General features: G+C 35.8%; 112 protein-coding genes, 3 tRNA genes and 3 pseudogenes (1 of these 118 only partly in view). 78 read left to right on the top strand and 40 right to left on the bottom strand.

Annotation, left to right across the window (positions count from 1 at the left end; all coding sequences use genetic code 11):
* Window positions 1–219, top strand: the 3' portion of a protein-coding gene (locus tag H3T46_RS06775) for an AzlD family protein (RefSeq protein WP_198198121.1). It extends 90 nt beyond the left edge of the window; 219 of the gene's 309 nt are visible here — the last part of the coding sequence; the start codon falls outside the window, past its left edge; it ends in the stop codon at window positions 217–219.
* A gap of 35 nt (window positions 220–254) precedes the next feature.
* Here the strand turns inward: H3T46_RS06775 and rpoH are convergent, their stop codons facing one another.
* Complete coding sequence (gene rpoH / locus H3T46_RS06780; RefSeq protein WP_122122994.1) at window positions 255–1163, bottom strand: RNA polymerase sigma factor RpoH; 909 nt, start codon at window positions 1161–1163, stop codon at window positions 255–257.
* Between the two features lie 373 nt (window positions 1164–1536).
* Window positions 1537–2526 (bottom strand): RluA family pseudouridine synthase, encoded by a 990-nt coding sequence (locus H3T46_RS06785; protein WP_198198119.1) that lies wholly within the window; start codon window positions 2524–2526, stop codon window positions 1537–1539.
* Between the two features lie 21 nt (window positions 2527–2547).
* Between H3T46_RS06785 and H3T46_RS06790 the strand changes: the two genes are divergently transcribed.
* From H3T46_RS06790 to holA, 9 genes are all read left to right on the top strand, one after another.
* Window positions 2548–2919 (top strand): hypothetical protein, encoded by a 372-nt coding sequence (locus H3T46_RS06790; protein ID WP_155566354.1) that lies wholly within the window; start codon window positions 2548–2550, stop codon window positions 2917–2919.
* Between the two features lie 223 nt (window positions 2920–3142).
* Window positions 3143–3277, top strand: coding sequence for a hypothetical protein (locus tag H3T46_RS08985; protein WP_255412382.1), 135 nt, complete (start codon window positions 3143–3145; stop codon window positions 3275–3277).
* Window positions 3278–3465: 188 nt separating this feature from the next.
* Window positions 3466–3541: transfer RNA gene (locus tag H3T46_RS06795), tRNA-Glu, on the top strand.
* A 254-nt stretch (window positions 3542–3795) separates the two neighbouring features.
* Window positions 3796–4551, top strand: coding sequence for an aspartyl/asparaginyl beta-hydroxylase domain-containing protein (locus H3T46_RS06800; RefSeq protein ID WP_155566355.1), 756 nt, complete (start codon window positions 3796–3798; stop codon window positions 4549–4551).
* Window positions 4552–4707: 156 nt separating this feature from the next.
* Window positions 4708–5952 carry a LarC family nickel insertion protein gene (locus tag H3T46_RS06805; protein ID WP_198198117.1) on the top strand — a complete coding sequence of 415 codons (1245 nt, stop codon included), beginning with the start codon at window positions 4708–4710 and terminating at the stop codon, window positions 5950–5952.
* Window positions 5953–6105: 153 nt separating this feature from the next.
* Window positions 6106–6600: a DUF3576 domain-containing protein gene (locus H3T46_RS06810; protein WP_198198115.1), complete on the top strand. Its 495-nt coding sequence runs from the start codon at window positions 6106–6108 to the stop codon at window positions 6598–6600.
* 24 nt (window positions 6601–6624) lie between these two features.
* On the top strand, window positions 6625–9237 hold the full coding sequence (gene leuS, locus H3T46_RS06815) for a leucine--tRNA ligase (RefSeq protein WP_198198113.1): 2613 nt from the start codon (window positions 6625–6627) through the stop codon (window positions 9235–9237).
* The gene (locus tag H3T46_RS06820) at window positions 9237–9953 is read left to right on the top strand and encodes a hypothetical protein (protein WP_198198111.1); all 717 of its coding nucleotides are present in this window, start codon (window positions 9237–9239) and stop codon (window positions 9951–9953) included. The genes leuS and H3T46_RS06820 overlap by 1 nt, the downstream gene beginning before the upstream one ends.
* Before the next feature lie 34 nt (window positions 9954–9987).
* A complete protein-coding gene (gene holA / locus H3T46_RS06825; RefSeq protein WP_198193721.1) occupies window positions 9988–11052 on the top strand; it encodes a DNA polymerase III subunit delta in 1065 nt (354 codons plus the stop codon).
* Between the two features lie 202 nt (window positions 11053–11254).
* Here the strand turns inward: holA and H3T46_RS06830 are convergent, their stop codons facing one another.
* Window positions 11255–11449 (bottom strand): hypothetical protein, encoded by a 195-nt coding sequence (locus H3T46_RS06830; RefSeq protein WP_232350056.1) that lies wholly within the window; start codon window positions 11447–11449, stop codon window positions 11255–11257.
* A 405-nt stretch (window positions 11450–11854) separates the two neighbouring features.
* Here H3T46_RS06830 and H3T46_RS06835 point away from each other — a divergent pair, with 405 nt between their 5' ends.
* Entirely contained in the window at window positions 11855–12346 is a 492-nt protein-coding gene (locus H3T46_RS06835) for a YdcF family protein (protein ID WP_196424088.1), read from the top strand.
* Window positions 12347–12376: 30 nt separating this feature from the next.
* On the opposite strand, the gene H3T46_RS06840 is transcribed toward H3T46_RS06835, so the two are convergent.
* Window positions 12377–13126 carry a helix-turn-helix transcriptional regulator gene (locus tag H3T46_RS06840; protein ID WP_198198107.1) on the bottom strand — a complete coding sequence of 250 codons (750 nt, stop codon included), beginning with the start codon at window positions 13124–13126 and terminating at the stop codon, window positions 12377–12379.
* A gap of 163 nt (window positions 13127–13289) precedes the next feature.
* Here H3T46_RS06840 and H3T46_RS06845 point away from each other — a divergent pair, with 163 nt between their 5' ends.
* The 7 genes from H3T46_RS06845 to H3T46_RS06875 all read left to right on the top strand — a co-directional run bounded on the left by H3T46_RS06845 (window position 13290) and on the right by H3T46_RS06875 (window position 20689).
* A complete protein-coding gene (locus tag H3T46_RS06845) occupies window positions 13290–13559 on the top strand; it encodes a hypothetical protein (RefSeq protein ID WP_110439398.1) in 270 nt (89 codons plus the stop codon).
* Between the two features lie 333 nt (window positions 13560–13892).
* Window positions 13893–15623: a ShlB/FhaC/HecB family hemolysin secretion/activation protein gene (locus H3T46_RS06850; protein ID WP_198198105.1), complete on the top strand. Its 1731-nt coding sequence runs from the start codon at window positions 13893–13895 to the stop codon at window positions 15621–15623.
* A gap of 80 nt (window positions 15624–15703) precedes the next feature.
* Window positions 15704–16615 (top strand): NrtR DNA-binding winged helix domain-containing protein, encoded by a 912-nt coding sequence (locus H3T46_RS06855; RefSeq protein ID WP_198198103.1) that lies wholly within the window; start codon window positions 15704–15706, stop codon window positions 16613–16615.
* A gap of 66 nt (window positions 16616–16681) precedes the next feature.
* Window positions 16682–17650, top strand: coding sequence for a quinolinate synthase NadA (gene nadA / locus H3T46_RS06860; RefSeq protein ID WP_198198102.1), 969 nt, complete (start codon window positions 16682–16684; stop codon window positions 17648–17650).
* Window positions 17647–19167, top strand: coding sequence for an L-aspartate oxidase (locus H3T46_RS06865; RefSeq protein ID WP_198198100.1), 1521 nt, complete (start codon window positions 17647–17649; stop codon window positions 19165–19167). Before nadA ends, H3T46_RS06865 begins: the two co-directional genes overlap by 4 nt.
* Before the next feature lie 57 nt (window positions 19168–19224).
* A complete protein-coding gene (nadC, locus tag H3T46_RS06870) occupies window positions 19225–20076 on the top strand; it encodes a carboxylating nicotinate-nucleotide diphosphorylase (RefSeq protein ID WP_155580052.1) in 852 nt (283 codons plus the stop codon).
* A gap of 28 nt (window positions 20077–20104) precedes the next feature.
* The gene (locus H3T46_RS06875; RefSeq protein ID WP_232350029.1) at window positions 20105–20689 is read left to right on the top strand and encodes a DapH/DapD/GlmU-related protein; all 585 of its coding nucleotides are present in this window, start codon (window positions 20105–20107) and stop codon (window positions 20687–20689) included.
* Window positions 20690–20771: 82 nt separating this feature from the next.
* Here the strand turns inward: H3T46_RS06875 and H3T46_RS06880 are convergent, their stop codons facing one another.
* Window positions 20772–21980, bottom strand: coding sequence for a lytic transglycosylase domain-containing protein (locus H3T46_RS06880; RefSeq protein ID WP_155571634.1), 1209 nt, complete (start codon window positions 21978–21980; stop codon window positions 20772–20774).
* A gap of 136 nt (window positions 21981–22116) precedes the next feature.
* The gene (locus H3T46_RS06885; protein WP_155567686.1) at window positions 22117–23016 is read right to left on the bottom strand and encodes a LysR family transcriptional regulator; all 900 of its coding nucleotides are present in this window, start codon (window positions 23014–23016) and stop codon (window positions 22117–22119) included.
* Between the two features lie 131 nt (window positions 23017–23147).
* Here H3T46_RS06885 and metE point away from each other — a divergent pair, with 131 nt between their 5' ends.
* Window positions 23148–25445 carry a 5-methyltetrahydropteroyltriglutamate--homocysteine S-methyltransferase gene (metE, locus tag H3T46_RS06890; RefSeq protein ID WP_198198098.1) on the top strand — a complete coding sequence of 766 codons (2298 nt, stop codon included), beginning with the start codon at window positions 23148–23150 and terminating at the stop codon, window positions 25443–25445.
* A gap of 181 nt (window positions 25446–25626) precedes the next feature.
* A complete protein-coding gene (locus H3T46_RS06895) occupies window positions 25627–25833 on the top strand; it encodes a hypothetical protein (RefSeq protein WP_110439407.1) in 207 nt (68 codons plus the stop codon).
* Between the two features lie 54 nt (window positions 25834–25887).
* Here the strand turns inward: H3T46_RS06895 and H3T46_RS06900 are convergent, their stop codons facing one another.
* The 5 genes from H3T46_RS06900 to H3T46_RS06920 all read right to left on the bottom strand — a co-directional run bounded on the left by H3T46_RS06900 (window position 25888) and on the right by H3T46_RS06920 (window position 31296).
* On the bottom strand, window positions 25888–26313 hold the full coding sequence (locus tag H3T46_RS06900; protein ID WP_155566371.1) for a DUF1489 family protein: 426 nt from the start codon (window positions 26311–26313) through the stop codon (window positions 25888–25890).
* Window positions 26314–26332: 19 nt separating this feature from the next.
* A complete protein-coding gene (gene hemW, locus H3T46_RS06905; protein ID WP_198198096.1) occupies window positions 26333–27532 on the bottom strand; it encodes a radical SAM family heme chaperone HemW in 1200 nt (399 codons plus the stop codon).
* The gene (locus H3T46_RS06910; RefSeq protein WP_155566373.1) at window positions 27532–29640 is read right to left on the bottom strand and encodes a potassium transporter Kup; all 2109 of its coding nucleotides are present in this window, start codon (window positions 29638–29640) and stop codon (window positions 27532–27534) included. Before H3T46_RS06910 ends, hemW begins: the two co-directional genes overlap by 1 nt.
* 57 nt (window positions 29641–29697) lie before the next feature.
* Complete coding sequence (locus H3T46_RS06915; protein ID WP_198198094.1) at window positions 29698–30405, bottom strand: YggS family pyridoxal phosphate-dependent enzyme; 708 nt, start codon at window positions 30403–30405, stop codon at window positions 29698–29700.
* A gap of 111 nt (window positions 30406–30516) precedes the next feature.
* Complete coding sequence (locus H3T46_RS06920; protein WP_110439412.1) at window positions 30517–31296, bottom strand: glycosyltransferase family A protein; 780 nt, start codon at window positions 31294–31296, stop codon at window positions 30517–30519.
* A gap of 291 nt (window positions 31297–31587) precedes the next feature.
* Here H3T46_RS06920 and H3T46_RS06925 point away from each other — a divergent pair, with 291 nt between their 5' ends.
* The 4 genes from H3T46_RS06925 to H3T46_RS06940 all read left to right on the top strand — a co-directional run bounded on the left by H3T46_RS06925 (window position 31588) and on the right by H3T46_RS06940 (window position 36872).
* Window positions 31588–32910, top strand: a complete 1323-nt coding sequence (locus tag H3T46_RS06925) for an RsmB/NOP family class I SAM-dependent RNA methyltransferase (RefSeq protein ID WP_232350028.1) — start codon at window positions 31588–31590, stop codon at window positions 32908–32910.
* 147 nt (window positions 32911–33057) lie between these two features.
* A complete protein-coding gene (gene rpe, locus H3T46_RS06930) occupies window positions 33058–33723 on the top strand; it encodes a ribulose-phosphate 3-epimerase (protein ID WP_110439414.1) in 666 nt (221 codons plus the stop codon).
* Window positions 33724–33789: 66 nt separating this feature from the next.
* A complete protein-coding gene (locus tag H3T46_RS06935) occupies window positions 33790–35694 on the top strand; it encodes a heparinase II/III family protein (protein ID WP_198198090.1) in 1905 nt (634 codons plus the stop codon).
* An 8-nt stretch (window positions 35695–35702) separates the two neighbouring features.
* Entirely contained in the window at window positions 35703–36872 is a 1170-nt protein-coding gene (locus H3T46_RS06940) for a glycosyltransferase family 4 protein (RefSeq protein WP_198198088.1), read from the top strand.
* On the opposite strand, the gene H3T46_RS06945 is transcribed toward H3T46_RS06940, so the two are convergent.
* The 5 genes from H3T46_RS06945 to H3T46_RS06965 form a co-directional block, all read right to left on the bottom strand.
* Window positions 36814–37200, bottom strand: coding sequence for a DUF4186 domain-containing protein (locus tag H3T46_RS06945; RefSeq protein WP_155580062.1), 387 nt, complete (start codon window positions 37198–37200; stop codon window positions 36814–36816). The genes H3T46_RS06940 and H3T46_RS06945 overlap by 59 nt on opposite strands.
* Window positions 37201–37245: 45 nt before the next feature.
* A complete protein-coding gene (locus tag H3T46_RS06950) occupies window positions 37246–38016 on the bottom strand; it encodes a TSUP family transporter (RefSeq protein WP_198198086.1) in 771 nt (256 codons plus the stop codon).
* Window positions 38017–38038: 22 nt separating this feature from the next.
* Window positions 38039–38860: a glycosyltransferase family 2 protein gene (locus H3T46_RS06955; RefSeq protein WP_198198084.1), complete on the bottom strand. Its 822-nt coding sequence runs from the start codon at window positions 38858–38860 to the stop codon at window positions 38039–38041.
* 40 nt (window positions 38861–38900) lie between these two features.
* Complete coding sequence (locus tag H3T46_RS06960) at window positions 38901–40409, bottom strand: APC family permease (RefSeq protein ID WP_198198082.1); 1509 nt, start codon at window positions 40407–40409, stop codon at window positions 38901–38903.
* 138 nt (window positions 40410–40547) lie between these two features.
* On the bottom strand, window positions 40548–41204 hold the full coding sequence (locus H3T46_RS06965) for an alpha/beta hydrolase (protein ID WP_110439421.1): 657 nt from the start codon (window positions 41202–41204) through the stop codon (window positions 40548–40550).
* Window positions 41205–41587: 383 nt separating this feature from the next.
* On the opposite strand from H3T46_RS06965, the gene H3T46_RS06970 reads away from it, so the two are divergent.
* From H3T46_RS06970 to H3T46_RS07005, 8 genes are all read left to right on the top strand, one after another.
* Window positions 41588–42709 (top strand): cysteine desulfurase family protein, encoded by a 1122-nt coding sequence (locus H3T46_RS06970; RefSeq protein WP_155580066.1) that lies wholly within the window; start codon window positions 41588–41590, stop codon window positions 42707–42709.
* A gap of 46 nt (window positions 42710–42755) precedes the next feature.
* Window positions 42756–43907, top strand: coding sequence for a cysteine desulfurase family protein (locus H3T46_RS06975; RefSeq protein WP_347401018.1), 1152 nt, complete (start codon window positions 42756–42758; stop codon window positions 43905–43907).
* 47 nt (window positions 43908–43954) lie between these two features.
* Entirely contained in the window at window positions 43955–44269 is a 315-nt protein-coding gene (locus tag H3T46_RS06980; RefSeq protein WP_198198078.1) for a ferredoxin family 2Fe-2S iron-sulfur cluster binding protein, read from the top strand.
* 4 nt (window positions 44270–44273) lie between these two features.
* Complete coding sequence (mnmA, locus tag H3T46_RS06985) at window positions 44274–45335, top strand: tRNA 2-thiouridine(34) synthase MnmA (RefSeq protein ID WP_198198077.1); 1062 nt, start codon at window positions 44274–44276, stop codon at window positions 45333–45335.
* A 118-nt stretch (window positions 45336–45453) separates the two neighbouring features.
* Window positions 45454–46470, top strand: coding sequence for an ABC transporter substrate-binding protein (locus H3T46_RS06990; protein ID WP_155566386.1), 1017 nt, complete (start codon window positions 45454–45456; stop codon window positions 46468–46470).
* Window positions 46471–46787: 317 nt separating this feature from the next.
* The gene (locus tag H3T46_RS06995) at window positions 46788–48113 is read left to right on the top strand and encodes an O-antigen ligase (protein WP_198198075.1); all 1326 of its coding nucleotides are present in this window, start codon (window positions 46788–46790) and stop codon (window positions 48111–48113) included.
* Window positions 48097–49161: a GTP-binding protein gene (locus H3T46_RS07000; RefSeq protein ID WP_198185463.1), complete on the top strand. Its 1065-nt coding sequence runs from the start codon at window positions 48097–48099 to the stop codon at window positions 49159–49161. The genes H3T46_RS06995 and H3T46_RS07000 overlap by 17 nt, the downstream gene beginning before the upstream one ends.
* A gap of 25 nt (window positions 49162–49186) precedes the next feature.
* Entirely contained in the window at window positions 49187–50263 is a 1077-nt protein-coding gene (locus H3T46_RS07005) for a WD40 repeat domain-containing protein (RefSeq protein ID WP_198198073.1), read from the top strand.
* An 89-nt stretch (window positions 50264–50352) separates the two neighbouring features.
* Here the strand turns inward: H3T46_RS07005 and H3T46_RS07010 are convergent, their stop codons facing one another.
* From H3T46_RS07010 to H3T46_RS07020, 3 genes are all read right to left on the bottom strand, one after another.
* A complete protein-coding gene (locus H3T46_RS07010) occupies window positions 50353–51225 on the bottom strand; it encodes a cation diffusion facilitator family transporter (RefSeq protein WP_198198071.1) in 873 nt (290 codons plus the stop codon).
* A gap of 21 nt (window positions 51226–51246) precedes the next feature.
* The gene (locus H3T46_RS07015) at window positions 51247–52227 is read right to left on the bottom strand and encodes a cation diffusion facilitator family transporter (RefSeq protein ID WP_232350027.1); all 981 of its coding nucleotides are present in this window, start codon (window positions 52225–52227) and stop codon (window positions 51247–51249) included.
* Between the two features lie 195 nt (window positions 52228–52422).
* Window positions 52423–52608, bottom strand: coding sequence for a hypothetical protein (locus H3T46_RS07020; RefSeq protein WP_155580074.1), 186 nt, complete (start codon window positions 52606–52608; stop codon window positions 52423–52425).
* A gap of 2592 nt (window positions 52609–55200) precedes the next feature.
* Here H3T46_RS07020 and H3T46_RS07025 point away from each other — a divergent pair.
* The 3 genes from H3T46_RS07025 to H3T46_RS07040 all read left to right on the top strand — a co-directional run bounded on the left by H3T46_RS07025 (window position 55201) and on the right by H3T46_RS07040 (window position 57842).
* Window positions 55201–56826, top strand: coding sequence for an NAD(P)/FAD-dependent oxidoreductase (locus H3T46_RS07025; RefSeq protein ID WP_198198069.1), 1626 nt, complete (start codon window positions 55201–55203; stop codon window positions 56824–56826).
* A gap of 170 nt (window positions 56827–56996) precedes the next feature.
* On the top strand, window positions 56997–57509 hold the full coding sequence (locus H3T46_RS07035; protein ID WP_198198065.1) for a GNAT family N-acetyltransferase: 513 nt from the start codon (window positions 56997–56999) through the stop codon (window positions 57507–57509).
* Window positions 57510–57518: 9 nt separating this feature from the next.
* Window positions 57519–57842 (top strand): YnfA family protein, encoded by a 324-nt coding sequence (locus tag H3T46_RS07040; protein WP_110439434.1) that lies wholly within the window; start codon window positions 57519–57521, stop codon window positions 57840–57842.
* Between the two features lie 856 nt (window positions 57843–58698).
* Here H3T46_RS07040 and H3T46_RS07045 read toward each other — a convergent pair.
* Entirely contained in the window at window positions 58699–58845 is a 147-nt protein-coding gene (locus tag H3T46_RS07045) for a hypothetical protein (protein ID WP_155580078.1), read from the bottom strand.
* Window positions 58846–59234: 389 nt separating this feature from the next.
* On the opposite strand from H3T46_RS07045, the gene H3T46_RS07050 reads away from it, so the two are divergent.
* The 12 genes from H3T46_RS07050 to H3T46_RS07105 all read left to right on the top strand — a co-directional run bounded on the left by H3T46_RS07050 (window position 59235) and on the right by H3T46_RS07105 (window position 68731).
* Window positions 59235–59546, top strand: a complete 312-nt coding sequence (locus H3T46_RS07050; RefSeq protein WP_198198063.1) for a DUF3892 domain-containing protein — start codon at window positions 59235–59237, stop codon at window positions 59544–59546.
* Between the two features lie 749 nt (window positions 59547–60295).
* Entirely contained in the window at window positions 60296–60571 is a 276-nt protein-coding gene (gene gatC, locus H3T46_RS07055; protein ID WP_155565071.1) for an Asp-tRNA(Asn)/Glu-tRNA(Gln) amidotransferase subunit GatC, read from the top strand.
* Window positions 60571–62052: an Asp-tRNA(Asn)/Glu-tRNA(Gln) amidotransferase subunit GatA gene (gatA, locus tag H3T46_RS07060; protein ID WP_198198061.1), complete on the top strand. Its 1482-nt coding sequence runs from the start codon at window positions 60571–60573 to the stop codon at window positions 62050–62052. Before gatC ends, gatA begins: the two co-directional genes overlap by 1 nt.
* On the top strand, window positions 62049–63500 hold the full coding sequence (gatB, locus tag H3T46_RS07065) for an Asp-tRNA(Asn)/Glu-tRNA(Gln) amidotransferase subunit GatB (protein ID WP_198198059.1): 1452 nt from the start codon (window positions 62049–62051) through the stop codon (window positions 63498–63500). Before gatA ends, gatB begins: the two co-directional genes overlap by 4 nt.
* An 89-nt stretch (window positions 63501–63589) precedes the next feature.
* Window positions 63590–63681, top strand: a tRNA-Ser gene (locus H3T46_RS07070).
* A gap of 954 nt (window positions 63682–64635) precedes the next feature.
* Window positions 64636–65652: a tail fiber domain-containing protein gene (locus H3T46_RS07075; RefSeq protein ID WP_198198057.1), complete on the top strand. Its 1017-nt coding sequence runs from the start codon at window positions 64636–64638 to the stop codon at window positions 65650–65652.
* 101 nt (window positions 65653–65753) lie between these two features.
* A complete protein-coding gene (locus tag H3T46_RS07080) occupies window positions 65754–65969 on the top strand; it encodes a hypothetical protein (RefSeq protein ID WP_122123107.1) in 216 nt (71 codons plus the stop codon).
* Complete coding sequence (locus H3T46_RS07085) at window positions 65962–67332, top strand: CotH kinase family protein (protein ID WP_198198055.1); 1371 nt, start codon at window positions 65962–65964, stop codon at window positions 67330–67332. Before H3T46_RS07080 ends, H3T46_RS07085 begins: the two co-directional genes overlap by 8 nt.
* 62 nt (window positions 67333–67394) lie before the next feature.
* Entirely contained in the window at window positions 67395–67649 is a 255-nt protein-coding gene (locus H3T46_RS07090) for a hypothetical protein (protein ID WP_198198053.1), read from the top strand.
* 279 nt (window positions 67650–67928) lie between these two features.
* The gene (locus tag H3T46_RS07095) at window positions 67929–68201 is read left to right on the top strand and encodes a hypothetical protein (RefSeq protein WP_198198051.1); all 273 of its coding nucleotides are present in this window, start codon (window positions 67929–67931) and stop codon (window positions 68199–68201) included.
* 18 nt (window positions 68202–68219) lie between these two features.
* Window positions 68220–68573 (top strand): hypothetical protein, encoded by a 354-nt coding sequence (locus H3T46_RS07100; protein ID WP_198198049.1) that lies wholly within the window; start codon window positions 68220–68222, stop codon window positions 68571–68573.
* Window positions 68570–68731, top strand: coding sequence for a hypothetical protein (locus H3T46_RS07105; protein WP_198198047.1), 162 nt, complete (start codon window positions 68570–68572; stop codon window positions 68729–68731). Before H3T46_RS07100 ends, H3T46_RS07105 begins: the two co-directional genes overlap by 4 nt.
* Before the next feature lie 2 nt (window positions 68732–68733).
* On the opposite strand, the gene H3T46_RS07110 is transcribed toward H3T46_RS07105, so the two are convergent.
* The 7 genes and pseudogenes from H3T46_RS07110 to H3T46_RS07140 all read right to left on the bottom strand — a co-directional run bounded on the left by H3T46_RS07110 (window position 68734) and on the right by H3T46_RS07140 (window position 73190).
* Window positions 68734–69621 carry an S-4TM family putative pore-forming effector gene (locus H3T46_RS07110; RefSeq protein ID WP_198198045.1) on the bottom strand — a complete coding sequence of 296 codons (888 nt, stop codon included), beginning with the start codon at window positions 69619–69621 and terminating at the stop codon, window positions 68734–68736.
* 1 nt (window position 69622) lies between these two features.
* Window positions 69623–70651, bottom strand: a complete 1029-nt coding sequence (locus H3T46_RS07115; protein ID WP_198198043.1) for an SMODS domain-containing nucleotidyltransferase — start codon at window positions 70649–70651, stop codon at window positions 69623–69625.
* Between the two features lie 470 nt (window positions 70652–71121).
* Window positions 71122–71199 (bottom strand): annotated as a pseudogene (locus H3T46_RS09035) (hypothetical protein); the annotation flags it as partial.
* Between the two features lie 29 nt (window positions 71200–71228).
* A pseudogene (locus H3T46_RS07120) lies at window positions 71229–71909 on the bottom strand (DUF5131 family protein); the annotation flags it as partial.
* A gap of 213 nt (window positions 71910–72122) precedes the next feature.
* Window positions 72123–72260 (bottom strand): hypothetical protein, encoded by a 138-nt coding sequence (locus H3T46_RS07130; RefSeq protein WP_162988543.1) that lies wholly within the window; start codon window positions 72258–72260, stop codon window positions 72123–72125.
* 37 nt (window positions 72261–72297) lie between these two features.
* Window positions 72298–72447, bottom strand: a complete 150-nt coding sequence (locus tag H3T46_RS07135; protein WP_155566442.1) for a hypothetical protein — start codon at window positions 72445–72447, stop codon at window positions 72298–72300.
* 125 nt (window positions 72448–72572) lie between these two features.
* Window positions 72573–73190 (bottom strand): LysE/ArgO family amino acid transporter, encoded by a 618-nt coding sequence (locus H3T46_RS07140; protein ID WP_198198037.1) that lies wholly within the window; start codon window positions 73188–73190, stop codon window positions 72573–72575.
* A 447-nt stretch (window positions 73191–73637) separates the two neighbouring features.
* Between H3T46_RS07140 and H3T46_RS07145 the strand changes: the two are divergent.
* From H3T46_RS07145 to nrdG, 3 genes and pseudogenes are all read left to right on the top strand, one after another.
* Window positions 73638–75692: pseudogene (locus tag H3T46_RS07145) on the top strand (anaerobic ribonucleoside triphosphate reductase); the annotation flags it as partial.
* Window positions 75693–75719: 27 nt separating this feature from the next.
* The gene (nrdD, locus tag H3T46_RS07150; protein WP_155580118.1) at window positions 75720–75887 is read left to right on the top strand and encodes an anaerobic ribonucleoside-triphosphate reductase; all 168 of its coding nucleotides are present in this window, start codon (window positions 75720–75722) and stop codon (window positions 75885–75887) included.
* Window positions 75874–76380, top strand: coding sequence for an anaerobic ribonucleoside-triphosphate reductase activating protein (gene nrdG / locus H3T46_RS07155; protein WP_198193923.1), 507 nt, complete (start codon window positions 75874–75876; stop codon window positions 76378–76380). Before nrdD ends, nrdG begins: the two co-directional genes overlap by 14 nt.
* A gap of 77 nt (window positions 76381–76457) precedes the next feature.
* Here the strand turns inward: nrdG and cynS are convergent, their stop codons facing one another.
* Window positions 76458–76901, bottom strand: a complete 444-nt coding sequence (gene cynS, locus H3T46_RS07160; protein WP_198198034.1) for a cyanase — start codon at window positions 76899–76901, stop codon at window positions 76458–76460.
* Window positions 76902–77229: 328 nt separating this feature from the next.
* Here cynS and H3T46_RS07165 point away from each other — a divergent pair, with 328 nt between their 5' ends.
* From H3T46_RS07165 to H3T46_RS07185, 5 genes are read left to right on the top strand one after another with little or no spacing between them, the layout of a single operon-like run.
* Complete coding sequence (locus H3T46_RS07165; protein WP_198198032.1) at window positions 77230–78147, top strand: FAD-dependent oxidoreductase; 918 nt, start codon at window positions 77230–77232, stop codon at window positions 78145–78147.
* Window positions 78148–78152: 5 nt separating this feature from the next.
* Entirely contained in the window at window positions 78153–78350 is a 198-nt protein-coding gene (gene thiS / locus H3T46_RS07170; protein ID WP_155565035.1) for a sulfur carrier protein ThiS, read from the top strand.
* 2 nt (window positions 78351–78352) lie between these two features.
* Window positions 78353–79117, top strand: a complete 765-nt coding sequence (locus tag H3T46_RS07175; RefSeq protein WP_198193926.1) for a thiazole synthase — start codon at window positions 78353–78355, stop codon at window positions 79115–79117.
* Complete coding sequence (locus H3T46_RS07180) at window positions 79117–79719, top strand: thiamine phosphate synthase (RefSeq protein ID WP_232350025.1); 603 nt, start codon at window positions 79117–79119, stop codon at window positions 79717–79719. The genes H3T46_RS07175 and H3T46_RS07180 overlap by 1 nt, the downstream gene beginning before the upstream one ends.
* Window positions 79719–80684 carry a HesA/MoeB/ThiF family protein gene (locus H3T46_RS07185; RefSeq protein WP_198198030.1) on the top strand — a complete coding sequence of 322 codons (966 nt, stop codon included), beginning with the start codon at window positions 79719–79721 and terminating at the stop codon, window positions 80682–80684. The genes H3T46_RS07180 and H3T46_RS07185 overlap by 1 nt, the downstream gene beginning before the upstream one ends.
* A 325-nt stretch (window positions 80685–81009) precedes the next feature.
* Here H3T46_RS07185 and H3T46_RS07190 read toward each other — a convergent pair whose 3' ends face one another.
* The 3 genes from H3T46_RS07190 to H3T46_RS07200 form a co-directional block, all read right to left on the bottom strand.
* Window positions 81010–81321, bottom strand: a complete 312-nt coding sequence (locus H3T46_RS07190; protein WP_198198028.1) for a MarR family winged helix-turn-helix transcriptional regulator — start codon at window positions 81319–81321, stop codon at window positions 81010–81012.
* A gap of 174 nt (window positions 81322–81495) precedes the next feature.
* A complete protein-coding gene (locus tag H3T46_RS07195; protein WP_198198026.1) occupies window positions 81496–82236 on the bottom strand; it encodes a LexA family transcriptional regulator in 741 nt (246 codons plus the stop codon).
* Window positions 82237–82490: 254 nt separating this feature from the next.
* The gene (locus H3T46_RS07200) at window positions 82491–83009 is read right to left on the bottom strand and encodes a flavin reductase (protein ID WP_198198024.1); all 519 of its coding nucleotides are present in this window, start codon (window positions 83007–83009) and stop codon (window positions 82491–82493) included.
* 499 nt (window positions 83010–83508) lie between these two features.
* Here H3T46_RS07200 and ssb point away from each other — a divergent pair, with 499 nt between their 5' ends.
* The 3 genes from ssb (at window position 83509) to H3T46_RS07215 (ending at window position 86508) form a co-directional block, all read left to right on the top strand.
* Window positions 83509–83904: a single-stranded DNA-binding protein gene (gene ssb, locus H3T46_RS07205; RefSeq protein ID WP_110439458.1), complete on the top strand. Its 396-nt coding sequence runs from the start codon at window positions 83509–83511 to the stop codon at window positions 83902–83904.
* Between the two features lie 16 nt (window positions 83905–83920).
* A complete protein-coding gene (locus H3T46_RS07210; protein ID WP_155567767.1) occupies window positions 83921–84457 on the top strand; it encodes a hypothetical protein in 537 nt (178 codons plus the stop codon).
* 611 nt (window positions 84458–85068) lie between these two features.
* Complete coding sequence (locus H3T46_RS07215; RefSeq protein ID WP_198198022.1) at window positions 85069–86508, top strand: glycoside hydrolase family 32 protein; 1440 nt, start codon at window positions 85069–85071, stop codon at window positions 86506–86508.
* Between the two features lie 89 nt (window positions 86509–86597).
* On the opposite strand, the gene H3T46_RS07220 is transcribed toward H3T46_RS07215, so the two are convergent.
* Window positions 86598–88142 carry a phosphoenolpyruvate carboxykinase gene (locus tag H3T46_RS07220; protein ID WP_198198020.1) on the bottom strand — a complete coding sequence of 515 codons (1545 nt, stop codon included), beginning with the start codon at window positions 88140–88142 and terminating at the stop codon, window positions 86598–86600.
* 485 nt (window positions 88143–88627) lie between these two features.
* Here H3T46_RS07220 and H3T46_RS07225 point away from each other — a divergent pair, with 485 nt between their 5' ends.
* Window positions 88628–89908 carry an O-acetylhomoserine aminocarboxypropyltransferase gene (locus H3T46_RS07225; protein ID WP_198198018.1) on the top strand — a complete coding sequence of 427 codons (1281 nt, stop codon included), beginning with the start codon at window positions 88628–88630 and terminating at the stop codon, window positions 89906–89908.
* Window positions 89909–89955: 47 nt separating this feature from the next.
* Here H3T46_RS07225 and H3T46_RS07230 read toward each other — a convergent pair whose 3' ends face one another.
* Window positions 89956–90342, bottom strand: a complete 387-nt coding sequence (locus H3T46_RS07230; protein ID WP_198198017.1) for a VOC family protein — start codon at window positions 90340–90342, stop codon at window positions 89956–89958.
* 219 nt (window positions 90343–90561) lie between these two features.
* A tRNA-Tyr gene (locus H3T46_RS07235) sits at window positions 90562–90647 on the bottom strand.
* Between the two features lie 133 nt (window positions 90648–90780).
* On the opposite strand from H3T46_RS07235, the gene rlmB reads away from it, so the two are divergent.
* Complete coding sequence (gene rlmB, locus H3T46_RS07240; protein WP_155580097.1) at window positions 90781–91533, top strand: 23S rRNA (guanosine(2251)-2'-O)-methyltransferase RlmB; 753 nt, start codon at window positions 90781–90783, stop codon at window positions 91531–91533.
* A gap of 62 nt (window positions 91534–91595) precedes the next feature.
* Window positions 91596–92741 carry a DUF563 domain-containing protein gene (locus H3T46_RS07245; protein WP_198193937.1) on the top strand — a complete coding sequence of 382 codons (1146 nt, stop codon included), beginning with the start codon at window positions 91596–91598 and terminating at the stop codon, window positions 92739–92741.
* Here H3T46_RS07245 and cysE read toward each other — a convergent pair.
* Entirely contained in the window at window positions 92734–93570 is an 837-nt protein-coding gene (cysE, locus tag H3T46_RS07250; RefSeq protein ID WP_110439502.1) for a serine O-acetyltransferase, read from the bottom strand. The genes H3T46_RS07245 and cysE overlap by 8 nt on opposite strands.
* A gap of 388 nt (window positions 93571–93958) precedes the next feature.
* Here cysE and H3T46_RS07255 point away from each other — a divergent pair, with 388 nt between their 5' ends.
* Together H3T46_RS07255 and H3T46_RS07260 are read left to right on the top strand one after the other, a co-directional pair.
* Entirely contained in the window at window positions 93959–95281 is a 1323-nt protein-coding gene (locus H3T46_RS07255; protein ID WP_198198177.1) for an ammonium transporter, read from the top strand.
* Window positions 95282–95380: 99 nt separating this feature from the next.
* Window positions 95381–95902, top strand: a complete 522-nt coding sequence (locus H3T46_RS07260; protein ID WP_196424091.1) for a hypothetical protein — start codon at window positions 95381–95383, stop codon at window positions 95900–95902.
* Between the two features lie 186 nt (window positions 95903–96088).
* Here H3T46_RS07260 and H3T46_RS07265 read toward each other — a convergent pair whose 3' ends face one another.
* From H3T46_RS07265 to H3T46_RS07280, 4 genes are all read right to left on the bottom strand, one after another.
* Window positions 96089–98284, bottom strand: coding sequence for a peptidase domain-containing ABC transporter (locus H3T46_RS07265; protein ID WP_198198015.1), 2196 nt, complete (start codon window positions 98282–98284; stop codon window positions 96089–96091).
* The gene (locus H3T46_RS07270; RefSeq protein WP_198198013.1) at window positions 98281–99591 is read right to left on the bottom strand and encodes an HlyD family efflux transporter periplasmic adaptor subunit; all 1311 of its coding nucleotides are present in this window, start codon (window positions 99589–99591) and stop codon (window positions 98281–98283) included. The genes H3T46_RS07265 and H3T46_RS07270 overlap by 4 nt, the downstream gene beginning before the upstream one ends.
* Window positions 99592–99802: 211 nt before the next feature.
* Window positions 99803–100162: a hypothetical protein gene (locus tag H3T46_RS07275; RefSeq protein WP_122123148.1), complete on the bottom strand. Its 360-nt coding sequence runs from the start codon at window positions 100160–100162 to the stop codon at window positions 99803–99805.
* Window positions 100163–100315: 153 nt separating this feature from the next.
* Window positions 100316–101104 carry a phosphatase PAP2 family protein gene (locus tag H3T46_RS07280; RefSeq protein WP_198198011.1) on the bottom strand — a complete coding sequence of 263 codons (789 nt, stop codon included), beginning with the start codon at window positions 101102–101104 and terminating at the stop codon, window positions 100316–100318.
* 447 nt (window positions 101105–101551) lie between these two features.
* Here H3T46_RS07280 and H3T46_RS07285 point away from each other — a divergent pair, with 447 nt between their 5' ends.
* Window positions 101552–102523, top strand: coding sequence for a GlxA family transcriptional regulator (locus tag H3T46_RS07285; RefSeq protein WP_198198009.1), 972 nt, complete (start codon window positions 101552–101554; stop codon window positions 102521–102523).
* 423 nt (window positions 102524–102946) lie between these two features.
* Complete coding sequence (locus H3T46_RS07290; RefSeq protein WP_198198007.1) at window positions 102947–103201, top strand: hypothetical protein; 255 nt, start codon at window positions 102947–102949, stop codon at window positions 103199–103201.
* Window positions 103202–103278: 77 nt separating this feature from the next.
* On the opposite strand, the gene H3T46_RS07295 is transcribed toward H3T46_RS07290, so the two are convergent.
* Window positions 103279–103548: a hypothetical protein gene (locus H3T46_RS07295; protein WP_155568931.1), complete on the bottom strand. Its 270-nt coding sequence runs from the start codon at window positions 103546–103548 to the stop codon at window positions 103279–103281.
* Between the two features lie 146 nt (window positions 103549–103694).
* Between H3T46_RS07295 and terL the strand changes: the two genes are divergently transcribed.
* The 13 genes from terL to H3T46_RS07360 all read left to right on the top strand — a co-directional run bounded on the left by terL (window position 103695) and on the right by H3T46_RS07360 (window position 115209).
* Window positions 103695–105128, top strand: a complete 1434-nt coding sequence (gene terL / locus H3T46_RS07300) for a phage terminase large subunit (protein ID WP_198198005.1) — start codon at window positions 103695–103697, stop codon at window positions 105126–105128.
* A gap of 367 nt (window positions 105129–105495) precedes the next feature.
* Window positions 105496–106896, top strand: coding sequence for a DUF1073 domain-containing protein (locus tag H3T46_RS07305; protein ID WP_198198003.1), 1401 nt, complete (start codon window positions 105496–105498; stop codon window positions 106894–106896).
* A gap of 128 nt (window positions 106897–107024) precedes the next feature.
* The gene (locus H3T46_RS07310; RefSeq protein ID WP_198198001.1) at window positions 107025–108293 is read left to right on the top strand and encodes a DUF2213 domain-containing protein; all 1269 of its coding nucleotides are present in this window, start codon (window positions 107025–107027) and stop codon (window positions 108291–108293) included.
* Between the two features lie 2 nt (window positions 108294–108295).
* Window positions 108296–108775 (top strand): hypothetical protein, encoded by a 480-nt coding sequence (locus H3T46_RS07315; protein ID WP_198197999.1) that lies wholly within the window; start codon window positions 108296–108298, stop codon window positions 108773–108775.
* An 11-nt stretch (window positions 108776–108786) separates the two neighbouring features.
* Entirely contained in the window at window positions 108787–109830 is a 1044-nt protein-coding gene (locus H3T46_RS07320; protein WP_196424208.1) for a major capsid family protein, read from the top strand.
* Between the two features lies 1 nt (window position 109831).
* A complete protein-coding gene (locus tag H3T46_RS07325) occupies window positions 109832–110188 on the top strand; it encodes a hypothetical protein (RefSeq protein WP_110439477.1) in 357 nt (118 codons plus the stop codon).
* Window positions 110185–110631, top strand: a complete 447-nt coding sequence (locus tag H3T46_RS07330; RefSeq protein WP_198197997.1) for a DUF4054 domain-containing protein — start codon at window positions 110185–110187, stop codon at window positions 110629–110631. Before H3T46_RS07325 ends, H3T46_RS07330 begins: the two co-directional genes overlap by 4 nt.
* A gap of 9 nt (window positions 110632–110640) precedes the next feature.
* Window positions 110641–111177 carry a hypothetical protein gene (locus tag H3T46_RS07335; RefSeq protein ID WP_198197995.1) on the top strand — a complete coding sequence of 179 codons (537 nt, stop codon included), beginning with the start codon at window positions 110641–110643 and terminating at the stop codon, window positions 111175–111177.
* Window positions 111178–111337: 160 nt separating this feature from the next.
* On the top strand, window positions 111338–111754 hold the full coding sequence (locus tag H3T46_RS07340) for a hypothetical protein (RefSeq protein ID WP_198197993.1): 417 nt from the start codon (window positions 111338–111340) through the stop codon (window positions 111752–111754).
* Window positions 111755–112019: 265 nt separating this feature from the next.
* A complete protein-coding gene (locus H3T46_RS07345; RefSeq protein WP_155565062.1) occupies window positions 112020–112373 on the top strand; it encodes a hypothetical protein in 354 nt (117 codons plus the stop codon).
* 230 nt (window positions 112374–112603) lie between these two features.
* Window positions 112604–114085, top strand: coding sequence for a DUF3383 family protein (locus H3T46_RS07350; RefSeq protein ID WP_155580110.1), 1482 nt, complete (start codon window positions 112604–112606; stop codon window positions 114083–114085).
* 1 nt (window position 114086) lies between these two features.
* Window positions 114087–114605: a phage tail fiber protein gene (locus H3T46_RS07355; protein WP_110439483.1), complete on the top strand. Its 519-nt coding sequence runs from the start codon at window positions 114087–114089 to the stop codon at window positions 114603–114605.
* A gap of 4 nt (window positions 114606–114609) precedes the next feature.
* Window positions 114610–115209 carry a hypothetical protein gene (locus H3T46_RS07360; RefSeq protein ID WP_122123179.1) on the top strand — a complete coding sequence of 200 codons (600 nt, stop codon included), beginning with the start codon at window positions 114610–114612 and terminating at the stop codon, window positions 115207–115209.
* Window positions 115210–115343 lie beyond the last annotated feature (134 nt).

Below are 115343 nucleotides of genomic sequence, written 5' to 3' on the forward strand. Positions count from 1 at the left end.
GTTTTTAGTAAATATGATCATCCCCGATTAAAGAACATATTGGAAATTGTTCCTGGATGCGTAATGATTTCCTTGATCGCACCTTATTTTGTTACAGGACGGATGGCAGATATGATTGCATTAATCTTTACGGTAACGGCGGCTATTCGATGCTCTTTTTTGGTTACACTGATTATCGCGATAGGATCAGCTGGATTATTACGATATCTTCTAGATTAAATACGCCATAATCCAGCTTGTTGTGTTTTATATTTTTAGGCAATAGCTACCTGGTTTATTGAGTTTTTAAATCCAATATCTGAACCATGTGCTTTTTGAATAATTTCTTGCAATTTTTCAAAAGCACGGGTTTCAATCTGACGGATACGTTCTCTGGAAATTTTATAGACTTTTGAAAGTTCTTCCAAAGTTGCAGGTTTATCTTTTAACCTACGCTCCGTTAATATTTCACGTTCTCTGGGTTTTAAGCCTTCCATCGCTTTTTGTAGAATATTATGACGTTGGGATAGTTCTTCACGTTCGGCATAGCTCTCTTCCTGGTTAATGGCGTCATCAACCAGCATATTCTGCCATTCGTTATAATCACTGTCGTTTCCCATAGGGGTATTTAGGCTGTGATCTTGAGCGCTTAACCGTTGATTCATACTTTGAATCTCGGATGTAGTTACCCCAAGTTTCTCCGAGATTGTTTCCAATTGTTCCGGGGTTAGGTCAGTGTCACTAAAGGCCTTAATCTGGCTTTTAACGCGACGTAAATTGAAAAAAAGCTTTTTTTGAGCAGCGGTTGTCCCTATTTTAACCAAAGACCAGTTGTGAAGAATATATTCCTGAATGGCCGCTTTAATCCACCAAATTGCATAGGTTGTAAACCGGAACCCACGGTCTGGATTAAAACGTTGGATGGCTTGAAGCATACCTATATTTCCCTCACTTATCAATTCATTCAGGGGCAAGGCATAGCGTTTGTATGTTGTGGCTATTTTAACGACTAATCTTAAATGTGCGTTGATCAATTTATGTGCAGCCTGTATATTTCCCTCCTCTTTCCACTGTTTCGCATAGGTGAATTCCTCTTCAGCTGTTAAGAGGGGAAATTTGCGGATATTCTGGATATATTGTGTAATGTTGTTTTCTGGCGTGATATCTAACATTGAAGGAACCATTGATTTGTACCTTTATGATGTTATGGTCTGCGTAAAACAGAACACATGTCTTGTTGATCTTTATTGTATTTTTAATTAATGCAGTTGACCCACATTTATATTTTATGAAGTTTGTTTTGTTTACGAACATTGTTATATCAGACTAATTTAGTCCTGTCAAAAAAAATAACATAAAAATAAAGTATATTTTCATCGATAAATTCGATTATAGGTAATAAAAATTGAACTGGTTAATATTTATAGAGTTTGAAACATGTATTTTACAAAATTTTAATCTTTATAATTAATAATTTATTAATAAATTTTTAACAAGTTATTTTTTTCTTTGCAAGAGTGTTTATTTCGAATCGAAAAATAAGGATTTATTATATCTTTATTTTTCCGTAGTTATTTTCTTTATTAAACGTTCCATATCCTGGGGCAATGATGTTTCAAATTCATGATATTTATTGCTTATGGGATGATTAAATCCTAAAAGTGTCGCATGCAGGGCCTGTCTGGGAAAATCAAGAAGTTCATTTCTTTGATCTATGGGTAAGATTTTTGCAATGGCGGGAATCCGCTTAAGATATACGGGATCACCTATTAAGGGGTGACCTTGTTTCGATAAATGCACACGAATCTGGTGAGTGCGTCCTGTATCAAGTTTACACTGAATAAAGCTTACAGCTGGATTTATTATTTTTTGAATTTTATAATTTGTTTTGGCATATTTCCCACCTTTTTTGACAATTGTCATTTTTTTACGATCATAGGGATCACGACCAATATTTCCCTCAATAGACCCTAGACTGGGGTTTGGTATTCCCCAACAGATGGCATGATATAACCGGTTTATGGTTCGATCTGCAAAATCAGCGGATAGTTTGCTTAAGGCTTGTTCAGATTTTGCGACAACCATTACTCCAGAAGTGTCTTTGTCCAGTCGATGAATGATTCCGGGACGTTTTTCTCCTCCTATTCCCGACAGGCTGTCTCCACAATGCGCCAAAAGAGCATTGACCAAGGTACCATTTTCATTTCCCGGGGCTGGATGTACAACTAATCCAGCCGGTTTATTGATTACGATAATATGATTGTCTTCAAATAGAATTTCTAGGGGAATGTCCTGAGGTATTAATGAATACTCTTTTACTTCAGGGATTTGCAATTCAATTTTATCATTTGTTTTAATGGGAGTTGATGGATTTTTAATAGGGACATGATTGCGTTTACAATGTCCTTGTTCAATGAGTGCCTTAATTCTTGATCGTGAATAATTTTGATAGGTTTTGCTTAAAAATCGATCAAGTCTTAAATTATTGTATTTTTCTTGAACTGAAGTTACAAGCAAAGTTGAGTCGATCGTGTTTGAACCATTCATACAGAAAGTACCTTAATGTCAATGAATATATCCCTTGAAAACAAAGATTCTTTATCACGAAAAAATAAAGGATTGTTAGCTTTAGTTGTATTTTTGGGAATTCTGATAATAATAGCCACAACGATACTGGTTTTCGCAATTATCAGTCGTATAGCTCATAAAAAAAACGATTCTGTCATGATTTATGAAAATTCACTAAAAATTACACGTCCAATCAGTGTATTGCAAGAACCTAAAGGGACACGGATAGAAAATGTCACACGTCAGTCTGACAGGATGGTATTGATAACATTGAGAGGTGGAGGGCCTGATCGTTTGATTTTCTGGGACATTGATCAACAAAAAAAGGTGGCGGAAGTTAAAATTATCGATTCGGAGATTGATGATAAATAGTTTGTTAATTGAAAAAGAATTTTTATGAAACACCTTGCAAATATTCGGATTTATAATATGAATAGTTATTTCAATTATCAAATAAAAAAACAAGAAATAATATATGTATGGATTTTTATACTTTGTTTTACTTTATAAAAAATATAATATTTTGATATTTTAATGACAATTGAGAAAAATAGTATATAATTGAATTATAACAATCATTTAAAGGAGAATTGTTATGAGTAAACATGAAGTATCAAAAAAAGAAGCTCACAAAGCTGCCGAAACGCTAAGGGATCCTAAAGCTAGTAAATGTGATAAATCCGAAGCAGGTTCTGAATTATCAAAGAAAAAAAATCAAGGTAAAAAATAGATAACTAGATAATTAATCCAATTTATTTTGATTTTTATATGCTAAACTCAAATAACGATTGTAGGTCTTTGAAAATGGACTATTTAACAGTCGTTATTTTTTTGTGATTAATTTGGATTTTTTGGTGAGTTTTAGTTGCTTTTTAGGGCAGGATGACGTAGATAAAAGAAAAATATAGAAGGTTTCTGGTCCCGTTCGTCTAGAGGCCTAGGACACTGCCCTCTCACGGCAGCAACACGGGTTCAAATCCCGTACGGGACACCAAAAGAGAATATCAATCTGGCAATATGTTAAAATAATTATTGTTGTAAGATTATATAGATATTAAAAAAAGTACTAGAAGATTTGCTTCAAAAATAATTGAAAATATTTTTAATACGAAATTATCTGTTTTGTTTAAATAAAATCTTTTTTCGCATTATAATATAAAAACAGTTTTTTCATATTGTGAAATGGAAAAATATTAGATTACTGAAAATAATTTTTGTAATAGATCCATATAATATTTTGGTAAAATTATGCAAAAAAAAATTATAAAGCCTAAAAGACCTTTTATAATCAAAATGGGGAAAAAACTTCGTCCTTATTTTAATAAAGTGCTTTCCCGTTATTCAGAAATTCCGGATCAACCTGTATATGATATTTCGGTTCTACCGTGGATATCTGTAATCGAAGCTAATGCAGATATAATTCGTAAAGAATGGGAACAGCTTGTTCAGAAGTATCAAAATGAATCTGTTAACGCCCCCTCACTGCGAGATATATCTCCTGACCATGCTAGAATTGCCGCGGATAAACGTTGGAAATCCTTTTTTTTGCAGGGTTACGGGTTACGGGTGATTGAAAACTGTAAGTTAATGCCTAAAACAGCAGCTTTGATAGATAAGATCCCGAATTTAAATTCAGCGTTTTTTTCTATTCTTGAACCGGGTGCCGTTATCCCCCCGCATTATGGTGTGACCAAAGGTTTGCTTACGTGTCATCTTGGGGTCGCTGTGCCGATAGATCAAAAAAATTGCTGGATTGATGTTGATACGCAACGTTTATACTGGATCCAGGATAAATGCATTCTTTTCGATGATACCTATAGACATAGTGTTGAAAATGATACAAATCAAACTCGGGTTGTTTTATTATTTCAGGTTCTAAGGCCGGAAAGAGGATTTGGTAAGGTTGTTCAAGATCTGTTTATGATGGCGATCCGTCGTTCTGCTTTTGTTAAAGAAGCCTATGATAATTTTATGAAAATCAATAAACAACAAATATTACATTAGTTATTGATTGAGGTATTTGATTTTTTATTAATGTTCAAATGCTTTAATCAATGAAATGGGGTTGCAGAAAGGATTATTGAATAATAAGTGAATTGTTATAATTTTTAATTAGGTTATAAATTATTACTGTAAATATTCTGGAGAAAGTGTAGATTTGTGAGAATCGGTTTTTTAGACTGTTTTGCTGGTATGAGTAGCAGCCGATTTATAGGGGCTTTGGCAAGTGCCGGTGTTCCTGAACAAATTTTACAAGATGCAGTTGACGCCCTTGATATAGGCGCACGTCTAGAATTAATGCATGTCAAGCGAAGCAATATTGCAACGATCAAAGCCTATATTAGTTTTGACATTTCAGAAAATGGCTTGAATTTTTCTCATGATTTCTTGCGTTCTTTTCAAGATGAAAAAGTCAATAATAAACAGTTGCTGGGAACAATTCAGGCCTTGATTTCCAATGCGTCCCTACCTGTAAAAGCGAAAAAGCTTATTTTGGAAACTTTTCAGAATTTGGCTGAAGCACAAGCCAAAATCTCAGGTCTGCCAATCGAAGAAATCAGTTTTCATGAGATTAAAGCGCTGAACACGATTGTTGGAGTAACAGTTTGTTGCGTTGCATGTGTCTGGCTGAAGATAGATCAATGGTATGTTTCCCCTTTGAATGTAGGATCGGGAATCAAAAAAGATTCCAAGGGATTTTTACCTATTCCAACCCCTGTAACGCTTGAGCTTTTGGGAAATGAGGTTCTTATTTATGCCTTGGGGCCACAAAAGGAATTGTTAACCCCAACCTGTGCCGCATTGTTGAAAGCGTTAAAGACCAGTTATCAGCCTTGCCCTCCAATCTTGATTTCTCGTATAGGGTATGGAGGGGGAAGAATGGAATATGATAATCTTCCAAATTTTTTAAGACTATGTGTGGGAACCACAACAAAAGGAAAAAATACACAATCAGTTATTGGGGAAATTGTTATTGTAGAGGCAGAATTTGCCAAATCATCGCAAGATGCATTAATTGAATTACAAACTCATCTTTATGCGAATGGGGCAAAATTTGTCTATACTGTGCCAATTTATTCAGTCTTTAATCAAATGACCGATAAGGTTGTTATTTTCTGTCTCCCGGAACATGCCGATGAGATGCGTCGTTTCTTATTTCAAAGATTAAAAACAGCATATGTGCATTGGCGTATTGAGAAATATGAAAATTTGATTCATTATGATGAAAACATTAATACCCCATGGGGAAAAATAAAAGTTATTGTAGGACAACTGTTAAACAATCAAATTGTTTCGGTTGTTCCTGATAAAACAACATGCCGCTCTATTGCCAAAGCACATGATTTATCAACAGTTGAAATTGAGGAAACGGTTAAACGGTTGTTTTTTTCCGGGAAAAGTTGATTGAAATTATGAATAAAGATTTAAAAAACGTATAAAAATCTGTATAAGAAAACCTATTATTATTGTAATATTTCCGTTTTATTGATGTACAAAAGGCAAAATGCGAATAGGAATAAATTCACAAGCTGCCTTAATAATCATTGGAGAGGCTACATGACGAAGAATTTAATGGCTTCATTCTCTTTTTCCCGTTCTTTGGTAATGGTCAGTGCTTTAAGTCTGGGGCTTGTAGCTTGTTCCAGTCATAAAAAAGAACGGGATCTGATTTTGCCCGAAAACCATCTTGTTGGTGTGGATCGTTCAGCCACAGGTGGGGATGATAGTCTGGCAGGTGGTGTTAACGCTTATTTATGGCGTGCGGCATTGGATACGTTGGCTTTTATGCCCATGCTTTCAGCTGATGCTGTGGGGGGAAGCATTATAACGGATTGGTATCAGCCTGTTCCATCCAATCCTGAAAGATTTCAAGTTGTTTGCACTGTACTTGACCGACGGTTGAGATCGGATTCGATCAGTGTTGTTGTTCATCGTCAGATAAAGGAAAACGGACAGTGGGTCGATGCGCCTGTAACCTCTCATACAGCTTCAGATCTTACCAGTAAAATTCAGGTGCGCGCACGTCAGTTGCGTGCTGATAAACTTAAGTAAATTTAATATATTTGATAGACTAACATGAATAATTCCACTCCATCATCGTATGATTTTCAACGTGTAGAATTTTATTGGCAACAGCAATGGGCAAAACGTCATTTGTTTGATGTACCCAATGTCCCTAATTCTGAATTGCCAAAATATTATGTCTTGGAAATGTTTCCATATCCATCCGGACAGTTGCATATGGGGCATGTAAGAAATTATACATTGGGGGATGTTGTCGCTCGATACAAGCGGGCAAGAGGCTATAGCGTATTACATCCTATGGGATGGGATGCTTTTGGTCTTCCAGCTGAAAATGCTGCCAAAAGTCATGGTGTTTCTCCTGTTAAATGGACTATGGAAAATATTGCCGCCATGCGGGAAGAACTCAAAAGATTGGGATTCTCCCTAAACTGGGACAGAGAATTTGCTACGTGTCAGCCCGAATATTATGGTCAGCAACAAAAATTGTTTTTAAGCTTGCTGGAAGAAGGCCTGGTTGAGCGTCGCGAAAGTTGGGTGAATTGGGATCCTGTTGATCAAACTGTGTTGGCTAACGAACAGGTAATTGATGGCAAGGGATGGCGTTCTGGAGCTCCAATTGTAAAAAAACAGCTTTTCCAGTGGTTTTTGAAAATTACGGATTTTGCACAGCCTTTATTAGATGGATTGAATACACTAAATGACTGGCCTGATCGTGTGAAAGCGATGCAAGAGCGGTGGCTAGGAAGATCCGAAGGGGCAAAAGTGCGTTTTGAGGTTCTGAATTTGCCAGCAGATTTTGAATCTAGTTTGAACGTTTTGGAAATATTTACAACCCGTCCGGATACCCTGTTTGGTATGGCATTCGTTGCTATTTCACCTGATCACCCGATGGCGGCTAAATTGGCAAAGACAAATCGCGGAGTGGCTGATTTCATAGCCGAATGTCATCAGTTGGGCACTTCAGAAGAGGCGATTGAGAAAGCTGAAAAAAGAGGGGTCGATACTGGCCTGAAAATTCGGCACCCTTTTATGCCTGATCAGGAATTTCCAATCTGGATTGCCAATTTCGTATTGATGGACTATGGAACGGGTGCAATATTTGCCTGTCCCTGTGGTGATCAGCGGGATTTGGATTTTGCACGCAAATATAAAATTGATTTCAAGACAGTTGTTGTTCCGAAAGGAGAAACCTCTGAAACTTTTAAGGTTACCGAGACTGCATATACAGATCAGGGAATTGCTGTAAATTCTGAATTCTTGGATGGATTGCCAACAGTCAAGGCCAAGGATGTGGCAATAGCGGAATTGGAAAAATTGGGCATTGGTGAAAAAGTGGTAAACTGGCGTTTAAGGGATTGGGGCATTTCCCGTCAGCGTTATTGGGGCTGTCCAATACCTGTTATTCATTGTCCAAAATGCGGAATAGTCCCTGTTCCAGAAGATCAGTTGCCGGTTCAGTTACCAGAGGATGTTGATTTCTCTTTATCCGGAAATCCATTGGATAATCATCCAAGCTGGAAACATGTTGAATGTCCCCATTGTCATGGAGCTGCCCAGAGAGAAACTGATACATGCGATACATTTGTAGATAGTTCCTGGTATTTTGCACGATTTACAGCACCTCATGCCGAAACCCCGACAGAAAAGGAGGCTGTTCATCGTTGGATGCCGGTAGATCAGTATATTGGCGGAATTGAGCATGCGATATTACATTTGCTATATGCGCGTTTCTTTACACGAGCCATGAAACAAATGGGATATGTGAGTGTTGATGAGCCTTTTAAAGCTTTATTTACTCAGGGTATGGTGATGCATGAAAGTTATCAAGATGCACAAGGCGAGTGGATTTTTCCTGACCAAGTAAAAAAAACAGGGAATAAAGCTGTTTTACGTGATACCGGCAAAACTGTTAAGATTGGCCGTGTTGAAAAAATGTCAAAGTCCAAGAAAAACACGATTCCACCATCTGCAATTATTGAACGTTTTGGTGCTGATACGGCACGTTGGTTCATATTGTCAGATAATCCTCCCGAAAGGGACATGGAATGGACAGAGGAAGGGGTAATGGCCACTTCCCGTTACCTGCAACGTTTATACCGTTTGGTTTTAACGGTATCACAACAGGTTCCAGTGCTGGTTGTTTTACCTGATACATTTTCGGAAAATGCGGATCAATTGCGACGCTTGACCCACCGCACCATTGTTGCGGTAACAGAATCATTGGATAATTTTGCTATGAATGTTGCGATTGCAAGATTGCGCGAATTAACCAATGCTCTGGCTGATGCAGAAAAAAAATCGGGTGAACCGGGAATGGATTTTGCCCGTCGTGAAGCTGCCATGATGTTAAGTCGACTTTCCAGTCCGTTAATTCCGCATATGGCGGAAGAAATGATGTCTCATCTTTTTGAAGATCACAAATTGTTGGCTGAAAGTGAATGGCCTAAAGCGGATGAAGCTTTGTTAACCGCGACAAAAGTGGTTATTGCTGTGCAAATAAAGGGCAAGTTACGGGGAACGATTGAGGTTGCTCCGGATATGGAAAAAGAAAAGATAATCCAATTGGCACAGCGGGAGAAAACAGTTTCTAAATTTTTGGAAGGAAAAACGGTTTTAAAGACAATTTATGTGCCTAATAAAATCGTTAATTTTGTGGTAAACTGATGAAATCATTAACTATATTCCTTAAAAAATCCAGTGTTCCCTTGGGGTTTGCAATTTTATTGGCAGGATGTGGTTTTCATCCTGTCTATAAAAAAACGGCTACATTGGATACCAATAAGGAATTGAAAAAAGTTTATATTCCTGTTTTGAATGATCGTTTTGGTCAGCAAATTCGGCAGTTTTTACAACAGAATATGGCAGGGGATGGGCCTGAAGATCCCAAAATATATGAGTTGGATGTAACCCCGTCTTTAAGTGAAGAAGCGATTGATATTCATTATGACAATTCTTCGGGTCGGGCAAGAATGACCGGGAATGCGCATTGGATATTGAAAACCATATCTGTTAATCCAGTCATTTTGGCACAGGGTGATGCGCAGACAATGGATGGTTATAATATTACTTTTGAACAATATTTTGCTCAGACGTTGAATGACGAAACCGCGCAAACTCGTGTTGCTCAGAATTTGGCGAATGAAGTTACACAACAAGTTGCTGTCTGGTTCAGGCATAATGATTCTTTTCAAGAAACAAGTAAAGTTCCAAATACACCCAAGGCGCAGTATATGTTACCAAGCATGATGCCTGGAACAAGCGGAGCACAGACTCAATCAGCGGGAAGTGATGGAATGCCAGCAATGGCTACCGGTCGAAATACCATGATTCCTGTTGGAATGGATAACATGACAGAAGATGAAATGCCTTCAGATAAGTAATGGATAAAAGATGAAATAAGGGTATCAATATTTCATGAAAATCGATGCACGAAAAATTACAAGTATTTTTCAAGATATCAATCAATTTCGTGTATATCTGATTTATGGAGAAAATACAGGATTGGTACGAGAGCGTGCCAGCCGCTTGGTAAAAAAAATTGCCAATAGTTTGAACGATCCTTTTCTTGTCGCTGTTTTGGATAAGGAAAATCATGACCGTTTGGTTGAAGAGGCGACAGCCTTATCTTTGATGGGTGGGCAACGTGCTATATGGGTAAGAGATGCATCGGATAATTTAGCTAAAAAACTTGAAATTTTTTGCGCTTCTTATTTGAACAAAGAAAATTTATCCCATTTGGATTCAGTGATTGTTATTGAAGCGGGCAGTCTTTCCACTCGTTCTCCCTTGCGGATCTTGGCTGAAAAACATCCATTAATGGCGGCAATTGCGTGTTATGCAGAGACTGGGCGCTCACTGGAAGAAACTGTTCATTCACTATTGGGGAAAAAGAAAATTTCCCCGGATGCATTCCGATATTTATTGGCAATGTTAGGTGGAGATCGAATTCTTATTCGTAATGAGATAGAAAAACTATTACTTTTTGTTGGAGATGAGGCAGAAATTACAATTGAAGCTGTTGAACAGGTCTTGGGGGATAGTAATGAATATTCTGTAGAGGATATTTTATATGCGGTTATGACGGGGCAAACAATTGTTGCAGATCGTACGTTAAATCGGGGACTTAAGGAAGGGATTACCTTGATTGCGCTTATTCGTGGACTTTTATATTTAAATGATCGTATGATGCAGGTTAGAATCATGATGGAAGAAGATGGATTGTCCCTGAAATCTGCAATGGGAAAATTAAATCCACCAATTTTTTTCAAGCGTGCCAATGATTTTCAAAGGGCAATGACCTATTGGAATAAAGAACGATTATTGGATCTTGCCAGACAAGTTCAGTATCTGGAACTTTTAAGCAAGCAAACTGCTGTGCCGGGTGAAACATTATGTCGACAGTTTATGTTGATGATTGCCCAGATGGTTAAGGATAAAAAAATGGTAATGAATTTAAAGGAACTCTTTTCAAATTTATAAAGACAGGGTAAAAGAGGCATAGTGTCTGCGTAGCTCAGCAGGATAGAGCACAGGATTCCTAAATATTGGGCATCTTATTTGGAAACAGTAAGATGAATCCACTCTAATTCGGGGAACGCTTCGATCAAGAACGATCATGCCAATCCCGAGCCAAGTCTGTTTTGAATTTAACAGAAAGGTGTAGAGACTGTACGGGTGGTACCTACGGAAATATTTCTACGGTAAAGAGACAGTCCAGCTTACAAACATTGATTGTCAATTTCACAATCAATGGCGATGAAAATCGTGGTGAGATGAATCCTGGGGCCGTGGGTTCGAATCCCGCCGCGGACACCATTTGAATATGCCAGATGTTGCCAATTCCTGACAAATTCCTTGTTTTTCCTAAAAAATCCATATTTATCTATCATATTCTTGCCAGTTCATGACAGATTATGCGATAAAAAGTGGGTGCAAAAGTGGGTACAAATTCAAGGAAAGTGGGTACAAATTATCTTAACCGATTCAGAACGTTCAGTTGGATAGAATGGGAATTTATATCCTTGAATATTTTTTGGTTAAATAAAATTGGCAAGATTAGTTTAGTGATAATAATTATTTGATTGCCTAATGACAGCTGGTTATTATATTTTTAAAGGAATCTGTTCTTATCTGGATCAAAAAAGATTTTCTTAATATTTAAATGGAATTAACGTATAATGTAATAGTTTGAAATCAATAAATTTATATTATGCTGCTAAATTACAGAACGTTTTTAATAATCTTATTTTTTTACATAACTATAATAATAGCTATTGTTTTTTTGGGTAGTCGCAAAAAGATTGATAATGCTGATTTACTTGTGGTTTTTGGTACCAAAATTAATGAGGATGGTACTCCAAGTGCTGGATTGAAAGCACGTTTAGATGAGACGGTGTTTGTATATCGTAAACATGTGGCCTCTTTAATTTTTGTTAGCGGGGGATTGGGAAAAGAAGGATATAATGAGGCTAAGGTTATGGCCGATTACTTACTTACCCAGAATATACCCCGTGAAGCGGTTATTCTTGATGAAAAAGGGGTTAATACAAGAGCAACTGTCAGAAATGTGTCTGAATTATGCACCAAGCAACATTTTAAATCAGTTATTGCAATATCTCAGTATTATCATCTACCCAGAATACAACTGGCTTTTAAACAGGCTGGCATGCCATTGAAAGGTCAATCTGCTCCGCGTTATAATTCATGGCGGGATATTTTTTCTTTGAATAGAGAGATAGTAGCCTATTTGTTTTACTGGTTAAAATTAAAATAATTTTTGAAAATTGCGGGTAGGCAATAATGATCATCTGAAAATTTTTATAATAATTGCATTACATTTTTTCCAAACCGTTTTCGGAAGAGAAAAATTACAATAGAGCTTGTATTGCCTTACCGTCCATGATAACGCATCCTCGTGAATTAACTCTCCAATAGTGTAAATCATTAATCCATTTTCATAGCCAATAAAAATGCAGACATCATGTTCTTTTACTGTTTTCCGTGGATGAACAACAATTACATCGCCAACACGGAATAGGGGATACATAGCATGATTGCCGATTATAATTCCAAATGCATCTTTTTCAAGGTTAACCAGATGGGGTCGTGGAATATATTCTACAGGTGTATTTGTAATTAAGAAATAATTGTCAAGTTCCTTGATGGTGGCGAATATAGGAATGTCACTGTTTATTTTTTTCAAATAATTTGATGTCGATTTATGTTCATTTATGACATCATGAATATTTACCGTATTTATATCGCTATTGATATTTTCCTTGTGATTGTTGGAATGGGTCAATTCAAAGGCTCTTTTATTTTGATCTTTGTTAAGATCAGGATCCAGGTCAGCTATATTTACGCCCAATGCGCTGGCGATATATGGCAGATATTTGCTGCGTTTAATTCTGCCTTTTTCAATACTGTTAATTGTTTGCTGTTTACATCCTACAATATCAGCTAGGTTTTCTTGTGTATAGCTGTTTTTCAAACGATACAGTTCTACATTTTTACCTATAATATTTTTGTATCGTTTTTCATTATAATTGATCATAAAGATCAATTTATTTATTTTTCTCTAAAAATCTCTACTTTTTTTATTGTAAAAAACAATTTTATTTGTATTAATTACTATGTTTACTATTTAATGTTTTGTAATAATGATAATTATAAATATGTTAATAATTTAAATAAATATAATTATAAAAGGATATAAAATGACTGAAAAATTATTTTTAAAAAAAGTATGTATTGATTTTGACCCTTTCCAAAAAAATAACCGTTTGGCAATTGTTCCGTATATTGATGAGGATATTAACGAATTGCAAAAAGAGCTATGGATTGAATTAATGTTAGGATCCTCACCATTATATATTCATTTTAAAAATATATCTTTTTGTAATAATCAGGCTATTTATGAGGCTGATGCTTATACAAATAATCGTCCTAAGACACAGGTTTATTGTGCCTCAACGATTGGTGAATAAATTATAATATTCAAATAAACATTATTTGTATGTATGGCTGTTTTATATCAAAATCTTATACCATTTGTTGGTTGAAATAGTATATATAAAAGGTTTATTGAAAATTTATATATACTATTATTTTAATATAGTAATCTATTCTTTTTATTAAAGAATTATTAATTATAATAAACAAATAATTTATATTTTAATTTATTTTTTATTATTGATAATAATTATATTGAATATAATTTATTATTTATGTATTTCACTCTTATAATTATTGCCTCAATTAGTTTATTTACTTTTGTTAAATAATAATTAAATGCCTGAAATTATTGAGTGAATATTTTAATGAATAGACGATCGTTAGTTTTTAACGCTATATTGATCTATTGCTTAAGCTTTTTATGTTTACATAACAAGGCTTACGGTTTTGGTAATAACCAGTATTATAATTCATTGCAATATCAAGGATATCGTCAAAGGCAGGAATTAATGGATATGGAATTGCCTTTATCCAACGATATTTCTGTTAATCAGGGCGAGAAATTCAAGCCTCAGATCAAGGGTTGTGTAAAAATCAATAATATTGATATTGAAAATCCGTACAGTCTTTCAAAAGAAAAAATAGACCATATCATTAAAAAATGGAATCGTCGTTGTTTAACTGTTTCGGATATAAATACAATCCTAAATATTTTAAATCAGGCTTATCTTAAAACCAATTTTTTGACGACAAGGGCATACCTGCCACAGCAAGATTTATCTTCTGGTCATTTGCGTATTGTTATTATTGAAGGCAGGATTGAAAATTTCAATTTTACAGGAACTCCTGAACGATTTCATGAAATGACGGCTTTTCCATGGATTGCTGGTAATGTTTTGGATCTGAATGATTTGAAACAGGGACTGGATAACATGAATCGTTTACCTAATTGGAAAACCTCATTAAAAATCAATAAAGGTCATCAGGATAATACTTCTATTGTTGAGGTGAAAACTCCAAAAGCGGGTTTAATTCATGGCAAGGTGAGTACGGATAACAATGGGCAAAGCATTTCAGCCAGAACGATAGGTCGATCGAATTTTATTGTTACTGATCTTTTTGGTGTATTAGATATGTGGTCATTTGAATATGATCATTCGTTGAATGATCGACAGAGGTTGGGACATAACTCGTTTTTTTCCATGGAGGGTTCCGTTCCAATGGGTCCGTGGTTATTATGGTGTGGATGGTGGCGTTCAGATGATATGTATCATGATGGACTAAAAATCGCGCTGCATCGTGAAGATGTAACACAGAAGGATTTTCATGTTGGAATTTCCAGGGTTTTAACCAGGGATTTAATTGGTGTAACTTCTTTAATTATTTCCTATCAAACAAAATCCTTCATGAATTATAGAAATCATATTCGTGAAAATTATAAAAGTGCACGTTTGTCAATGCTAAATATAACTTTAAGTGAATATACCAAATTGTGGGATCGGGTATGGTATATTAACCTGGGAACTAAAATTGGATTAAATGGATTAATGACCAAGACCTGGATAAATAATTCAGGAAAATATGCACCACATACGCGATTTGTTAAATTTATCCTGGATATACAGGGAGATCAGCCTATAACAAAATCCCTGACTTGGCACACTTTTGTGCATGGTGAATATAGCGACAAAAGTCAATATGATAACGAGCAGATGCAGATTGGGGGACCATATACAGTAAGGGGATTTATACGTCAGAATTTGGCTGGTAATGCCGGTGTTTATATTCGGAACGATCTTTCTTGGACTTTACCAACGGATGATATGCATTGTGGAGATTATCAGGCTTTTTGCGATTTTTTTCTGGATAAGTCAGAGCTTTACGGTTCTTTGGATGCAGGAATGACACGAGCCGTCTATGCTACCCCTTATCATGTTGACAAGCCAAAAGTCGGTAATATCGGGAGTGGAGGAATAGGGCTAAGAAAAAAAGATGGAATTTTTATGTGGGATGCATCGGTGACGCATGCCTTTACCCCGTCTATTCTTGCGCCAGAAGGATGGATTGCTGGTTTTGCGTTTGGTATAAGCCTTTAAATTTTTTATAGATTAAGAATTTTCTTTAAAATATCATTGTTAAAGATGAATTTAACAAGATAAATGGATAAAGGAAATATATGTCTGCAGCCTTGACCCAGACCGAATTGATTGCTGTGTTGGTATCAATTATAGATTATATGCCTTATGTTATGACAATTCATAAGGGATCAACGCTTCCATCTGGTTCTTTTGAGCCGGGACATCAAAGTTTACAAGCTGGATTGCGCGCTTGGATTCATCAACAAACACGTTATCCCGTCGGTTTTTTGGAACAACTTTATACTTTTGCCGATCAAGACCGCATATACAATCAACCTCAAGTTCGAAGCATTTCGATTAGCTATCTTGGACTTGTGCGTCATCAAGATTTCAGTCTAAACGAAACGGAATGGCATGATTGGTATGAATATTTTCCATGGGAAAATGAGTTAAAACCAGCTGTAAAAAATATACGAGAAACAATGGTCGGGGCTTTATATGAATGGCAGAGCCGGAAAACGGAAGATACGGAACAAACAAAACGTCGTATTGAATTCTTATTTGGTCTGAATGGATATGCCTGGAATGAAGATCTTATTTTACAGCGCTATGAATTGTTATATGAGGCAGGCATGGTTCCGGAAGCAGGGAATAGATATCTAGAAAGGAAAGATTTTGCTGGTCAGGGTATGTTTGCTGATCATCGACGGATTTTAGCTACAGCAATTGCGCGGTTAAGGGCACAAATCAAATACAAGGCCCTGGTATTTGAACTAATGCCGACAGAATTCACTTTGTTGCAATTGCAAAAAACCATTGAACGTATCATAGGGCGTTCTTTGCACAAGTCTAATTTTAGGCGAATGATTGAACAACAGAATTTGATTGAGGAGACTGGTCACATTACTGACCAGTATCGTGGCAGACCAGCAAAACTTTTTAGGTACCAAAAGTCAATTGTTGATGCCAGAGCAATGTCCGGATCAAAATTGCCATTGGTAAGGAATTGACATTCTTTGTATTTTAGGGATAAAATGGCATATATATACTCAAGTTGAGTATAAAAGGAGAGTGACATGCGGCAGGGACTACCTGATTATTTAGAAAATAAACTGGGCAGAATTGCTGCTGCCCCGGAACGAATGAGCTTAACAAAAAAAATTCAACGTGTTAACCAGCTAAAAATAGAACGTAATGCGGTTATTCTGGCACATAATTATCAAATTCCAAAAATTTTTCATACGGTTGCTGATATCGTTGGGGATAGTCTTGCTTTGGCACGGGAGGCTGAAAAAATTGACGCGGATGTCATTGTTGTGGCAGGCGTACATTTTATGGCAGAAACGACAAAATTACTCAATCCTGACAAAACAGTTCTTATTCCCGACTTGAAGGCTGGTTGTTCTTTGGCTGAATCTATTACGGCAGAGAATGTCATGGGATTACGTAAGAAATATCCAGGTATTCCTATTATTACGTATGTGAACACTTCAGCGGCGGTTAAAGCGGCTTCGGATATTTGTTGTACATCCGGAAATGCCAAAAAGGTTGTTGAAGCGCTTGGAGTTCCGAGGGTCATCATGATTCCTGATGAGTATCTGGCAAAAAATGTTGCAAAACAAACCAACGTCGAGATTCTGACATGGACGGGGCATTGTGAAGTTCATGAAAGATTTACATCACGGGAAGTCAAGCAGTTGAAAGCTGAATATCCAGAGGCTGCAATTCTGGTGCATCCTGAATCCCCTCCTGAGGTGATTGAAGCGGCTGATTTTTCTGGATCTACGGCTAAGATGTCAGATTTCATCAAGCAAAAAAGATCTGATGAAGTGATTTTGCTGACTGAATGTTCAATGAGTGACAATCTGGCAGTAGTACATCCAGATATCAAATTTATTCGTGTATGTAATCTATGTCCTCATATGCAGCGTATCACATTGGATAATATTTTGACTTCGTTGGAAGAAAATAAATATGAAATCACGATTGATCCATCTATTGCTGATAAGGCACGCCTTTCCATCAAAAGGATGTTGGAAATATGAAAAACATTATGCAGTCACCTGTTGTCGTGATTGGCAGTGGATTGGCTGGATTAATGACGGCATTACAACTTGCGCCATTGCCGGTTTTGCTTTTGACGCAGGGAAAGATAGGACAGGAGACATCCAGTATTTATGCGCAAGGTGGAATTGCGGCGGCCAGTCATGAAGAGAAAGACAGCTCCGCGCATATAGAGGATACTTTAAGGGCTGGAGCGGGATTATGTGATCAAAAAGCTGTCGCCACCATATTGGACGATGGAAGAAAGGCAATTGAAGTATTGGAGAAAAATGGTGTTATTTTTGATCATGATCGCCATGGCAGGCCTAGGCTCGGGTTAGAGGGTGCACATAGTCATCGGAGAATTTTTCATATTGATGGAGACGCTTCCGGGCGGGGTATTATCAAAGCGTTGACAGAGGCGGTCTTGCGAACCCCCTCAATAACTGTAATGGAAAACACCATTGCGGTTCGTCTTCTAAAGGATAAAAATAAAATAAGGGGAGTAATAACCCAAATAGAAGGTCAATTCAGGTCAATCGTGACATCCACTATTGTGTTGGCCACCGGTGGTATTGGCGGGTTATTTGAGGAAAGTACAAATCCTCTGCAAAATTATGGTCAAGGTCTGATTTTGGCGGCTGATATTGGTGCTGTATTAGCTGATCTGGAATTTATTCAGTTTCATCCAACCGCACTTGATGCAAATATTTTTCCAAAGACTTTAATCAGCGAGGCGGTTCGTGGGGAAGGGGCTGTTTTGGTTAATAGTGATAACCAACGATTTCTGGCCAATACAGAAGGACAGGAATTGGCATCCCGTGATGTTGTGGCAAGAGCAATTTATCATCAGACTAGTCAGGGTAAAAAAGTTTATCTTGATGCCAGAAAGGCTTTAGGCAAAGGTTTCAAGACACGTTTTCCAACCATTGCACAGTTATGTCATCAAGTCGGTATTGACCCTTCAATGGATTTGATGCCTGTCAAACCCGTTGAACATTTTCATATGGGGGGCATTATGACAAATTTGAATGGAGAAACAACGGTAAAAGGTTTGTGGGCAGTGGGTGAGGTTGCTTCTACGGGTTTACATGGAGCAAATCGTTTGGCCAGTAATTCCCTGCTGGAAGCTACAGTTATGGCCATGCGGGCAGCCAAGGCAATTTTGGATAATCATCCTTCCATTCAAAGCAATGATAATGAGATAGGTGAAACTGGGATTGTGATTTCTGACCGTTTACCTATTGTAAAAAAGATAATGCAGAAAGATTTAAATATCATTCGAGATGAGGATACTTTGAGATCGGCAATTCGGCAGTTTCTTACCCTGGTTAATGAACATGATGATAAATATGTCCTTAATTCAGAACAAATTGCCCTGATGATAGCAGTGAGTGCGTTCTTGCGGAAAGAATCTCGAGGGGCACATTATCGACAGGATTATCCTGCTACGCTTGAAAAAGCCAATCGATCTTTCATCAGTTTTGATCAGGCATATCAGTATGCCAAGACATTGTGATGTTATTATATGAAATTAGTTTGTATATTATAGATTTATCAGAATATAGAGGTGACTATGACGATTCCAGCTTTGCCCCATATCCTAATTGAACCCATTATTCGCAATGCGTTATTGGAAGATCTAGGGTTGGCTGGGGATATAACCACTAATGCAGTTATTGATGAAAATCACCACTCCAAAGTGGCGATGGTTTCAAGAGAGACTGGTATATTGTCAGGAGTGGATATCGCTTCAATGGCTTTTACCTTAATTAATCCATTAGTTAATGTAGATTTAAAGAAAAAGGATGGAGATATATTAAAGCCGGGAGATGTGATAGCAATTATTGAAGGGTCATCCCGTGCAATTCTGACAGGTGAGAGAACTGCCTTGAATTTCATGAGCCATCTATCTGGAATTGCCTCGGTAACTCATAAGATTGTCAAATCTATTGAAGGAACCAAAACACAAGTTGTTTGTACGAGAAAAACAACACCAGGCTTACGCCTGATGGAAAAATATGCCGTGCGGTGTGGTGGTGGAATGAACCATCGTTTTGCCTTATATGATGCAGTTTTGATTAAAGACAATCATATTGCAATCGCGGGTGGAATACGTAAGACGCTTGAACAGGCTAAAAAAAATGCAGGGCATATGGTTAAAATTGAAATAGAAGTGGATACGCTGGATCAATTAAAAGAAGTCATGGCATTGGGTGTTGATGCCGTTTTGCTAGATAATATGGATCCTGAAACTTTAAAAGAGGCGGTTGCGATTGTTAATCAACGTGCCATCACAGAAGCTTCGGGGCGTATCAATCCCGATACGGCTCGGACAATTGCTGAAAGCGGTGTTGACTTGATTTCTGTAGGTTGGATAACCCATAGTGCACCTATTCTCGATATAGGACTTGATTTTATTTCGTGATAGATGAACTAACAAAGGCTTTTCAGTAATGGAAAAGGATCATTTTATGCAAATGGAGGAATTCATTACATACTGTCAGGCCGGACATTCCATTTCCACTAACGAAAAAGAATTGATGCAGCTGTTATACCAATGTGCCTTTGAAGCGCAAAAAATAATAATGGAATTAAACAATAGCTTTCATACGCAAAAAGAAATCGTTGATATTTTCAGTAGTCTGACAGGAAAAACTGTAGATTCATCTTTTGTTTGTTTTCCTCCTTTTTATACTGATTTCGGTAAAAACATTCATATTGGTAAAAATGTATTTTTTAATACAGGATGTTCTTTTCAGGATAGGGGAGGAATCTTTATTGGTGATCACAGTGCTATAGGCATGAATGTTACGATTGCCACATTAAATCATGGTTTGGATATAAGAGATCGTGGTACGACATATCCATCTCCTGTTAAGATTGGAAAACATGTTTGGATAGGCTCGAACGTCACAATTTTGCCTGGTGTTACTATTCATGATTTTTCAATAATCGGTGCCGGTGCTGTTGTAACTAAAAATGTACCCTCTAAAAGTGTTTATGCAGGTGTGCCGGCAAAATGGATAAAAAGTATATAGAAAGATATATATGATGCATCTACCGCCATTGACCATAAAATTATTGAACAAATTCAAAATAACTGAAAATTACAATTTTGTGTTATTGAACAGGAACACAATTCATTCTTTTTACTTTTAGCAAATTACAAGCCTGTAAGGCTGTTGCATAGCTTAATCCTCCTAATTTGGCTCGGTATAATGTTTTTCCGTTTTTCTGAACGGTTTCAATATTTGGATACGCCAGGACCAGTAAACTGGCGGCTTTTTGTTTTGCGATTGCAATTGCGTGATTAGCTAAATCTGCAGATGTAAAAGCTCCAACCTGAATATTCCAGTTACCTTTTGTTGATATATAATAATGTCTACTGCTAGGAGAGGTTCGAATAATAGAAGGGGCTTTGGGTTTTGTTGAATAATAAGCATTGGATGAGGTTGAATTGTTATGGACATTTGCATCATATGCAGGATGATAATTGGATGGAACAATCATGATTGGAGGTTCATTGGCATTGTCTGATGCAATTGCATGTTCATTATCTTTGACAATGAATTTTTTAAGTTCGTTTTTACTTTCAGAAGGCATAACCTGTGCTGTTGTAACCATTTGAACGGGGCTATAGGTTTTCGGTGAATAATAAGCCTCGAGTGGTAATGGGGTACGAGTATTTTTTTTGGCGTAAGGTCCGCCAAAAATTGCAAAAGGTCCACTCATAGGTACTGAATTCCCCAGATTGGGAGTGACGGAAATCATGTAGTTTTTGGTTGCCTTTGGCAATGCGGTTCCTCTTTTTAGATAGGCATCCAAAGTTCCAGGTCCACCATGGTAAGCTGCAACAAAGCCGGGAGCACCGTATTTATTATACAAGGTGCGGATATATCCCGTTCCAGCCATGATATTATCATGCGGATCATATACGTCATTTCCCAAATTATAGCGTTTTGCTAAATCTTTATAAGTTGTTGACTTGATTTGCATCAATCCCTTTGCTCCATGAGGTGAAGTGACTGGCCGTTTGTTATAATATTGATATCCTCTCGTTTCCTGTAAAATGATGGCCCGTATCCATTGATCAGGAACATTGAAACGTTGTGAGGATTGATTGATATATGGACCCCACGGATCAAGAGGGGGACCCGGAGGATTCCATTTTTTAGGATAGCCAGGCATGTAATTGCTATATCGTGAAGAAATGCCTCCTTTTCCATTATAAGAATGCTTTCCTCCACCACAGGCAGAGAGGCAAAGCAGGGAAAACAAAAGCAAAAATTGCATTGGAACATAAAAATTTTTGCAAATTGTTTCCTGCATGGTTTTTTGATTTCTTTGAAAAATACCGACTATAAAATTTAAGTTTCAGATGGTAACAGATATAATCATTTTTGTTAAAAACTATTCTATGATATTTGGTCAGAAATTGGAGATTATACAGTTTATTTTGAGTATTTCAGGTCGACATTGGAAAGGATATTTGTTTGGATAGCTGAATAAAAGCATCAAGATAATTAGTTAATTGGTCGGCCTTGCGTATTCCAATAAATAACTGTTTTGGAATTCCTTTTTTTCCCAGTTTGACAGGAAAGATTTCAAAGCGTTCTTTGTTTTCCTGTACCAACCAATGTGGTAGAGCAGTTACGCCTCGATTATTTTCAACCATTTGTAAAATTATATCCGTTGTTTCAATTGTTTTATGACGACGTGGCATTATACCCTTTGGTGCCATAAAGAGACTATATATGTCCAGTCGAGTTGGTTCTACAGGATAAGTTAAAAGAGTTTCTGAGGACATTTGTTCTGGAGTGATATACGGTAAATTTCGGAAGGGATGTGAAGGTCCAACAATTAAGATCTGTTCATAATTAAAGACAGGTTCAAAATGGAGATCAGACTTAATAATCGGGTCAGGCGTTATTAAGATGTCTATTTCATAATTCAGTAGCGCCCCTAAACCACCGAATTTAAATTTTTGTTTGACATCGAGTTCAACCTGAGGCCACTGTTTCAAGTAGGGTGAGGTAACTTTAAGCAGCCATTGATAACAGGGATGACATTCCATGCCAATCTTTAGACTGCCAATACTCCCCTGCGCAAATTGTTTCAATTTTGATTCATTATGTTCGATCTGAGGTAATATGCGATGGGCCAGCGTCAATAATTCCTGTCCTGCCTGAGTTAGCTGCATGTATTTTCCCTCCCGTCGCCATAGGCTGACCTGCAAATTTTGTTCGAGTTTCCGGATGGCGTGGCTTAAGGCGGATTGTGTCAAACACAAATTGACAGCCGCGGCAGTCATTGATTTTTGCGTTTCGATTTCCTGAATGATTTTTAAATGAATGATCTCAATCATGAATGCAAGATTATATCCTATGAATAAAGTTAATGGATCGATGAAATAATATCATTTTATTTTATGCTGTTATCTGAATAGGGTGTTTAGAGCAAAATCCGATGTTGAATAGGCAAGTAAAGGAATAAAAAATGGTAACAGTACATAATCTAGGATTTCCTCGAATTGGTGTAAAGCGTGAATTGAAATTTGCGCTTGAAGCGTACTGGCAAGGAAATATTTCCTCAGGTGAATTGGAACAAACAGCCCAAAATTTACGGCAGTGTCATTGGCAGAATCAAAGTAAACTCGATCTTGTTCCTGTTGGGGATTTTTCCTATTATGACCATGTTCTGGATACAAGTTTTCTTTTTGGTAATATTCCATCACGTATTCAACAACAGCAAGGAGAGAAATTAGATCATTATTTTCAGGTTGCACGTGGACGTTCCGGCGGAAAAAATTCTTGCCTTTGTCACGTTGCGGCAGGTGAGATGACTAAATGGTTTGATACAAATTATCATTACATTGTACCGGAATTCACCAAGGATACACGGTTTGTTTTAAATAGCCAGATTTTACTAGATCAATTGAAGGAAGCGAAAAAGAAAGGTTTAAAAACAAAAATTGTATTGTTAGGGCCAGTATCCTATTTATGGTTGGGAAAAGAACAGGATAAAAGCGACAAACTAGCTTTGTTGTCTGCACTTTTGGAACAATATCAAGCATTATTACAAGAGTTGGCAGAACAGGGGGAAAGCTGGGTTCAACTTGATGAACCAATTTTGGTGACAGAGCTTGCAGAAGAGTGGAAAAAGGCACTTGTTTCTGCCTACAAGGTTTTGAAACAGGCACCAATCTATATTTTGTTGGCAACCTATTTTGGAAAGTTAAAAGAAAATATAGCTTTATTGCCAGAATTGGGGGTGCAGGGGTTCCATATTGATGCCATAAATGCGCGTGATGAAATTCCTGCCATAATTAAACAGCTAAAAGATAAACAAGTCCTTTCATTGGGAGTTGTTAATGGGCGTAATATCTGGAAGACGGATTTGAATGCTACGCTTGAATGGCTAGAGCCTATCTACGCTATATTAAAAAAACGATTGTGGCTGGCCCCCTCATGTTCATTATTACATGTTCCTGTTGATCTGGAACGTGAAAGTAAAATGGATGCGGAAATTCGTTCATGGCTTTCTTTTGCGATACAAAAACTCGATGAAATTACTGTTTTGGCTAAGGCTCTAAATGAAGGAAGAGAGTCAGTAAAAGAGGCGTTATCTAGTAACCAGGCTTGTCTGGATAACAGACGTCAGTCAAATAGAGTTCATAATGATAAAATTAAAAAACTATGTCAGTCGATAACATCGGAATTGGGAAACCGGAAAGGTGCCTATGCCGATCGTATGGAATTACAGCAAAAAATCTTGAATTTGCCATTGTTGCCAACAACCACAATTGGTTCATTCCCACAAACTCAGAATATACGCCAGATTAGAAGTCAATTTCGTAAGGGTGAACTTTCCTTGAATGATTATGGCAATCATATGAAAGAGGCGATTGCTTATTGTGTCGAACAGCAGGAATCACTGGGATTGGATGTTTTGGTTCATGGCGAGCCAGAACGGAATGATATGGTGGAATATTTTGGTGAATTGTTACAAGGATATGTTTTTAGCCAACAAGGTTGGGTTCAATCTTACGGTTCCAGATGTGTAAAACCCCCGATTATCTTTGGAGACATTAGTCGTCCTGAACCAATGACGGTTGAATGGATTACTTACGCCCAATCTTTAACGGCACAACCGATGAAGGGCATGTTGACGGGACCTGTAACCATGTTGAACTGGTCATTTGTAAGAGATGATCAACCACGTTCGGAAACCTGTTATCAATTGGCTATGGCGATACGTCAAGAAGTGTTGGATTTGGAAAAGGCAGGTATTCGCATTATTCAAATTGATGAGGCGGCTTTACGGGAAGGATTACCCCTGCGTCGTTCAGAATGGCAAAGATATCTGGACTGGGCAATTCGGTCTTTTAGAATAACAGCGAATGGAGTAAAGGATCAAACGCAGATTCATACCCATATGTGTTACTCGGAATTCAATGATATTATTGCTGCTATTGCCCAGATGGATACTGATGTCATTACAATTGAAACCTCACGTTCTCACATGGAGCTGTTAAAAGCGTTTGAGGAATTTGAATATCCAAACAGCATCGGCCCAGGTGTTTATGATATTCATTCTCCCAATATTCCAACAGTAGAATCAATTGTTCATTTAATTCATCAGGCTGAAAAATATATTCCTGTTCAAAGGTTATGGATTAATCCAGATTGTGGCTTGAAAACACGTCAATGGTCAGAGGTTATTCCTTCATTGAAAAATATGGTACAGGCAGCGCAGATCTTGAAAGAGGAATATAAAAAAAAACACATTAAATAGTATCGAAAAGGACTGACCAATAAAAGATCAGTCCTTGATTGTTATTTAATATATTTCTAAAAATATATCGGAAGGATTGAAAGTAATTTTTTGGCGAATTGAATAATAATAGATTTTGTTTTATGATTAACTATATTTAATGGTTCAATGTTATTTTCCTTTTTTAAGGAGGGGAGTAATTATGACTAAATTAACATCAAAACAACGTAAATCTTTACCAGATCAGGAATTTGCATTGCCTGATGAGCGTAAATATCCCTTGGATACAAAAAACAGAGCAAGGAATGCCAAAGCAAGGGCGTCTGAGGAATACCATAAAGGCAATTTAACAAAAGAACAGGAAGAAACCGTTGATCGTAAAGCTGATCAGGTTTTGAAAGAGAAATAATATACGGAAGAATAAACCATAAAGGGTTATAGATATTGGTTAATTGTCGATTTACTATCTAATAGGATCAATTAATCCTAGAGTTTCCAACTCTTTTCTCAGCTTTTTAGGTAATTCTGCTGATATATTTGTATGGCTTAATGGCAAATCCTTAGGCGCATCAGTGTTTTTAAGATATCGCCATCCCTGGAAAGGGCGAATTGGAATGGAAAAGGTACGAATTATTTCTGAATCAAGAATAATTTGAATGCAGGGATTTCCGTTTTCCCGTTGACCTGGAAGAAAATCAACAATTTTCTGTCGGCAACATAAAGTTCCGTTAATAACCCGGTATAGGGAACCATTTTTTAAGATTTCATCGGCCTGTTTCGGCATAAAACGTGTTAAAGTGTATGAATTTCCATTGTTATTCACGGCCATTTGTTCATTAATAATTTTCAAATGCGCAATATCTTGGATACCAACTGCAACCTTCATCATGTGTAACAAAATAATATTCCTATTTTACCAAGATATCTAAAATAGCATTTAACCGCATGCTTCCTGTCGCGGTTGTTTTCAACCGTTTTTGGTCCCACAAGATATAATCTTCTTCTACAAGCGCTTCTAAGATTTTCATATCGATTGCATTGGTTAAAGTCATATTGCATTTTTTTTGAAAGGCAATAGAATCAACACCCTCTTTCAAACGTAATCCCATTAATATCATTTCACGGGCCTTGTCGATTGAATTCAAGGCTTCCTTGATAATTAGAGCGTTACCATTTTTTTGCACTAATTCAAGCCAAATTTTAGGATTTTTCTTACGTTCTGTAGCATATAAAACAGCATTTTCTGTAATTCTGCCGTGTGCTCCCGGCCCAATACCAATATAATCTTGATAACGCCAATAGGCAAGATTGTGCCGGCTTTCCGCACCAATTTTAGCATAATTAGAAATTTCGTAATTATACATACCATATTGATGTGTCATTTCTTCCGTGGCAATTAATAATTCACTACTTAATTTTTCATCAGGGAGAGATAATTTCCCCTGTTTTTCATATTTGGCAAAAACTGTTCCTGGTTCTATTGTCAACTGGTAGAGTGATAAATGATCATGAGCCAAATCCAGTGCCATTTTTAATTCTTTCTGCCATTCGGAAAGGGTTTGTTCCTCACGTGCATAGATAAGATCAAAGGAAATTCTCGGAAATAGGCGTTTGGCAAGTGTTAAGGCGTCAATTGCCTGCTTTGCATCATGTTGACGACCTAACTTTTGTAGTGCTTGTTGGTTAAGACTTTGGATACCAAGGGAAATGCGGTTAACACCTGCCTGTTGAAAATCTTTTAACTTTTGGATTTCAACACTGGTTGGATTGGCTTCAAGGGTGATTTCAAGGTCCTCAGTAACAGGTAAATGTTTGATGGCATAATCAATCAATTTATGCATTGTTATAGGATCCATTAAAGAGGGGGTGCCACCACCAAAAAAAATTGAGCTTAACTTATAATTTTCAATATTTGAAATAGCATGACGTAATTCCTGAAGCAAAGCATGTGCATAGGTTTCCTGTGGAATGATTTGGGCAACATGGCTATTGAAATCGCAATAGGGACATTTGGATAGACAAAAAGGCCAATGGATATAAAGAGCCAAGGGATCAGGCTTATGTTTTCTTGTCTTTTTTTCCAAATTTACTAATTTTATTTCATTCATCAAACAGCAATACGGACTGAAAGTTCAACAACCCGATCAACGGGAATTCTTAAGAAATCGGTAATCGGGCTGGCATTGCGTAACATGAACATGAATATATTCATTCGCCATTTACTCATTTTAGAAATAGGGGCTCTTACAATTTGTTCCCTTGTTGTAAAATATGAAGCTTGTAAAGTATCAAAGAATTTCAGGTTGGGTTGAGTTTTCATCAGTTCAAGAGCGCGGGGCAAATTAGGCATTTCCATAAATCCGTATCGAATTATCACTTGATAAATATTGGGTGCGAGTTGTCGCATTGCAATACGGTGCCCACGTTCCGCCTCTGGTTGTTTCAGATTTTCAATAGTTACAAAAAATACATGTTCATGTAAAACTTTGTTGTGCCGAATGTTATGTAATAGGGAACTTGGAACAGAAAGAGGGTCTGGTGTCATGAAAATGGCAATACCAGGAACCCTTGTTAAATGGGATTGAGGTAGGCGGTTTAAAAACGAGGCGATTGGTAAAGCATTTTGTGCCCGTTTATTATAAACCAGGGTGCGTCCTTTATTCCATGTTGTCATGAGGATGGTCAAACAAATTCCCAATAATAATGGGACCCACCCGCCTTGTGGAATCTTCAGGGCATTTGCCGAAAAGAAAGTGACATCAATGATAAAGAAAATTCCAAATGTACATGCGACTTTGTATATCGACCATTTGTAAGAACGGTTAAAAACCACAGAGGAAAGAATAGAGGTACAAGTAAAGGTTCCCGTAACTGCAATTCCGTATGCAGCGGCCAATGCATCAGAGGATTGGAAACTTAAAATCAATAAGAGGGACCCTATCATTAAGGCATTATTGACTTCAGGAATATAAATTTGTCCCTCTTCTTGTGCATTGGTATGTCGAATACGCAGCCTTGGAAAATATCCAAGTTGGGTTAATTGGCGTGCAAGTGAAAATCCTCCTGAAATTCCGGCCTGACTGGCGATAACAGTTGCAAATGTGGAAAGGATAACCAGAGGGATATTAAACCAATGAGGAGCCAAATAGAAAAACGGGTTTTCCAGAAATTTGGCATTGGAAAGAATTAGGGCACCTTGTCCAAGGTAATTTAAAGTCAGACAAGGAAGGACAAAACAGATCCAGCTGTAACGAATTGGACTTCTTCCAAAATGTCCCATATCAGCATATAAAGCTTCAGCACCTGTTACTGCCAAAACGACAGATCCAAGGGCAATAAACGCCATCCAACCGTGATGGATGATAAATAAAATCGCATGATGCGGAGAAAGAGCCAAAAGGATATAGGGATATTTCAGAACCTCATAGGCACCCAGAAAACCTATAGTCGCAAACCATATAAGCATGATTGGACCGAAAATTTTACCTATATGTTCAGTTCCCTTGCTTTGAAAACTGAATAATGCAACCAGGATTATAAGGGCAAGGGGAATGATGAAATTTTTTGTCTCTGGAAGAGAAACTTCCAGACCTTCAATTGCTGACAAAACTGAAATTGCCGGGGTAATCATTCCATCTCCAAAAAAAAGACAGGTTCCTGCAATACCGACAATTCCCAGAAATATTTTTCCTCTGGTTGTTTTTGATACACGTTGAGCCAAGGACATCAATGCAAGGATTCCACCCTCTCCATTATGATCAGCGCGCATAACCAGCGTTACATATTTAATTGTAACGATTAATATTAATGCCCAGAAAATTAAGCTGACAACACCGAAAACCTCCCAGGATTTAATATTGCTGTGATGATTGGATACAACTAAAATTGTGGAACGTAGGGCGTAAATAGGGCTTGTCCCGATATCACCATAGACAACGCCCAGAACAGTCAACAAAATAGCCAAACTTAATGGTCTGATTTTATGTTCTGGTTGATCGGTTCCGAATTCTGTAACTTGGTTTTCCTGATCCAGAGATGGTAATACCGCAATCGTATCTTGTTTATAAAGTGTATCTGATGGAGTTTCATCCTCATTTTCTATTTTTGAAGGGGTTTTTCCCTCGATGATATTGATATCATCCGTACTTACGCTATCATTCTCTTCTTGGTTTGCTTCATTATCAGGGTTGATGTTTTCCTCATGAGAAGAAAGCATGATATATTACTCCACCTAGGTTGCAATTGCGGTAAATATTAAATTTGCAGCTGTTCATTATTGGAATGAATTATTTTTAGGATTTAAAGGGCGTGTTCCAAATATTCCAGTTCCCACCCTAACATACGTTGCTCCACATGTAATGGCTGTTTCAAAATCATTTGACATTCCCATTGATATTTCATTCAGACCAAATTTTCTGGCAAGATTGGCAAGTTTTCTAAAATGAGGAATAGGGTCTTCATGAACGGGGGGAATACCCATTACACCCTGAATTGATGATCCAAACCGTTTCCTGCATAATGAAATAAAATGATCCGCATCTTCGGGAAAAATTCCTGCCTTTTGCGGTTCTCTTCCTGTATTGATTTGGATGAAAAGAGTGGGGGACCGTCCTGTTTTCTGAATGGCTTTTTCAAGCGGGTCGAGAATTGACAGGCGGTCAACAGTTTCAATAGTATCCGCGATTTTAACGGCATCTAATAATTTATTGCTCTGGATGGGACCTATAATGTGCAGTTTAATATCTGGCTGTTCCGATAAAATGGGTGCAAATTTCTTTTTTGCCTCTTGAATACGGTTTTCACCAAATATCAACTGTTTATCATTGAAAGCTGCATATATTGATTCTACGGGATGTAATTTTGAAACGGCAACAAGTCGAATATCATTTGGTTTACGTCCAGCTTTACAAGCAGCCTGTTGAATTTTATCCCGTATAGAATTTAAATTTCGGCTTATAATTTTTTGGATTGAATCATGCATTTAATAAATTATATAAAATTAGAAACACATTGTATCATACAGTATTGGTAAGTTATTTCAAATAGGATTATTTTCACTGAAGTATTCAAATTAATCTTCACTAATTGGATTTTATTCCCATTCCCGTTGTCTAAGCTGAAGAATGGAAGTGTTTTTCTTAATATACCTGTTTTTTAAGAAAGAATAAAAGTACCAATCCTTGAGAAAAAAAGGGGTGTATTCATATAGAAACTTTTCCATGCGGCTCCAGCGAATATTTTTATGTTTTGTGCGTCTTTCCGATGGAATACACCAATGTTTTGGAGAGTAATAAACTTTACCAATTTTTAAAAGTCTATGAATAACCTCATGATCTTCAAAGACATAAGGCCATAATTTTTGATCAAATCCCCCAATTTGCTTTAAACTTTTAGTACGAAAAGTCTGTGCATATCCTCCAGCATGACATTGCTTGGGCATTAATTTTGATTTTAAATATATTTTCCGACATCGTTTTTGACTTTTGCGATTTTTAAAGGGCTGATAAATATCACAAGCCATCACGGCAGAATATTCTGGGTGACTTTCAAAGATCTGATTACAAAATTCTAAATAATGTTGAGGATAGTAAGTATCAGCATCCATGGTTGCCACAAAAGGAGTGGTGACATGGTTTAATCCAGTATGTAAGGCATTTGTTTTGCCAGGAAGTTTTTCATTAATAAACTGCACCTCAATTGCAGGATAAAAATTCATAAATTTTCTGGCTATCTTTTCAGAATTATCTGTGGAATGATTATTGATTAGAATAAGTTTAAATTTTTGATAATTTTGTAATGCTATGCTTTCAAGAGTACCTGGAAGAAAGGTTGCTTCATTATAATACGGTAAAAGAATAGTCCAATTTTTCATTTAAATATAATTTCTAGGTTTATGTTGATAAATTTTTTAAATATGAAATTTAAATTCATTCGGGATTAAATTCTTTTATATTGGATTTATTTTTTGGATAATTTATAATATTTTATTGTTAGAGTCTAAAATAAATAATTAGTTAAGATGAAATCTCGCAATTCTGGTAAAAATTGATTATCAGAAAAATAGAGCAGAGAACGTAGTAATTTTATTTATTGAAAGTGAATATATTTACTATTTAATTCATTTAAAACTATAATGATTTTAAGTAAGAAAAGTTATAATTTTTTGAAAAAAGATATATCAATTAAGAATCATCTGTCATCGAAAGAAAATATTCGATCTGACAGAAATAATGATCCTACTCGACAAATTGCTTTTGATACTGTTTGTCAGATATTTGACTGGAAACATCTTCCGTTAGAAACAGCATTAAAAAATGCTTTACCTGTTGATGTTGATCAAAGGGATAAGGCAGCAGCATATCGATTAATTGTCTGTATCTTGAGAAAAAAAGGAACATTAGAGGCGCTTGTAGAACCTTTTTTGAAACGATCGCCACCACAGCAGGTATTATGGATTATTTTGCTAGGGGTGGCTCAAATTCTTTTTTTGGAAACACCTGTACATGCCGCTATCTATACATCTGTAGAACTTGCGCGTCATAATGGATTTGTGAAGTTTACGGGTCTAGTCAATGCTGTTCTCAGGCGGATTTCTGAAAATGGACCAAGCATACTGAAGGATCTTGATCAAAATCGCTTGAATATTCCTGCATGGTTATGGAAGTCATGGAATCAGGCAGGATTTAATCCTCGTCAGTTGGCAACCCTGTTGGATAGTGAACCCCCTTTGGATATGCATTTTAAAACGAATGCCACTGTTCCAGAAGGAGGTGTGCAATTAATGAATAATCATTGGCGTTATTCTTGTCATGTAAAGGTTGAACAGCTTGACGGTTATCAGGAGGGGCAGTTCTGGATTCAGGATATGGCGGCATCTCTACCTGCCTATCTTTTGAATGTGAAGGAAAATGAAAAAGTTGCTGATTTATGTGCGGCACCCGGTGGTAAGACAGCACAATTAATTCAAGCTGGAGGAAATGTTGTTGCGGTTGAAAAAAAATCTATACGGTTAAAACGGTTGAAAGAAAATCTGAACCGGTTACAGATGGATGCAGTGTTGGTTCTTGGTGATGCTGGAAGTTTAAATTATCAAAATGAATTTGATGCGATATTATTGGATGCTCCCTGTTCTGCCACGGGTATTTTTAGACGACATCCAGATGTTTTGCATTTAAAAAAAGAAAATGAAATTCAAAGTCTTGTTAAGATTCAACGAAAGTTGATTGGTGCAGCGATCGGTTATCTAAAAAAAGGAGGACGATTAGTTTACAGTGTTTGCTCCCTACAGCGCTCCGAGGCAGAAGAGCAGGCAGAATTTTTTAGAAATTTACCTGGTGTTAGGGCTCTACCATTTACACAAAAGGAAATTCCATTTTTAACTGAAGCATTAACAGAAGAGGGATGGATTAGGACGCTTCCTTCTATGTGGCAAGAAAAAGGCGGAATGGATGGTTTTTTTATCGCACGTTTTGTAAAAGAAGACTAATTAAACATTATTTCAAGTGAAATATATCTTTGTATTGGTGGACACGATAAAATCAAATCGTGTTTTTTCTGTTCAATTCATAAATTTTATCATAAACTGCAGTTAATAGTTTGACATAGTATTTGAAAATTTTAGAAAGGCTGTAAATTGGATATAAGGGTTCCCTTGATTGCTCCCAGTGTTCTTTCGGCAGATTTCGCATGTTTGGGAGAGGAAATTAGGGCGGTTGACAAACATGGTGCTGACTGGATACATCTTGATGTTATGGATGGTCATTTTGTTCCTAATATGACTTTTGGCCCAGTAGTTCTTAAATCTTTGCGATCTTATAGCAAGTTGTTTTTTGATGTGCATTTTATGATTGAACCTGTTGATCCTTTTATCGAACCGTTTGTTCAGGCGGGTGCTGATCAAATTTCTTTTCATATCGAGGCGGGGCCTCATGCGCATCGTTCCTTGCAACATATCAAATCGTTTGGAATAAAAGCCGGGATTGTATTATGTCCGGCCACACCTGCCAATGCAATTTCCGAGGTTATAGATCTTGTAGATAATATTCTAATTATGACTGTAAATCCTGGTTTTGGTGGACAGAAATTTTTATCCAGTCAATTGGCGAAAATTCGTGCAATACATGAAATGGTTCAAAAGTCGGGTCGTTCCATTCATATCAGTGTTGATGGCGGGATTAATGTTCAAACTGCACCCCTGGTGATAGAAGCGGGAGCCAATGTTTTGATAGCTGGAACTTCAATTTATGGTCAACCTGATTATGGTCAGGCAATAGATGCATTGCGGGGAACTAAAAAGTAAAAAATTTGCTAAATTATGACTTTCACCCATTAGGAGAAATGATTCAGAGAAATAGGGAGGCTTAGGATGGCTTTTCAAGAAATGGTTAAAAAAATCCGACTTTCTCTGGTACGATTACCTGCCATTGGTTATGGACAGATTCCCGAAGTCCCAGCATATATTTTGCGAGATTTATGGACCGGAAATTCTGTTTATGGTATGCATCTTGTAAAAGGGGAATTTATTTACCAGGATTATGTTATTTCCCTATATCCCGGTCAATGGGGTGATAAAAATCTCTCCTGTGAAATTATTGGCAAACTGCATGGTTTTTCGTGGTTACGGGATATGCGAGAGCTAGGGACAGAAAATGCGCGTCTTGCAGCAAGAAATTTGGTGACGGATTGGATTGGCAATTCACCTTCATATTATGATTCTGTTGTTTACAGACCGATTACCCTTGCAGATCGTATAGTGAATTGGTTGGGGTTCTATGATTTTTTTGCGGCATCAGCAGAAAAATATTTTCATCAACAATTTATGCGTCGAATTATGAAAGAAGGAAGATATGTTGTTGCCATGCTTCCTTTGGACAATCATACACATGAAAATTTTACGTTATTAAAGGCCGCTCTGGCTCTTGCATTATGTATGCCGGAACAATTTGATTTAATACCAAAAATCAGTAAATTCCTGCAAAGTGAACTGGCTGAACAGATTCTTGAAGATGGAATACATATTGAACGAAACCCTGAAATACAACTTTATGTATTGAGAGATCTGACCGAAATTCGTTTGATGTACCAGTTGATCAATATGCGTCCCCCTTCCGAACTTATTCTAGTGCTTGATAATGTCAGTCGTGCTTTAAGGGCATTGAGACATGGTGATGGCAGGCTTGCACTATTTAATGGTTCCAGTGAGAATGAGGCACATTTTATTGATCGTGTTCTGAGTAATTCCACACAAAAACGTGTTGCCATGACGGATATGAAAGCGGGTGGATATATTCGTTGTTTTGCCAATCGTTCAACTCTGTTAATTGACAGTGGTGTTCCACCGAAAAAGGTAGATATAAAATATCTTGGTGCTTTATCCTTTGAATTTTCTGCTGGTAAACAGAGATTAATTGTTAATTGTGGAGCTGGAGGATCATCAGCCTGGCGATCTGCATTGGCGGGAACCGCGGCTCATTCTGTTCTAAAATTATCCAATACAGAAAGTGTTTTACTGGAGGATAATCAATTAAAAGATTTAAATTTTAAAGTTGAATCAATTCATGAAATGACTGAGGGTGCCCATTGGGTGGAATTAAGTCATAATGGCTGGCAAAAAGCATATGGTGCAATTTATCATCGTAAATTTTATCTTTCAGCGGATGGTCAGGATTTAAGAGGGGAGGAAACGCTTGATTTTGATCAGTCTTATCCTTTTACTATTCGTTTTCATCTACATCCTTCGGTTAAAGTTGAAGAAAAATTGGTTGAAATTCGGAAAAATGAGAAGGAAAAAATTTTTGTTTTATCGTTTCAACATCCTCAAGAAGGTAAACAAATTTGGTGGTTCCGTTTTTCCGATGCAGAGGGAAAAGTTGAAAATAGCGTCTACTTTGGTGAAAAAGTTCGACTTGCGACTAAACAGATTGTTTTATATAATCTGCATCAATCAAAAAAAAATGATGTTGAAGAGAATAGAACTTCTATAACTAAATTTGAGAAACAAGACAAACAATCGGTTTTAAACGAAGAGCAAGAAGAAGGGTCTGATTATGTGGCTATTTTCCATAATCAAAATGATGATGCAAAAATATGGCAAAGAAACACTGCGGATCATGTTTCTGTTGGAATGCCTGAAGATTTGTCGGAAAAAACTTCAGAAATTCAGAGGCAATCAGAAATAAATAGTTCTCTAAATCATTCAAATATTAAGAATATTCAAGATGATAAAGAAAAAATAACTAAAATTCGATGGGCTCTGCGTCGTAAGGCATAAATGAATTTATGAAAATTTTGGAAATTGCACATGTTGATTTTGCCTTATATCAATTTTTACTTCCTTTAATGCGTAGGTTGCGTTCCTGTCACCATCAAGTCATTGGTGTTTGTGCAGAAGGAAGGTTGTTGGAGAAAGTGAGACAAGAGGGATTTCAGATCCGAACCGTTCCTTTTGTCCGTTCTTTTTCGATCATAGGTCAGTTAAAAGCTTTTTGGGTTCTTTACCGTATAATCAAACTTGAAAAACCAGATATCGTTCATGCCCATATGCCCATAAGTGGCGTATTGGCACGTATAGCCGCTTTTTTATGTGGAACGCCTGTAATTATTTATACTTGTCACGGATATCTTTTTAATCAACCCGGGAAAGGTATAAAATCATGGATAAGACGTCTATTATCCTTTGTTCTTGAATGGTGTTGTGGAAAAATTACGAATTTTTACATGACTGTCTCTCAGGAAGAGGCTCGAGATGCTAAAAGGTTGGGCATTCATTCCAATCCTATTTTTATAGGTAACGGTCGGGATCCAGCAAAATTCTTTTCTGATATTGACCTGAAACAGAAATTTAGACAGGCAAACAAGATTCCACAGAATCATATAGTTTTTATGATAGTTTCCCGTCTTGTTCAACATAAAGGTTATCCAGAGTTAATCGTCGCTTTTTCTGCAATTGCAGAAAAGCTTCCAGAAGCTGAATTATGGATTGTAGGCGAAAGATTGCCTTCTGATTATGGTTTGGTATTGGATAAACTTTTTAATAAAGCACAAAAAAAATTGGGTAATCAAATACGTTTTTGGGGATATCGTCAAGACATAGATCAGTTGATGAAAGCTGCTGATGTTTTTGTTTTACCCAGTCATTTTGAAGGGTTACCAATGTCCATTATCGAGGCAATGTTAAGTGGTTTACCTGTTATAGGCACTTCAATACGGGGTCCCCGAGAACAAGTTCAGCATTCAGAAACAGGGCTATTGATCCCGCCAGGTTCTATATCTTTGCTATCCAGGGCAATGGCCTGGCTTGCCTTTCATCCAGAACAAAGAAAAAAAATGGGAGAAAATGGGCGGGCCAGGGCTTTATCAATGTATACCGAAGCTATCTGTCTGGATCGTGTTATGAATGTTTTTTCACAGATTGATGGGTTTGATAATCCCTTTTTATCCAAGCCTTGATCAAATCGAGGATAAAATCTTTTTCTGTCTGTGTTAAGGCCTGCCCCTTTTGAATCTTATACCATTTTTCAAGGCAGCTGCGACAACAAGTTGCTGTGGCATGTTGGGCAATAAAAACAGGATGTCCTTTCCATGGCGTTTGTTTTCCATCATTTTTTGGAAAAGCAGGAGCCAGACGTTGATTGATGAAATCCGTAGCATGTTCAATTATTTTATCAAGGCCTTTATCGATTAGATATTTTCGTTCTTTTTCATGTAATGTAAATCTAGACCGGAATTTTGAATGATTAAGCCGATCCAAGATTAATGCTGTGGAAGAAGGAACCATTCTTGTGACTTTTTAATAAATAATTATTTCTGGGATTATCATAAATCAAACAAAATGAATATTATAATATTTGACAAAACTGTAAAATACGCATGATGTCATGACAATTAAAAAAAATACACGCAAAAAACGTGAACTCTTGTAAATAACCAAGGATGCACCAATCTGTCCGCCTATAAAAGAACCAACACCCATTATAAATGCACTAAAATAGTTGATTTGTCCGCCTGATATGAAGATACTGAGCGCGGTAATATTTCCAGCGATATTTAACGGTTTTGTAATTATTGTCGCAGTGTTAATACGTAATTTGTAAATCTGCATTAATGAAATTGTCCAGATCGCTCCTGTTCCAGGTCCAAAAAAGCCATTATAAAATCCAATTACAGTCCCCATCCATGGCAGTATTTTCGGTTTTATGGGCAACTGTCTTTTTTCAAGATTGAAATGTAGGTTTGGAAATAAATAATAATAAAGCAATATTGCCAATAAAAGCCATGGGACTATTTTGTTCAGGGTCTGATCAGCGCTGTATTGTAATGTAATTGTACCTATGGCAGATCCGATTACAGTGAAAAACAGAGGGATGGCAAGCCCATGAAAACTTAGTTGTCCGCTTTTCCAAAATCGTAATGTGGCCGATAATTCACCAATTGCTGATTGCAATTTATTTGTACCTAATGCAGGAATTATATTAATACCGGTAAAAAGTAGAGCGGGTACGGTTATTAAACCTCCACCACCTGCAAGGGTATCAATTGTCCCGGCTATTAAACCGATGAAAAATAGAAAACAATCATAAAAATAAAAATGCATTTAGAGATGTCTGTTTAATTGATTATAAAAAATCAATAAACTCATGGGGAATATCAAGGTAGAGTGAATCAGCGTTATCAGGATCAGGATTAGTGATCAAATAGTCATCCAAGGTTCCTGTGCCAATTTTTGATCTCTGCGATTTTAGAAACCTGATTAGAACATTGTCGGATATTAAATGTGAGGTTCCCAATCCATTTTTAATATCTTCCGGGTTTCTTGGAATTCTGCGTCTGAGTTTTGAACGTTCAAGGAGGTGGTTCTGATCAGCATATTTCAAATGAAACAGCCATAAATCGTGCGCAAAAAGGGTTTCATTTTGACATCGATGAAAACCGGGTTCCCATCGCGTCGGAACTGATGAAACTGAGGGTTTGCATGACCAACTTTTAATGGTGCCCTTGGAACGTTGTTTAAAAATGGGTCTTGACCAATCAACAGGTTTTCCAATCAAAGGATCAATGATTTCCACACCTACACATCGACATGTTTTGGCAGAACATTGTGCAAGATATTCATGTAAGGAAGTCCAACGAGATGGACGGGGGATTATAAATTCGTCTGTGTCAATACAAAGAACCCAGTCATAAAGTTTTAAAAGTTTATGCTGCCATTCGCTCATTATATTGACGCTATCTTGTTCATCCAAATACTTGCGACGTGGAATGTGCTCAACATAAATGTATTGTTCAGCTTTGACAGGCGGATCGCTGCCATTATCAAGTATGAATAAGTTATCTTTTCCTACTAGTCTGGCATAATGTCTGATCCATATGGGAAGCATGGTTGTTTCTTGATAGCATTTTGTAATGGCGGCAATGCGAAGAGGTGATGGAAAATTCATAATAAAATCATATTTAAAAAAAACTATTTTTTTTAAAATATCATTTTTCTTTTGAATTGGACAGAATTGAATGTTTGCGTCCGTAATAATAATAGCCAAAGACACCGATTACACTATAAATAAACATTAAGAGCAGTGGAAGTGGATTGTGATTAATTAGGGAGTAAATCATGTCAATGACCAAGGGAAAAATCATGGTCAGGCAACATAGGATGCCGCAAACGGGAATATAGCCAATCCAGATATTTCTAATCTTGAATCCACCAAAGGGTACCTGAAAGGGTCGATGAATATTGGGATGAACATTCCGCTGCCATATAACCGTGAAACAGACAATACCAAATGCCAGAGAGGTTCCAAGGCTGATTAGGTCACTTATGATATCAATAGGTAAAAAAGCTGTCGTAATGGCGATGCTGAGGCTGAGGATAATGGTTCCTATCCAAGGTGTACAATGTTTAGGATGAAGTTTGCTAAAAATTGGTGGAAGCAATCCGTCCTGTGCCATGATGTAGAAAATGCGGCTTTGAGCATATAGCAAAACGAGCATTACTGAGCAAAGTCCGATAACTGCGCTAGATTTCAAAATCCAGGCCAAGTTTGGCATGTTCATATAATCAATTGCCAGGGCCAGTGGATCAGAAATGTTTAATTTTCTATAAGGAACAACCCCGACTAAAATTAGCGCTACACCAATATAGATCATGGTTGAAACAAACAAGGAAGCTATGATTCCAAAGGGGACGTCCTTTTTAGGATTTTTTGCTTCTGACGCGGCTGTGGAAACAGCTTCAAAGCCTATATAGGCAAAAAAAATTGTTGAGGCTGCCCGAAAAATGCCCCTGATTCCAAAATTCATCGGACCTGTTGAGGAGGGGATAAAAGGTGTCAGGTTTTCCAGTTTAATATAGTGAAATCCCAAAATTATAAAAAGAATTAATACTCCGATTTTTAAACTGACGATTATTGCATTAATTGTTGTTGATTCGGAAACCCCATATAAGAGGAATATGGCTGCGATCAGAACAGATCCTGCTCCAATCAGGTCAAGAGACTTAACAAATACAATTCCTTTTCCATATCCACCAATTGCAGGTTGAATCATGGGATTATGTAGCCATGAAGCGATATGAATATGAAAATCTTTTAGTAGGGAAACACTATAACTCGAAAATCCTGAGGCAACTGATACAGCCGATATTCCATATTCCAACAACAGTAACCATCCAACAATCCAAGCGAATTTTTCACCAAGTGATGTATAGGCATAACTGTATGCCGATCCTGCAGTCGGCATAGTGGATGCCAGTTCACCATAGGAAAGGGCAGTAAATAAACATGCTATTGAAGCAATAATGAAGGATAAAAGAATTGCTGGTCCAGCAAAATTAGCCGCAGCTGTTCCTGTCATGACAAAAATGCCTGCGCCAATGGTAGAGCCGATCCCAATCATTGTTAAACGCCATGGACCCAAACATTGTTTTAGACCATGTTTTTTTGAATCAAGTGTAAGTTGTTCCAGTGATTTGCGTTTAGAGAAAAAGGCCATATTTTTTGTGTAAAGGGTTAGGTAATAAACCAAAAGAAAGACAACATTTTATGATAAAATAAAATTCAGATATTTTACCTAACATAAAATGTATCTAATTCGGGAAAATTAAAGAGATATAAAAAGAACAATGTTAATCTAAGGTTGATCAGATCTGTTCTTTAAAATTTTCTTAACGTAATTGGTAATTGTTTTTTCGATCTGCTCAGTTTGATCGGCAAAAATATGATCGGCATTAGGGATTGTATTATAGGCAACTTTGATGCCTTTTTGAGTGTTAAGTTTTTCAACAAGTTTGTCAATTTCCTGCAATGGGACAATGCTGTCGGATTCTCCTGCGATCATCAAACCGCTGCATGGACAAGGTGCAAGAAAATTAAAATCATAGTGGTTTGCCAATGGCGCGATGCTGATCCATCCTTGTATTTCAGGACGACGCATCAAGAGCTGCATTCCAATAAAGGCTCCAAACGAATACCCCGCGATCCATAATTCCCTGGAATTTGTATTCGCCATCTGTAACCAGTCCAGGGCCGCTGCCGCATCGGATATTTCACCAATACCACCATCATATTGTCCCTGAGACCGTCCAACACCACGAGAATTATAACGTAGTACAGAAAAATTCATTTTTTGGAATGCACAATACATTGTATAGGCAATTCGGTTATTCATTGTCCCACCTTGCAGAGGATGGGGATGTAGGATTAAGGCAAGGGGGGCGTTAGGTTGACTGGAATGGTGATAGCGTCCTTCAAGACGACCTGCTGGGCCTGCAAACATTACCTCTGGCATAGAACGATCCGTTTATCTATTAAAACTGGCACAATTTGTAAGATTTAACAATAATATAAGTGAGTGTAGGAAAACAATAAAAACAGTTTATCTCTATAAAGATATTTCTTATAAAGTGAAAGTGTTTTTGTCTTATCTATAAAATATAAATGAAAAATCAATAGCGATATGGTGATCGGACAAGGTTAACATATCCTTTATCTTTGCTTATTTACCAGTAAATCTGTGAAAATATTTCTATTATAAGGTAACAGGGTTCATATTTGTATTTATATATTGTAAATTAAATACAGATTTAATTAAATTATTGTTGTAATGCAATAAATTATGCAGGTTATATTTGGAATTCATGGTTTAATATAATAAATTGGATTATAAATGAAATGATACGACAATCTATATATCTAGATGCGAATGCCAGTGAGCCCATGCGCTCTTCAGTTATATCTGCAATGGTGGATATCATGCAGCAGACTGGTAATCCAACGTCTGTTCATCAAATGGGACGCAAGATTTATAATCAAATGGAAGATGCAAGAGAAACCTTGGTCGAATTATTCGGGGGGAGCGTTCAAAATTGTATTTTTACCTCTGGTGGGACAGAGGCAGATGTACTGGCTGTGCATGGTCAGATTGGTGAAGGCAATCAACAACGTCCTCTTTGGGTGGGAGCTACGGAACATCCTGCAATCATGCAGATTGACCTTTCAAAAAAAATTTTACCTGTAACACGGCAGGGTATTGTCGATCTTAACTTTTTAGAAGATGCCCTAAAAAAAACGTCAATATCTCCATTAGTGTGTTTAATGCTGGCCAATAATGAGACAGGTGTATTACATCCCATTCAACAGGCAGCAAAAATTTGTCATGAATATGGTGCAATTCTTCATGTAGACGCAGCTCAGGCTGCTGGACGTATAATGTTCAATTTGGAAGATATCGGAGCGGACAGCCTGATTCTTTCAGCTCACAAAATGGGAGGTCCAAAAGGGGTAGGCGCATTGTTATTGGCTGGTCATGAAAGAAATGCGAAAAAGATAAACCCTCTTTTTAGTGGAGGAGGACAGGAACAGGGAAGAAGGGGAGGAACTCTGGCTGTTCCGGCAATTATAGGGTTGATGACTGCCGCAAAAGAGGCCTGTAAAGAAGATCGTTCCAATATTTTAAAATTACGTAATTATTTGGAAAAAGAAGTGAAAAAATATGGAGCCGTCATTTGTGGCGAGGAAGCTGAACGTTTAGATAATACATCCTCTATAGCTTATGCTGGAGTTTCGGCACAAAAATTATTTATGGCTTTGGATATGGCTGGTTTCTGTGTCTCAACGGGATCGGCATGTTTTTCAGGAAAATTATCGCGTTCACCTGTTTTATCAGCAATGGGGTTGGAAGAATTGGCTGATTGTACGATCCGTGTATCTTTACCATGGAATATCCAGCAAAAAGATGTTGAAACTTTTATTCATGTTTATGGACAGTTGATTCAAAAGTTAAAGGATTCATAATCTATAGAAAATGGATTTTTCAGGAAAAAACAAGATAAAAGAAAAGGTGATTTACCTTGATTATCAATCGACCACACCGTGTGACGAACGTGTTGTTGAAGCGATGCTACCCTATTTTGTGCATAATTTTGCAAATGCTAATTCAGAGCATATATTGGGTAAATATGTTGCTGAAACCATTGATAAGATTCGTGCCGACATTGCCGAAATGCTCGGGGTGGTTTCTCAAGAAATTATTTTTACCTCTGGTGCGACAGAATCCAATAATATTGCCTTGCAGGGTAGTGTGCGTTATCTAATTGATCATTATCCCAAGACCAAACGGGTTATCACGATTGCGACTGAACATAAATCCGTTCTTGAAACAGTCCAGAATTTACAGTCCATTGGTGCTGATCCTTTTATTTTGCCAGTTCAATCCGATGGATTGATTGATCCTGATAGTTTGAAAGCGGCATTGCAGGTTCCAACAATATTAGTCAGTGTCATGGCCGCTAATAATGAAACAGGAGTTATACAGAACATTCCTTATTTGTCGGCATTGTCTCATGAATATGGTGCTCTTTTTCATTGTGATTTGTCTCAGGCTTGTGGAAAAATATCTGAAAAAATCCAGTTGCGTTCCTGGGGAATTGATCTTGCCTCAATTTCCGGGCATAAAATTTATGGGCCCAAAGGAATTGGCATTTTATATGTAAGACGTAAACCTCGGGTAAGGGTGGAACCTTTATTTTATGGAGGATATCAGGAACGAGGAATTCGATCAGGAACTTTGCCAGTCCCCTTGATTGTTGGTTTGGGTAAGGCATTTTCGCTATTCCAGAATGAGGGAAATGAAGAGATCAGGCGTTTGGCGTCTTATAAACATTTTTTGATAAATGAATTGCAGGCAAGAATTCCACAACTTAAAATTAATGGATCAATCGAATATGCCTTGTCAAATTGTGTTAATCTACAATTTCCAGAGGTTAAGGCTCTTGATCTTTTGGCAAGAATTCCTCATTTATGTTTATCAACAGGTTCAGCATGCAATCATGTTTCTATGCCATCCTATGTTTTACAATCCATGGGATTGTCAGAACAAGAAGTTTTATCTAGTATCCGTTTTTCTTTTGGTCGGATGACAACAAAACAAGAAGTCGTTGAAACCGTTCATGACCTTTATTCAGCATGGTATGATGTAAGAAAAGGGACATGAGTTAAAATCAGAATATTAATTGGTTTTTAAATAAGGAATTCTATAAAATGCCACATATAGTTTTTATTGAACAAGATGGAACACGTCGTGAGGTGGACGCTCCTGTAGGGCTTTCAGTATTGGAAATAGCGCATAAGCATGGAATTGATCTTGAAGGTGCTTGTGAGGGATCATTGGCTTGTGCGACCTGTCATGTAATTGTTGATGAATCATGGTGGGATAAATTAAAGCCCGCCGCAGAAGAGGAGGAGGAGATGCTGGATATGGCTTTTGGGTTGGAAAAAACCTCTCGATTGGGTTGTCAGATTATTATGACAGAAGAATTGGATGGTTTAGTTGTTCGTTTGCCAAAGTTATCCTGAACCAATGCGTATTATGATTGCAATGTCGGGCGGAGTGGACAGTTCCGTTACGGCTGCTCTTCTAAAAGAACAAGGCCATGAGGTTTTTGGTGCCACCTTGCAGCTTTATGATGCGCGAGGTGTGGTTAAAAAAGGTGCCTGTTGTGCAGGTCAGGACATCAGGGATGCACGTAGGGTATCAGAAAAGCTGGGTATCCCGCATTACGTTATCGATGCGGAAGACCGTTTTCAAACAACGGTAATTGAACGTTTCGCACAATCTTACCAAAAGGGAGAAACTCCTGTTCCATGTATTGCCTGTAATCAGGGAGTCAAATTTACGGATTTATTGACAATGGCGCGAGAGCTTGGGGCAGAAGCGATGGCAACAGGTCATTATGTGCGTCGAATTGTGGGAAAAAATGGTCCCGAGTTGCACCGTCCAGTTGATTTAAGTCGAGACCAATCATGGTTTTTATTCGCCACCACACTTGAACAGCTTGAATATTTGCGTTTTCCTTTAGGGGACATGCCAAATAAAGATAAAGTTCGGGAAGAAGCCGAACGTTTTGATTTGGCTGTTGCTCAGAAGTCGGATAGCCAGGACATATGTTTTGTTACAAATAATTCTTATATAAAAATTGTTGAGAAATTGGCGCCAGAAGGTGTTATGCCAGGCGAGATAGTTGACGAGCAGGGCGTTGTGATTGGTCATCATGAAGGTATTGCTAAATATACCATTGGTCAAACAAAACGGTTGGGTAATCTTGCCATGCGGGATGGGCAGCGACAAATGGTGTTACGAATTGAATCCGAAAAAAGAAGAATCGTTATTGGCCCAAAACAAAACAATATTTGTCAAACATTCTATTTGCGCGATTTGAACTGGCTTATTCCTGTGCCTACTGAATTTATATATTGTAATGTTCAGATTCGTGCGCGGGATCAGGAACGACCTGCTAAAGTTATAATTGAAAAAAAGGATAGTGTAAGAGTAGAATTGGAAACGGCTGCTAACCCAGCACCTGGTCAGGCATGTGTTTTTTATCAAGGGACACGTGTTTTAGGAGGTGGATTTATTCTGTAAAAATTTAATTTGATATTACTTTAGGTTAAACTTTACTTTTAAAGTGAATTTCAGTTATTAAATCAGATATTATTTTAGTAAGTTAATAAATTATTTAACGTAGCGAGATTTTCCGTTGATGCACTGTTTTTATGTAGGTTCCAAACGATTTTCTTTGATTGTATGGCTGATAGCAATTTTTGCTTTGATATGTTTTTTCAACTTACGAAGTGCTAATGCGGAATTTCGAATTGGATGGAAAAATCAAGCTGATATCGCCAATTTTATTCAATTGGATAAAAAACATCAAAAAGTTGCCAGGGAAACAATAGCCTGGAAAAAATATGACGATGATTTTAAAGCCTTGCATAATTTGTCTATTGGTCAGGTTGATGCCGTTCCAGTAGATATGGTTACTTTTCTGTCAGTTATAACGGTTGGTTTGCAGGGACGTGTAATCGCAATAGATCGGCAATATGGTAAAGAAAGCGCCTTAATCGTAAAAAGCCAGAAACATATAGATACTCCTCAAGATCTGGTTGGTAAAAATATTGCGGTACCTTTCATGACAAGCAGTTATTATAGTCTGTTACGTTATTTGCAGCATAATGATATTCCTGTTGAAAAAATTCATCTGGTAAATATGAATTATAATGAAATTACACAAGCTTGGCAGAAAAATGAAATTGATGGGGCCTATGCTGACGGAACTACAGTTTTACCGTTCGTCAAGGATGGACATGTATTAGTAGATTCATCACAGTTGGCAAAATGGGGGTATCCAACATATCAGGTATGGGTTGTGATGGATGAGATTATTTCAGATCAACCTTTTTGGATGGAAAGTTTTGTAAAAAAAATATTGAAAAATATCGATGATAATAGGCGAAATATAGCCTATTTCACTCCTCAGTCTCCGGAGGTTGGCCAGCTTGCCCAATTATTAGATAAATCACCGGAAGTAGTTTGCAGCTTGTTAAAACAGCAGACTTATCTTGATAAAACTCAGCAATCTTTAATATTGTCACGTTATTTGTCGAAGGAGTTTGATGAAATTGGTTTGTTTATGAAGGCTCAGAAAATTATGCCTGATATTTTACCTGATTACCTGATTTATGTTTATGACAGTTTTATAAAAAATAACAAAAATAATTAATTGATTTTACATTTTTTTTTACATTAAATTGAACAATATAAAGAAATTAATGTAGGATTAAAAAATTTATTAACTGTTCCAAGTGTAATATTTTAATAATCATCATCTTATTTTTGTTTTTTATCTGAATAAAATTAATAGATTGCTAATTTGAATTTCATGTTTAAAAAAAGAATATATTGAGATTTAATGTTTTAAATAATATGAAATCTTTTATTATTGATGTATTTGATTTACGTTGTGATTTCCAGACTGTTATTTCATTGCGTAATGTTTTCTAATTAATTCCTGTTCTTAAACCGGAGAGCCTTTGGGTTATGGAATCTGTCCGTAAGTTTCTCAATAAGTCGACACTGTTCGCTGTTTTAATTTTGCCTGTTTTTTTAACGCACTTACGGGGTATAGCGGATGGGTTGATCAGTTATATAGCAATATGTTTTGTAATTTATTCTTTTATCAACAAACAATGGGACTGGGGAAAACAAAATTGGGTGATTATTGCATTTCTCTGGTGGGGGTGGATTTTATTGTGTACTATTCCCTTTGGATTGTTTCAATATAACATAATGATGATCCAGGCTTTAGTGTTAATTCGTTTTATTTTTTTTGCTGCGGCACTTCAGGTCTGGGTTTTAACTGATGAGAAATACAGGCGATGGCTATCTTATGTTTTGATTGTCTGTGCGATTTATATTATTTTGAATATGCTTTGCCAGCTTATTACAGGATATAATATTTTAGGAGCGCCACGTTATTTCGACGGTACACTGACAGGTCCATATCATCATCCTAGAGCGGCAGGGCCATTGGCCAGGTTACTGTTGCCAATTACTTTAAGTTTGAGTATTTATTGCATTTGTCGTTTAAAAGGATGGCGGGGAAATCTGGTCGCTTTATTCATTATCTTATTTGCTACACTGATGATGGCTTTTGCCGGTCAAAGAATGCCATTTATTCTTTTTGTTTTTGGAATAGTTGTATCCTTGTATTGGTTACGTCCCTTACGGACAATCGTTTTGTCAATGTTAATTTGTATTCCATTGATACTGGGTGCAACATCATTTTTATCGCCTAAGAGCTATCATCATTTGGTGACTTTATTTATCCATCAAATGGCACATTTTTCCTCTGATAATTATGGACTGATCTATACACGGGCGATGATTATGGGATTGTCAAATCCCTGGACGGGTTTGGGATATGATGCCTATCGTCATTTTTGTGCCAATCCGATTTATTTTCATGGATTATCCTTTTGGGGAATTGCAATTGGACATGGGGATGGGAAAGGGGCAGAGATTTGTTTGCCCCATCCTCATAATCATTATATTGAAATGTTTGTAAATGCAGGAATTCCCGGATTAATCTTGTTTTGTTACATGGTATTTTTATGGTGGGTTAATTTGGTAAAGGGATTAACGTCCAAATTGCTATCATTGAAAGATGCGGTTAAAAATTCCTGGCGTGTTGGATTATTTGCTGCGGTTTTAGTTCACGAATGGCCATTCGCGGCTGGAGGAAGTTTCGGAAATTTACCCTTGGGAGGATGGTTTTTTCTACTCTTGGGGTTAGGTTTATCTTATAGTTGGGATTATGGTAATCATAAGGCAGCATTGAAGGTTCATAATGGAATTGGATCATAAAGAAAAAAATAAAATACCTGTAACTGTTCTGACGGGTTATTTAGGAGCGGGGAAGACAACTTTACTAAATCGTATTCTAACGGAACAGCAAGATAAAAAATATGCCGTTATTGTTAATGAATATGGTGAATTAGGTATTGATAATGATTTAATAGTCGATGCGGATGAAGAAATATTTGAGATGAGCAACGGATGTGTCTGTTGTACAATTCGAGGCGATTTGGTTCGTATTCTCAACAAGCTTATTCAAAGACAAAGAAGTTTCGATGGAATAATTATTGAAACCACAGGGTTAGCTGATCCTGCGCCCGTAGCACAGACTTTTTTTGTTGATGAGGATATTCGTAACAAAACTCGTCTTGACGCGGTGATTGCCGTAATTGATGCGTTTCATGTGATGAAGACATTGGATGAAAGTAAGGAGGCAGTCAATCAAATTGCTTTTGCGGATGTAATCTTGTTGAATAAAGTTGATCTGGTTGATAGGGGATCATTAATTGCTATAAAAAAAAGAATTCGTACAATCAATCCGATGGTTGCTTTATATGAAATGGAAAAAGGGAATATTTCCCTTATGAAAATTCTGGATCTTGGGGGGTTTGATTTAAATAGAGCCTTGACGTTAGAGCCCAAATTCTTATCATCCCATGACCATGACCATGACCATGACCATGACCATGACCATGACCATGACCATGACCATGACCATGACCATGACCATGACCATGACCATGTACAACATTCTCATGGTGATGGTGTGACGAGTATTTCACTTATGGAAGATAAACCATTAGATGGAAAACGTTTTAATTTATGGATGTCCATGGTTCTTCAGAAATTTGGAAAGGATATATTGAGAACCAAAGGAATTATGAATTTTAAGCATGACGATCGATGTTTTGCATTTCAGGCTGTTCATATGATGGCAGAGGGCAATTTCATACGTTCTTGGAAGACAAATGAGGATCGTTGTTCCAGATTGGTTTTTATTGGCCGGAATTTAGATGAGAAATCTCTACGTGAGGGATTTTTTAAATGTATAGATTAACAAATCTGTGACTGGAAAGTATGGAATGAATCAGCCGTTACAATTAATCGAAAGTCGGGGTTCTTTTAAAAAAGTGGAAGGCACGATTATCGCCTGTGCTACATCTTGGGATGAACAGTATAGTGCTTTTGCAACGGCAGATGGAGATTTGTGGATTATTCCTTTGATTCACAATAATGATCCAGATTATTGGTATAAAGTTCAACCTCATGATGGAGGGATTTTATCTTTATCACAAGATTTGACCTTTTCAGGTTTTGTTACTTCTGGTGATGATAATAAACTAGTAAGAATCATTCCTGGGAAGGAACCTCAACAATTATTAAAATCCAGACGTTGGATTGATAAAATCGTTTCTTGGACTGATAAGGAAAGGAAACAAAATAAAATCGCTTTTATTACAGGAAAAGAAATCTATTTATATAAAGATAATTTTACAGAGCCATATAGAATTTTTGAACATTCTTCTGGAGTTAGTGATTTGGTTTTCAGTTTGGATGGTGCAAAAATAGCCAGTTCTTATTATAATGGTGCCACTTTATGGTCTGCTGATTATAAAAATCCTGTAAAAATTAAGGATTTTACATGGAAAGGTAGTCATACAGGGATTACTTTACATCCTAAAGAAGAGGCGTTGGTAACATCAATGCAAGATCATGATTTACATGGTTGGCGTATTTCAGACGGACACAATATGCGAATGAGTGGATACCCAACCAAAGTAAAATCTCTAAATTTTTCATCTGATGGAAAATGGTTGGCAACCAGTGGAGCTGAACCGGTGGTTTTATGGCAGTTTTTTGGAGGCGGTCCAATGGGAAAACCTCCTGTGGAATTGCCTGGTATTCCTGGAAGTTGTTGTATGGTAGTGGCATGTCATCCGACCTATGATATGGTTGCTGCTGGATTTTTGGATGGTAGTATATTATTAATCGGAATCAGCGACGAGAAAGTTATTCCGGTAAATTTAGGATCTAAAAAATCCATTGGAGAAATTACGGCTTTACAATTTAATGAAGAAGGCAGTTTATTAAATATTGGCACTGATGATGGCTATATTATTCTAATTGATTTATCTGAAAAAAATAGTTGTAAAAAATAATCAGCCATATCCTTTTTTCTGTCCAGGATTTATTTATATGGATGAGATATCATGTTTCAGAACAAGTAGTTGATCAGAATTTAAAAAAATTATTCTGGTTCCACATGAATGTTTATTGAAACATTTCCAATTACTTTTTGTAAAGCGTGTTCAATACGATCACATATTTTATGGGCTTCTTGCACTCTCATGTCTCCAGACACAACCAAATGAAAATCAATAAAAATCAAATTGCCAACCTGACGAAAACGGACCATATGGAATTCTTTTGCTTCAGGGGCATTTGCCTGAATTATTTTATAAATACTGGAAATGGTTTGAGGGTCAGGAGCTTTATCCATCAAGCCATTAATAGAATTTTTTATGATGCCAAAGCCTATACGTAAAATATTAATAGCAATGAAAAAGCCCATCAGGGCATCAAGTGCAGCCCATTGAAACATTGGAATAAGTGTAAAACCTACAATTAATCCGATAGTTGTCCATACATCGGAAAGAACATGCTGTCCACCTGCTATAAGGACTGCAGAAAAATATTTTTTACCTACACGAATAAGTGTTATTGCCCAGAATAGATTAACAAGTCCAGCTGTTCCATTTAGAATAATTCCTTTTAAAGGCGCCATAGGAAATTGGGGATTTTTCCATCCTTGCCAGGCTTCGTAAAAAATTAAAATTGATGTTACTATTACTAATAAACCTTCGGCGGCGGCAGAAATATATTCGGCTTTATAGTGTCCATAAGTATGGTTTTTATCGGCTGGTTGGGTCGAAATGGTGATTGCGAATATTTCAAAAATAGCGGCTAACACATTGATTGTTGTCTCAAGCATGTCAGAATAAAAAGCAACACTGAGTGTTGTTTTCCATGCCAGATATTTAAGAAAAAAAACTATAAGACTAACCAGAAAATTCCCAAGACTGAATAGGATTTTCTTATTCTTTATTATTTTAAAGATCATAAGGTAATTATAAGTTTAAGGTTAAACAGTATTAATGTCCGCCAGATTGCAAAAACTGGCTTCATTTTTTTGTTCGATCTGGAAAGTTGAATGATTAATTCTAAATTTTTCCTTGAGGCGTTGTGCAACCATATTCAGAAACTGGTCAGAATGTTGATTGGTATTACTGACCAAATGAACAGTTAGGGCGGTTTCTGTTGTACTTAAAGCCCAGATGTGTAGATCATGTAAATCAATGATATTGGGAAGGGAGCGTAAATAGGTTTCCACGGCGAAAGCGTCAACATTGCTTGGGACACCGTCCATGGCAAGTGTAACTGAATCTTTCAATAAAGACCAAGTTCCCCAAATAATTATTGCAGCGACAATCAAGCTGGTAATGGGATCAAGCATATTCCAATGGGTGAAAAAAATAATAATCCCTGCCCCGGCAACACTCAACGATAAAAGGGCGTCATAGGCCATGTGCAAAAAGGCGCCCTTAATATTAAGATCCTCTTTTTGTCCGGAATGGAACATTAATGCGGTTATTCCATTTATAACAACACCGAGTAAGGCGACTAAAATTACTGTTTTACCTGTAACAGTTGCAGGTTTGTAAAAGCGTTCAATTGATTCCCAGATAATTCCTCCCGTAACAATAAGCAATAAAATTGCATTACTTAAAGAAGCCAAGATAGAGGTTCGACGATATCCGTAGGTAAAATTGGGAGAGGGTTTTTTTTTGCTTAAATATGAGGCCCCCCAAGCGGTGGCCAAGGCAAAAACATCTGATAGATTATGACCGGCATCAGCAATTAAGGCTAGGGAATTGGCAAAAATGCCCCATATGGTTTCGGCGCAAATATAAATTAAGTTAAGGCTAATTCCTAGAGCAAAGGCCTTGCCAAAAGATTGTGGAATATGATGGTGATGACCGTGGATATGTTCATGTGCATGATCATGCAAGTGGGAATGATTGAATTGATGCATGTCATGCGTGGAATGATCCAAATTGCTCAAGATTAAATCCCTATAATTTTTTAGTTATAAAATAAGATTAACCATATTGTTAAACGCTTATTATAAAAAATTTAATTTGATTAGCCTAATTTTATTTTTAAAAATTTATCTAAATTATATCAAATCTGACAATCAAGTTTTAAATTGGTTTTATATGTAAATACTGTGTTTTGTTTATTATAAAAAATCCAAATATTAATCGGGAATGAATGTTAAGAAAATTTGTGCTTCTTCGTTAACGTAACCATAATGATAGTATTCCTTATCACTATTATTTATAAAAGAATGAACAACGCAATTACCCGCCTCGATGTGAACAGGTAGTCGATTATTATCAGAAATTTGTTGAATGGTAGAATCTTTTCCATGAGCGGTTATCAAGGTCTGGGCTATTACTTGTGAGGTTGGTCATAAGGAACTGTATTGGGAATCTTGTCATTAAAAAATTTGACCATTATGATTAGGAAAAGCTATTATACGACATTGTTGTTTATAAACTGCGATTATATTTCTCACAGCTAGTTTTTCATATCAAAGAAAGATTGATAGCTGCAATATTTTCATAGATAGAAATTATCTTTCTCTTTGGTAGAATTATATAACTGTTACCATCAGGAAATTTTATGCCGTTTTTAACAACAGTAATTGCTATATATTCTGTATTTCGTACACCTGTAGTCCTTTCAACATCAAGTTTGACCCGATCCTATCAGATAATTTTTTAGGTATGGATTTATATTTGAGATTAGCATCAATCTTGACAGTTTTATCGCCGGATTTTGATTGTTTTAATATAATTGATTGATAACTGGCTGTATCATAATTGCCTCCATTGCCTTTTTCTCCATCAGGAAATTGGTTTGGTACAAAAAATGATAATAATATTATAGACTTAGATGCTTTCCTTGAATTTATTTTTGTGAATTTCAAATGGATGGAGAACATCTGAAAATCATTGGAAGCATGGGTAGGTAAAGAAATTAAACTATAAGCTTCAAATAAAAAAAATATAAAAATTATAAATAATTATTGAGGGAAGGTATATCTAGAATAATGTTATTAACGTTTTTGAAAAAAAGATATAAAATATGGTTCCAGCTTAAGAAAATGTTACTTGTAATTGGTTGTTTTTGAAATTATATGATGTTTTATCGTTTAAGTTTTTGATACCTCTCCTTAAATGTTATAAACTTCCTGAAAGACTAACTTTATTAAAGACTGAAAATAAATTATTTTCAGTCTTTTTTTAATAGTTTTATATTGAACAAATCATGTGTTTCAATTTTTTTAGTGCCAATAATGGTTTATATTAGCGAGGATAATTAAATAAAATAAAATTCTTTATGTATAATATTGAGCCTCACAAAAAGTTTTATAGAAATAACAGAATCACTGATTTTATATGATTTACCAATTCATTAATTTGATTTAAAAATTAAAATTTGGTTTGTTTTTTCTAAATTAAAGACTTCGACAACGTTAATAATATGCAAGTTTAGAAAAAACAAACCGAAACAATATGAAAATAAATTAAAGAATGTTACTTGTCAGGCTTCCTTATTTCTAAAAATGCAGAAGCAAATTGCAATTGATTAATATAAAATATTTTTCTATTCTCCTTATTAAACTAAAATGTAAAACTGGACAGTCAAAATAAAATATTTAAAATGAATTTAATGAAATATCTTTACTATATAAAAGATTTATTTTGAATCAATTAAAAGATAAATGTTTTTTATTACATTTTATTATCATGGTTAAATCACTACATTTACGAATTAACTGCCAAATCGCATTCAACAGATAAATGTTTCCACTCTTTGTACAAGTAATCAATACCAAAACAAAGCTGACTTTTTTCCACATGGTAATAAAAACCATAGTCTTATCATATAAAATATGATAAATATCACAGACAGTCATTGCAGAAATTCCTCTTCTGTTATGATTAGGTCGGGTCAGTATGTTGCAGCATCTGATCCGGCCGCTTCGACACTATCTGTCGAATGCTGACTACAAATATACAAAGAAAATTGGATTTATGAAACTTATTTTTTTTGTCCATGTAAAAATAAGACTATTAAATTTATTTAATATTATTAATAATTTCATATATAAAATGTTATATTAGAACAATATTGATTAAAATCAAGGTTTTTTTAAGTTGGTTTTTCCTAAATTTATTATTCCTTTATTGAAATGTAATTTTTTCATAAAGAATTGATAAAATAATATTCGATTCGAGATTTTGGTTTTTTTTTATATTTTTCTAATTTATATATATAATTATTTATTATTTACATATACGTTACTTGATGATAGTGAATTTATGCTATGTTATATTAGAAAAATGTACAAGAAATTTTAAATAACTGGGATGATAACATGATTTTTATAAAAACTTCATGATTAATTTTCATAAAACAATAACTACATATTATGTATACTCAATTAAAGTCAAGAAATATTGCTAATTTTATTTTACAAATATAATGGATGTCTATTTTACAAATAGATGAGAATTTTATTCTTTCATTTATCTATTTTATGGAAAAATTATAATTAAAATATAGTGATAATAAGATTTATTATTTGTAAAAATAATGCATTATTATAATTTTTATTATGTTTATATAGCTATTGACTTAATTACAATTTAATTAAGTCAATTAATCATTATTTATATGACAAGATTATTGATATGTATAATGGATTATTATGATGGCCAGCATTAATATTTCGATACAATATGACATAATGTTTGATGTAAAGTGTGGATGAGGACTTTGTGTCTTTGATTGGATATTTACCTGTTTTTGTCAATCTGTGGAAATTGTATTGAATATGGATATTTGAATCCTATTTTAATGATTGTCTTTTAGGGATTGTTCAGGATATAAACAGCGATATTCTGTAATCAGGGATTTAAGAGGATAAGAACAATTAGGATGAAAAGAAAATCTGGTTTTAAAGATGATTAGAGTTACAGAAGTGAAACTGCCCTTGGATCATGATGAAGCAGATTTGAAACAGGCCTTGTATAATCGTCTAAAACAATTTCCCAGCGAGTATCAGGTAATAAGGCGGGGATATGATGCGCGCCGACGGTGGGACATTCAACTGGTGTATACCATTGACTGTTCCATTGATAATGAAGAGGAATTTTTACGCAATCATTCCCTGGATCGCAATTTATCAAAAACACCAGAGGTTCGGTATCAGTTCGTGATGTCCCGGCAGACTGGTGAAAAAATTGCTAGTCAGGCTGGCTATGTTCGTCCCGTCGTTATTGGTGCGGGGCCTTGCGGGTTTATGGCGGGATTGTTACTGGCCCAGATGGGTTTGCGTCCTTTGATTCTTGAACGTGGGAAACCGGTCAGGGAAAGGACAGTCGACACTTTTGCATTTTGGCGTCAGTCAAAATTCAATCCTGACAGCAATGTCCAATATGGAGAGGGTGGTGCGGGAACCTTTTCCGATGGCAAACTTCATACGCAGATCAGTGATCCGTATCATTATGGTCACAAGGTCTTGACAGAATTTGTCAGGGCAGGTGCGCCAGAGGAAATTCTTTACGTATCCAAACCTCATATTGGTACGTTTCGGTTGGTCAGTATGGTTGAGAAAATTCGTCAGGAAATAGAATCTTTTGGTGGTCATTACCGGTTTAATACTTATGTGCAAAAGATTTTGATGAATAAAAATCGCCAGATTGTCGGGGTTCGATTGGTGGATGGGCAGGAAATACAGACAAATCACATTATTCTTGCGACTGGACACAGTGCGCGGGAGATGATGCATGCCCTTTATGAGGATGGCGTGGAGATTCAGGCAAAATCTTTTTCTGTTGGTGTCAGAATTGAGCATCCGCAAACCCTGATTGATAAGGCCCGTTTTGGTTCACAGGCGGGACATCAGCTGTTGGGGGCGGCCGATTATAAATTGGTGCATCATGATGCAGACAAACGGGGGGTTTATTCCTTTTGTATGTGTCCGGGGGGAACGGTAATCGCGGCAGCCTCGGAAGAGGGTGGAATAGTTACAAACGGAATGAGCCAGTATTCCAGGGCGGAAAGAAATGCCAATGCTGCAATCGTGGTGGGTGTTCAGCCGGAACGGGACTATGCAGGCCATCCCCTGGCGGGTATTGCCTTCCAGAGAGATCTGGAGCGGAAAGCCTTTCAGCTGGGGGGTGCGAATTACAAAGCGCCGGTTCAGCGGGTGGAGGATTTTTTGCTTGGAAGGGCAACCCGGACATTGGGTTCGGTTGTTCCCTCTTATAAACCGGGGGTGGAACCCAATGATCTTGCGGAGATATTGCCTTCATTTGTTATCAATGGAATACGGGAGGCATTACCTGTATTTAATCGTAAATTGTCCGGATTCAATTTTGCTGATGCTGTAATGACCGGTGTGGAAACGCGAACATCCTCGCCAGTTCGTATTCCAAGAATGGATGATGGGCAAAGTGTCAATACTTCCGGACTTTATCCTGCGGGAGAGGGGGCTGGATATGCGGGCGGTATCATGTCTGCGGCCATTGACGGGATAAAGATTGCCGAAAAAGTTGCCCAGAATATCCACGACAATCATCAGTAGATCCGGGGATTACATCCCTACAGACAAACTGTTGGTTTGGGATGTGATCTGGAATACATCTTTGCAACCTTCATAATTAATGTTTCAATGTTCACTTTGATGATTTTTGAATATTGGGTTAAAGTCGAACGATGGGAATGATGAGACAATAAAGGAAAGAAATCTGCATAATGAAAATTCATGCCGCTCAATTGGCTGATCTTGATCAGATAATGGGCATTCAAATGTTATGTTATTATGCGATTGAGCCTGAATCACGGCTCTCTATGGCTTCAAAAATCATTGCCAGTCCTGATACCTGTTTTGTGGTGAAAGAGCGGGACATGGTCAGGGGGTATTTGCTAGCCATTCCCGTCATGTCGGGTGAACCTCCCGCCCTGGATAGCGAAGCTTGCGATTTGGCAGGAGGAGCTGATTGCCTTTATCTGCATGATTTGGCCGTTCATCCAGAATCAAGAGGGCTGGGAGTTGGATGTATTTTAGTGCGGCAATTCATGAATATTGCTCATAAGAAAAAATTCCGTCATGCATCCCTTGTTTCCATTCAAGATTCCTTCCGTTTTTGGCAGAAACAGGGATTTGGTGCAATCGTTCCCTCCGAAAAGTTGCAGAGTAAATTGATGACCTATGGTCAGGATGCAATTTATATGGAAAAACTTCTGATTGACATTCCTCAGGAGTAGGATAATTTTATGAAATCCCTGTTTTTTTATTGTATTGCGGCCTTTGCCGAGATTGCTGGTTGCTTTTCTTTTTGGGTATGGGCACGGTTGGGGAAGTCGCCCTTGTGGCTCGTACCCGGAATGGCCAGTTTGGCATTTTTTGCCCTGATGCTGACGTTGGTGGAGGTTGATCTGGCGGGGCGTGCCTATGCTGTATATGGTGGAATTTATATTTTATGTTCCCTGTTCTGGTTATGGATTGTTGAAAATACACGACCGGATCGGTGGGATATTCTGGGAATGCTGATTTGTTTGGCTGGAGTATCCATTATCTTGTTCATGCCCAGGGGGTGATCAACTGCAGGGATCAATGGAATGTGGTTTTGGGACAAAGCGGGTTGAATATCTAAACTTAAAAAAATCCCAGGCAAATAATAATAAAATGCCTGGGTAAAAAAGTGCTTAAAATAAATATCAACGTAATAAAAGATATTTCACAAAAGGTTATTAATGAATTCAGTTATAAGAAATTTCTCGATGAAAAAATCAGCCTATAAATTTGAACTCAAACAATGAAATACCAACTACTATGAGCTAATATATGAAATCACATGATTTTTATACAATTTATGACCGGTTGCGTCAATATTGATACCCATGATTTTCCTATAAAAGATAGTAAAATAAAAGAGATAACGCTTGGAAAACAAAGGTTTTTTTTATAAAATGGCAAAATTTCAAAAAAATTTGATCGGTTTTGAAACAATAATAAATATTTCGGAATCGAAAAGTAATGGGGTCTTTTATACTACAAGATTTTATTGAAAAATGATGGAAACTGATATCCAGATTTTCAATTTTATTCAGTGACAGGATCATGTCGGGTTTATCAAAAAAAATTCCTGGAAAAAAGATTTTATGAAATGAAAAGGGAAAAATCCTGAGACAAAATTCTGTTCAATATAACATTTGCATGAATGAAAATAACACTGTTTATAAAAATACGGAAAACACCTGAAAATCATTGAAAAATCTCATATATTCCTTCGGTAAAAAATGGCTTCTTCAGGGTCATGAAACCGGAGGAAATAAAATTTTTGTATTTTAAAAACAATTAAGCAAGGGAACGGCCATTTACGTAAATCCTGATGGAAATGGTAAATATACGGGTAAATTCATTCGTTGGTTCTCCTTAACAATTTAATGGAAATTAAATAAATGCGGCATCCAGCGAACAAACGGCCCTGTTCCCCAAATGTGCAGTAAACCGTAGAATGAGAGGGTTGGTTTCTGAATAAAATTTATTTTTGGTGATAGCGAAAGGGCTAACAGTGTGATATAAATTCAAATCAGTCATTGCAGATTCCGTTCAAAACTTGGTCTGTGATGATTAGGTTGGGTAAGATGTTGTAGCATCTTATTCAACCGCATCAAGGCATTATTCGCCGGATGCTCCTGTTACTATACGTGTAAAATTTCCTTTTGCAAATAATTTTTTAAACGAATTAAAATTTGTCCCGTTCCCTTTATTGCGGATAAAAAGGTTATTCGTATCGGAATGGATTCTATATCTGAAATTCGATTTAATGAATTATTTCAAATATATATTAAAACCCGCTTATTATTGTCCATTCAGTTTAATGGCGCAAATGTTATTTCTCTTAACAAAAATTTGATAATTTCGTGATTTGATCGTTTCATGTAGTTAATATATTGTTAAAGATCGTTATATTTATGGAGTATTTTATGATGAATAAATGGGTGGATTACGTAATTACCGAAGTAAAATACAATAATGAACGTTCACATATCGTTGCATTCAAGTGCTGGCGACATATCGGGGCCGAACTGATCGGCCCGGATATACGGTCAAGGGCTGATATCATTAATGCCATTGACAATGAGAACCTAGTTTTTATCACCGAATACAAAGGTGAGGATGGAAAATGGGAAAAGGGCGGTGATGTCGGTATTGTAACGGTTGGAAATGAAAAATTCCTGCGAACCGATGCCAATCCGGAAACCCGTGACAATCTGGGAAATTTGCCCGAATTGTAATGTTCACGTAAATATGTCCAATACATCCAGTTTATCCATTATCGGTTATTTTCATTTAAGCAAATTTTATTAATTTTACCTAGTTATAATGTTAAACAGTTGTGATTAGATCGTTGCGGTGAAATAATGTATTATTTAATATCATTAATTTAAGGAGTATTTATCATGAGTAAATGCACAAACTAAATTTTTACAGCATTAAGTTACAATATTGATCATTCTCATATTGTCAAATTACAAATCTGGGAATGTGATAAAAACTTTGTAACTAAAAGATAATTTAGGTAATTTACCTGAATTTTGATTTGATTTTAATGTAATTGTAATTTATTACTTTAATTTCTTAGGTTATTTAACGTTAATTTTATATTTATAGATTCAATATTATCATTGATACAAGGGATTTGTACCTAGCATTAATGGAAATATTTTTATCAATAAATTTCAGGCTGGATGATTTTGCTTATTAGGTATTCCTGAATCAGATTCTGGAATATCGAGTGAAAAAATCATTCAGTTTTTTTTTTATCCTTTTTGCACGGTCTGGTTTTCGCAAACCGTTATTCTTTTGCCCCTTTTAATATTATAATCCCATCCGGCCAATTTAAATAGCTAATATGAATAATTGGAAAAAAGGTTTGTTTTGATCTTTTGATATAGATGGATTAAAATTGATTTTTTCATTTTGAAATTTTATTACTATTGTGAGGGAAGAATTGACTGATAAGCAAAAGGATGATTCCTTGGACATGAAGATTGTCCAACGGGTCGCTAAATTATCTGCACTTGCCGTCAAGGAAAAAGAACTGGCAACCTATGCCCGGGATTTGGGGGGTATAATACACTGGGTTGAGCAGTTGAACGAGCTGGATGTTTCCGCGGTTGAACCAATGGTTGGGGCAGAAAATGCACAATTGAGAATGCGTGATGATAAGGTTACCGATGGCAATTGCCGTGAGGCTGTTTTATCCAATGCTCCAGAACGTATCGCCGATTTTTATGCTGTTCCGAAAGTGGTTGAATAATGCTGACAGAAATGACGATTACAGACGCGGTCGAGGGCCTGCGTCAAAAGAAATTCAGCGCGGAGGAATTGACACGGGATCATCTGAAGGCGGTTGGTCAGTTAAACAGCCGGATCAATGCCTATATCACGGTAACGGAAGAGGTCGCCCTTGGTCAGGCCAAGGTGGCAGATGAAAAACTGGCTTCGGGGGATGCGTCGGTACTGACCGGTATTCCTTTGGCGATCAAGGATCTTTTTTGTACAAGGGACATTCCAACAACCGCCGCCAGCCGTATCTTGGAAAATTTTGTTCCACCCTATGAAAGTACGGTGACCTCGAATTTATTGAGGAATGGAGCCGTTTTTTTGGGCAAGACCAATCTTGATGAATTCGCAATGGGATCCGGCAACCTGAATTCGGCATTCGGTGCCGTTGAAAATCCATGGAAACGCAAAAATGATGATGCGTTTCTGGTTCCCGGCGGCTCTTCTGGTGGTTCCGCGGCTGCCGTGGCGGCGCGGATGGCTTTGGGGGCAACCGGAACGGATACGGGTGGCTCCATTCGTCAGCCGGCAGCATATTGCGGTATCACCGGAATCAAGCCAACCTATGGGCGGTGCAGTCGTTGGGGCATTATTGCCTTTGCCAGCTCGCTTGATCAGGCTGGACCCATGGCAAAAACCGTTGAGGATTGTGCAATCTTGTTGCAATCAATGGCCGGTTTTGATCCAAAAGACAGCACAAGCGTGGACAAAGCGGTTCCGGATTATCGTGCGGCCTGTAACCGTTCATTGAAGGGGTTACGTGTGGGTATTCCAGAAGAATATCGTGCCCCTGGCATGTTATCTGAAATAGAGGCAATCTGGCAGCAGGGAATTGACTGGTTAAAAGAAGCCGGTTGCGAGATCGTGGATGTTTCCCTGCCTCATACTAAATACGGATTGGCCACCTATTATATCATTGCCCCTGCTGAAGCCTCATCCAATCTGGCCCGTTATGACGGGGTGCGCTATGGTCGCCGTGTCAGTGGAAAAAGTCTTGAGGAACTCTATGCGAATACACGCGGAGAGGGTTTTGGTACAGAGGTGAAACGCCGTATTTTGATGGGTACTTATGTGTTGTCGGCCGGTTATTACGATGCCTATTATCTCCGGGCGCAGAAGGTTCGCAAACTTATCTATCAGGATTTCATGAATGCCTATGAAAAGGTGGATGTTCTCTTGACACCAACGGCACCATCAGCCGCTTTTGCCAAAGGTGAACATCAGGATGATCCCGTACAAATGTATCTGAATGATATTTTCACCGTTCCCGCCAGTATGGCCGGAGTGCCTGGTCTGGCCTTGCCGGCCGGGTTAAATGACCAGGGTCTTCCCTTGGGTTTGCAGTTGCTGGGTCGTCCATTTGATGAGGAGACCCTGATTGCTGTTGGGTCAGCAATGGAAAAAGCTGCCAATTTCACATATAAACCCGCCATTCGTTCTGGAGTTTCCCTATGAGTTATGTGATTGAAGGGTCAACAGGATCCTGGGAAGTTGTTATTGGTCTTGAAGTCCATGCCCAGGTTATCAGTAAGGCCAAATTGTTTTCAGGTGCCTCCACGCATTTTGGTGGTGAACCCAATACACAGGTCAGTCTTGTTGATGCCGCTTTTCCCGGTATGTTGCCCGTCATCAATCGTGAATGTGTTGATCAGGCCATTCGTACAGGATTTGGGTTAAATGCCCAGATTAATCTGGTAAGCCGTTTTGACCGCAAGAATTATTTTTATGCCGATTTGCCACAGGGATACCAGATTTCTCAATTTACGCATCCTATTGTTGGCAAGGGTGAAATCGAGATCGAACTGGATGACGGTACGGTCAAGAAGATTGGTATTACCCGTTTGCATCTTGAACAGGATGCGGGAAAATCCATTCATGACCTTGCCCCAAAAGAGACCTGTATTGATTTAAATCGTTCTGGTGTGGCTTTGATGGAGATTGTCAGTGAGCCGGATATGCGCTCACCGGAAGAGGCAGGTGCCTACTTACGCAAAATCCGTGCGATTGTGCGCTATTTGGGTACTTGTGATGGAAATATGGAGGAGGGATCAATGCGTGCGGATGTGAATGTGTCTGTCCGTAAGCCCGGTGAGGAATATCGTACGCGTTGCGAATTGAAAAATATCAACTCCATTCGGTATGTCATGCAGGCAATTGAAATTGAAGCCAAAAGACATGTGGAAATTTATGAAAATGGGGGAGAGGTGGATCAAGAAACCCGTTTATTCGATGTTGCCAGGGGGGAAACCCGTACGATGCGCAGCAAGGAAGACGCCCATGATTACCGTTATTTCCCAGATCCGGACTTGCTGCCTCTGGTCGTTGAGCAATCTCATGTTGACCATCTCAAGGCAACCCTGACTGAATTGCCGGATGCAAAACGAGACCGTTTCCAGAATGAGTATGGATTGCCCCGTTATGATGCCAATGTTCTGGTAGCTGAAAAAGACATTGCCGATTTTTTTGAAATTGTTGCAAAGGGTCGGGATGGGCGTTTGGCCGCCAATTGGGTCACAGGCGAACTGTTTGCCTTATTGAATAAAAAGGGGCTGTCAATCCATGAAAGTCCTGTAAAGGCTGAGGCAATTGGTGCTTTGCTGGACTTGATCGCTGATAAAACCATCAATGGTAAGATTGCCAAGGAGGTTTTTGAGGATATGGTTGAAACAGGTGATATGCCTGCGGATATCGTGGAACGCAAAGGTTTGAAACAGGTAACGGATACTACGGCAATTGATAAAGTGATTGCGGATATCCTGTCAGCCAATGCAGATAAGGTTGAACAATATAAATCAGGTAAAGACAAGCTTTTTGGTTTCTTTGTCGGACAGGTTATGAAGGAAATGAAGGGTAAAGCCAATCCCGCAATAGTCAATGAGCTTTTAAAAAAGCATTTATCTTGATAAAAATTAAAAAAGGAAATTGACAGTCCTCGAATAAATGATTAGAAACGGTAAAAGCAAACGTCGTGTTATAGGCAGGCTCTTCTTGCGGAGGGGTGGCCGAGTGGCTGAAGGCGACGGTTTGCTAAACCGTTGTACGGTGTAAGCCGTACCGTGGGTTCGAATCCCATCCCCTCCGCCAGTTACATATGTTGAATATTGCCAATTACTGACAAATACCTTGTTTTTCCTAAAAAATCCATATTTACCTATCATATTCTTGCCAGTTCATGACAGATTATGCGATAAAAAGTGGGTACAAATCGTGTTGACAGATTCAAAGGTTAATTCTGACAGTTAAAAAACATTATCCCACATTATAAAACATTTGAACGCATTTAATATTGGGGTATATTCTGGGGTATATGATTTTTCATCTTGGGGTATATCGATGTTAACGGATAAAGCCATAAAAACAGCCAAATATCAGGAAAAGGGTAGAAACAAGCTTTATGAACGCGGTTTATACCTGGTTATCACAAAAACCAATTCTTAAATATGGTGTTTAAAATATAATTTAATAAAAAAGATAAACTCTTTTGTTTGAAGATGTGAAAATCTTTTATTCATTACCCATAATAATTAAACATTTGAATGCATTCAATATTAAGGTATATTTTTTCTATCTTGGGGTATATCAATTTTAATGGATAAAGTTAAAAATATAGCTAGATATTGAGAAAAGCCTATATTTGAGATAAATCATTAAAAACACTTATGTGTTTTGGCGTTAAGAAGAAAGTAGCAAAAATTTCTTTAGAGGTTTTTCTATGAGATTATTTTAGAAAACTTGACCGTTAAATAAAAAATAGTGTCAAATACAATAACAACATCTTATTAAGTTGCTCAATCACTCGTGTTTTTATCTAAAGAAAAAGTTTAAATAAAGAACCTGATCTCATTTTATATAGTTGTATTTTAAGATACTTGATATGAACTGTAGTCATCCTGTGGGTAATGATGGTGGATATGACGTCAAGATTGCGACAGAAGACAGTTATTTGAGAAGCGCTGACGGTAAGAATTAATTTAAAAACAGTAGCTTGTTGTGAATCTGTAATTTATTGATCAAAATTTAATTTAATAGGATATTTGAATGGTTAATCATTCTCCAAAGGATCTGGATCTCTCCGCATGTACTGTTTGTACTGATGGAAAGAACACATCACAAAAGTTATCAACTTTGGCTAAATCTCTTGATGAAATAACTAGCCAGATTGTTGGAATTTCCAAAACATCTGTTGATACCAAGCATTCAGTTGAAAAGGTTGCCGAAAAAATAAAAGATATTGACACAGAAGTTTATTTTAATAAAAAAGATGCGTTTACGGCGGGTAATCCTACAATATTGGGTAAAAATAAATCAAATATATTCGGTATTCAGGATGATGGTATCGTTAATCTGTTTTTTAGTCATAAAATTGACGAGAACGGCAATACATTTGTTGCACCAGTCAATTCAATTTATTTTAATTATGTTCTGAATAATACGATTATTGGGAGAGAAGCCATATGGACCACTGAAGATAAATTTTATAAAGCCTTTATGGGGCATGCATTTCATGCGGATAGTGATGGAAGTAGTGATCTTGGCATGAATGACCATGCCTGGAACAACATTTATTCAAAAACCGCGGTAAGTGTCACATCTGATGCGAGTGAAAAGAAGGTTCTTGCCAACCTTGGTGATGACAGGTATGCAGACAATCAAAAATTGCTGGATGCAATCTATAATCTGAATATCCATACCTACAAACTGAATGATTCCATCAATGAGAAAGGTGAGGACAAGGCGCGTCTGCATAACGGTTTTATCGCCCAGGATGTCGAAAGGGTTCTGACAGATGCGGGGCTGAACCCCTCTGATTACGGTATGTGGATTCAGGACAGGGTTTTCAGGAACATTGAGGTCGATACCGGAAAAAAGGATGCCAGCGGAAAAGCTGTAACCAGAAGCGAGTACCAACCTGTTCTGGATGAGAATGGGAAACAGGCATATCGTCAATCCCTGCGATATGAAGAAGTACTTTGCGTATTTATACAATCCATGAAACAGAAGATCGACAGACTGGAAAAACAGGTCGCATCATTACAGGTAAAGAACGGTAAATAATAACAACCATCTACAATATTTTCGGTAGGGAACCAGACATCAGTCTGGATTATCCCGATTAGGATGATATTGCCTATCATGTCCAGGTGTAGAACATATACGTGATTTCTTTTGCAAGTCAGCAAACAAGCCAGATGCAGCGTATGACTATCGTGTTGCTACAATTCGGTGACGGAAATTGTGTTGTTGAATTTGATACACCCATTTACTGGCAGGACAGGCAACCTTTTATCGACACAAGGGCATCAATAATGACCATCATGGAAATTATGTTCGATGCTACATCTCAATTTTATGGAAGACTGATTTATGGCTGATCTAGCTAAACAACCCACAACAGGATTTGTCAATAACGGCAGCCTTGTCCAGTATGGAAATGACAATACGGCGGGTGACTGGGATTATATCGTGATATCGAAACCGAACAAAACATGGAGGGTTTCTATCAGGGGAGATATTCCAACAAGCAAGGACGGTGTGGACATGAGTGTATCCGTTTTCGAGGGAACAATACCCCTGTTTTCCTCGACAGGAACATGGAAACTGCAGGGACAGACAAGCCTGAACGCCACCAAGAAAAACTTCAAGATAAAGTTCAGGAATGCGGAGACAGGTAAAAAACTAAAGGTGAAAATAGGGGACTGGACACCCTTGAATGGTCTGGTTCTGAAGGGTTATGCGGCAGACAGAACCCTGTTGAGAGACACAATCACCACGGAAATATGGAGAAATCTTCATAGGGATGAAAAAGGCTGCCTTGCCCCTGAATCCGCCTATTCCTATTATGACAGGGACAATCTTGGAATGAGAACATCAGTGCTGTTTTCAACGGCCGGTTTTCCCTGTGAACTGTATCATGACGGGGAATTCTTTGGGATGTATATAATAAGGTCTGACAATGACAATGACCAGTACCTGATTGATTCATCAAACCCAGGGCATTTTCTTGCCCAGCCCGATCATGCCAGCACGTTCTGGACAGACGGAAACTACAATCCTCCAGAATGGGAAATAAACTCGCCCGATCCGAACACGGATGACAGTGTCAGTTTCCTGAAAAGATTCCTGCGATGGTCTTCGGACTGTATCGCGGACAGGGTGAACATGAAAGAGACATATCGGGAATATATCGATCTTGAATGTTTCATTGACTATATCCTGCTCTGCGAGGTCTGTTTTTCCCCTGACAGTCTGGTGAACAATTTCATGCTATGCAGCTGGAATGCCACGTCGGTATCGGGTGTCATGTATATATATCCCTACGATGAGGATCAGACATTCGGTATTGTCGATCGATATCTGAGTGCCAGGGATACTGATCCTTTCAAGATGGGCTGGGTGACGAAACGGGACAGGATGTTTGACCGGCAGGATCCGATATTCTTTGAAACCATCCATAACAGTTTCACACCGGAAATACGGGCGAGATGGCGTTATCTGAGAGACACGGGAAAGATATCGGCTGAAACCTTCAACAGGATCATAAAGGATACAACCGATCTCATCAATCCTGACATGATGAGGAAAGACCTTGAATTATGGGCAATGGATGCAGATGTCGGAATAGGAAATGGCAAGGTTATTTCAGATGATGGAAAGAAATGGTCGGTCAGTTTCATCATGAATTTTGCCAAACGCCGTATCCAATGGCTGGATCAGCAATTCAAGTACTATAATTGATTATTCTTATTGAGAAGCCACCTTAACGGGTGGTTTTTTTATGTCTGGAAAAGGAAACACAGATGGAAAATATCATATTCATTATCAAGTCCGTATGCTCTTTTTTATGGAAAGGGAAAGGGTGGATCATGGCGGGACTGCTTTACCTGACAGGTCGAAGGACCGCGAATAGGAACAACCTGATCAGGACACAGGATGAAGTCATCAAAAATGACCGGCAGACCCTTCAGACTGTTCAGGCAATGCAGCAGGCAGCCAATCATTCACCTGAAAACATGGAGGAATTGGAAGATGTGCTGGAGAAAGGGCAATTCTGATGAAACCCATTATTTTATTCGCGACGGTTTTTCTTGCGGCATGCTCGTCATCGCCACGTGCTGTCTACCGGATTGAATGCCCGCCATTGAGGGATTACAGGACCCAGTCACAGGAAAAGCTTTCCAGCGAGATCAAGGCGTTAAAACCTGACAGCGAGATCATCCGTTACCTGCTGGATTACAAAAGCCTGCGTGACATGATCATTGCCTGCCAGAACACCAGAGATACCAGCCACCGCTAGGGTGGTTTTTTTATGTCCATAGAAAAGGAGAGAACAGATGGATTTTTTTACCGAGCTTCTACAATATATCATCAATGTCCTGCCCAGTAATGTGGCGGGTGATGTTGTCGCGGTTGTCACTTTCATCGTGACCCTGTGCACCCTTGTCATACGGTTCTGGAAAGAGCCTGATCCAAAAAGCGGATTGCACGGTCTGTGGTCTTTCATTCATCTTCTGGCCTCTTTCAGGCTGCCAGACAGGCAGGCGGGAAAAGATGGAAAGAACGGGGATGGCACCAATGGAAAACAGGCGACACCAAAAACACCGTAACCATTGCCCGGGTGAGTGGTGGAGCTCGATACTGCTGGTCATGACGGGAATGTATGCCCTTGCATATTTCATGGCCGGCAGCATCTTTCACTATTCATTCGTCAATGGATTCAGGGCGATCCTTCCTGCCTGTATTTGGGAAGGGTCATTCATACTTACAGGGACACTGCAGCTTGTTTCATTGATGTGCGGGAGTTTCAGGGGAAGGGGTGTGGCCTCTTTTCTGGCGGCATCCCTTTTCATATGGGGGGTGCTGAACATGCTTGTCTACGAGAGACACTGGCATTTTGGCATTGTTGCCTGGGGAACATTCGCTCTGGTGAACCTTTACACCCTGGCAAGGATACTGGCGGGGGTGATAAGGGATCATGAATACAGTCTATGAGTTTTGCAAATGGTGGTGGCTGAACAATTGTGAATGGATCAAGATTCATGATCCATGGGTCATTCCTGTCATAGCGATCTGCATACCGTTAAGCATGGTCATTCACGCCATCTGCGCGATTGTCAGGATATGGCGGGGGAAGTGAGATTAATTGTTTTTTAATCTTTCTTCTGATATTTTTTCTTCTTTTTCTCTGGAAAAATTATAGATACAATCAGGAATGGCAGGTGAATCTTTTCTAAGATTATAAATACAATCTTGTATTTCAGTAATTTTTGAAAATATTTCTTTTTTAGTCAAATTTATTTGTTCAGGTTTTTCTAAATATTCATAATATTTTTTTTGTATTTCTTCAATTGTTTTTATGGTTTTATTATGTTTTGTCAAAAGATTCGTGATAATTTTTAACAATGTTATAATACAACTCCATTCTAGATTATTATTGTGATGAGCAGAAGATATGCAAGGTAATACGATAATGAAAGAACCTAAAAATATTATTATGCCTACCAATATGTTTGTATATTGTATATTTGAGTTTAAAGTCCAACATAAATTTTGTTGCTGGCATTTTAATATGGAAAATGGATATTGATAATTCTCATTGGTAAAAGGAAGGTACCAATTTTTTAGTAGTTCTTTTTTTTGTGGATTTTTATTTGATTTTTCATTAAGCTTTATTATCGTATCTTTAGAGATATAATTTTGGTACCTATTTTCAATTTCAAAGAGTTTTGTATCAAAAATTTGTTGGACAGAAGCGCCTGTATTTATGTAATTTTGAGATTTATTTTCTAAATAAATACTGTATAAGTATGATAGTATCATTAAATACTGTAAACAATATGAATGCTCTTGAGAACACCATATATTCAGCAATCCTAGGGCTATCGGAATAATAAGATTAAAAAATATTGAGCCAAGAAAATACCGTTTTGCGTAAGTATAGGCTTGTCTTTGAGCCGTAAGATATTCAATAAACCTATCACTATTTTGTTTTTCATTAAGATCACAATTTGAAATCTGAGGCGTCATTTTAAAATATCTCTATTAAAGAAGATTTGATATCATCTTGATTGGGTGAGAAGAGCGCATAAAACAGAATATTCATATGTTTTTCTATAGTTTCTTTAATCAATTTTATCTTGGAAGAATCTAAAGAGTTTATATTTCCTTCAAAGTCTTTAGAATTTTTAACTCGTTGCCCAATATTTTCTTGAAGATAATATAATCCGTTAAAAAAGAAATCATAGGTATTGTTATAAGGAACATAATTGTATTTAAAGAAATTAGCGATCATTATTTCAAGTAAATATGAAGGGAAACGGTTGTAATTTTGTTTGTTCCAATATTTAAAAAGACGAATTATTTCTAGTAATTTCCCCGAACAATTTTGGTTGATATTTGTAATAAAATCCTGATCTGTTTTGGGATTGGTTAACATCCAATGACCATTTCCATTAGGAATAAAATAATAATTATCTTTTAAGTTATAAAAGCATGGAACAATATCAAACGTCCATGGATAACTATTTAATTTTAGGGTGATAGCTTGTTTATGCAGATTTATTTCTGCTTTTTCATAATGAGGAACTTTTTGTAAATTTCTTTTTAATTCTTTAAGGACTTTTCTAGAATTAAGATGTAAATTTCCACTGTTATTTTTATCTATAAAATTATTCCATGTACCCAGATTAAAAATATCTTTTGGACGAAGTGTTACGTATTCATAACTTTTAAAAAAATATTTAAATAGATGTCCATTTAGCCCTATCATTAAGTCGATATCATCAAGGGGGTCAATTTTTGTCCTTCTTGAAAAAGAACCAAAACTTGTGTCATATTTTTTCGCAAATTCAAGCATTGAAGAATTATTTTGTGAAAAATTATTAATTTGTTTAAACAGAAAATTCCTGCTATCTCTAGCCTTAGTTACATCAGCTTGTATATTTACTTTTTTTTTAATTAAATTCTGTAAAGCTGAGTTGATAGTATTAATTGCTGAGTTGATATTATTAATTGTTAAAATTGCTGAGTTGATATCATTACTTCGTAAGTTAGACATTAAAAATCGAACCTTTCTTTAAAAAATTATTTTATGAATGCACAATTTTTAGAAATATTTTGAAAACTCTTTAATTTTGTTAAAAAAACATAAAAATCTATAAAAGTAAAATTGAAAATGATTACAAACGATAATGATTAAAATATTAAAATAAAAATTTTATAATAGTACTATTTTAACATGGTTAGTTAAATATATAATTTTTTGATTTTATATAAAATCCCATCGCTTTTATATGCATTTGCTTATTGTAATATCTTGTACTTTCTTGATAAAAATATTAATATAATATGACAAGAAAAAGTTATGATAATGAAAAAAAATTTGTTAAAATATTCGTTTCCAAAGTAATTGATGAAATGAAAGAAACTGACAAGCAAATAATCAAACATCAACAAGAAGTAGAAAAGCGTCTTATTGAAAAAAAAGAAATTATCGAACAAGTTGTACGATTAAGAAAAAAATAAATATTATATATTGTAAGCGATTGGAAGTTCATTCCATACAGCACCCTTGTATTTCCGTCCATTGGCTTTTTTCGAGCGTTTCTTATTATCCTTTCCCCATCGTCCCCATTGCTTGAAGAAAAAGGCGGTATTATAAAGGCGGTATTATAAATGCGACAAGCATCGTAAATATCATCGATCCATTCCTCTTTTATTGGGCGGGCAGAAGAGCCACTTTCTCCTCCAACAATGGCCCAATGAATATTATTGAGATTGATATTCCCAACAGAACCTATCAGGGGTTCAAAAGAGATGAATCTAACAATTGCGGGAGCACCACGAAGATGTTCAATGCGATCAGTGACCTCTTGGTTCTCTACACTTGTTCCTAGCCATACATTAGGTAATACTCTATTTAGTTTCGTAACGAAATCAGCCATTCTTTGAGGACGTTTTGTCAGAATTTGATAGAAATGACGTGGTGTATCCTCCATGACTTTCCAAATTTGATGAATAAAATTGTCACTAACACCGGAATGGAATAAATCACTCATGGAATTAACAAATATTTTACGAGGTTTTTTCCATTTATATGGAAGAGAAAGAGTTTGTTTGTCTTCCCTGATTATACCGTTCCATATCATTTTATGATTTGTTTTTTTTAACAGTCCACGGTATTTTTCAACACCCATCGCTTCAAGTCACCTTGACATTTCCATGGCATAACAATTCAGGCATCCAGATTTTATTATTGAGCAACCTGCTACAGGATTCCAGGTGGTATCTGTCCATTCAATTTGAGAGTTGGCCATGGTTCAAATCCGTGGTAGTTATAATTTTTAAAGGATTTTTTTGATATAAATTTGTTTGAAGTATGATAAATATCCAACTTATAATCTTATTTTTTTATTAATTTAACAATTAAAAAAACATATTATTAAGGAATAAAATAATTTATTTTTGATCAATTTTAAATACAAATAAAGGGAATAAAACAAGATGACTTTATTTGTATTTAATCAAATCTATTTATTTTTTTTGTTGATTTTGTCAACCAAAGGTTTGTCAGGAATCAGCTTATCATTTTTATTATTATTGGGCATGTTGTCGGTTTTTTTTGAGGGGGCAAATTTATCTACTTTAGAAGTTTTATTTTTGGTCATGATTTGAACTTTCCCAACGAATTAATAGATCAAGAGTTTATTTCTGAACTAATGGATGTGTTTTAAAATCAATATCAAAGGACCAGCCATTCTCCTTTTGTGACAATGTAATTGTGGCCTTGCCCAGTCGGTAAACCAATAGAACAAATAAAGTAAATAAAATAAGTTTTTCCAGTTTTCTTAGCATAATTGAATTCCTTATATTATGATACAGTTACATTATAATGCTATTTCGTTAAATTAATAAGTGTTTTATCATTTATATCAAATGAATTACGGTTTTTAATGTGACCAATCAGATTTCTGGATTTATCAGTTTGTTGAATGAAAAATTAACATATAGCTCAAGAAAAACATAAGCAATGCAATAAATCCCTCAAGCAATTTCCAGGTCAGGGGATTTTGAAAAAAGGGTTGTAAAAACTTTGCACCATATCCAAGCAATGTAAACCAGGTGACACTTGCCATACAGGCCCCCATGCCAAAGAACCATTTGCCAATACCTGCAAAACGTGTTGAAATGCTGCCGATCAGAATCATTGTATCTAAATAAACATGCGGATTTAAAAAGGTAAACGCCAAACAGGTCAATATTGTTTTATTTCGGCTTGCTGTCTTTTCTTTTGTCGGATTTAGGGTTTCAACGGTTGACAGAGCTCTTTTGGCCGCCATTAAACCATAGGCAGCCAAAAACAATGCCCCTCCATAACGGAAGAATTGAAGCAGTTGAGGACAGGTTTGAACAATCTTGCCTATTCCTGCAATGCCTGATGAAATCAGTAAAATATCGGACAGGGAACAGATAATGATGATTAAGCCAATAAAATTCTGTTGCAATCCCTGTCGCAGTATAAAGGCATTTTGCGCACCAATTGCCATAATCAGACTGGCGGTTGTAAGGAAACCAGATATGACAGCTGATAAATTCATGAACGGTCTCTTAAGGATAATAATCAATAGATATAATGATGTATAAAATGAGGTTGGATCTAGCCAGGATTATATATATTTGGAAAATTTTATCCATGTGTCTAGGTCAAATGAATGAATAAATTTTCAATATTTAGTCGCTTTGGCAGAGGTTTCAAATAGATCAGATGGATAGGATAAAATGAAATTCAACAGTCAAGCAAAAATAGATAATTTAATAAAAAATATCTATAAATAGTTCTTTAAAAATTTTTACATACAATATATAGTATTAAAGAAAGGTTTCGAAAATATTTATATAAAATGGTTCAATTGTTTTTTGAGTTATTTTTCAAGTGAATTCGATAGACTTGAATATGCAAAATAAGCCTGTTTGAATTTTTAGTTTCGATCCCGCAAAATAGGAATTGATTAACTGTAGAGTAAAATAAATACCAGGGAGTTGTTTGGAATATGTTAACACGTGATGAAGGTGTCAAAATTGCGATGAAGCCTGTTCTAAGCATTCAGAAACCTGATCCGGTGTTCTCAAATGAAACTGGATTGATGGATATTTACAAGAAATTGACTTTTACAGCGGCCCAGGATGAAGATATTAAGCGGGAAAATGCGAATATTGATGGGGATACCGCTATGGGCACAATGTTGAAATACGGTTCCGAAGGATCAAAATTCTTTATAGATCAATACATATTGCCTGAAGAAATTGCACATGCCCATCAGAATGGTGACATTCATATTCATGACAAGGATTTTTACATGTTGACCGAAACATGTTGTCAGATTGATTTGATTAAATTGTTCAAAAAAGGTTTTTCAACGGGGCATGGTTATTTAAGAGAACCTAATTCAATCGAGAGTTATTCAGCGCTTGCCTGTATTGCCATTCAGGCCAATCAAAATGAAATGCATGGAGGGCAAAGTGTTCCCAACTTTGATTATGCAATGGCGGATGGAGTTAAAAAAACATTCAGACAAGAATTTTGGAAGGTTTTTTCAATTTTTTTGCAAATTGAAACACAATTGGGAAGTGTGGAAATTGATGTTTTTCAAGATCAGGTTGAGCATCGGATAGGTGTTATTGGCCTTCAATTTTTAGAATCTTATGGAGAAAAATTATATCAACTTGGGAATTTGGGTGTTGATTTAGAAATAATAAGGAAAGCTTATAACTTTGCATGTAAAAAAGCGCTCGGTACAACAGAGAGACGCACTTATCAGGCGATGGAAGCGTTTATACATAATCTGAACACAATGAATTCACGTGCTGGGGCACAGGTTCCCTTTAGTTCAATTAATTATGGAACGGATACTTCTGAAGAAGGTCGCATGGCTATTCGAAATCTTCTGCTGGCAACGAAAGCGGGGCTCGGTAATGGTGAGACACCTATTTTCCCTGTCCAGATTTTTAAAGTAAAGGAAGGAATCAATTTTAATCCGATAGATAAAAACTATGATCTATTCAAATTGGCGATGGAAACGTCCGCTTTACGTCTTTTTCCAAATTTCAGTTTTATCGATGCTCCCTTTAATAAAGTGTTTTATAAACAGGGTGATTATAAAACGGAAGTTGCATATATGGGATGTCGTACACGTGTTTTGGGAAATGTTTATGATCCGGACAGACAAACAATATGTGGTCGTGGAAATTTAAGCTTTACGTCAATCAATTTGCCCCGGCTAGCCCTGAAGGCAAAAGGTAATACAGATTTATTTTTTCAGTTGCTCGATGAAATGATTCATCTATCTTTTCGTCAACTTATACATCGGTTTCAAATTCAGTGTCGTAAGAAAGTAAAAAATTACCCTTTTTTAATGGGACAAGGGATATGGATCGATTCAGAAAATTTATCAGAAAATGATGAAGTTGCTGAAGTTCTAAAGCATGGCACTTTAACGGTTGGTTTTATTGGTTTGGCTGAAACCCTGAAAGCTTTGGTGGGTTTTCATCACGGGGAAAGCGAGGTTGCGCAGGAGTTAGGGCTAAAAATTGTCAGTCATATGCGTAAAAAAACAGATGAGGCGGCAAAAAGAACAAAACTTAATTTTTCATTGATTGCCACGCCTGCCGAGGGTCTAAGTGGCCGTTTTGTCCTTATGGATCGTGAAAAATATGGTGTCATATCTGGAGTGACAGATCGGGATTATTATACGAATTCTTTTCATGTTCCTGTTTATTATCCAGTAAAAGCGCATGAAAAAATTGGACTTGAAGCACCCTATCATGAATTAACCAATGGTGGTCACATAACCTATATCGAACTTGATGGTGATATATGTAAAAATTTGGATGCGTTTGAAATAATTATCCGTTACATGAAACAATCTGGAATTGGTTATGGGGCGATTAATCATCCTTTAGATAGAGATCCTGTTTGTGGATATGTTGGTGTTATTGATAATGAATGTCCACGTTGCGGGCGTAAAGATGGTGAGGCGGTCAGTATCGCTAAACTGAACGAATTAAGACAGATTTATTCGAATGTTCCAGATTATAATTAGAAAGGGTTAATAATGGGCAAATGCAATATGGTTAAACCTATAGAACATGTTCAAAAAAATTTCAAAATGGTGGGAAAAGATATAAGTTTCGCCAGGACACGCCGTATAACGGGATATTTGGTTGGTACATTGGACCGTTTTAATAATGCCAAACGTGCTGAAGAAAAAGATCGTGTCAAGCATGGCTGTAGCTAAACTGCGTATCAGTGGTATAGAAGCAGAATCTATCGTGGATGGGCCTGGGTTGAGGTATGTTGTTTTCACCCAGGGTTGCCCTCATCAATGTTTCGGATGCCATAATCCTGAAACACATGCACTAAACAGTGGTTATGAAATTTCTATTCAAGAAATTATCAATGACTTTTTGAATAATCCACTTTTATCAGGCATGACGTTTTCGGGTGGGGAACCGTTTTTGCAGGTGGAAAGTCTTGTTTTACTTGCCAATATTGTAAAGAAAACAGGAAAAACGCTGGTTACCTATACGGGTTATACGTATGAACGATTATTGGAACTGGGAAAATGCAATCCTTTAATTATCCATCTATTGGAATTGACTGATATTTTGATTGACGGTCCATTTCAGATCAGTCAACGGGATTTGCAATTGTCTTTTCGAGGCAGTGCCAATCAAAGAATTTTATATAGAATGGATCGGCAACGAATAAAAGATCAATTAAAATATTGATTTAAATTAATGAAAAATGATCCTCGATAGATGGATAAAGGATCATTTATAGTATAATACTGATATTTTTGAAAAATCTAGTATTTTTTATAAGGTAAGAATTTACCGCTAAGTTGAATATTAACACGATCCCCATTGGGATTAGGTTCTCTGGTTATATTCATTGAAAAATCAATGGCGCTCATTATACCATCTCCAAATTCTTCGTGAATAAGTTCCTTGATGGCTGATCCATATACATTAATTAGTTCATAAAAACGATATATTGTTGGATCAGAAGGAATGGCAGTTGGAAGACTTCCTCTATTGGGTGGAACGGTCAACCAATTGGTTTCCTCCTCTGTTAGATCAAAAATAGAAGCGATCAGAACGGCCTGTTCTTTATTTAAAGGCATTTGCCCGAGACAAGCGGCTGTAACATATTCCTTACTTAATCCTAAGGTTTCGGCAACAAAAGACCATTTAATGTCTTTAATAATTTTGGTTTGAATTATTTTTTCTGTGATTTGTAGACGGTTCATGATAATTTCCAAATAAAAAATGTTACATTGAGTTGAATATTCTTAAATTTGATAATCTAATGACATGTGATATTTGGATATTTTATTTTTACTATCAATAGTTTTAAAGTATATATTTTGTTTTTTGTTATAATTATGTGTTATAATTTTCAATTTATAATTATATAATTAATATTATTATTTTATAAAAATTTAATAATATTTAATAATAATAAAAATTTTTTAATTATTGTTCATATTCACTTTCTTGTTCCTTTTCTATTTATCCATTTCATATGATAATCAGTTGAATATTGATTATGAGATCAATTTATATAAGGTAGGATAAATGGCTTGGTCTATTCTTGGTAGTGGTGTTACAGGATTGTGTATTGCAACAGTTTTATGTGAAAAGGGTGAAAAACTAGAGGTTGTTGAAAATCCAAATATTCAGGCCGCATCATATTTTGCTGGCGGTATGTTGGCACCATTTTGTGAAGGGGAAAGTGCGCCAGATATTGTCGTAAAAAATGGACAATTATCTGTTGAGTGGTGGGATAATCATGTCAGCAATGTAAAAAAAACCGGAACCATTGTCATTGCGCCGCCTCGAGATATGTCTGAATTAAGACGGTTTGCCAATATGACCATTTGTCATGAATGGGTTGATCCAGGTAAGATAGAAAAAGATTTGAAGGGTCGTTTTTCTGAGGGACTGTTTTTTCCTTCTGAGGCCTTTATCGATCCTCGCTTGGCCTTGCAGGAACTAAAAGAAAATTTAAAAAATAAGGGTGTTAGTTTTCATACGGGTTCGCCCAAAGGAAAGATCATTGACTGCACTGGTATGGCGGCAACCAGTTCATTAAAAAATTTACGGGCTGTTCGTGGTGAAATGCTAATTTTTGAATGCCACGAAGTTAATTTTTTACGTCCAATTCGTTTATTGCATCCGCGGTTTCCCTGTTATCTTGTACCTCGGGCAAATGGCCGATTTATGGTAGGGGCAACAATGGTGGAAAGCAATGATGATAGTCCCATAAGTGCTAGGGCCCTGATAGAAATGCTGAGTTCAGTATATGCAATTCATCCAGCCTTTGCTGAAGCAAGGATTATAGAAACAGGAACAGGATGCAGACCCTCCTTTCCTGATAATATTCCACAGATTATTGAACAGGATGGTAAATTTTATATTAATGGCATGTATCGACATGGTTTTTTACTTGCTCCGGTTCTGGCATTAGATTTTGTGAAGAAAATTTTGGGATAATGAAAATGAAGTTATATTTAAATGGCGAATTCATTACAACACAGGTAAAGACTTTGGCAGATTTGCTGAAGGAAAAAAATATGGATGTATCTTGTGTTGCCAGTGCGATCGACGGAAATTTTATTCCTCGGGCACGTTATGAGGAGACCCAGCTGCAGGAAAATATGAAAATCGAAGTTGTATCACCAATGCAGGGAGGTTAGTTGTGCAATTTTATAATCAAAATCTTCATTCAAGATTGTTATTGGGTACTGCCGGTTACCCTTCGCCAGATATCTTGATACAAGCCATTCATGCTTCAGAGGCAGAAATTATAACTGTCAGTTTACGCAGGGAAGGGGTGGGAGGTTCTGAATTTCGTCAGTTAATAGCAAAAACAAAAAAAAGGTTTCTGCCAAACACGGCAGGTTGCCATACCGTGAAAGAGGCCGTGACAACAGCGCAGATGGCACGTGAAGTTTTTGAAACAAACTGGATTAAGCTGGAAATTATCGGTCATGCGGATACTTTACAACCAGATCCTTTTGCAACAGTTGAAGCTGCCAGGATTTTGTCAAAAGAAGGATTTGAGGTTTTTCCTTATACGACCGAGGATTTAATTGTTGGTGAAAAGTTATTAGAGGCAGGTTGTCAACTTTTGATGCCATGGGGGGCACCGATTGGATCTGGACAAGGTTTGCGTAATATTGAAGGATTAAAAACAATGCGTCAATATTTTAAAAATATTCCTCTTATTGTTGATGCGGGGATTGGAGCGCCAAGTCAAGCAATCGAAGCGATGGAAATAGGTTTTGATGCAATTTTACTAAATACGGCAATTGCGAAATCAAAAGATCCTATTTTAATGGCGGATGCTTTTAACAAAGCTATTTTAGCGGGACGGATAGCATATAAGGCGGGATTAATGGAAAAGCGTAATATGGCCTATGCCTCAACACCAGCATATGGATTGGCGGATCTATCATTATAATGGAAAAATTTTATTTAGTCACAGAATCTGTCTCATTAATTAAAAAATTATTGCCTGTTGGGGTTAAATTGATTCAATTGCGAATTAAAAATATGTCTCAACCGGATTTGAGGCAAAATATTATGGAAGCAAAAATCTGTTGTGAACGTTATGGCGCGCAATTGATTTTGAACGATTACTGGGAATTGGCTTTAGAATTGGGTATAAATTTTGTTCATTTAGGACAAGAAGATTTATTAAAAACAGATTTTAACAGAATACGAAATGCAGGAATTCAATATGGGATTTCCACACATGATAGATCAGAGTTGGAAATTGCGTTGAAGCTTTACCCTGACTATATTGCATTGGGACCAATTTATCCGACTGTATTGAAGAAAATGAAATGGCACCCGCAAGGGTTATCAAAACTGAACAGATGGAAACAGAGAATAAAAAATATTCCTTTGGTTGCTATCGGGGGATTAACAGTTGAACGGATTCCTTATGTTTTGAAAGCGGGTGCAGATAGTTTGGCAGTAGTAACAGATATTAAGACTGCGTCAGATCCAATCAATCGTTATAATGCTTGGCAAAGACAGATTAAAAAGGTCATCAATTAATGAAAAAACGGTTTAAAAAACAGATAATGTTATCTGAGGTTGGTATTGAAGGTCAGGAGAGATTAAGAAAGGCCCGTTTATTAGTTGTAGGATGTGGTGGATTGGGTAATACGGTTTTACCATTACTTAGTGCAGCGGGGATAGGTTTTATAAGGGTTTATGACCATGATATTGTAGAGGAATCTAATTTACATCGACAATATATGTACTCTAAATCTGATCTTGGCAAACATAAAGCTTTGGTAATGCAGAATATTTTATATCGTCAAAATCCTGAGTGTCATATTGAGGCTTATGCTCAAAAATTAAGTTTTTCATATATTTCTGATGCAATGCGTGGAATTGATCTGGTTATAGATGCAGCTGATAATTTTATGGTGACGTATCTTCTTTCTGATAAATGTTATGAAATGAATATTCCCTTTATAAGTGCTTCTGTTCTGGAATTTCAGGGATATGTAGGGGCTTTTTGTGGTGGTGGGCCAAGCTATCGCTCGGTTTTTTCAAAACCTTCGTTTTTGAACAATAATTGTAATAATATTGGAGTAATGGGACCTGTTGTTGCGATTATGGGATCTATTCAGGCAGAAATGGCTATAAATATAATATTAAAGCTTTCCAAACCGACATTAGGAAACTTGTTCCATATAGATTGCATTAACTGGAGAGTTGGTCAGATTTGTTTTAATGATGCGGAAGAACCTGAACTAAAAACAATTATTTCATTATTGGATAGGGACAGTCTCAAAGTTGATGATTATTTGGTTGAATTACGGGATGAAATTGAAGCTCCAATCAGTGTTAATTCCCATGTTGTTCGGGTGAAACCTGAAAATATAGAAAATAGTAATTTTCCGACCGATCGACGAATAGTATTTATTTGTAAGACTGGGATAAGAGCTATTAAAGCAGCATATCAGTTACAATTTAAGGGTTATACAAATTTAGGCATTATAGCGGATTAACTTTTTTTAAATATTATTTATATTAAATTCTAATAAATTGTAATTTAATAATACAAAAAACGTTATATTTTAATTCAATCAACAAAAATTTTCAGCAAATTTAACGATTATTGTTTGTAAATATAATTGTAATGATATTCTTGAATATATCGAATGTTTTTTAATAATAAATAATAATATATCATTTTCAGTTAAATATAAGATTTAAATATGCGTTTTTAAAATATTTTATTTAAGTATAAAGGGGAAATATTTTACGGTAATGTATTTTTTTATAAAAGATAAAGAAGATGCGTTTAAAATTATATAGTTAAATGTTTAAGGATTAACAGGCATGATACATAGAATAGGGTATAGTTTGAATTTGTTGAATATAATTCTGACCAATTAATGTTGATGAAACGATTACTTTACGTCCATCTTGTGTATCTGGTTTACGTTTAACAAGTTTTAATTCTTCTAAACGGTTAATTGCCTTAGTTACAGCAGGTTTAGAAAGATTTAATGTTTTAGAATAATAATCGATACTCGCTTCAATCGCTTCGTTATAAACCAAGGATAAGATTGCAAGTTGACGAACGGTAAGTGCAAAATGACTACTGGCAGAATTTTTAATAATTTGAAAAGAAAGATTCATTTTAATTAATATCCTTTTTGAAAACAAATAAATAAGGTTTTTCAATTAAGTATTGATATAACAATGATTTTTTGTGTTATGCTTTTATTTTATAGGGAAAAAAACCGTCGTCAACAATTTTTGGTAAAAATCCCGCAAATGCAATGAAACGAATCGTTAACAAAAATAAATCTTTTAATTCTGTAATTTTATTCTTTGTATAGTGTTATGATAACAACCAATAACAAGACTTTGAATTGTTACAGATGGTGTAACATTATTTTTTGAGTGAAAAGGATTTGAACGTGGTAAAATTATAGGGTGTGTAAAATTAGGATTGTTACTATAAGGCCAGAGGAAAATTTTTCCATTTTCTTTTATTTCAACTATTTTAAGGGTTTGTTCATAACAATTTGTTAATTTATCATAACGAATAGTAACAACACATTCACCATCTTTAGGGGCTCTTTCTAAATCAGAAAAGTTGACAGCAATGATTATAGACCCTTTAGGGTATAACAAATTCATTGATTCATCTCTGATATTCAAGGCAAAGCTATTTGTATTTTTAAATTCAGGATTCTCAGGAACGGGAAAAATAATCCATTCGGATCGTGGCCATTCTACTTTCTGAATCCATTGACAGGCTTCTATGTTTCCTTTGATATAGATTATTTTCAAAGAAATAAAAGGGTTTTTTAAAGTCAAAGAGGGAGGGGAAGATTGTGGATTTAGGGCGTTCAGAAAATAGTCAATACTGATATTTAATGAATTTGCTAACTTGATTAACTTGTCAACTTTGGGAAAATTACCATTTCTCCGCATATCTCTAATGAAATCTGGACTTATACCAGCATTAATACATGCCTTGCGTTCACTAATATTTTTTTCTTTTATGATGTTTTCAATGTTAAATAACAGCTTTTTTATGTTCATTTTTAAAGAATAATACCATACTAATTAATTAATTATATGTGGTATTTTAACCGGAATATAAATTATAAAGGTTAAAATACCGTACGTTTATTCATTATTGCAATTTAAATTGATGAAGGATAGCAATTTTTTATAGAGAGATTTTAATTATTCAAATTATAGGATATGATCTACATAACTTATTGATATTAATTATTTTTAATGAATGAATCAAATAGAAGCTAAATTATGATCTTTCATGATATTAATATAATTTATTTTATATCTAATATTTTTGAAGTTGAGCAAAAATTTCTATCATAATAAACGAGATTATCGTTTTTATTGTTGATATTAATTATATTAATATTTGTGAAAAAAAGCGAATGTGTACCGTATTCTTTAATTTCATTTATTTGACCTTTCAAATAAACCAATGCATCATTAAGATATGGTGGGTTTTTGTCAGTTTTTTGCCATTCATCTTGTAAAAATCTTTCTTGCATACTAACTTTTGTAATTCCGGCAAAATGTTTTGCTGCATCTAGATGTTTGGAAGAAAGAATATTGATACAAATATTTTGATTATCTTTAAATATTTGATTTACTTTACTTTTTTTATTGATGCAGACTAATATTGTTGGAGGGGTGTCGGTTATGGAACAAACTGATGTTGCGGTAATCCCGTGTGGACCAGTATTTCCATTAGTAGTTATAATGCAAACACCTGCAGCTAATTGCGACATGGCATCACGGAAATTTTTCTGTTCTTGATTTAAAATAGATAAGTTCATTTAATATCCTTTATATAAAATAATAATTAATTATTTCATTTATAAAAAATTAATAAAATATCTATTTAAAGGCAAATTAAATTATATATGCATTTAAAATTTTAGTTAGTGTAATGAATATAATTGCATAAAAAATTTTAAAAAATAGATTAAAAAATTAATAATTTATCAAAATATTATTTATGCTTGATTTTTTTTTAAACAGTGTTAATTGATTGAAAAGATAAGGAAGGTGCTGTTTTAAATAATGAATATTAATAAAAATTTATGAATATGGAAAAGCAGTTATTTCTTAAAAGATGGTTTAGTATTATATATCTAAAATAATTTTAATATATAATAACAATTAACATTTTATTTGAATTAGTTATTATTAGAATAAAGGAACAGTAGTAGAATTAATAAAAGGTTTAATTACAATATATAGCCATTCATCAATTTAAATAAAATTTATGAGAATATGTCATTAATGGCAGAATTAATATGAATAGGAACTGAAATGAGTGGCTTTATAAATAAAGTTGTTTTGATTGGTATTTTAGCCAAAGATCCAGAAATAAAAATGATCCAATCTGGTGATAATATAGCGACTTTAGTCCTAATGGTAAATGATAGCTGGGAAAATCGACGTACAGCTCAACAAATTAATAAAGTTGAGTATTTTAAAGTTGTCGTTTTTAGTAAAAATTTGATTAAACAAATTGAAACTGTCATTAAAAAAGGGGATCAGCTATACATTGAAGGACAATTAAGAGTTCGGAAATGGTACGATGAACAGAAAAATAATCATTATAGCGCAGAAATTGTTCTTTTCTCTCACAACGGAATATTAGTATTGTTGAATGATAATAATATAAAAGAGGAATTATTAATTAATCAAGAGGCTTCATCATGATTAAAGAAGGCCTTTTATGAAAAAAAGTATAAAAAAACGGATTAATAAAAAAAAATTACCCTTTATTGTACGTAAACATCATCTGGAAGCACAATATAATTCAGGAAAACTAATAATTGATGTTGGTATTGATCCTCAAAATATAAATGAAAAAGTTACACGATTACGACGTAAATGTGTTTATGATGAGATGATGAATCGTGGTAGTATAAGTGTTACCCAACGTAATTGTGCTGAACGATATGCCATTTTGTGTGAAAAAGCTTTCGGACAGAGCAGTTCAATTTACGCACGTATAAGTCATTGGTTGAAAGAAGGAAAAATAAGTGGTGGAAATTGGGAACCTATACCTTCACAACATGATGCATACAGTAAATTATTATCTATATGGCAAGAAATTGGGCGTTATCATCTTGATATTTTGAATATGATTATTTTGGGAAATATGAAATGTAAAGAAATATCCCAATTACTTAAATTGAATTTGAACTATACTATGGGTCAGGTTCTATCAGCTTTTATTTTATTAGAAGAAGCTTTGGAAAAAAAATAATATTATGATAAAATTATAACGTATATAATTAGTAGTTTAATCAGATGGAAAAGTTTTAATAATTTTTTATTGGGCAGCCTTTAGGCTGCTTTTTTATGCCCAGGTATAATGATATGTGTCACAAGTTATATAATTATCATACGTGGAATAAGCTTTAATTCAATTTCTTGTCAAAGTGTATTTTTATATATTTTCGAAATGATATTGAGCTCATCTTGATTATGTAGGAAAAACATCTGGTGTTTATATATTGTCCAGGATGAATGTAACCTTCATGGAAAGGATGGGCTGAAATAAAATGTTCTTTTCAAATTGATGGCCGGACATCAACTGGATCTGATAGTTAGTAATGATAGTTTGTATCCGGATGGAAGAAATTCTTGTTTAAGTCAGGATATTAATACGGAAGATGTCTTTAATTAAAATTTAAAAAAAACTATTCGTAAAAATTTCATTTTATTTATTTTGTAAAGAAATTTTGAATGAAATTATGATATCATACAAGTAATCTTAAAATTTCTGTTACGGAATTATCGATTTATGGATGGATCTTGTTAGATCGTCTATTTAACTAAATAATATTGGCATTCATATTTTGAATGGAAATCATTATGAGATCTTTAAGTTCAGCTGATAATTTTGTTAAAGAAGCGATGAAGAAAAGGGGTGATAATTATTACCCAAAATTTCATATTGCCGCTCAATATGGTTGGGTTAATGATCCAAATGGTTTAATTTATATTAACGGGAAATATCATTTTTTCTTTCAACATTATCCTTATAAACCTATATGGGGGCCTATGCATTGGGGGCACGTTGTCAGTGATGATATGGTTCATTGGGAGCATATGTCAATTGCTCTATATCCTGATCAGGAATATGATCGGGATGGTTGTTATTCAGGTTCAGCTGTAAATAATAATGGTATACTAACCTTATTTTATACAGGTCATCGATTTTTTGAGAAAACCGGTGAAAATTCACGAATTTTTCAAGTTCAATGCATGGCGACAAGTGTAGATGGAATTCATTTTACCAAACATGGACCTGTTTTATATTCTCCAGAAGGAATAGTTGATTTTAGGGATCCCAAAGTATGGCGAGCTCGGGAAAAATGGTGGATGGTTGTGGGGGCAAAAGTAAATGATTTGGGTCAAGTGAGGTTATATCAATCGGATAATTTAAAAGAATGGCAATTTAGATGTATCCTACATCAGGCAAAAGATAGCGTAGATGGTTATATGTGGGAATGTCCGGATTTTTTTAGTGTTAATAATAAAGATGTGTTAATTACTTCACCTCAAGGTATGCCTGCTCAGGAATATGATTACCGTAATTTACATCAAAGTGGTTATTGTATAGGTCAATGGGAAAAGAATGGAACTTTTTCTATTGAAACTTCATTTAGAGAAATTGATCATGGTCATGATTTTTATGCCCCCCAGACATTTGAAGCTGCTGATGGGCGTAGAATTATGGTCGGATGGATGGAGATGTGGGATGCGCCTCTTCCTAATCAATCCGAGGGTTGGAACGGCGCGTTAACCTTGCCTAGAGAAGTTTCATGTAATGAGATTGGTAAATTATATTGTAAACCAATTGTAGAATTGGAATTACTTAGAACAGATTACAAAAAATTCGAATTGATTGCTTTAAATAATGAGGTTTATTCATTGGATGAAACATATCAAGAGCTGAAGCTATCGATTGATTTGATTGCTAGTTCAGGTAGGTGTTATGGTTTAAATATTGAAAGTGCTGGAAGAATTAGTGTTGATTCAGCTTTGAAGCGGTTAATATTTGAGCGACATAGTTCTGATTATGAATTACAATCCTGTCGAAGTATTTCTTTAAAGGGAATGTTACGAATAGACTTGCATATTTTTATTGATGCCTCTTCTATAGAAATTTTTGTTAATGAAGGTGAATATAGTTTAACTAGCAAGATTTATCCGATTTCTGACCAAAAAAAGTTAACGTTATTTGCTGAGAAAGGGACCGCAATTTTTAAAAATATAGAAGAATGGAAATTGGATTCAATTTTTAAATAATCTGAAAGTTATGATTTTGATGATGAGAATAATTTTTCAAACTATTTTCTCATCATCATGTTAAATAAAATTTATCAAAAAACTATTATCTAATATTTTAATTTGGGTCCTGCTTGATAGATAGTTTCAGAGACGTTAAATTTCTTGAAATTATCAATAAATTGTTGCGCTAAATTTTGTGCGGCTTGATCATAAGCTTGTGGATCTTTCCAACAGTTGCGTGGATTTAGAATTTTATTTTCAACATTAGGTATTGCAGTGGGAATATCCAGATTCATAATTTCAAGATGCTCTGTTTTTGTTTCGTTAATAAGGTCATTTTGTATCGCATGGATAATTGCTCTCGTTGTTGGAATTTTGAACCTTTTACCTACACCATAACCACCTCCTGTCCATCCTGTATTAACCAAATAAACATGCGAATGAAAATTTTTAATGCGTTTGATTAAAAGTTCTGCATAGACTTGTGGTGGACGTGGAAAAAAAGGTGCACCAAAACATGTTGAGAATGTGGATTTGATTCCTGAACCGGATCCTATTTCCGTTGATCCAACCAATGCGGTGTATCCAGAAAGAAAATGGTATGCAGCTTGTTCATGATTTAGAATGGCAACAGGTGGCAAGACGCCGGTTAAATCACAAGTCAAAAAGATAATTGCATTAGGTTCGCCCCCTTTGTTATTTTTTGCTCGTTTCACAATGAAATCACGAGGGTAGCAAGCTCTTGTATTCTGAGTGAATTGTTCATCATTGTAATCAGGCTCACGTGTCACTTTATTTAATACGACATTTTCAAGAACACTTCCAAAACGGATAGCTCGCCAGATAACGGGCTCATTTTTTTCACTAAGATGAATACATTTTGCATAGCATCCTCCTTCAATATTAAAAACTGTTCCTGCACCCCAACCATGTTCATCATCTCCAATCAGGTAACGGTGTTCATCGGCTGAAAGTGTTGTTTTACCTGTTCCTGACAATCCAAAAAACAAGGTTACATCACCTTTTTCGCCAATATTTGCTGCACAATGCATGGGTAAAACGTCTTGCTCAGGCAAAAGAAAATTTTGCACAGAGAACATGGCTTTTTTCATTTCCCCGGCATAAGGCATTCCTGCAAGTAAAACTTTTTTTTGAGAAATGTTAATGATGACAGTTCCCTCAGAATTGGTACCGTCTCGTTCAGGATTGCACTTGAAACCGGGAGCGTTGATAATTTGCCATTCAGAAAGTTGTTTTGGATTATAAATATCAGGATTGATGAAAAGGCATCTTCCAAACACGTTATGCCAGGCGGTTTCGGTAATCATTTTGACGGGTAGATAATAATTTTGGTCAGACCCGACATGAACATGAGAAATGAAACATGCTTGTCGATTGATATAATCCTCGACATGTTTCCATAAGGTGTCAAATTTATTTTCGGAATAAGGTTGGTTAATTTTACCCCAATTAATCGCATTTTCTGTTATGGCTTCTTTAACAATAAAACGATCAGTCGGGGACCGTCCGGTTCGTTTGCCTGTTTTTACTGTTAACGCACCATTAGCGGCCAATTTTCCTTCATTGCGTTGAATGGCTAACTCAACAAGTTCTGCGATGCTAATATCTGTATAATGTTTAACGTGATTCATTCAATAATTTCCAACGGCATTATCAGGTTTAAAGATAAAATTATGAATTATATGCAGTCGGTTGTTTAATCACATATATGCTATTATTTATCTATTTAAATTATCAAAAAGGGTTTGTCATGATTATAATTGTTAAAATTCTTGATCAGGATCGTTATTTTTGGAAAAAGCATATGAATGTATTCAAGGGTTATTGAAGAACGATATAAATAGATCCTTTTATCTGTTTAAATCAATTTTTATTTAAAAAAATATTATTCTGATTTTACTATCACTTAAATTTGAATATAATTACGAAATTATATCGATTTTTTTTTAAAAAAATTTTCAATTATTCGATTCGATATTTAATAATGATTGTTGATATTTTTGAATTGTATTACATTTATTTCGTAATTTTCGATAAATAGATAATTTAACGAAAAACAAATCATCATAAATGATGATTTGGCATCATTTTTCATTTTTATATCGGATCATAAATAATGAGTAAAAACACCAATTTTGAAACCTTGGCTATTCATGCGGGGGCAACACCTGATCCAGTAACAGGGGCAAGAATAACACCGATTTATCAGACTACAGCTTATGTTTTTAAAGATGTTGATCAGGCAGCCAATCGCTTTGCCTTGACAGATGCGGGAAATATTTATGGTCGGATTACGAACCCAACCCAGTCTGTATTGGAAGAACGGGTGACAGCACTGGAGGGAGGAAGTGCAGCATTGGCAACTGCTTCTGGACATGCTGCAGAGTTTTTAACCTTTCATACCCTGATGGAGGCAGGGGATAATTTCATCGCCGCTCGTCAATTATATGGTGGTTCAATTAACCAGTTTGCCCAGTCTTTCAAATCATTTGACTGGCATGTTCGTTTTGCTGATATTGACGATTTATCCACTTTTGAAAAAGCAATTGATGGTCGGACAAAGGCGATTTTTATTGAAAGCTTTGCAAACCCTGGTGGTATAATTGTTGATATAGAGGCCATTGCAAAAATTGCTTATGCCAATCATATCCCTTTGATTGTGGATAACACCATGGCGACGCCTTATCTGGTTCGCCCTTTTGCACATGGTGCTGATATCGTGATTCATTCCCTGACTAAATTTATGGGGGGACATGGAAATTCGATGGGCGGCATTATTGTTGATGGTGGTAAATTTGATTGGAAAAAAGATAACAAATATAAAAAAATTACAGAGCCACGACATGATTATGCAGAGTTGGTTATTGCGGATGCGGCAGGTTCATCGGCTTTTGCAATTGCTGCGCGTGTATTGGGTATGCGTGATTTTGGTCCAACAATTTCTCCTTTTAATGCATTTTTGATCTTAACGGGAATTGAAACCTTACCTTTGCGTATGCAGCGTCATTGTGACAATGCAAATGTGGTAGCTCATTATCTGGCTAATCATGAAAAGGTTGCGTGGGTTTCGTATGCTGGATTGCCTGATAATAAATATAATGATTTGCAGAAGAAATATGCGCCTAAAGGGGCTGGATCAGTATTTACCTTTGGAATAAAAGGAGGATATGATTCAGCTGTCCGGTTTGTCTCTTCGTTAAAAATGTTTTCTTTATTGGCTAATATTGGAGACACGCGTTCCTTAGTCATTCATCCTGCATCGACTACACATCGTCAATTAAGTTATGAACAAAAAATTGCTGCAGGAGCGGGACCCGATGTGATTCGTCTATCGATTGGTATCGAAAATGTAAATGATATTATTCAGGATCTTGAACAGGCCTTGGCACAAAGTTAAAATATAGAATAAGAGTTATTGATTTTTAAAAATACCCCTTGTTTGATTCAGGGGTTTTCAATATATCGTGCAATCTCGATTAAATTCAGATCAGGGTCACGTAGGTAAATGGATTCAATGGACCCCTGCGCCCCTGTTCGGTTGACAGGACCTTCAAGCGTTTTAATTCCATGTTTCTGTAAATGAGCAAGAATTGTTGCTGGTTTTTCTTGAGTAACAAAACAGATATCTAAAGAACCTGGTACGGGTAAATGTGCCTTTGGTTCAATTTCCTTACCATATTCATGAACATTGATTTTTTGATTGCCGAATTTAAAAGCTATTCGATCTTGTCCAAAATGTTGCAGGGAAAATTGTAAAACCTGAGTGTAAAAATGGATACACGCATCAAGCCTGTATGTTGTCAGCACAATATGATCAATGGAATTAATCATAGTTTATATTCCTTTCGAAATATAACGAAAATGAAACCGAGATTATTTGAATATGGATTGTTTTGCAAGTGAAAATTGTTTTTCGTTACGGTTTTGCAGACGCTTATTATTATTTTTTGTTTTTTGGTGGATTAACTTTATAAAAACTACAAAATAAATTTAACGATGAATTGATTTTTTTTTGAAATAAATAAAAAATGAGAATTCAATTATTTAATATGGTGGAGGGGGTTGGATTCGAACCAACGTAGACGCACGTCAGCGGATTTACAGTCCGCCCCCTTTAGCCACTCGGGCACCCCTCCATCGGAAGATGGAAAACAAATAACAGGTTCTTTTGATAGATGTCAACAGAGTTTTTAACTTTTCTTTGTAGATTTTTTTGATTTTCTCTATAATCATTTGATTTTTAAATATATAGAAAAGATTGAATTATATATGAGTAAAAAACCTGTTTCTAATTCTCATCAAAAAGAGGGTGGATATTGGTTGTATGGTTTGCATTCTGTGCAAGCGGCTTTGAAAAATCCATTACGTCAAAAAAATCGTTTGTTGGCTACACAAGAGATATTTGACACTTTAATGACCAAATTGGAACGGCCTTTAAATATATCTTATGAAATTGTTGATCGTATGATGTTGGATAGGTTTTGTGGTCGGGATGCTGTACATCAGGGCGTTGCATTACAGGTTATGCCACTTCCCGACCCAGATTTAGAGGATATAGTGAAACGGCATGGACCCGTGCTCATCCTTGATCAAGTTACAGATCCTCGCAATGTTGGTGCTATTTTACGTTCGGCAATGGCATTTGGGGCAGCTGGAATTATTATGCAGGATCGTCATTCCCCAGAAGAAAGCGGGGTTTTGGCCAAAGCGGCATCGGGTGCTCTTGATTCTGTATTGGTAATGAAAGTGGTTAATCTTTCACGTATCATGAAGCAGTTAAAGGAAAAAGGTTTTTGGGTTCTTGGAATGGATGCGCAGGGTGAGGTTCTAAATGGTCAAAATTATAAGCAAAGAAAAGTGGCATTGGTGTTGGGTGCCGAAGGTAAGGGACTGCGACAGCTTGTCCGTCAAAATTGTGATGAAATTGTTTCATTATATATGGCTGGGGATATTGACAGTTTAAACGTATCAGTTGCGGGTGCCATTGCCTTGTACGAAATAATCCATTCTAATTTAATCTAGAAATTTTATGTTATTTTATTTAAAATCGTTCTTTTTATGCAATATTAAAGGTAAAGATCAGCTTGTTTAGATTGTCTGTATCAACGCGTGAAAAAATAAAAGATTTAGTTTTTCATCAGCAAAATCGTATAAATCACCATTCTATTGAAACTGTTAAGATTGAAAAAACGATTGGATGTTATGGCAGCCCGCGATGGAAGAATATTCAGGAATTTACAAACAATCAATCATATCCTTTTTTGCGCTGGAAACATCCAGCCGAGACAATTTACCGTTATCATCTGAAAGATATAACCCTCGATGTTTATCATATGGTATATTTCAAACAAAACCGGGTAATCACCAACAGTAATTATTACTTATCGGAAAATTTGCTCAATTCCATCCACATTCAATCGGATAAACTGATTGATGCGCGAGATCAGGGAGCTGTATTCTGTTGTTCTGATCATTGGGAAAACAATTATTTTCATTGGATGATGCATGCCATTCCAGCTTATTATGCGGCAATGCAATCAGGAATAAAAGCCAAATTTCTTTTGCCTTACCCATTGATGTTATGGCGTAAACGCAGTTTGGAATTGCTGGGACTTGACTTATCCATGTGTTATCCCATTGAAAAGGAAAAACAATATAGATTTTCAGAATTTTATTATTTTGATTATCTCTCACAAAAATTTGGCTATTCCTGTTCAAAGCTTTCTGAGCAGGCATATGTCAAAATGAAACAGAATGCTGTTGTATCTATTCAGTCAATAGCGAAATATGACAAGATATATATTAGTCGCGTAAATAAGAATAATCGGCATTTACCTAATGAGGAAAAGCTTGTTGAAGCATTGGAGAAAAGAGGATATTTTATTTTAAATCCTGAATTATACAGTCTAGATGAACAAATCATGCTTTTTCATTATGCAAAAATTGTGGTTGGTTTGTTGGGTGCAGGTTTATCAAATATCGTTTTCTGTCAAAAAGACACATTGATTTATGAATTGATTCCAAGTCATCATATCAATCCATGTTTTCTGGTCTTGTCTTTACAAAGCCGATTGCGTTATTGGGCCGATCAATTTGACAGTGGTGTTGATCATGGGGCGCCAGATCATCTTAGTGCCTGGGAAAAACCAATTGATGTAGCATTTGTCATGAAGAGGCTTGATGAACTTGAACCTTATATGCGTTCTGTTGATAATGCAGTTGTTAAATAACGTAATCAATAGGGGGAAGACTTAAATCCATTGATACTCCAGGTAAATCTTTATGACGTACCCCGATTTGTCGGGCAGGATTGCCAACTACGGTTGTGTAAGGTTTGACTGCTTCTAAAACAATTGACCCTGCACCAATCTTGGCTCCCTCTCCAATTTCCACATTTCCCAATACTTTTGCACCTGCACCGATTAAGACTCCCCGACGGATTTTGGGATGACGGTCTTTTTCATCTTTGCCCGTTCCCCCAAGGGTAACTTCTTGTAATATTGAAACGTCATCTTCTACAACAGCGGTTTCTCCAATAATAACAGAAGTGGCGTGATCTATCATGATTCGCTGTCCCAGACGGGCGGCAGGATGTATATCAACCCCAAACACTTCCGAAATACGGCTTTGTAAATGAAGTGCCAGATAGCGTCTTTGATTATGCCATAGCCAATGGGAAATGCGATGGGCCTGAATGGAGTGGAATCCCTTGAAAAATAGAAATGGTGTAATTAAATCGGAGCATGCTGCGTCTCTCATCATAACCGCGATCAAATCGGCTGCAGCTATGGAAATGAGAGGCGGATTGGTTCTGTACACCTGTTTGATTAAATCAGTTAATGCCTGATAGGGGATGGAGGCATCCTCTAATTTGCGTCCTATCATACAAGTCAGGGCGGTTTTGAAATCATGATGGCTGTGAATGCATGTATCAAAAAAACTGGATAATAAAGGATCACAACATCCATTGCTTTCTTGAACCATTTTTTCCCACAAGGCTTGAAGGTTTATTTCGTGGCTGTCGGGGCCGCTCGCTAATAGGTTATTCGGATCATTCATTGCGTTTTGAGTAGGTGCAATTGGATGAAGAGATTGACCAAATTTTTTTTTCATCATGCCCTCATGCAAATTTATCAGTATCCTTAGGGAGAAATGTGACTTTGGTTAACAAGACATATAAGGAAACTATATTTTTATTCAAATGACCAGATTTTTTTTACATGTAAAAAAAATCATATAATTTTTTTTGCAAAGGATTGTGCTTTGTCTAACAATGTTTAATAGTTGAATAAGGACTAAAACAATAAGATTTCATTCTATGTATCATAAGCATAAACTATTGATTTGATAGAATAAAGTGGGTTTTACTTGGATTGTACGGGAATAGTTTCCAATGAAATGTAAAAATAAAAATTTTCTGAATATTCAAAAAATTTTTCTGTATCTGATGTGTATAGTTGGATTAATTCCAGATTCTGCATTAGGGGCTTTGCCAGTGATGCCTGTTTTGGATAGTGGTGATACGGCATGGATGTTAATCAGCAGTGCATTGGTTTTATTAATGACAATTCCAGGATTGGCCTTATTTTATGCAGGGATGGTTCGCAAGAAAAATGTTCTTGCAACAATGATGCAATCCTTTGCTATATGTTGTCTTGTTACTTTAATATGGATAACAGTGGGATACAGTCTTGTATTTACGACAGGGAATTCTTTTATTGGTAATTTATCACAATTTATGTTGAATGGAATTCTTGGTAACTATCACATGGGTGTTGATAAGGGGTTCATATTAGGAGCCAATGGAAACAATCCTGTCATTATGACTATCCCACAAAGTGTTTATGTTATGTTTCAAATGACATTTATCATTATTTCTGTGGCAATTTTGGTTGGATCGGTTGCAGAACGTATAAAATTTTCTGCCCTATGTATATTTTGCATATTATGGGCATTATTTTCCTATGTTCCTGTTGCATATTGGGTTTGGAATCCGACGGGCTGGTTGGCCAATCTAGGAGCAATTGATTTTGCAGGTGGAACGGTTGTTCATATTAATGCCGGTATTGCTGGTTTAATATGTGCTCTGGTTGCAGGAAAACGATTAGGGTATGGTCGAAGTGATTTGGCACCGCATAATGTAGGTTATGCTGTTATGGGCGCTTCCCTATTATGGATTGGGTGGTTTGGTTTTAATGGAGGATCAGCCTTGGGAGCAAATGGTCGTGCAGCCATGGCGGTACTTGTAACACAGATTGCTGCCGCTGCTGGTGGTATTGGTTGGATGTCGATCGAATGGACTATTCGAAAAAAACCAACAGTACTTGGTATTGTTTCTGGAGCAGTGGCTGGCTTGGTAGTCATTACCCCAGCAGCTGGTTTTGTAATGCCTGGCCCGGCCTTATTGATGGGATTTCTAGGCGGGTTGATTTGTTTTTGGAGTTGTTCTTATTTAAAACGAAAATTGGGATATGATGATTCTCTTGATGCTTTTGGTATTCATGGAATGGGGGGAATTATCGGGGCAATTTTAACCGGTGTTTTTGCCTTTGGTCCATTGTCCGCTACAGAGACAGATCCAGTGGGTATTAGTGCATCTTTGCATCTTGTTATTGCCCAGATTGAGGCAGTTGCTGTCACAATAATCTGGAGCAGTTTTGTTTCATTTGTTTTATTGAAAATTATTGATTGTTTGATTGGATTGCGTGTGGATACAGATTCAGAAAGGCAAGGGTTAGATATGGTTTTACATAATGAACAGATAAATTGAATATTAGCAATTATTTTTGTTTACAATTTTTAACAAAAAGCGCTTTAATACTATTGGTTTAAGAATATTAAACCTTTTATTTATGTAAGGGTATTATAAATGATAAAATCCATAGTTGCGCGCTTTCCTGTTATAGGTGCCGGTTTAGCTATTACCTCTTTTGTCGGAACCTCTTTGCTGGTAAATAATGCTGTCCATGCTGTTACATCCAAAGAATGTCATCAGCAGTTTACGGCAGCTAAAAAAGCTGGAACCGTCAAAGAAAAAACGTTTAGAGAATTCAAGGCAGCTAATTGTAAAGATGAAAGATCTGTCAAAGATGAAATGCATCAGCAAGATGCGAAAAAATCTGATACATCCCAGAATAAAGCTTCTTCTAAATCTCCAGCTAAACAAGATGCTACAGCATCAAGTATAGCAGCAGGTGATGCAGTTTTTCCAAACGCGGTTGATAGTAAATATTCAAATGAGAAAGAAGGTACTGCTCGGATGCATACCTGTTTGGATCAATATAAAGCGAACAAAGCCGATAATAAGAATGGCAATTTGAAATGGATTCAAAAAGGCGGAGGTTATTATAGTGATTGTATGAAACATTTTAAATCTGGTTCAGCACAATAATTTTTCCACAGTTTATAAAAGCCTGTTTTTTTAATTAGAACAGGCTTTTTATATTTAAATTATTGAAATAAATTGTAACAGGGTTAATTTCCTGGTTTTCTGATTGTATTATAACCAAACTGATTAATATATAAAATTATGTTCTTTTAAAAAACCGTATCCGGAATTATCTTTTGAATTGAAGGTTTATGATGTTTTATGCTGTTGGTGTCTGTGAATAAGTTCTTGTCTTTCAACAATTTCAATTTTTCCAGATTGTGCATTTTCAACATTCATTACAATAACATAATCACAATGCGCAACTGTTGCAGGCCGGTGTGCCACAATAATGCGTGTTATATTCATTTCATCTAGTATTGTCGCAATATGGGCTTCTGTTGGTTCATCCAGACTGCTGGTTGCTTCATCTAAAAATAGGATTGCTGGTTGGCGATATAAAGCTCTGGCTAAAATAACCCTTTGTTTTTGTCCTCCTGACAAGGAACTTCCCATATCACCAACAAATGTTTCAAATTTCATGGGCATTGCCATTATATCTTGTAAAATTGCAGCTTTCTGTGCACATTCAATAATTTTTTCCTGATCAGGTTTATCATCAAACCCGCAAATATTATCTGCAATTGAACCAGAAAACAGTCCATCATCCTGTAAAACACCAGCAATTTCTTGTCGGTAATTGTCAAGCGATTCTTTTAATATATTTCGACCGTTAAAGTAGATATCACCTTCCTCTGGATGGGTTAAACCCATCATTGTTTTTAAAATTGTTGACTTTCCACATCCTGATGCGCCTACAATAGCAATACTTTTACCCTTTGGAATTTTCAGGTTTATATTACGAAATACCCAAGGTTCAGCAGGAGAGTATCTAAAACCCAAATTTTTACACACAAGATGGTTTTGATCATTAATATGAAGTTGTTCCGTCAATCTGTTATTATTCGATATAGATATTATAGCATTTTCTTCACTTTCTGTAGGTGTTAAGACTATATCTGAAATACGATCACTCTGGATAGAAAGCATTTTTAGTTTGAAGGCGGCACCGATAAGATTGCCTATGCGTCCGGTGAATTGGTCTTTGTAGGATAGAAAGGCAACCAGCATTCCAACTGTCATTTTATTATCCATGACGTAATGTGCCCCGATTACCAACATTATTAACCTGTCAATAGCGAAGATGGAATCATTTATACGTCCAAAAATAAGGTCATAACGTTGTGTTTTTAATCCGACATTGATTGCATCAACCAATAAATTTAACCAGCGTGCACGTCTTCGCTCCCGCAATCCAAGTAACTTGATACTTGCCATACCTCTCAAAGTTTCAATAAGATGTGAATCCTTTTTAGCATTATAGACAATACCCTCTTCAGAGGCTTGCTTGTAAGGGCGATAAGCCATAAGACGGCTTATACCGTCAAGGATTACAGCAATTAATGTTACAAGTGCTAGCCATTTACCATAGATGATTAGCATTACAAACATACCAATTGCCATTAAACCATCCATGATTGCTTGTACCATATCAGTTGTAATGGTTTGTTGAATAATACCTAATGAACCGAAACGGGATAATATATCTCCAACATGTCTTTTCAAGAAATAATCCAGCGGTAATTTGGATAAATGTTCAAAAAGGCTGGCATTCCATTGAACAGATACACGGGTGCTGAAAAGCATGACCATCCATGTTCGGGCTGTGGAAATAAGCATTTGCAGCAAAATAAGAATGGCAATTCCAACTGTGATTGTTGTTAGCAAGCCGTTATCCAAAGTCACAATGACTTCATCAATAATGACTTGCGAGGCCATAGGCATGACAATTGAAATAGCTTCCAACCCAAGAGATGTTAATAAAAGATAAAACAGGGTTGTTTTAAGACCGTCTGTTTTTCTGAAAAGATCACGTAAATGAAGATTGTTGCGCTCATCTTTTCGGGTAAAATTTTGGTCGGGAGCAATCTCAAGCGCCACTCCTGTAAATTCATTATTGATTTCACCCCAAAGTAACTTACGTTTTCCACGGGCGGGATCATTAATCATAATTCCATTGGTTTTTACATCTGTTAACACGACAAAATGGTTTAAACTCCAATGAAGAATGCAAGGTAAGCGTAATTTGTTTAGTTCTTCCATTTCCAAACGCAAAGGACGTGTTGTCAAGTTATTCCGTTGCGCAATATCAACAATATTCTGTAGGGTAATTCCCTTGATAGAAATAGATTCTCTTTGTCTAAATGTTGTTAGATCAATATAATTTCCATAATAACTCATAATCATGGCAAGACATGCCAGGCCACATTCGGAAGCTTCCACTTGCAAAATTACGGGAACAGTTTGGCAAAAACCAAAATTTAGTCTTTTCAATGTATTAATCATGAGTTCGGTTTCGTTAATCTTGTTTTAATAGTATCGTTAACCTCAATAATGGGTTGGAACATCCATTGATAAAGGCGACGATAATCAACGGCAATATCAGCTTCAACTTGCATTCCGGGCTGCAAAAAATATTTTTTATTGGGATAAGCTGCAATGAAGTTTTTTTCAGGTTTTACCCGAATTCTATAAAAGTTACGATCAATCTTACTGTTTGGACCAATTATTTCATTTTTTAAATTGGGATTGCTGTCTTTACCCATTATATCCGATGTAACTGGTGTATAAGTAATTTCGGTAACAGTCCCGTTGTATAGACCAAATTTTTGATATGGAAATGCTGCATAACGTAAAATAACATTGCTATTTTTCTTTAAAAGTCCCACGGCTGAACTAGGAACATAAAGTTCAGCTTCGATTGCTTGACCTTCTGGAACTATACTAGTTAAGGCGGAATCTTGTGAAACTTGTTGACCGATATATCCTCGAAGCGCTGTTATGGTTCCATTTATGGGGGCTGTAACGAAAATAGTTTGATTACGTTCTCCCAGTATGATTTTCTGATCAATATCATTTATGCTTTTTTTAATTTCATTGAGATCACGTTGGTAATTGTTATCGTACAGTTGATATTTTGATGCATTTTCTAATATTTGGCCTTCAATCGATGTTTGATTTTGTAAGAACTGTGCATGAGTACCTAGAATTTGGGCATATGTGTATAATTGATTCTGATATTCCTGATTTGTTGCCAAAGACATTTTCTTGGCTTTTTCAATCATCAGTAACGATTGTTGGACCAAGGGGATTATTTGATTGTCATTTTCGATTTGCTGGGTAACTTTATCATGCTGTTTATAAAGATTAGAGAGTGTTTCCTTAATATTGTTTTTTTCAATGGGAGCGGCCTTTTCTTTGAGTGCAAGCTGTTTTTCAAGAATATTTTTTTGTTTTTTCAACAAGTTATTAGTTAATTGTTGTGTGGGTCCATTGATAGAGGTGTTTTCGAGGCTTATCGTGAATAATTTATCGCCTTTATGAACAAATTGGCCCTCTATAACGTTTTTTTCAATAACAATGCCATTTGTTCTTGATCCTATAGTGATTAACCCTTCTGTAGGCATAATGCTGCCGGAAGCATGTATACGACGCGTATAACCACCAAAAATAGTGAATAATATGATAATAACGACACAAATGAATGAGATAACCGCGATGATTTTTATAGGAATAGGTTGTACATCCTGTACGCGACCTAACCATGTATCTCGTTTTGCTTCTAAAACTTCATGCCTGAAAAGAGAATTCATGGATAATAATCTTGATAGATTAAATAAATTTTGTAAGAATGTTGAGAAACACTATTTCAATCATAAATGTTTATGATTGAAATATTATATATTCTCTAAAGATTTTTTATATTTATATTAATTATAAGTGAACCAATTTACACGATAAAAACAACTTATTTTAAATAATATAATGAATAGTTGTAGGAAAATTTCATTATGTACCTTGAAACTAATGGAAGAGATTAGCAATTCCCTGCGATATTCCATTAATAATTCCAACTGTACCTAATCCTATCCCAGAAATTGCATTGTTAACATTGCTACTTATATCGGCGGCATTTTTTGATTTGGCTGCGTCAACAATAGATCCAATACCACTTCCAAGTTTACTTCCGGCATTTGCTTCATTGTTGGTTTTAATTCCTGTTAAGCTACCATAAAGATTATCGACAATTCCTCCAATTGAAGCGCCTATGAAAGAGCCTATTAAAGCGGAAGAAACGGGAAGTGTAATATTGCCCCCGATAATATCACCCAAAAAAGATCCACCTGATACGCTATTAATTTCATGTGATGTAATTTCTCGCATTTTAATATTCCTGAATAGAAGGGGGTTATAATTTATTTAAATAACCTATCATCAAATTATTAACATATCAAATCAAATATACAATTGTATTTTATTAATAATACTTAATCATTAAAAATGTTAAACGATAATTGCATTTTTATTAGAAGTTTGTTAATTTTTATTAAAATGGATTTTCCGTGACTTTTTGAGGAGTTCCTGTTTAACTTGTTTAAGTTTTTTTCTGAATTCTTGATTTGCATGTAAACGAGCGACGACTTCAGCTCCGATCAATCGGCCTGCGTCTACATCGCTTTGCCAGTGCGCACCACAAATAACGCGACTTTGTCCGAATTCATAACCTTCTTTCAATATCTGGTCTTGTTTATCTGGAAAAATTTCGGATAGAAATAAGGCAGCGGACCATCCAAAAGCTGCGTGACCTGAGGGGTATGAACCATCCTTACGCAGTAGGCTCTCATCCTCTGGAGTACAGCTGTGTGTGTGATAATACATAAAGGGACGAATTCTTTGATAGTGTTTTTTCGCTTTATCAGTTCCAAAATTACCGCTCATGATTAACAGATCCTCTAAAAAATCTTGAGTAATGGGAGTATTTTTCTTGGATATTTCAATACCGATGGTTTTAGAAAAGTTCTTTCCGATTGTTCCGTTAAAAATAGCGGCTTCTTCAATGGCTTGGTTCCATCGAGATGTGTTTATAAGTTTGCGTGTATTGAGATATATTTCTTTATCAATTGTGAATAGTTGACTATTTCTATCTGGTGGAGGCGGTAAAAGTTTCAAACTATTTGCGAATTGATCAGTATGCAAGGGTAATTTTTTTGATTTAGTAAATAGTCTTTTAATTTCATCTTTTTGTAAATTGCTGGATTGTCCAGTTAAGGGGGATATTAGGATATTTATTAATAATGTAAAAATAATAGTTTTTTTATAATTCATTGGTCTCTATTTATTTGTTATAAAAAAATTAAAGATAATAGATTAAGTAAATTTATCACATGTTTTATGTTTTTATTATATTTATTATTCATGATAATTTTGATGAATATGTATGGTATTTAAAATTATGGATTGCTTTGTTATAAAAATTAAATATTATTAATATTTTTGTTTTGAAATGATTATAAGGAAAACGTTTTTTTAAAATAAATATTCACAGAGTTGAATATCGTTACTTATTTTTATAAATAATATATTTTTATTTTAGTCAGTATAATTTTTAAGGAATAGTTAATATAAAGAATTATCAGAGCTCACCATAATCAATTAGTTTATGATGTTTAATTTAAATTAATAAATTTAAGACTTTAAATACATTTTACGTAAAAAATTTTAAACAGTTTTTATCGCTTGCTTATGTAATAAAAACAGTATGGATAATGATATATGAAAAAAATAGATCTTATTAATATTGGTCTTTTAATGTACCCTAATGTTCAACAAGGAGCCATTTTCGGTTTAATTGATTTTTTTTCTGTAGCAAATCAGTTGGTCAAGGAGAATTGGAATACTAACCTTCCCATACCTCAAATTAAAATTGTAAAAATTGATAAGCCAACAGTGAATTTTGACCTGCCTTCATTTATTGTTAAAAAAAATGACTTGAATTTTTCTGTGATCATTGTCCCTCCTTGTACAGATGAATGTCCATCTGGAAGTAAATATAATACGCATATTAATTTTTTAAAACATTCCTTGAAACAACCTTGTACAATTGCCTCTATTGGCAATGGCATTTTTTTATTGGCAGAGACTGGACTATTGGATGGTTATACAGTTACGACTCATTGGCAGTTAAAACATCGATTTAAAAACCAGTTTCCAAATATCTATACTGATTTTGATTCTATGGTCATTGAGGAAAGAAATATTATTACTACGGCAGGTTCATTATCTTGGATAGATCTTGGGTTGGAATTGGTTAAAAAATTTTTCGGTTCCATAGTGATGGCTGAGGTTGCACGATTTTTTTTGGTCCAACCTGCAAGACGTGCACAAAGTTATTTTAATATTTTTTCACCTAATTTAACGCATGGAGATATTCCAATAATTAAGGGACAAAAATGGATATCTAATCAAAAGAATATGAATATTTCATTGAAACAGTTATCGAAAGTAACAGGATTGGAAATACGGACATTGCAGAGGCGTTTTATTAAAGCCACGGGAATGACTGTTACAGAATATATTCAACATCATCGAATTTGCCGCGCTCAATTTTTATTACAATTTTCAAAAAAATTGATTGATGAGATAGGAATCGAATGTGGCTATAAAGATTTAAATGCGTTTCGGAAGATATTTACAAAAATAGTAGGATTATCTCCCAGTCTTTATCGTCGGAATTTTACCGTTTAAAAATTTTTAATATTATGTTGAAAGTAAAATTGTTTTAAGTACAACAACAATTAATTTTATTAAATATAAATAAAAGTCAAGTAGATGTATAACAATAGGTAACATTTTAATGAGGTGATGAAATAATCATTGAAATAACCTAAAAAAAATTATAAATATATTTTATTAGAAAATTAATAAGCACATTCTTTTTTTAGTTAATATATTTTTACAATAATTTTTAATAATACTTTTAATTACTGGTTTTCCCTTAATTATGTAAATTCATAATTAAGGGAATATAAAAAACAATTAATAATATTAAACTAATATTTTACTTTTATTACATGGTCTAATATTACTAATCATTATTTTAAAATAATGATTTTTTTATTCTATAAAAATTTAATTGATATTATTAGATAATATTTTAAGCAAATAATTATGGAAAATCCTCGAGCTAGAAAAATTAAATTTTTAAAAAAACATAAGTTGCCATTAGAAATAATGATTTTAATAATGAACAAAGCTTTGGAGGAAAAAAAATATGAAACAGCTTTGGAAATTGCCTATAAGACAGCACCGTATTGTCATCCAAAATTGAATGATGCAAAAGTAGAAATGACACAAATCAAAACATTAGAAGATATGTCTGAAGAAGAACTAAAAAACTTTATTGGCGAGATCGCGTTAAAATAGTTTTATTATAAAATTATTAAAATTAATAAATGATGCAACCTTGATGAAGCAATTCTATCAAGGTTGCATAAAGGCTCTTATCTGCCAAAATGATCAACAAAACTATATTTCTCAGCAAAATAGTTGTGAATATTTTTTCCGATTGTGGCCCAATTATCACCGTTTTCTAGTCCGGTTTTAATGATATTGAGTTTTGCCAAGCCATCAGCTTTACCATTATGAGGAGGATTAATAACTCTATCATGATGATTATTATGCTGTTGATTATTGTTATGATGTTGATGGTTATTATTGTGACCATGACCACCAGCAACTTTTGACAATTCGTTTGTTTGTAAAATTTTCATTTGTCTATACCTTTATAAAAAATTAATAACTTCAAAACCTTAAGGTAATTTTTAATATAATACTTTTTTCTGAATGAATCAAATTTCGGTTAGATAATAATTACGATTATATGATAAAATTTTTGTTAGGTGTAAAAATATAATTTATGATTTTGCTACAAAAAGCAAAAAAATTAGCCATTGAAGAACTAAAAAAACGTCATGATGCGCGTCATTATCTTTCGGCATTTACAATTTATACAAAACCGGATTATCGTGCCGGTCTTCATCTGAATTTATTATGTAAAAAACTTGAAGCAGTTGAACGTGGTGAAGTTAAAAGACTGATGGTTTTTATGCCACCGCGCCATGGAAAAAGTGAATTAATTTCAAAACGTTTTCCTGCCTGGTTTTTAGGGCGCAATCCTACAAAACAAGTCATTACAGCCAGCTATTCAGCTAAACTAGCAGATAAATTTGGTCGTGATGTTCGTAATTTAGTGACATCAAAATATTATCGAAATATTTTTTCTGATGTTGCTCTTTCAATTGATAGCAAAGCAAAGGATTTATGGGAAACCAATCATGGGGGTGTGTTTTTAACAGCCGGTATTGGTGGAAGCATGACAGGTTATGGAGGACATCTTGCTATCATTGATGATCCTGTAAAAGATAGACATGAAGCTGAAAGTCAAATAATGCGTGATAATGTCTGGGATTGGTATAAGTCTGTATTGAGAACACGAATTATGCCCGGTGGGGCCATTATTATTGTTCAGACTCGTTGGCATGTTGATGATTTGGCGGGAAGGTTATTATCACAGATGAAAAATGATACAGGTGAAAAATGGGAGGTTATTAATTTACCAGCTATTGCAAATGAAAATGATGTTTTAGGACGGAAAAAAGGTGAGCCTTTATGGCCTGAAGTGTATGATAGAAATGAGCTTGAACAGATTCGAAAGGCAGTGGGTGAACGAGACTGGTTTGCTTTGTATCAAGGTGAACCAACGCTATCAACTGGATCAATTTTCAAAGTCAATATGCTAAATATTATTGATGCAGCACCAAAACCAGTCCAGGTTGTCAGACGTTGGGATTTTGCTGCTTCCAGAGATATTGGCAAATATGATCCTGATTGGACCGTGGGGGTAAAGATGCAACGGAATGTAGATAGTGGATATACAGTGCTTGATGTTGTGCGACTTCGTGGTTTGCCAGATGAAGTTATTAAGACTGTCAAGGCTGTCGCCAGTCAGGATGGTTTTGATGTTAAAATTGTAATTCCACAGGATCCTGGACAGGCGGGTGTGGCTCAGGTGCAATATTACCTCAAAATGCTTGCCGGGTATAAAATAAAAGCAATACGGGAAACGGGGAATAAAATTGCCAGAGCTGACCCATTTGCATCACAGGTTAACATAGGAAATGTATCTTTATTGAGAGCTAATTGGAACAGATCATATTTAGATGAACTTTCTGACTTTCCTAATGGTTCACATGATGATCAGGTTGATGCTTCTTCTGGCGCTTTTGAAGCTATTTCATTACAAAGAAAATTACCGAAAATGCCAAATTGGCAAGGAATTATGAATATTTAATTAAATTTCGTATTGATAATTAAATAAAACAGCGGAATAGCCTATAAAGCCATTCCGCTTTAATGAACTAAAATATTTAAATGATTTAAATAACTATGATTAATAAAATTATAAAATAATCTTAATTGAAATAGTCAATGATTTTAATAATATATAATTAAACATTACTGATTTCAATTATTTTAAGACCTTAAAAAATCACAATTTTGTTATAAGCGGTAATATAATGTTAAATTTTTAAAACCAATTTAGCATAGTTACATTTTATATAAATTAGATTTAAATTTTTAAAAACAACAAAACCGATAGTTGAACAGCGTATTAAACTTTCAATCGAGATATTTAATAATGAAAGATAAATTCGGTTATGGTGAAAAAAACCAAATTAAGGAATATTAATATTCCTAGACAAAATCCAGAATTTTTTGGAAACAAACAGGATATATATATACCATATCAAGCTCCAGAAGGAGTGGTTGGCGATTCTTATAATTCTGTAACTGTTAACGACAGCTTGTTTTTTAATCAATTTCATAGTTTCAATGTTGGAAATTGTCCGACGAAGACATTATTTGAAGAGGGAATTGGATTTCCCGGATACCCATATCTGGCACAATTATCCTTACGTGGTGAATATAGAATAATTATTGAAACGAGAGCAGAAGAGGCTACAAGAGAATGGATAAGGTTTAAACATATCAAAAAGGAAGGGTATGATTCATCCATTATAAATAAAATAAAAGCGGAATTTAAGCGTTTAAATATTCAAGATTTAATTAAAAAATCATTATGTACGGAAGGTTATTTTGGGCTGGTACATCTTTATATTGATTTAGAAACGGCTAATCATGATGATGAGGAAAAACAGGCGCCTTTATACCTGACTTCAAAAAAAATTAGAAAAGGTGAGCTGCGTGGATTCAAGCTTATTGACCCGACCTGGGTGACCCCTGTTTCATATGATACAACAGATCCTTTTACAGAAGATTTTTATAAGCCTTCAATGTGGTGGGTATTGGGAAAACAAATTCATGCCAGCAGGTTGATTACAATCATTTCTCAACCAGTTCCTGATATTTTGAAACCAGCTTATAATTTTGGTGGGATTCCATTTGCTTTTATGGCCAAACCTTATGTTGATAACTGGTTAAGGACGCGACAATCAGTATCGGATTTAATCAAGTCTTTTTCAACTATGGTTTTGAAAACGGATTTATCTCAGTTATTAAGTCCTGGTTGCGAAGAATTGACGCAAAGGGCTGCCTTAATGGCGGCTTACCGTGACAATCGTGGTTTGCAGATTGTAGATAAAGAAACAGAAGAACTTACAAATGTTGCTACACCCTTGACTGGATTGGCACAATTACAAGCTCAGGCTCAGGAACATATGGCCGCAATTTCAGGTATTCCTTTGGTAAAATTATTAGGTATTACACCATCAGGTTTGAATGCATCTTCCGATGGAGAAATACGTTGTTTTTATGATAGAATTGCCGCTTTTCAGGAAACGGTTTTACGTCAACCATTGCAGAAAATTCTTGAAATTGTTCAACTGCATTTATTTGGAAAAATAGATCCAGATATCACTTTTGATTTTAATTCTTTGTGGCAATTGGACGAATTGCAGCAATCTCAAGTTAATATGAACATAGCAAAAACGATGTGTGATTATGTTTCCAATAATATTTTAAGCCTTTCTCAAATAAAAGACTTATTAGAAAATGAAGATCACTCAGCTCTATTTTCTTTTATAAATTTTAAAAAATAGGTTTTATATAAAAAATATTAGGTGCAGTAAAATGTTCATGAATATCAAAAGTTGTATAAATCTACATTTTTTATTTTATAAGTTTTTAACCAAAAAACCCTTTTGATATCAAATATATAGGTAAAATTATGGGTAATTTATGGAACCGAACCTTGGCTTTTGATGCAAAAACAATGCGTTTTGAGGACTGGAACGGACATTTACGTGTAAAAAAAACAAATTTAACCAAGGCTAATATATGTGAGTATTATGGATTCGAGATAAAAAATCATATGAAATATGGTTTGGAACCAGAACGTAAATATCGTTTTCTTCGATCACCAGATGCTTTAAAAAAAGCGGTCTTTTCTTTTAAAGAACGTCCCATTCTTTACGTGCATAAAGCTGCAGATGCGGATCAGCTTGATAATTCAAAAGTCATTGGAACGACGGGTTCAGACCCGTCTTTTTCTTATCCTTATATTCAGGCTTCAATTACGATTTGGGACGGGGATTATATACAGGCAATTAAAAACAATACACAGGCTGAATTATCTGCTTCCTACGCTTTTACACCTGTAATGAAGACCGGAATGTTTGAAAATGAGCCTTATGACGGAATGATGACGGATATTAATGTCGATCATATTGCTTTGGTTGAACAAGGTCGTGCAGGACATGATGTTAGAGTTGCAGATGAAAGGTTGAACATACAAATGTCAAAACTTAATAATTTAGGGCAGAAATTAGCTTTAGCCCTTGCTGATTTTTTAAATCAGTCAAAATCTGAAAGAGCCAATTATACACAAATTACAGATGCGGTTGCCTCTGTTAGTGGTGCACGTCGCAAATATATTGGAAAGTTATTGAGAGCGGTCCTTTCTGATTGTTCTATGGCAAAAGATTGTAAAGATGGGCAACAGGTAGAAAAAATTGTTGGTCTTGTTCATAAGGTATTATCTGAAAATGATCAGAATGCACAGGTAAATGATGATGATTCAATTGATACTATATCGACCTCAGATGATGATATGAATGCATCAGGTGGTTTTGATGTTGAGGATAGCTTAATTAAAAAAACAGGACTTAAAACCCAAGCTTATGATGCAGTTTCCCTAGAACGATTAATAGAACGTCGGATCATGACAAAAGCTAAACAGGCCCAAGAAGCCAGAATTCTGGTAAAACCCCTGGTTGGTGAATGGGCTGGTACAGAAGATAGCGGGGAGGTAATTCTACGAACGGTGTTAAGTGAAGTTACAGGAAAAAATCCTCCAGAAAACATGGGATACGACCAGTTAAAATATACTGTTGATATGATGCTTGCACATAAACAACAAATCAGGGCCAATGATGCTGGATATATTCGTTCCAAAGAACAGCATCGTTTTGGTGTTACACGATTACGGAGTATTTAATTATGTCTTTTCAAAATAAAGTTAACCTGAACCCTGCCCAAGGTTGGCATGGTGATTTTTCGTCTGTAAATCCACGGGTCAGTTTATTGGGTAAAGACGGGGCGTTTCAGGTTGGAGAAACAGCAATTGAGGCTGGTTCCTTTGTATGGACTGATGAACGGGAAGGATTGATTAGCAATAAAGGAAATGCAAGTCCAATTGGTTTTGTCGGGCGCGAATGGGCAGGAATCAATCTTCCAGATGCACGAGAGGGGAATATGGAAATTTCTCCGGGAACAATGGTGACTGTTTTCAGTAAGGGGGAATTTATTATTGAATTACCTGAAATGATGTCCCAGGTTCAACAAGGTGAAATGGTCTATGCGTCGAAGGAAACAGGTAAAGTTGTTGTATCAGATGACAAAAATGCTGTCGTAACAAATTATAAATATGCTGAAAATGCAAAGGGCGGGGATATTGTCAAAATCTCTGCATGGATTTAAGAGGAACAATTATGACCATTCAAACGAAATCATGGGTACGTGATCGAGCAATTTTGGAAAACCAATTTGGAATTCACTTACCCAATGTTGTTGATTATACAGACAATATAAGGGTAGGGGATAGTTCGATTTCACCTGTAACAAAGGCAAATAATTCCATTCCAGATCAATTTACGACTTATATAGATCCAAATATTATTGATGTCTTAACGGCCCCATGTAAGGCAGCTTCTATATACGGGGAAGCGAAAAAGGGGGATTGGCTACATGATACAATGATGTTTACAGTCGTTGAACCAGCTGGTGATGTTGCCGCTTATGGAGATTTTAACCAGGCAGGATATAGTGTCCTTAATACCTCATTTCCCCAGCGTCAACAATTTCTGGTCCAAACTTTTGCAGAATGGGGAGATCGTGAAGAGGGTCGGGCTGCTTTATCTAATATTGATATTGCATCACGCAAAAGAATGGCGGCCGCTTTATTATTAAATCATTGGCAGAACCAGTCTTATTTTTTTGGAGTTTCCAACCTGCAAAATTATGGTGCCTTGAATGATCCCGCTTTACTACCTCCGATTGCACCCACAATAAAAGGTTCTGGCGGTACGGTTTGGGAGAAGGCTTCAGCTAATGAAATTTATGAAGATATTCAGAAACTGTACAGACAATTACAGGCGCAAACAAAAGGGATGATTAATCTGGACAATGCCGTCAATATGGATAGTCCATTAAAATTGGTCGTATCTAATGAGATTCAACCCTATTTGTTAAAAACAAATGAACATGGGGTAGGGGTTATGGATTTGTTGAAGAAAAATTTTCCTAATCTTACACAAGTCAGTGCACCTCAATTATCGTTAGAAGGTGGTGAATTGATTCAGCTTTTTGTAGAGAATTATCAAGGTATTGACACTATAACCTGTGCTTTTTCTGAAAAATTAAGAAGTCATGGTATTGTTCGTAAAACTTCTTCTATGGAAGAAAAATTGACACAGGGATCATGGGGAGCAATCATAACACGTCCTATCCTGATTGCGCAAATGATTGGGGTTTAAAATGGCGGAAACAGTCATAGTAGCCTGTAAATTACCTCATGGAATTATTTTAGAAGTAGGAAAAGAAAAAGTTGAGTTAAAAGGCAGCATGCACTTGGGGCGTCCACAGACTCCTTTTTATATGGCATCCCAAATTGTAGGGTTAACAAAAGTTTCAAGAGATTTCTGGGAGGCATGGGTCAAACAACATGAAAATTTTGCGCCCTACCAAAAAGGTTTCATATTTGCTGCAGATAAAAAGAAAAAAGTTTTAGATGAAGCTAAAGAAAAAGAAACATTGATGCATGGTCTTGAACCGATTGATTCTGCTAAAATGCCAAAGTCGCTGGAACAGGTGAAAGCAGGACAGGCAATATGAATTTACAATCTGATCTGAAACATCAGGAATGTGTGTTTGATTGGTCATATTGGGCGGCAAGCTTTCCGGAATTGGAGAGTTTTTTTCGTCCTGAAACCATTTATAAAATCGCTGAACGAGCTGCCATTTATTTCAATCCAGGAAAATATAGCGTGGTTTGTTGTTTAAAGGAAAAGCGTATTTTAATGAATTTGCTGGTTTCTCATCTAGTTTGTTTGCAAAAAAAAACTGAAAATGGGGATCAGCTTATAGGATCAATTTCATCGGTGACAGAAGGAAGTGTTTCTCTTCATGTAGATACCAAATCTCATGCAAAAAATAAAATTGATCCTTGGTTGGCACAAACACGTTATGGATATGAATTTTGGGCTTTAACAAAAAAATATCGTAGTACTTTTTATACTAAACCCATTCCTGATCCTCGTCTGCGTATCTTTCCATAAGAGGGAATTATGACAAGGGCTAAAAATAACAATTTTGACAACAAGGAAATAAAATCCAGTTTAAAATATTATTTGCCATCATTAGACTTTAATCATTCGGAATATGAAAAGGAAAATCTTCAATTTTATTCTCTAGATGAAGATAATGCTGAAATTGATGAATCGATAGATTTAAGCAAATTTAAATTCAATGATTGCAATGCTGCTGATGATTATATGGATAAATTCTTGGACGATGCCATAGATATTAATGCTCAATCTATAATCGCTTATGATAATACTAAAGAACATAATCTAGATTATATTATTATTGGCTGTAGAATACCCAACGGTTTAGTTATTAAGGTTGATGGTCAAAACATCCTGTTACGAGGTATTCGGGATATGCCAGGTAAAGATAGCAGACGTTTTTTTGGAAATATTGGCTTTACACGTTTGCCAAGGGATTTATGGAATGAATTTTTAAATTGTCATTCTAAATGGTCTCCATTAGTAAATGGGTCTGTTTTTATTGCCAGATGTCAGGATGATTGTTCAGATGCATAGTTTCTAAGTAATTTTAATTGTATTTTGCAATAAACTTAAGATTGATTATCAATTTTACATAAAAATATAATTATTTATAGATAAAATCTATAATTTAATTAAGTATATAATTTTTAAATCATAAACATTAGTCTATATAAATTTAAAGGAATAAGATTCTATGAAGCTTCATGATATGGTGCGAAGTATGATTGGAATTGTAAATCCTTCTATTACAGGATCATTATTTCGTTCAAAAGGTTATATTCTAAAAGGAGTTCGACAAGAGGCTGTTTATGAAGATCCTGAACCTATTGAATTGCAAATTCAATCTTTAAAAGGCGATAAGCTGATTCATGGTCATTATGCCAGTGAACAAAATGAAAAACGTGTGGTTTATGCTAATGGACAACTTTACGGCATAGATCGTGTAAGAGGTGTCGGTGGTGATCTTTTGGAATTTCTTGGGCGACGCTGGTTGGTTGTTCAAAGATTAGAAGAGTGGGAAATGTCTGGCTGGTGTAAGGTTTTGGTCGTAGCTCAACTTGATCAACCTGAAAACGATCAAGGAAAACTGGTTATCTATGCTGATGAATAAAATTTAATACATTTTATTGTTATCATGTCATGAATTATTTGTAATAAAAAAGTTTGTCTAGGGTAATTTATTGGAAATTAAATTGACTTTAATTGTAAGATATATTTGTTCTACTAAAATTTATAAGAAGTATTTGCCCTTGTATCATCAATAATATTTTATTCTGAATAAAATTTATTTTTTCAATATCATATACTTATAATTGCTTTCTAAAATAAAGTTTAATAACCTTGATTATAAAACAATTTAAGCAAGGGGCAATAACATGGATGTAATTGCATTATTTAAAGCGGTTATGGTCGGTTTTTTTAGTTTTATGATAGCTGTCGGTGCTGTTTTATCTGTGGTCTCGGCGATTACGAAACAATCTATTACAATGCCTAAGCATGTAAGAAAATTACCGGCTTTTTTAATGTTTGCTGTTATTTTATTGGGAGGTTGGATATTTATTTATTTGGGATTTATCTCCCTGCCAGCAGATAATAGTGTAACGACACAACAAATGATGATGATTTATGCCTATTTGTTTGCCTTAATTCCTTCTGTTGCCTTGATGCTTGCATCTTTCGTTTATTATCTTGATGTAAGAAGTGCGGCAAAAAAAGAAGGAAAATCTTAAAATAATAACAAGTTTTCCAATCTTCATGCAAACAATTGAACCACCTTTTTGGGTGGTTTTTTATTCTTAAACACATTCCAAATTAAAAATTAATTATTTCTTATAAATCATTCAAACATTCGAAATCCAGGCATGCTTGAACCAAGACTAAATTGCCTGAAACAGGGAATACTAAAATTGGTGTTCGATAATTTTCTAAACCAATCCACTATGATAAGGATTACAAATTAATGTCTATACCATTAAATAATATTGTAAGAATTAATCCAAAGGTTTTATCCGTAGGGAACAAGGGAAATGACCTATTTGGTTTAATGCTTACAAGAAAAGAGAATGTTATTCCTGCGGGGATTACATCCATATTTGAAAATGCTGAAGAAATTGGAAAATTATTTGGTTATGATTCAATGGAATATAACCTGGCAACAGTTTATTTTGCTGGATTTACAGATTCTGATCGTGTTGCAACTCAGCTTTATATGGCTTTATACGCTGAAAACAATACAAGCGCCGGTTTGATTGGCGCAACAATGTCGGCTGTCACTTTGGAAGAGTTAAGATCTTTTAAGGGTGATTTACAGATTGTGGTTGATAATAATGAAAAAAATATAGCTGATCCAGATTTTAGCTTTATCAATAGCTTTAGTGAAGCGGCAACAATTTTGGAAAATTTGTTGGGAGTTTCTGTTGTTTATTCATCTGGAAATCAATCCTTTATTATTACATCCGGATTAACCGGATACAATTCTTATGTAAGTTTTGCAACAGGGCAATTGGCTGATCTATTGAGACTTTCAGAAAATCAAGGGGCTAGTTTATCACCCGCAATTGAATCTCCTACACCATCAAGTGTTATTAATACTTTGAGGAAAGAAAACCTAACTTTTTGTTCCGTTTTTCTGACTTGGGAACCTGATGAGGCAGAAGCTCTAACTTTTGCAAAATGGGCAGATTCTATGAAGGATGATGTATGTGTCATTCTTTCTGATAGTTCAAATAAAGCGATAACGGCCAATACCGGAACTTCATTTGCCGAAAAGGTATACTCAGCAAATTACGAGGGTGTTGTATGTGTTTATAACAGTCTTGAACTTTGTGCTTTTATCGCAGGTTATCCTGCGGCATGGGATCTTGAAAAAACCGATGGACGATATAATGCCGCTTTTCGTCGTAGCAGCTTATTAAAAGCCAATGTAACGAATGAAGACATTGCCTTGGCACTTAAAGCGAATGGTTATAATTTCTATGGCGTGTGGGCATCAGCGTCAAATGATTTTGTCTTTATGATGGAAGGTAAAATTTCAGGACAGTATTTATGGTTGGATAGCTGGTATTGTCAGGTATGGATGCGTCGTTATTTTCAAAATTGTTTTATAAAAACCCTATTAGCCAAAGGACAGATTCCATATAATAATGAAGGTAAGGGAATTTTAAGTGCGGCAATCAAACCCGCAATTGATGATTTTATTAAGTTTGGTGCAATACGTTCTGGTATTTATTTATCTGAAGATCAAACACAAAGTCTTAAACAGGCTGGTCTTAATTTATCTCAAATCAATAATATAACGGCTGTGGGTTATTATCTGAAAATTGATATGGGTAATGTAACACCACAAACCCGCGTTCGTCGTGGTTCGCCCCCCATTAATTTTTGGTATACCGATGGTCAATCCGTTCAACAAATCAACATGAACAGCATAGAGTTACAATAAAATGGCAATAAATAGAACAATTACATCAATCAATACAAAATTAACGCTCATTGCAAGTAATCCATGGGTAAATAATAATATAGCGGATAAAGTTGGTTTGGGATCAACAGCATCAGGTTTTGTTTCACCCTTGATAGGCGTACCATTAAGCTTGGAGGGGTTGACGTCAGATTCACCGTTCAAATTTTCCTCGAAAAGTTTAGTTGAAACAGTAACATCTTTTGAAGGTACTGTTTATGGAGGTTATTTGCCTGATGCGCATCAAGTTGAGCTGGAAATTAATTTTGTCGCAGCTTCCAGTTCTTTGGCAATTTTGCAATCATTGGCAAAAGTAATGCAGGTTCAAAGAGAAGCCTTGAAATTTAATGGAACAATGATTATTCCATCTTTAGGTAAAAATTATAATTTGAATAATGGCTATCTGACTCAATGGCAGGCTATTCCCAACCATCAAAAAACATTAAGTGCCGTTCCTTGTAAATTTATTTTTGAATCTGTTGATGAAACTGTAGAGGTCTAAGTTTATGGCACGTCGCTCAGTTGAATTAAAAATCCAAGAACCTGGTCGTGATCAAGGTAAATTATTTAAAATCACCGAAATGTCTGCTTTTGATACAGAAGAATGGGCTGAACGCTCGATTAATGCGATTTTAAGAAATGCTAATAAAGAGGATATATCGTTTTTAATACCTTTAGTTTACACTTATGTGCAAGAAGCAACAATAGAATCAAGTTATGAAGAGTTAATGGAGAAAAATGATGAAGGAATGGTAAAAATTCAACAAGCTACTGAAAAATTAGCTGTATATTTGTCTTCATTGTTTTTCAGTTTGCCTTATGATGATTTAAAGATTGTAGTTAAACCCTTGTTTGATTGCTGTAGTATTTATTTGAATCCTGGTCAAAATGATTTGGTAGAGCCAATTTTGAATAATCCTAATCATTATATTGAAGAAGTTTCTACTATTATCGCTTTAAAACGGGAGGCATTTAAGTTACATACGGATTTTTTTACGAGAGACGCCAAGCGGTACTTAGACCTTTTCATAGTTTCGATGGAGCAATTACAGAGCAAAAAGGATATCGATACTACCCAAACATCCCTCAATCAATCGGAGAGGTGATTACTTCAGGTTTTGCTACGCTAAAAGAATTGCAATCTATTTATAGCGTGCGAGATTTGTACCAATTTTTAGAAATAATTTTAATTAATCAATATAATGAAATGATAGCTTCCGAATATATTAAACGGAAGAGT

It is taken from the genome of Commensalibacter sp. M0133, assembly GCF_016101485.1.
Taxonomy (GTDB): Bacteria; Pseudomonadota; Alphaproteobacteria; order Acetobacterales; family Acetobacteraceae; genus Commensalibacter; species Commensalibacter melissae.

What these genes read in the sequence shown, in the direction of transcription:
- rpoH (WP_122122994.1), bottom strand. Translation starts at nt 1,163, where the DNA reads ATGGTTCCTTCAATGTTAGATATCACGCCAGAAAACAACATTACACAA.
- H3T46_RS06785 (WP_198198119.1), bottom strand. Translation starts at nt 2,526, where the DNA reads ATGAATGGTTCAAACACGATCGACTCAACTTTGCTTGTAACTTCAGTT.
- H3T46_RS06790 (WP_155566354.1), top strand. Translation starts at nt 2,548, where the DNA reads ATGAATATATCCCTTGAAAACAAAGATTCTTTATCACGAAAAAATAAA.
- H3T46_RS08985 (WP_255412382.1), top strand. Translation starts at nt 3,143, where the DNA reads ATGAGTAAACATGAAGTATCAAAAAAAGAAGCTCACAAAGCTGCCGAA.
- H3T46_RS06800 (WP_155566355.1), top strand. Translation starts at nt 3,796, where the DNA reads ATGCAAAAAAAAATTATAAAGCCTAAAAGACCTTTTATAATCAAAATG.
- H3T46_RS06810 (WP_198198115.1), top strand. Translation starts at nt 6,106, where the DNA reads ATGACGAAGAATTTAATGGCTTCATTCTCTTTTTCCCGTTCTTTGGTA.
- leuS (WP_198198113.1), top strand. Translation starts at nt 6,625, where the DNA reads ATGAATAATTCCACTCCATCATCGTATGATTTTCAACGTGTAGAATTT.
- H3T46_RS06820 (WP_198198111.1), top strand. Translation starts at nt 9,237, where the DNA reads ATGAAATCATTAACTATATTCCTTAAAAAATCCAGTGTTCCCTTGGGG.
- holA (WP_198193721.1), top strand. Translation starts at nt 9,988, where the DNA reads ATGAAAATCGATGCACGAAAAATTACAAGTATTTTTCAAGATATCAAT.
- H3T46_RS06830 (WP_232350056.1), bottom strand. Translation starts at nt 11,449, where the DNA reads ATGGATTTTTTAGGAAAAACAAGGAATTTGTCAGGAATTGGCAACATC.
- H3T46_RS06840 (WP_198198107.1), bottom strand. Translation starts at nt 13,126, where the DNA reads ATGATCAATTATAATGAAAAACGATACAAAAATATTATAGGTAAAAAT.
- H3T46_RS06845 (WP_110439398.1), top strand. Translation starts at nt 13,290, where the DNA reads ATGACTGAAAAATTATTTTTAAAAAAAGTATGTATTGATTTTGACCCT.
- H3T46_RS06850 (WP_198198105.1), top strand. Translation starts at nt 13,893, where the DNA reads ATGAATAGACGATCGTTAGTTTTTAACGCTATATTGATCTATTGCTTA.
- H3T46_RS06855 (WP_198198103.1), top strand. Translation starts at nt 15,704, where the DNA reads ATGTCTGCAGCCTTGACCCAGACCGAATTGATTGCTGTGTTGGTATCA.
- nadA (WP_198198102.1), top strand. Translation starts at nt 16,682, where the DNA reads ATGCGGCAGGGACTACCTGATTATTTAGAAAATAAACTGGGCAGAATT.
- H3T46_RS06865 (WP_198198100.1), top strand. Translation starts at nt 17,647, where the DNA reads ATGAAAAACATTATGCAGTCACCTGTTGTCGTGATTGGCAGTGGATTG.
- nadC (WP_155580052.1), top strand. Translation starts at nt 19,225, where the DNA reads ATGACGATTCCAGCTTTGCCCCATATCCTAATTGAACCCATTATTCGC.
- H3T46_RS06875 (WP_232350029.1), top strand. Translation starts at nt 20,105, where the DNA reads ATGGAAAAGGATCATTTTATGCAAATGGAGGAATTCATTACATACTGT.
- H3T46_RS06880 (WP_155571634.1), bottom strand. Translation starts at nt 21,980, where the DNA reads ATGCAGGAAACAATTTGCAAAAATTTTTATGTTCCAATGCAATTTTTG.
- H3T46_RS06885 (WP_155567686.1), bottom strand. Translation starts at nt 23,016, where the DNA reads ATGATTGAGATCATTCATTTAAAAATCATTCAGGAAATCGAAACGCAA.
- metE (WP_198198098.1), top strand. Translation starts at nt 23,148, where the DNA reads ATGGTAACAGTACATAATCTAGGATTTCCTCGAATTGGTGTAAAGCGT.
- H3T46_RS06895 (WP_110439407.1), top strand. Translation starts at nt 25,627, where the DNA reads ATGACTAAATTAACATCAAAACAACGTAAATCTTTACCAGATCAGGAA.
- H3T46_RS06900 (WP_155566371.1), bottom strand. Translation starts at nt 26,313, where the DNA reads ATGATGAAGGTTGCAGTTGGTATCCAAGATATTGCGCATTTGAAAATT.
- hemW (WP_198198096.1), bottom strand. Translation starts at nt 27,532, where the DNA reads ATGAATGAAATAAAATTAGTAAATTTGGAAAAAAAGACAAGAAAACAT.
- H3T46_RS06910 (WP_155566373.1), bottom strand. Translation starts at nt 29,640, where the DNA reads ATGCTTTCTTCTCATGAGGAAAACATCAACCCTGATAATGAAGCAAAC.
- H3T46_RS06915 (WP_198198094.1), bottom strand. Translation starts at nt 30,405, where the DNA reads ATGCATGATTCAATCCAAAAAATTATAAGCCGAAATTTAAATTCTATA.
- H3T46_RS06920 (WP_110439412.1), bottom strand. Translation starts at nt 31,296, where the DNA reads ATGAAAAATTGGACTATTCTTTTACCGTATTATAATGAAGCAACCTTT.
- H3T46_RS06935 (WP_198198090.1), top strand. Translation starts at nt 33,790, where the DNA reads ATGGCTTTTCAAGAAATGGTTAAAAAAATCCGACTTTCTCTGGTACGA.
- H3T46_RS06940 (WP_198198088.1), top strand. Translation starts at nt 35,703, where the DNA reads ATGAAAATTTTGGAAATTGCACATGTTGATTTTGCCTTATATCAATTT.
- H3T46_RS06945 (WP_155580062.1), bottom strand. Translation starts at nt 37,200, where the DNA reads ATGGTTCCTTCTTCCACAGCATTAATCTTGGATCGGCTTAATCATTCA.
- H3T46_RS06950 (WP_198198086.1), bottom strand. Translation starts at nt 38,016, where the DNA reads ATGCATTTTTATTTTTATGATTGTTTTCTATTTTTCATCGGTTTAATA.
- H3T46_RS06955 (WP_198198084.1), bottom strand. Translation starts at nt 38,860, where the DNA reads ATGAATTTTCCATCACCTCTTCGCATTGCCGCCATTACAAAATGCTAT.
- H3T46_RS06960 (WP_198198082.1), bottom strand. Translation starts at nt 40,409, where the DNA reads ATGGCCTTTTTCTCTAAACGCAAATCACTGGAACAACTTACACTTGAT.
- H3T46_RS06965 (WP_110439421.1), bottom strand. Translation starts at nt 41,204, where the DNA reads ATGCCAGAGGTAATGTTTGCAGGCCCAGCAGGTCGTCTTGAAGGACGC.
- H3T46_RS06970 (WP_155580066.1), top strand. Translation starts at nt 41,588, where the DNA reads ATGATACGACAATCTATATATCTAGATGCGAATGCCAGTGAGCCCATG.
- H3T46_RS06980 (WP_198198078.1), top strand. Translation starts at nt 43,955, where the DNA reads ATGCCACATATAGTTTTTATTGAACAAGATGGAACACGTCGTGAGGTG.
- mnmA (WP_198198077.1), top strand. Translation starts at nt 44,274, where the DNA reads ATGCGTATTATGATTGCAATGTCGGGCGGAGTGGACAGTTCCGTTACG.
- H3T46_RS06990 (WP_155566386.1), top strand. Translation starts at nt 45,454, where the DNA reads ATGCACTGTTTTTATGTAGGTTCCAAACGATTTTCTTTGATTGTATGG.
- H3T46_RS06995 (WP_198198075.1), top strand. Translation starts at nt 46,788, where the DNA reads ATGGAATCTGTCCGTAAGTTTCTCAATAAGTCGACACTGTTCGCTGTT.
- H3T46_RS07000 (WP_198185463.1), top strand. Translation starts at nt 48,097, where the DNA reads ATGGAATTGGATCATAAAGAAAAAAATAAAATACCTGTAACTGTTCTG.
- H3T46_RS07005 (WP_198198073.1), top strand. Translation starts at nt 49,187, where the DNA reads ATGAATCAGCCGTTACAATTAATCGAAAGTCGGGGTTCTTTTAAAAAA.
- H3T46_RS07010 (WP_198198071.1), bottom strand. Translation starts at nt 51,225, where the DNA reads ATGATCTTTAAAATAATAAAGAATAAGAAAATCCTATTCAGTCTTGGG.
- H3T46_RS07025 (WP_198198069.1), top strand. Translation starts at nt 55,201, where the DNA reads ATGATTAGAGTTACAGAAGTGAAACTGCCCTTGGATCATGATGAAGCA.
- H3T46_RS07035 (WP_198198065.1), top strand. Translation starts at nt 56,997, where the DNA reads ATGAAAATTCATGCCGCTCAATTGGCTGATCTTGATCAGATAATGGGC.
- H3T46_RS07040 (WP_110439434.1), top strand. Translation starts at nt 57,519, where the DNA reads ATGAAATCCCTGTTTTTTTATTGTATTGCGGCCTTTGCCGAGATTGCT.
- H3T46_RS07045 (WP_155580078.1), bottom strand. Translation starts at nt 58,845, where the DNA reads ATGACTGATTTGAATTTATATCACACTGTTAGCCCTTTCGCTATCACC.
- H3T46_RS07050 (WP_198198063.1), top strand. Translation starts at nt 59,235, where the DNA reads ATGATGAATAAATGGGTGGATTACGTAATTACCGAAGTAAAATACAAT.
- gatC (WP_155565071.1), top strand. Translation starts at nt 60,296, where the DNA reads ATGAAGATTGTCCAACGGGTCGCTAAATTATCTGCACTTGCCGTCAAG.
- gatA (WP_198198061.1), top strand. Translation starts at nt 60,571, where the DNA reads ATGCTGACAGAAATGACGATTACAGACGCGGTCGAGGGCCTGCGTCAA.
- gatB (WP_198198059.1), top strand. Translation starts at nt 62,049, where the DNA reads ATGAGTTATGTGATTGAAGGGTCAACAGGATCCTGGGAAGTTGTTATT.
- H3T46_RS07075 (WP_198198057.1), top strand. Translation starts at nt 64,636, where the DNA reads ATGGTTAATCATTCTCCAAAGGATCTGGATCTCTCCGCATGTACTGTT.
- H3T46_RS07085 (WP_198198055.1), top strand. Translation starts at nt 65,962, where the DNA reads ATGGCTGATCTAGCTAAACAACCCACAACAGGATTTGTCAATAACGGC.
- H3T46_RS07090 (WP_198198053.1), top strand. Translation starts at nt 67,395, where the DNA reads ATGGAAAATATCATATTCATTATCAAGTCCGTATGCTCTTTTTTATGG.
- H3T46_RS07095 (WP_198198051.1), top strand. Translation starts at nt 67,929, where the DNA reads ATGGATTTTTTTACCGAGCTTCTACAATATATCATCAATGTCCTGCCC.
- H3T46_RS07105 (WP_198198047.1), top strand. Translation starts at nt 68,570, where the DNA reads ATGAATACAGTCTATGAGTTTTGCAAATGGTGGTGGCTGAACAATTGT.
- H3T46_RS07110 (WP_198198045.1), bottom strand. Translation starts at nt 69,621, where the DNA reads ATGACGCCTCAGATTTCAAATTGTGATCTTAATGAAAAACAAAATAGT.
- H3T46_RS07115 (WP_198198043.1), bottom strand. Translation starts at nt 70,651, where the DNA reads ATGTCTAACTTACGAAGTAATGATATCAACTCAGCAATTTTAACAATT.
- H3T46_RS07130 (WP_162988543.1), bottom strand. Translation starts at nt 72,260, where the DNA reads ATGACCAAAAATAAAACTTCTAAAGTAGATAAATTTGCCCCCTCAAAA.
- H3T46_RS07135 (WP_155566442.1), bottom strand. Translation starts at nt 72,447, where the DNA reads ATGCTAAGAAAACTGGAAAAACTTATTTTATTTACTTTATTTGTTCTA.
- H3T46_RS07140 (WP_198198037.1), bottom strand. Translation starts at nt 73,190, where the DNA reads ATGAATTTATCAGCTGTCATATCTGGTTTCCTTACAACCGCCAGTCTG.
- nrdD (WP_155580118.1), top strand. Translation starts at nt 75,720, where the DNA reads ATGGTTAAACCTATAGAACATGTTCAAAAAAATTTCAAAATGGTGGGA.
- nrdG (WP_198193923.1), top strand. Translation starts at nt 75,874, where the DNA reads ATGGCTGTAGCTAAACTGCGTATCAGTGGTATAGAAGCAGAATCTATC.
- cynS (WP_198198034.1), bottom strand. Translation starts at nt 76,901, where the DNA reads ATGAACCGTCTACAAATCACAGAAAAAATAATTCAAACCAAAATTATT.
- H3T46_RS07165 (WP_198198032.1), top strand. Translation starts at nt 77,230, where the DNA reads ATGGCTTGGTCTATTCTTGGTAGTGGTGTTACAGGATTGTGTATTGCA.
- thiS (WP_155565035.1), top strand. Translation starts at nt 78,153, where the DNA reads ATGAAGTTATATTTAAATGGCGAATTCATTACAACACAGGTAAAGACT.
- H3T46_RS07180 (WP_232350025.1), top strand. Translation starts at nt 79,117, where the DNA reads ATGGAAAAATTTTATTTAGTCACAGAATCTGTCTCATTAATTAAAAAA.
- H3T46_RS07185 (WP_198198030.1), top strand. Translation starts at nt 79,719, where the DNA reads ATGAAAAAACGGTTTAAAAAACAGATAATGTTATCTGAGGTTGGTATT.
- H3T46_RS07190 (WP_198198028.1), bottom strand. Translation starts at nt 81,321, where the DNA reads ATGAATCTTTCTTTTCAAATTATTAAAAATTCTGCCAGTAGTCATTTT.
- H3T46_RS07195 (WP_198198026.1), bottom strand. Translation starts at nt 82,236, where the DNA reads ATGAACATAAAAAAGCTGTTATTTAACATTGAAAACATCATAAAAGAA.
- H3T46_RS07200 (WP_198198024.1), bottom strand. Translation starts at nt 83,009, where the DNA reads ATGAACTTATCTATTTTAAATCAAGAACAGAAAAATTTCCGTGATGCC.
- ssb (WP_110439458.1), top strand. Translation starts at nt 83,509, where the DNA reads ATGAGTGGCTTTATAAATAAAGTTGTTTTGATTGGTATTTTAGCCAAA.
- H3T46_RS07210 (WP_155567767.1), top strand. Translation starts at nt 83,921, where the DNA reads ATGAAAAAAAGTATAAAAAAACGGATTAATAAAAAAAAATTACCCTTT.
- H3T46_RS07215 (WP_198198022.1), top strand. Translation starts at nt 85,069, where the DNA reads ATGAGATCTTTAAGTTCAGCTGATAATTTTGTTAAAGAAGCGATGAAG.
- H3T46_RS07220 (WP_198198020.1), bottom strand. Translation starts at nt 88,142, where the DNA reads ATGAATCACGTTAAACATTATACAGATATTAGCATCGCAGAACTTGTT.
- H3T46_RS07225 (WP_198198018.1), top strand. Translation starts at nt 88,628, where the DNA reads ATGAGTAAAAACACCAATTTTGAAACCTTGGCTATTCATGCGGGGGCA.
- H3T46_RS07230 (WP_198198017.1), bottom strand. Translation starts at nt 90,342, where the DNA reads ATGATTAATTCCATTGATCATATTGTGCTGACAACATACAGGCTTGAT.
- rlmB (WP_155580097.1), top strand. Translation starts at nt 90,781, where the DNA reads ATGAGTAAAAAACCTGTTTCTAATTCTCATCAAAAAGAGGGTGGATAT.
- cysE (WP_110439502.1), bottom strand. Translation starts at nt 93,570, where the DNA reads ATGAATGATCCGAATAACCTATTAGCGAGCGGCCCCGACAGCCACGAA.
- H3T46_RS07255 (WP_198198177.1), top strand. Translation starts at nt 93,959, where the DNA reads ATGTGTATAGTTGGATTAATTCCAGATTCTGCATTAGGGGCTTTGCCA.
- H3T46_RS07260 (WP_196424091.1), top strand. Translation starts at nt 95,381, where the DNA reads ATGATAAAATCCATAGTTGCGCGCTTTCCTGTTATAGGTGCCGGTTTA.
- H3T46_RS07265 (WP_198198015.1), bottom strand. Translation starts at nt 98,284, where the DNA reads ATGATTAATACATTGAAAAGACTAAATTTTGGTTTTTGCCAAACTGTT.
- H3T46_RS07270 (WP_198198013.1), bottom strand. Translation starts at nt 99,591, where the DNA reads ATGAATTCTCTTTTCAGGCATGAAGTTTTAGAAGCAAAACGAGATACA.
- H3T46_RS07275 (WP_122123148.1), bottom strand. Translation starts at nt 100,162, where the DNA reads ATGCGAGAAATTACATCACATGAAATTAATAGCGTATCAGGTGGATCT.
- H3T46_RS07280 (WP_198198011.1), bottom strand. Translation starts at nt 101,104, where the DNA reads ATGAATTATAAAAAAACTATTATTTTTACATTATTAATAAATATCCTA.
- H3T46_RS07285 (WP_198198009.1), top strand. Translation starts at nt 101,552, where the DNA reads ATGAAAAAAATAGATCTTATTAATATTGGTCTTTTAATGTACCCTAAT.
- H3T46_RS07290 (WP_198198007.1), top strand. Translation starts at nt 102,947, where the DNA reads ATGGAAAATCCTCGAGCTAGAAAAATTAAATTTTTAAAAAAACATAAG.
- H3T46_RS07295 (WP_155568931.1), bottom strand. Translation starts at nt 103,548, where the DNA reads ATGAAAATTTTACAAACAAACGAATTGTCAAAAGTTGCTGGTGGTCAT.
- terL (WP_198198005.1), top strand. Translation starts at nt 103,695, where the DNA reads ATGATTTTGCTACAAAAAGCAAAAAAATTAGCCATTGAAGAACTAAAA.
- H3T46_RS07305 (WP_198198003.1), top strand. Translation starts at nt 105,496, where the DNA reads ATGGTGAAAAAAACCAAATTAAGGAATATTAATATTCCTAGACAAAAT.
- H3T46_RS07310 (WP_198198001.1), top strand. Translation starts at nt 107,025, where the DNA reads ATGGGTAATTTATGGAACCGAACCTTGGCTTTTGATGCAAAAACAATG.
- H3T46_RS07315 (WP_198197999.1), top strand. Translation starts at nt 108,296, where the DNA reads ATGTCTTTTCAAAATAAAGTTAACCTGAACCCTGCCCAAGGTTGGCAT.
- H3T46_RS07320 (WP_196424208.1), top strand. Translation starts at nt 108,787, where the DNA reads ATGACCATTCAAACGAAATCATGGGTACGTGATCGAGCAATTTTGGAA.
- H3T46_RS07325 (WP_110439477.1), top strand. Translation starts at nt 109,832, where the DNA reads ATGGCGGAAACAGTCATAGTAGCCTGTAAATTACCTCATGGAATTATT.
- H3T46_RS07330 (WP_198197997.1), top strand. Translation starts at nt 110,185, where the DNA reads ATGAATTTACAATCTGATCTGAAACATCAGGAATGTGTGTTTGATTGG.
- H3T46_RS07335 (WP_198197995.1), top strand. Translation starts at nt 110,641, where the DNA reads ATGACAAGGGCTAAAAATAACAATTTTGACAACAAGGAAATAAAATCC.
- H3T46_RS07340 (WP_198197993.1), top strand. Translation starts at nt 111,338, where the DNA reads ATGAAGCTTCATGATATGGTGCGAAGTATGATTGGAATTGTAAATCCT.
- H3T46_RS07345 (WP_155565062.1), top strand. Translation starts at nt 112,020, where the DNA reads ATGGATGTAATTGCATTATTTAAAGCGGTTATGGTCGGTTTTTTTAGT.
- H3T46_RS07350 (WP_155580110.1), top strand. Translation starts at nt 112,604, where the DNA reads ATGTCTATACCATTAAATAATATTGTAAGAATTAATCCAAAGGTTTTA.
- H3T46_RS07355 (WP_110439483.1), top strand. Translation starts at nt 114,087, where the DNA reads ATGGCAATAAATAGAACAATTACATCAATCAATACAAAATTAACGCTC.
- H3T46_RS07360 (WP_122123179.1), top strand. Translation starts at nt 114,610, where the DNA reads ATGGCACGTCGCTCAGTTGAATTAAAAATCCAAGAACCTGGTCGTGAT.